The 109,781-nt window shown below is 59.4% G+C and carries 104 protein-coding genes (2 of these 104 only partly in view); 49 read left to right on the forward strand and 55 right to left on the reverse strand.

The genetic code is table 11. The features are described 5' to 3' along the window. Both hemW and LG374_RS06810 read left to right on the forward strand, forming a co-directional pair. Positions 1–590, forward strand: the 3' portion of a protein-coding gene (gene hemW, locus LG374_RS06805) for a radical SAM family heme chaperone HemW (protein ID WP_225756983.1). 544 nt of this gene lie to the left of the window's left edge; only the last 590 of its 1,134 coding nucleotides appear in the window; its start codon lies off the left edge, out of view; its stop codon occupies positions 588–590. 240 nt (positions 591–830) lie between these two features. After that, positions 831–2,750: an OPT family oligopeptide transporter gene (locus LG374_RS06810; protein ID WP_225756984.1), complete on the forward strand. Its 1,920-nt coding sequence runs from the start codon at positions 831–833 to the stop codon at positions 2,748–2,750. A 1,007-nt stretch (positions 2,751–3,757) separates the two neighbouring features. On the opposite strand, the gene LG374_RS06815 is transcribed toward LG374_RS06810, so the two are convergent. The 3 genes from LG374_RS06815 to LG374_RS06825 all read right to left on the reverse strand — a co-directional run bounded on the left by LG374_RS06815 (position 3,758) and on the right by LG374_RS06825 (position 6,228). After that, positions 3,758–4,504, reverse strand: coding sequence for a TatD family hydrolase (locus LG374_RS06815; protein ID WP_225756985.1), 747 nt, complete (start codon positions 4,502–4,504; stop codon positions 3,758–3,760). Between the two features lie 4 nt (positions 4,505–4,508). Beyond that, positions 4,509–5,822 (reverse strand): TRAM domain-containing protein, encoded by a 1,314-nt coding sequence (locus tag LG374_RS06820; RefSeq protein ID WP_225756986.1) that lies wholly within the window; start codon positions 5,820–5,822, stop codon positions 4,509–4,511. Positions 5,823–5,883: 61 nt separating this feature from the next. Further along, on the reverse strand, positions 5,884–6,228 hold the full coding sequence (locus LG374_RS06825) for a helix-turn-helix domain-containing protein (RefSeq protein WP_225756987.1): 345 nt from the start codon (positions 6,226–6,228) through the stop codon (positions 5,884–5,886). 193 nt (positions 6,229–6,421) lie between these two features. On the opposite strand from LG374_RS06825, the gene LG374_RS06830 reads away from it, so the two are divergent. Both LG374_RS06830 and LG374_RS06835 read left to right on the forward strand, forming a co-directional pair. Beyond that, positions 6,422–7,387 (forward strand): AEC family transporter, encoded by a 966-nt coding sequence (locus LG374_RS06830; protein ID WP_225756988.1) that lies wholly within the window; start codon positions 6,422–6,424, stop codon positions 7,385–7,387. A gap of 35 nt (positions 7,388–7,422) precedes the next feature. Then, positions 7,423–9,060, forward strand: coding sequence for an NAD-dependent malic enzyme (locus LG374_RS06835; protein ID WP_225756989.1), 1,638 nt, complete (start codon positions 7,423–7,425; stop codon positions 9,058–9,060). 236 nt (positions 9,061–9,296) lie between these two features. Here LG374_RS06835 and LG374_RS06840 read toward each other — a convergent pair whose 3' ends face one another. Next, positions 9,297–9,527, reverse strand: a complete 231-nt coding sequence (locus tag LG374_RS06840; RefSeq protein ID WP_115612571.1) for a YdcH family protein — start codon at positions 9,525–9,527, stop codon at positions 9,297–9,299. A 158-nt stretch (positions 9,528–9,685) separates the two neighbouring features. Between LG374_RS06840 and LG374_RS06845 the strand changes: the two genes are divergently transcribed. Genes LG374_RS06845 through LG374_RS06855 form a run of 3 tightly spaced genes read left to right on the forward strand, consistent with a single transcriptional unit; the run spans position 9,686 to position 12,275 of the window. Beyond that, positions 9,686–10,816 (forward strand): acyltransferase family protein, encoded by a 1,131-nt coding sequence (locus LG374_RS06845; protein ID WP_225756990.1) that lies wholly within the window; start codon positions 9,686–9,688, stop codon positions 10,814–10,816. Continuing rightward, positions 10,813–11,388 (forward strand): DUF1007 family protein, encoded by a 576-nt coding sequence (locus LG374_RS06850; RefSeq protein ID WP_225756991.1) that lies wholly within the window; start codon positions 10,813–10,815, stop codon positions 11,386–11,388. The genes LG374_RS06845 and LG374_RS06850 overlap by 4 nt, the downstream gene beginning before the upstream one ends. Next, on the forward strand, positions 11,373–12,275 hold the full coding sequence (locus LG374_RS06855; RefSeq protein WP_225756992.1) for a nickel/cobalt transporter: 903 nt from the start codon (positions 11,373–11,375) through the stop codon (positions 12,273–12,275). Before LG374_RS06850 ends, LG374_RS06855 begins: the two co-directional genes overlap by 16 nt. 93 nt (positions 12,276–12,368) lie before the next feature. Here the strand turns inward: LG374_RS06855 and LG374_RS06860 are convergent, their stop codons facing one another. Next, positions 12,369–13,046, reverse strand: coding sequence for a calycin-like domain-containing protein (locus LG374_RS06860; protein ID WP_225756993.1), 678 nt, complete (start codon positions 13,044–13,046; stop codon positions 12,369–12,371). A 189-nt stretch (positions 13,047–13,235) separates the two neighbouring features. On the opposite strand from LG374_RS06860, the gene LG374_RS06865 reads away from it, so the two are divergent. From LG374_RS06865 to LG374_RS06875, 3 genes are all read left to right on the forward strand, one after another. Continuing rightward, entirely contained in the window at positions 13,236–13,442 is a 207-nt protein-coding gene (locus LG374_RS06865; RefSeq protein WP_225756994.1) for a hypothetical protein, read from the forward strand. Positions 13,443–13,472: 30 nt separating this feature from the next. Then, positions 13,473–13,967, forward strand: coding sequence for an MliC family protein (locus tag LG374_RS06870; protein ID WP_225756995.1), 495 nt, complete (start codon positions 13,473–13,475; stop codon positions 13,965–13,967). A 63-nt stretch (positions 13,968–14,030) separates the two neighbouring features. Next, positions 14,031–14,501 carry a hypothetical protein gene (locus LG374_RS06875; RefSeq protein ID WP_225756996.1) on the forward strand — a complete coding sequence of 157 codons (471 nt, stop codon included), beginning with the start codon at positions 14,031–14,033 and terminating at the stop codon, positions 14,499–14,501. A gap of 88 nt (positions 14,502–14,589) precedes the next feature. On the opposite strand, the gene LG374_RS06880 is transcribed toward LG374_RS06875, so the two are convergent. From LG374_RS06880 to LG374_RS06890, 3 genes are all read right to left on the reverse strand, one after another. Next, a complete protein-coding gene (locus LG374_RS06880) occupies positions 14,590–15,114 on the reverse strand; it encodes a hypothetical protein (RefSeq protein WP_225756997.1) in 525 nt (174 codons plus the stop codon). A gap of 36 nt (positions 15,115–15,150) precedes the next feature. Then, positions 15,151–18,198, reverse strand: coding sequence for an efflux RND transporter permease subunit (locus tag LG374_RS06885; RefSeq protein WP_225756998.1), 3,048 nt, complete (start codon positions 18,196–18,198; stop codon positions 15,151–15,153). 117 nt (positions 18,199–18,315) lie between these two features. Next, on the reverse strand, positions 18,316–19,371 hold the full coding sequence (locus tag LG374_RS06890; protein ID WP_225756999.1) for an efflux RND transporter periplasmic adaptor subunit: 1,056 nt from the start codon (positions 19,369–19,371) through the stop codon (positions 18,316–18,318). A gap of 117 nt (positions 19,372–19,488) precedes the next feature. Here LG374_RS06890 and LG374_RS06895 point away from each other — a divergent pair, with 117 nt between their 5' ends. Then, positions 19,489–19,785, forward strand: coding sequence for a hypothetical protein (locus LG374_RS06895; protein ID WP_225757000.1), 297 nt, complete (start codon positions 19,489–19,491; stop codon positions 19,783–19,785). Positions 19,786–19,946: 161 nt separating this feature from the next. On the opposite strand, the gene LG374_RS06900 is transcribed toward LG374_RS06895, so the two are convergent. From LG374_RS06900 to infA, 4 genes are all read right to left on the reverse strand, one after another. Next, positions 19,947–20,975 carry a low specificity L-threonine aldolase gene (locus LG374_RS06900; protein WP_225757001.1) on the reverse strand — a complete coding sequence of 343 codons (1,029 nt, stop codon included), beginning with the start codon at positions 20,973–20,975 and terminating at the stop codon, positions 19,947–19,949. Between the two features lie 123 nt (positions 20,976–21,098). Continuing rightward, positions 21,099–21,383, reverse strand: a complete 285-nt coding sequence (locus LG374_RS06905) for a cell surface protein (RefSeq protein ID WP_225757002.1) — start codon at positions 21,381–21,383, stop codon at positions 21,099–21,101. Positions 21,384–21,486: 103 nt separating this feature from the next. Further along, positions 21,487–22,011 carry a restriction endonuclease gene (locus tag LG374_RS06910; protein ID WP_225757003.1) on the reverse strand — a complete coding sequence of 175 codons (525 nt, stop codon included), beginning with the start codon at positions 22,009–22,011 and terminating at the stop codon, positions 21,487–21,489. A gap of 52 nt (positions 22,012–22,063) precedes the next feature. Then, positions 22,064–22,282, reverse strand: a complete 219-nt coding sequence (infA, locus tag LG374_RS06915; protein WP_006986287.1) for a translation initiation factor IF-1 — start codon at positions 22,280–22,282, stop codon at positions 22,064–22,066. 155 nt (positions 22,283–22,437) lie between these two features. Between infA and gcvT the strand changes: the two genes are divergently transcribed. Together gcvT and LG374_RS06925 are read left to right on the forward strand one after the other, a co-directional pair. Then, on the forward strand, positions 22,438–23,541 hold the full coding sequence (gcvT, locus tag LG374_RS06920) for a glycine cleavage system aminomethyltransferase GcvT (RefSeq protein WP_225757004.1): 1,104 nt from the start codon (positions 22,438–22,440) through the stop codon (positions 23,539–23,541). Between the two features lie 65 nt (positions 23,542–23,606). Continuing rightward, positions 23,607–24,587 carry a hypothetical protein gene (locus LG374_RS06925; RefSeq protein WP_225757005.1) on the forward strand — a complete coding sequence of 327 codons (981 nt, stop codon included), beginning with the start codon at positions 23,607–23,609 and terminating at the stop codon, positions 24,585–24,587. 80 nt (positions 24,588–24,667) lie between these two features. Here the strand turns inward: LG374_RS06925 and LG374_RS06930 are convergent, their stop codons facing one another. The 7 genes from LG374_RS06930 to yegQ form a co-directional block, all read right to left on the reverse strand. Next, positions 24,668–25,408 carry a phosphatase PAP2 family protein gene (locus LG374_RS06930; RefSeq protein WP_225757006.1) on the reverse strand — a complete coding sequence of 247 codons (741 nt, stop codon included), beginning with the start codon at positions 25,406–25,408 and terminating at the stop codon, positions 24,668–24,670. 248 nt (positions 25,409–25,656) lie between these two features. Then, positions 25,657–26,181 carry a septum formation initiator family protein gene (locus LG374_RS06935; RefSeq protein WP_225757007.1) on the reverse strand — a complete coding sequence of 175 codons (525 nt, stop codon included), beginning with the start codon at positions 26,179–26,181 and terminating at the stop codon, positions 25,657–25,659. Beyond that, positions 26,181–27,473: a phosphopyruvate hydratase gene (gene eno, locus LG374_RS06940; RefSeq protein WP_006986294.1), complete on the reverse strand. Its 1,293-nt coding sequence runs from the start codon at positions 27,471–27,473 to the stop codon at positions 26,181–26,183. Before eno ends, LG374_RS06935 begins: the two co-directional genes overlap by 1 nt. Positions 27,474–27,491: 18 nt before the next feature. After that, complete coding sequence (gene kdsA, locus LG374_RS06945) at positions 27,492–28,304, reverse strand: 3-deoxy-8-phosphooctulonate synthase (RefSeq protein WP_225757008.1); 813 nt, start codon at positions 28,302–28,304, stop codon at positions 27,492–27,494. Further along, positions 28,301–29,935 carry a CTP synthase gene (locus LG374_RS06950; RefSeq protein WP_225757009.1) on the reverse strand — a complete coding sequence of 545 codons (1,635 nt, stop codon included), beginning with the start codon at positions 29,933–29,935 and terminating at the stop codon, positions 28,301–28,303. The genes kdsA and LG374_RS06950 overlap by 4 nt, the downstream gene beginning before the upstream one ends. Then, entirely contained in the window at positions 29,932–31,227 is a 1,296-nt protein-coding gene (gene tilS / locus LG374_RS06955; protein ID WP_225757010.1) for a tRNA lysidine(34) synthetase TilS, read from the reverse strand. Before tilS ends, LG374_RS06950 begins: the two co-directional genes overlap by 4 nt. A 239-nt stretch (positions 31,228–31,466) precedes the next feature. Next, on the reverse strand, positions 31,467–32,807 hold the full coding sequence (yegQ, locus tag LG374_RS06960) for a tRNA 5-hydroxyuridine modification protein YegQ (protein ID WP_225757011.1): 1,341 nt from the start codon (positions 32,805–32,807) through the stop codon (positions 31,467–31,469). 104 nt (positions 32,808–32,911) lie between these two features. Here yegQ and LG374_RS06965 point away from each other — a divergent pair, with 104 nt between their 5' ends. Continuing rightward, complete coding sequence (locus LG374_RS06965) at positions 32,912–33,376, forward strand: S-ribosylhomocysteine lyase (RefSeq protein ID WP_006986300.1); 465 nt, start codon at positions 32,912–32,914, stop codon at positions 33,374–33,376. 152 nt (positions 33,377–33,528) lie between these two features. Here LG374_RS06965 and pbpC read toward each other — a convergent pair whose 3' ends face one another. After that, positions 33,529–35,520: a penicillin-binding protein 1C gene (gene pbpC / locus LG374_RS06970; RefSeq protein WP_225757012.1), complete on the reverse strand. Its 1,992-nt coding sequence runs from the start codon at positions 35,518–35,520 to the stop codon at positions 33,529–33,531. A 17-nt stretch (positions 35,521–35,537) separates the two neighbouring features. Here pbpC and LG374_RS06975 point away from each other — a divergent pair, with 17 nt between their 5' ends. Next, on the forward strand, positions 35,538–35,786 hold the full coding sequence (locus tag LG374_RS06975) for a hypothetical protein (protein WP_225757013.1): 249 nt from the start codon (positions 35,538–35,540) through the stop codon (positions 35,784–35,786). 32 nt (positions 35,787–35,818) lie between these two features. On the opposite strand, the gene sstT is transcribed toward LG374_RS06975, so the two are convergent. The 3 genes from sstT to LG374_RS06990 all read right to left on the reverse strand — a co-directional run bounded on the left by sstT (position 35,819) and on the right by LG374_RS06990 (position 40,432). Beyond that, the gene (sstT, locus tag LG374_RS06980) at positions 35,819–37,078 is read right to left on the reverse strand and encodes a serine/threonine transporter SstT (RefSeq protein ID WP_225757014.1); all 1,260 of its coding nucleotides are present in this window, start codon (positions 37,076–37,078) and stop codon (positions 35,819–35,821) included. A 320-nt stretch (positions 37,079–37,398) separates the two neighbouring features. Then, a complete protein-coding gene (locus LG374_RS06985) occupies positions 37,399–39,243 on the reverse strand; it encodes an ABC transporter ATP-binding protein (RefSeq protein ID WP_225757015.1) in 1,845 nt (614 codons plus the stop codon). A gap of 148 nt (positions 39,244–39,391) precedes the next feature. After that, positions 39,392–40,432, reverse strand: coding sequence for a hypothetical protein (locus LG374_RS06990; protein ID WP_225757016.1), 1,041 nt, complete (start codon positions 40,430–40,432; stop codon positions 39,392–39,394). Positions 40,433–40,746: 314 nt separating this feature from the next. Here LG374_RS06990 and LG374_RS06995 point away from each other — a divergent pair, with 314 nt between their 5' ends. From LG374_RS06995 to LG374_RS07010, 4 genes are all read left to right on the forward strand, one after another. After that, positions 40,747–41,793 carry a hydroxymethylglutaryl-CoA reductase gene (locus LG374_RS06995; RefSeq protein WP_225757017.1) on the forward strand — a complete coding sequence of 349 codons (1,047 nt, stop codon included), beginning with the start codon at positions 40,747–40,749 and terminating at the stop codon, positions 41,791–41,793. Continuing rightward, positions 41,790–42,815 (forward strand): type 2 isopentenyl-diphosphate Delta-isomerase, encoded by a 1,026-nt coding sequence (fni, locus tag LG374_RS07000; RefSeq protein WP_225757018.1) that lies wholly within the window; start codon positions 41,790–41,792, stop codon positions 42,813–42,815. The genes LG374_RS06995 and fni overlap by 4 nt, the downstream gene beginning before the upstream one ends. 127 nt (positions 42,816–42,942) lie before the next feature. Further along, a complete protein-coding gene (locus tag LG374_RS07005; RefSeq protein ID WP_225757019.1) occupies positions 42,943–44,097 on the forward strand; it encodes a hydroxymethylglutaryl-CoA synthase in 1,155 nt (384 codons plus the stop codon). Positions 44,098–44,152: 55 nt separating this feature from the next. After that, entirely contained in the window at positions 44,153–45,265 is a 1,113-nt protein-coding gene (locus LG374_RS07010) for a mevalonate kinase (protein WP_225757020.1), read from the forward strand. Positions 45,266–45,322: 57 nt separating this feature from the next. On the opposite strand, the gene LG374_RS07015 is transcribed toward LG374_RS07010, so the two are convergent. Next, the gene (locus tag LG374_RS07015; RefSeq protein WP_370639333.1) at positions 45,323–46,513 is read right to left on the reverse strand and encodes an NRAMP family divalent metal transporter; all 1,191 of its coding nucleotides are present in this window, start codon (positions 46,511–46,513) and stop codon (positions 45,323–45,325) included. A 354-nt stretch (positions 46,514–46,867) separates the two neighbouring features. Between LG374_RS07015 and LG374_RS07020 the strand changes: the two genes are divergently transcribed. The 7 genes from LG374_RS07020 to LG374_RS07050 all read left to right on the forward strand — a co-directional run bounded on the left by LG374_RS07020 (position 46,868) and on the right by LG374_RS07050 (position 53,176). After that, positions 46,868–47,776, forward strand: coding sequence for a cation diffusion facilitator family transporter (locus LG374_RS07020; RefSeq protein ID WP_225757022.1), 909 nt, complete (start codon positions 46,868–46,870; stop codon positions 47,774–47,776). 92 nt (positions 47,777–47,868) lie between these two features. Next, entirely contained in the window at positions 47,869–49,188 is a 1,320-nt protein-coding gene (gene aroA / locus LG374_RS07025; RefSeq protein ID WP_225757023.1) for a 3-phosphoshikimate 1-carboxyvinyltransferase, read from the forward strand. Next, positions 49,181–49,855 (forward strand): (d)CMP kinase, encoded by a 675-nt coding sequence (gene cmk, locus LG374_RS07030; protein ID WP_225757024.1) that lies wholly within the window; start codon positions 49,181–49,183, stop codon positions 49,853–49,855. The genes aroA and cmk overlap by 8 nt, the downstream gene beginning before the upstream one ends. Before the next feature lie 24 nt (positions 49,856–49,879). Next, positions 49,880–51,550 (forward strand): 30S ribosomal protein S1, encoded by a 1,671-nt coding sequence (gene rpsA / locus LG374_RS07035; protein WP_115612539.1) that lies wholly within the window; start codon positions 49,880–49,882, stop codon positions 51,548–51,550. An 86-nt stretch (positions 51,551–51,636) separates the two neighbouring features. After that, the gene (locus LG374_RS07040) at positions 51,637–51,975 is read left to right on the forward strand and encodes an integration host factor subunit beta (protein ID WP_225758008.1); all 339 of its coding nucleotides are present in this window, start codon (positions 51,637–51,639) and stop codon (positions 51,973–51,975) included. Then, a complete protein-coding gene (locus tag LG374_RS07045; protein WP_225757025.1) occupies positions 51,965–52,603 on the forward strand; it encodes a thermonuclease family protein in 639 nt (212 codons plus the stop codon). Before LG374_RS07040 ends, LG374_RS07045 begins: the two co-directional genes overlap by 11 nt. A gap of 3 nt (positions 52,604–52,606) precedes the next feature. Continuing rightward, positions 52,607–53,176 carry a hypothetical protein gene (locus LG374_RS07050; protein WP_225757026.1) on the forward strand — a complete coding sequence of 190 codons (570 nt, stop codon included), beginning with the start codon at positions 52,607–52,609 and terminating at the stop codon, positions 53,174–53,176. Between the two features lie 48 nt (positions 53,177–53,224). On the opposite strand, the gene LG374_RS07055 is transcribed toward LG374_RS07050, so the two are convergent. Beyond that, positions 53,225–53,500, reverse strand: a complete 276-nt coding sequence (locus LG374_RS07055; protein ID WP_225757027.1) for a hypothetical protein — start codon at positions 53,498–53,500, stop codon at positions 53,225–53,227. A gap of 98 nt (positions 53,501–53,598) precedes the next feature. Between LG374_RS07055 and cysT the strand changes: the two genes are divergently transcribed. The 4 genes from cysT to gap all read left to right on the forward strand — a co-directional run bounded on the left by cysT (position 53,599) and on the right by gap (position 57,492). Continuing rightward, positions 53,599–54,450 (forward strand): sulfate ABC transporter permease subunit CysT, encoded by an 852-nt coding sequence (gene cysT, locus LG374_RS07060; protein WP_225757028.1) that lies wholly within the window; start codon positions 53,599–53,601, stop codon positions 54,448–54,450. After that, positions 54,450–55,238, forward strand: coding sequence for a sulfate ABC transporter permease subunit CysW (gene cysW, locus LG374_RS07065; RefSeq protein ID WP_225757029.1), 789 nt, complete (start codon positions 54,450–54,452; stop codon positions 55,236–55,238). Before cysT ends, cysW begins: the two co-directional genes overlap by 1 nt. Then, a complete protein-coding gene (locus tag LG374_RS07070; RefSeq protein ID WP_225757030.1) occupies positions 55,235–56,347 on the forward strand; it encodes a sulfate/molybdate ABC transporter ATP-binding protein in 1,113 nt (370 codons plus the stop codon). Before cysW ends, LG374_RS07070 begins: the two co-directional genes overlap by 4 nt. Positions 56,348–56,484: 137 nt before the next feature. After that, a complete protein-coding gene (gene gap / locus LG374_RS07075) occupies positions 56,485–57,492 on the forward strand; it encodes a type I glyceraldehyde-3-phosphate dehydrogenase (protein WP_225757031.1) in 1,008 nt (335 codons plus the stop codon). A gap of 97 nt (positions 57,493–57,589) precedes the next feature. Here gap and LG374_RS07080 read toward each other — a convergent pair whose 3' ends face one another. The 3 genes from LG374_RS07080 to LG374_RS07090 are packed head-to-tail and all read right to left on the reverse strand — an operon-like array spanning position 57,590 to position 59,422. Next, a complete protein-coding gene (locus LG374_RS07080) occupies positions 57,590–58,282 on the reverse strand; it encodes a cell division protein ZipA C-terminal FtsZ-binding domain-containing protein (protein WP_225757032.1) in 693 nt (230 codons plus the stop codon). A 5-nt stretch (positions 58,283–58,287) separates the two neighbouring features. Beyond that, positions 58,288–58,743, reverse strand: coding sequence for a YcgN family cysteine cluster protein (locus tag LG374_RS07085; protein ID WP_225757033.1), 456 nt, complete (start codon positions 58,741–58,743; stop codon positions 58,288–58,290). 1 nt (position 58,744) lies between these two features. Beyond that, the gene (locus tag LG374_RS07090) at positions 58,745–59,422 is read right to left on the reverse strand and encodes a cytochrome c (protein WP_225757034.1); all 678 of its coding nucleotides are present in this window, start codon (positions 59,420–59,422) and stop codon (positions 58,745–58,747) included. Between the two features lie 84 nt (positions 59,423–59,506). Between LG374_RS07090 and yihA the strand changes: the two genes are divergently transcribed. Both yihA and LG374_RS07100 read left to right on the forward strand, forming a co-directional pair. Then, positions 59,507–60,118: a ribosome biogenesis GTP-binding protein YihA/YsxC gene (yihA, locus tag LG374_RS07095; RefSeq protein WP_225757035.1), complete on the forward strand. Its 612-nt coding sequence runs from the start codon at positions 59,507–59,509 to the stop codon at positions 60,116–60,118. Continuing rightward, a complete protein-coding gene (locus LG374_RS07100; RefSeq protein ID WP_225757036.1) occupies positions 60,108–60,884 on the forward strand; it encodes a TSUP family transporter in 777 nt (258 codons plus the stop codon). The genes yihA and LG374_RS07100 overlap by 11 nt, the downstream gene beginning before the upstream one ends. Here the strand turns inward: LG374_RS07100 and LG374_RS07105 are convergent. The 6 genes from LG374_RS07105 to LG374_RS07130 form a co-directional block, all read right to left on the reverse strand. Continuing rightward, on the reverse strand, positions 60,881–61,849 hold the full coding sequence (locus tag LG374_RS07105; RefSeq protein WP_225757037.1) for a polyprenyl synthetase family protein: 969 nt from the start codon (positions 61,847–61,849) through the stop codon (positions 60,881–60,883). The genes LG374_RS07100 and LG374_RS07105 overlap by 4 nt on opposite strands. Positions 61,850–62,022: 173 nt before the next feature. After that, positions 62,023–63,348: an SLC13 family permease gene (locus LG374_RS07110; protein ID WP_225757038.1), complete on the reverse strand. Its 1,326-nt coding sequence runs from the start codon at positions 63,346–63,348 to the stop codon at positions 62,023–62,025. 8 nt (positions 63,349–63,356) lie between these two features. Continuing rightward, a complete protein-coding gene (locus LG374_RS07115) occupies positions 63,357–63,836 on the reverse strand; it encodes a CBS domain-containing protein (RefSeq protein WP_225757039.1) in 480 nt (159 codons plus the stop codon). Between the two features lie 754 nt (positions 63,837–64,590). Further along, positions 64,591–67,398, reverse strand: a complete 2,808-nt coding sequence (locus LG374_RS07120; protein ID WP_225757040.1) for a valine--tRNA ligase — start codon at positions 67,396–67,398, stop codon at positions 64,591–64,593. A gap of 106 nt (positions 67,399–67,504) precedes the next feature. Continuing rightward, complete coding sequence (gene crcB / locus LG374_RS07125; RefSeq protein ID WP_225757041.1) at positions 67,505–67,861, reverse strand: fluoride efflux transporter CrcB; 357 nt, start codon at positions 67,859–67,861, stop codon at positions 67,505–67,507. Continuing rightward, complete coding sequence (locus LG374_RS07130) at positions 67,858–68,394, reverse strand: methylated-DNA--[protein]-cysteine S-methyltransferase (RefSeq protein ID WP_225757042.1); 537 nt, start codon at positions 68,392–68,394, stop codon at positions 67,858–67,860. The genes crcB and LG374_RS07130 overlap by 4 nt, the downstream gene beginning before the upstream one ends. 160 nt (positions 68,395–68,554) lie before the next feature. Here LG374_RS07130 and LG374_RS07135 point away from each other — a divergent pair, with 160 nt between their 5' ends. Then, positions 68,555–69,625, forward strand: coding sequence for an ATP-binding protein (locus LG374_RS07135; RefSeq protein WP_225757043.1), 1,071 nt, complete (start codon positions 68,555–68,557; stop codon positions 69,623–69,625). Between the two features lie 254 nt (positions 69,626–69,879). Here the strand turns inward: LG374_RS07135 and hrpA are convergent, their stop codons facing one another. Together hrpA and LG374_RS07145 are read right to left on the reverse strand one after the other, a co-directional pair. Beyond that, on the reverse strand, positions 69,880–73,788 hold the full coding sequence (hrpA, locus tag LG374_RS07140) for an ATP-dependent RNA helicase HrpA (RefSeq protein ID WP_225757044.1): 3,909 nt from the start codon (positions 73,786–73,788) through the stop codon (positions 69,880–69,882). Positions 73,789–74,199: 411 nt separating this feature from the next. After that, positions 74,200–74,793: a hypothetical protein gene (locus LG374_RS07145; RefSeq protein WP_225757045.1), complete on the reverse strand. Its 594-nt coding sequence runs from the start codon at positions 74,791–74,793 to the stop codon at positions 74,200–74,202. 110 nt (positions 74,794–74,903) lie between these two features. Between LG374_RS07145 and LG374_RS07150 the strand changes: the two genes are divergently transcribed. Together LG374_RS07150 and LG374_RS07155 are read left to right on the forward strand one after the other, a co-directional pair. Continuing rightward, positions 74,904–75,881, forward strand: a complete 978-nt coding sequence (locus tag LG374_RS07150; protein WP_225757046.1) for a hypothetical protein — start codon at positions 74,904–74,906, stop codon at positions 75,879–75,881. A 73-nt stretch (positions 75,882–75,954) separates the two neighbouring features. Then, positions 75,955–77,214, forward strand: coding sequence for a lytic murein transglycosylase (locus LG374_RS07155; protein WP_225757047.1), 1,260 nt, complete (start codon positions 75,955–75,957; stop codon positions 77,212–77,214). A 68-nt stretch (positions 77,215–77,282) separates the two neighbouring features. Here the strand turns inward: LG374_RS07155 and LG374_RS07160 are convergent, their stop codons facing one another. After that, the gene (locus LG374_RS07160) at positions 77,283–77,570 is read right to left on the reverse strand and encodes a virulence protein (RefSeq protein ID WP_225757048.1); all 288 of its coding nucleotides are present in this window, start codon (positions 77,568–77,570) and stop codon (positions 77,283–77,285) included. A 152-nt stretch (positions 77,571–77,722) separates the two neighbouring features. Here LG374_RS07160 and aroB point away from each other — a divergent pair, with 152 nt between their 5' ends. The 3 genes from aroB (at position 77,723) to LG374_RS07175 (ending at position 80,739) form a co-directional block, all read left to right on the forward strand. Next, positions 77,723–78,811 (forward strand): 3-dehydroquinate synthase, encoded by a 1,089-nt coding sequence (aroB, locus tag LG374_RS07165; protein WP_225757049.1) that lies wholly within the window; start codon positions 77,723–77,725, stop codon positions 78,809–78,811. A gap of 236 nt (positions 78,812–79,047) precedes the next feature. Then, the gene (locus tag LG374_RS07170) at positions 79,048–80,136 is read left to right on the forward strand and encodes a TerC/Alx family metal homeostasis membrane protein (RefSeq protein WP_225757050.1); all 1,089 of its coding nucleotides are present in this window, start codon (positions 79,048–79,050) and stop codon (positions 80,134–80,136) included. Between the two features lie 24 nt (positions 80,137–80,160). After that, the gene (locus tag LG374_RS07175; protein ID WP_006984429.1) at positions 80,161–80,739 is read left to right on the forward strand and encodes a TerD family protein; all 579 of its coding nucleotides are present in this window, start codon (positions 80,161–80,163) and stop codon (positions 80,737–80,739) included. A gap of 53 nt (positions 80,740–80,792) precedes the next feature. Here LG374_RS07175 and LG374_RS07180 read toward each other — a convergent pair whose 3' ends face one another. Beyond that, entirely contained in the window at positions 80,793–81,005 is a 213-nt protein-coding gene (locus LG374_RS07180; protein WP_225757051.1) for a hypothetical protein, read from the reverse strand. Between the two features lie 307 nt (positions 81,006–81,312). Between LG374_RS07180 and cysG the strand changes: the two genes are divergently transcribed. The 4 genes from cysG to cysI all read left to right on the forward strand — a co-directional run bounded on the left by cysG (position 81,313) and on the right by cysI (position 86,236). Next, the gene (gene cysG, locus LG374_RS07185; RefSeq protein ID WP_225757052.1) at positions 81,313–82,701 is read left to right on the forward strand and encodes a siroheme synthase CysG; all 1,389 of its coding nucleotides are present in this window, start codon (positions 81,313–81,315) and stop codon (positions 82,699–82,701) included. A 27-nt stretch (positions 82,702–82,728) separates the two neighbouring features. Beyond that, on the forward strand, positions 82,729–84,108 hold the full coding sequence (locus tag LG374_RS07190; RefSeq protein WP_225757053.1) for a YeiH family protein: 1,380 nt from the start codon (positions 82,729–82,731) through the stop codon (positions 84,106–84,108). A gap of 3 nt (positions 84,109–84,111) precedes the next feature. Next, the gene (locus tag LG374_RS07195) at positions 84,112–84,351 is read left to right on the forward strand and encodes a hypothetical protein (protein WP_225757054.1); all 240 of its coding nucleotides are present in this window, start codon (positions 84,112–84,114) and stop codon (positions 84,349–84,351) included. A gap of 127 nt (positions 84,352–84,478) precedes the next feature. After that, a complete protein-coding gene (cysI, locus tag LG374_RS07200) occupies positions 84,479–86,236 on the forward strand; it encodes an assimilatory sulfite reductase (NADPH) hemoprotein subunit (RefSeq protein WP_225757055.1) in 1,758 nt (585 codons plus the stop codon). Between the two features lie 497 nt (positions 86,237–86,733). Here the strand turns inward: cysI and LG374_RS07205 are convergent, their stop codons facing one another. From LG374_RS07205 to LG374_RS07285, 17 genes are all read right to left on the reverse strand, one after another. Beyond that, positions 86,734–87,636, reverse strand: coding sequence for a retron St85 family RNA-directed DNA polymerase (locus tag LG374_RS07205; protein ID WP_225757056.1), 903 nt, complete (start codon positions 87,634–87,636; stop codon positions 86,734–86,736). Continuing rightward, positions 87,636–88,574: a retron St85 family effector protein gene (locus tag LG374_RS07210; RefSeq protein ID WP_225757057.1), complete on the reverse strand. Its 939-nt coding sequence runs from the start codon at positions 88,572–88,574 to the stop codon at positions 87,636–87,638. Before LG374_RS07210 ends, LG374_RS07205 begins: the two co-directional genes overlap by 1 nt. Positions 88,575–89,195: 621 nt before the next feature. After that, positions 89,196–90,566, reverse strand: coding sequence for an L-serine ammonia-lyase (locus LG374_RS07215; protein WP_225757058.1), 1,371 nt, complete (start codon positions 90,564–90,566; stop codon positions 89,196–89,198). A gap of 89 nt (positions 90,567–90,655) precedes the next feature. Further along, on the reverse strand, positions 90,656–92,374 hold the full coding sequence (ptsP, locus tag LG374_RS07220) for a phosphoenolpyruvate--protein phosphotransferase (protein ID WP_225757059.1): 1,719 nt from the start codon (positions 92,372–92,374) through the stop codon (positions 90,656–90,658). A 72-nt stretch (positions 92,375–92,446) separates the two neighbouring features. Beyond that, positions 92,447–92,707 (reverse strand): HPr family phosphocarrier protein, encoded by a 261-nt coding sequence (locus LG374_RS07225; protein WP_225757060.1) that lies wholly within the window; start codon positions 92,705–92,707, stop codon positions 92,447–92,449. A gap of 2 nt (positions 92,708–92,709) precedes the next feature. Continuing rightward, complete coding sequence (gene agaF / locus LG374_RS07230; RefSeq protein ID WP_225757061.1) at positions 92,710–93,147, reverse strand: PTS galactosamine/N-acetylgalactosamine transporter subunit IIA; 438 nt, start codon at positions 93,145–93,147, stop codon at positions 92,710–92,712. 116 nt (positions 93,148–93,263) lie between these two features. Continuing rightward, positions 93,264–94,208 carry a PTS system mannose/fructose/sorbose family transporter subunit IID gene (locus tag LG374_RS07235; protein WP_225757062.1) on the reverse strand — a complete coding sequence of 315 codons (945 nt, stop codon included), beginning with the start codon at positions 94,206–94,208 and terminating at the stop codon, positions 93,264–93,266. A 2-nt stretch (positions 94,209–94,210) separates the two neighbouring features. Continuing rightward, the gene (gene agaW, locus LG374_RS07240) at positions 94,211–94,999 is read right to left on the reverse strand and encodes a PTS N-acetylgalactosamine transporter subunit IIC (RefSeq protein WP_225757063.1); all 789 of its coding nucleotides are present in this window, start codon (positions 94,997–94,999) and stop codon (positions 94,211–94,213) included. Positions 95,000–95,011: 12 nt separating this feature from the next. Then, positions 95,012–95,494 (reverse strand): PTS N-acetylgalactosamine transporter subunit IIB, encoded by a 483-nt coding sequence (gene agaV, locus LG374_RS07245; protein WP_225757064.1) that lies wholly within the window; start codon positions 95,492–95,494, stop codon positions 95,012–95,014. A gap of 74 nt (positions 95,495–95,568) precedes the next feature. Then, positions 95,569–95,979, reverse strand: a complete 411-nt coding sequence (locus LG374_RS07250) for an endonuclease domain-containing protein (RefSeq protein WP_225757065.1) — start codon at positions 95,977–95,979, stop codon at positions 95,569–95,571. Positions 95,980–96,438: 459 nt separating this feature from the next. Next, complete coding sequence (locus LG374_RS07255) at positions 96,439–97,614, reverse strand: SIS domain-containing protein (protein ID WP_225757066.1); 1,176 nt, start codon at positions 97,612–97,614, stop codon at positions 96,439–96,441. A gap of 24 nt (positions 97,615–97,638) precedes the next feature. Then, a complete protein-coding gene (locus LG374_RS07260) occupies positions 97,639–98,553 on the reverse strand; it encodes a tetratricopeptide repeat protein (protein ID WP_225757067.1) in 915 nt (304 codons plus the stop codon). Continuing rightward, a complete protein-coding gene (locus LG374_RS07265) occupies positions 98,550–98,999 on the reverse strand; it encodes a tetratricopeptide repeat protein (protein ID WP_225757068.1) in 450 nt (149 codons plus the stop codon). Before LG374_RS07265 ends, LG374_RS07260 begins: the two co-directional genes overlap by 4 nt. Further along, the gene (locus LG374_RS07270; protein WP_225757069.1) at positions 98,941–99,174 is read right to left on the reverse strand and encodes a hypothetical protein; all 234 of its coding nucleotides are present in this window, start codon (positions 99,172–99,174) and stop codon (positions 98,941–98,943) included. The genes LG374_RS07265 and LG374_RS07270 overlap by 59 nt, the downstream gene beginning before the upstream one ends. Before the next feature lie 145 nt (positions 99,175–99,319). Next, the gene (locus tag LG374_RS07275; RefSeq protein WP_225757070.1) at positions 99,320–100,282 is read right to left on the reverse strand and encodes a tetratricopeptide repeat protein; all 963 of its coding nucleotides are present in this window, start codon (positions 100,280–100,282) and stop codon (positions 99,320–99,322) included. Between the two features lie 97 nt (positions 100,283–100,379). Further along, the gene (locus tag LG374_RS07280) at positions 100,380–101,657 is read right to left on the reverse strand and encodes a class II D-tagatose-bisphosphate aldolase, non-catalytic subunit (RefSeq protein ID WP_225757071.1); all 1,278 of its coding nucleotides are present in this window, start codon (positions 101,655–101,657) and stop codon (positions 100,380–100,382) included. Further along, positions 101,638–102,459, reverse strand: coding sequence for a DeoR/GlpR family DNA-binding transcription regulator (locus LG374_RS07285; protein ID WP_225757072.1), 822 nt, complete (start codon positions 102,457–102,459; stop codon positions 101,638–101,640). The genes LG374_RS07280 and LG374_RS07285 overlap by 20 nt, the downstream gene beginning before the upstream one ends. Positions 102,460–102,833: 374 nt before the next feature. On the opposite strand from LG374_RS07285, the gene LG374_RS07290 reads away from it, so the two are divergent. From LG374_RS07290 to pheT, 7 genes are all read left to right on the forward strand, one after another. Next, positions 102,834–103,847 carry an SIS domain-containing protein gene (locus tag LG374_RS07290; protein ID WP_225757073.1) on the forward strand — a complete coding sequence of 338 codons (1,014 nt, stop codon included), beginning with the start codon at positions 102,834–102,836 and terminating at the stop codon, positions 103,845–103,847. Between the two features lie 84 nt (positions 103,848–103,931). Beyond that, positions 103,932–105,851 (forward strand): threonine--tRNA ligase, encoded by a 1,920-nt coding sequence (gene thrS / locus LG374_RS07295; RefSeq protein WP_225757074.1) that lies wholly within the window; start codon positions 103,932–103,934, stop codon positions 105,849–105,851. Between the two features lies 1 nt (position 105,852). Beyond that, on the forward strand, positions 105,853–106,368 hold the full coding sequence (gene infC, locus LG374_RS07300; protein ID WP_225758009.1) for a translation initiation factor IF-3: 516 nt from the start codon (positions 105,853–105,855) through the stop codon (positions 106,366–106,368). Positions 106,369–106,432: 64 nt separating this feature from the next. Beyond that, complete coding sequence (gene rpmI, locus LG374_RS07305; RefSeq protein WP_006984406.1) at positions 106,433–106,621, forward strand: 50S ribosomal protein L35; 189 nt, start codon at positions 106,433–106,435, stop codon at positions 106,619–106,621. Positions 106,622–106,631: 10 nt separating this feature from the next. Further along, a complete protein-coding gene (gene rplT, locus LG374_RS07310) occupies positions 106,632–106,985 on the forward strand; it encodes a 50S ribosomal protein L20 (protein WP_225757075.1) in 354 nt (117 codons plus the stop codon). 97 nt (positions 106,986–107,082) lie between these two features. After that, positions 107,083–108,117 carry a phenylalanine--tRNA ligase subunit alpha gene (gene pheS, locus LG374_RS07315; RefSeq protein ID WP_225757076.1) on the forward strand — a complete coding sequence of 345 codons (1,035 nt, stop codon included), beginning with the start codon at positions 107,083–107,085 and terminating at the stop codon, positions 108,115–108,117. Between the two features lie 9 nt (positions 108,118–108,126). After that, positions 108,127–109,781, forward strand: partial view of a phenylalanine--tRNA ligase subunit beta gene (gene pheT / locus LG374_RS07320; RefSeq protein WP_225757077.1) — the 5' portion only. It continues 742 nt past the right edge of the window; 1,655 of the gene's 2,397 nt are visible here — the first part of the coding sequence; the start codon lies at positions 108,127–108,129; its stop codon lies off the right edge, out of view.

Consider the following 109,781-nt stretch of genomic DNA (forward strand, 5'->3'; position numbering starts at 1 on the left):
TCGCCCCGGAGCACATCAGCTGGTACCAACTCACCCTGGAACCGAATACCGCGTTCTACGCCAACCCGCCCGTCCTCCCCGACAGCGACACGCAAATCGACATCTACGAAGCGGGCAGCGCCCTCTTGACGGCGGGCGGTTACCGCCAGTATGAAACCTCGGCCTGGCGCGCGGGTGAACCCTGCCGCCACAACCTCAACTACTGGCAATACGGCGATTACCTCGGCATCGGCGCAGGCGCGCACGGCAAACAGACGCGGGACGGCACCATCACCCGCTGCAGCAAATACCGCGCCCCGGCGGCGTACCAAAAAGCGGCGGGAACGGGCGGGAACCCGTATAGCGACCAGCAGCTTACCGTCGCCCGCGACGAACAGGCCTTTGAATTCATGATGAACGCCCTGCGCCTGAAAGACGGCGTGCCGACCGCTTACCTGATGGAACGCACCGCCCTCAGCTTGGACGACATCCGCCCGATACTGGACACACTCGTCGCCCAGGGCCTGCTCGCGCCGGATATCGAGCACCGCCTGCAAACGACGCCACGCGGCTTCGCCCTGCTCAACAACGTGCTGGATGCGTTTTTGTAAGGCTGATTCCGGGAAAGCCAACAAGGGCGGGGTGGTTCCCTGGCATCGCTACGACAAGCGGGATGGAAGAGCGCGTGCCGCTTCCAGCGAGAAAAAAACCACACCATTTCATCATTTTCCCTGTTTTTTCTCTGTGGTTATATGTGGAAAATATTGGATAGCTGCATTTTGAGGTGTTAATATGCCCACACAGGAAGCCGGACAGGATGTCGCCATCCCTCAAATCATCAGGAACTCGCCATGTCAGAGAAAATATTGCCCGTCCAACCCGTGATGGACCCCCACAAAAACTACGTGGAAATCAACAGCTACGTCGTTTTCTGGGGACTTTTTTATGCCGCCGTGTTTGCCCTCGCCGTCGGCTATCTCGGCCTGAAAATCGGCCAGACCATTGATGCTTTCGCCCCTGTTTCCATTCTGGCGATGGGCATGGCGATCGTCTTCCGCCGCCAGAATGCCTTTGCCGAAACCGTGCATATCCAGGCGATCGCCAGTGCTGGTACCAACGGCCTCGCCGGGGCGCTCTTTTTCCTGCCCGCCTTCTATATCCTGAATATCGAAGGCATCAGCTTCTTCCAGATGGCAACGCCGATTGTGCTCGGTAGCGTCCTCGGCGTTTTCCTCTGCGTCATGTTCCGCCGCTATTTCTGCGAGGACATGCACTTCGTCTATCCCTTCCCGGCCGGACGCGCGGCGACGGAGGTGCTGACCAGTAACGGCGGCAGCAAGGCGAAGCTGATGATGGTGAGCGGCGCCATCGGCATGTTTTACGACTTTGTGCTGAACACGCTTGGCTGGTGGCAGGAAGTCATCCGCACCAACACCTTCAAATGGGGCCTGCTCCTGCAAGAGAAGACCAAGCTCACCGCCTCGCTGGATACCGACGCCGCCCTGCTCGGCCTCGGCTATTTCACCGGCCTCAGATACGCCGCCATCATCGCCGCCGGTTCCTTCTTCTCCTGGTTCGTCTGCATGCCGATTGTGTATTACCTCGCGCCGGAACACGTCATGCAGGTGGACGGGCAGAACGTACTGCTCGCCGATGTCCCGGTGGATGTCGTCTTCCGCCACTACATCCGCCACATCGGCATCGGCATGCTGGCGATGGCGGGCATCATCGGCCTGATCAGCATGTCGAAAGTGGTCAGCGGCGTGGTGAAAAAAGCCATCACCGATATTTTCAGCAGCAAGACCGTGGAAGTGAACCTGCCGCGTTCCCAGCGCGATATTCCGATGTCGGTACTCGTCCTCGGCATCATCGTGACCACCTTCCTCTTCGCCCTTTTCTTCCACATCAACTACGCCGAAAACCTGACCCAGACCGTGCTGGCTTTCCTCATCGTCCTCATCATGTCCTTCCTGCTCTCTGTGGTCGGCATCAGCTCCATCGCCTACACCGGTAACGAACCCGTCTCCGGCATGACCATCTTCATGATCATCGTCGCTGCCCTGATTCTGACCTCGGCTGGCGTCTCTGGCACGGTCGGCATGATCGCCATCCTGATGATGGCGGCTTTCGTCGGCACCACCATCGGCATGGCGGGCAACTTCATGTCGGAAATGAAAGTGGCACACCTGACCGGGGCGACGCCCGCCAAGATGCAGCAATGGCAGATTGTCAGCGCCATCATGGCCTCCGTCCTCTCCGTCGGCGTCCTCATCCTGCTCAACAACGCCTACGGCTTCACCGGCGAACACCCGCTGCCCGCGCCGCAGGCCAACGCCATGGCCGCCATCATCAAGCCGCTGATGACCGGCGAAAGCGCACAATGGCCGCTCTACATGGCGGGCGCGCTCTTTGCCGTCGTGCTGTGGATGATGAAAGTGCCGCCGCTGGCCTTCGCCCTCGGCACCTATCTGCCGATGGAAATCAACAGCCCGATCCTGGTCGGCGGCCTGATTGCCCACTTCGTTGCCAACAGCAGCAAGGACGAAAAACTGAGCGCGCTGCGCCTCAGCGAAGGCAACACTATCGCTTCCGGCCTGGTTGCCGGTGGCGCTATCGGCAGCCTGTTCAGCGCGGTGCTGCGCATCGCCGGCGTGGATGTCTTCATGACCGACTGGTCGGAAACCCCGGCGGCTACCTACCTCGGCATCGCCACCTACGCCGCCCTCTGCATCTTCCTCTACAAGGTTGCCGTCAAGCCGAAACAGGCCTGAGGCGAAACCGCTGGAAAAAGCCGCTATCCGGGATAGCGGCTTTTTTTGTGGCGGGAGGTGAGATGCCCAGCCAAGCGGCGTCGTTACTGGGCTCGTCAAGCGGCATAAACGCTGGGTTTTTATTCCCCCCTTCCGGCCTGCGGCCACCTTCCCGGGTACCCATGAAAAAAATGCGAGCATTTTTTTCATGGGAGCCCCGTCCCCCGCAAGCGGGGGAAGGGATTGTTTCCGTGCAAGATTCGGGATTGTTTCCGTGCAAGATTCGGGATTGGACAGTGCGCCAAGCGGCGTCGTTACTGGGCCCGTCAAGCGGCATAAACGCTGGGTTTTTATTCCCCCCTTCCGGCCTGCGGCCACCTTCCCGGGTACCCATGAAAAAAATGCGAGCATTTTTTTCATGGGAGCCCCGTCCCCCGTAAGCGGGGGAAGGGATTGTTTCCGTACAAAATTCGGGCTTGGGCGCGCGCCAAGCGGGGTAAACACTGGGCTCGTGGCAAGCCGTCAAGCGGCGTAACTGCTGGACCCGCCAAGCAGTGTAAATACTGGGCTCGCCAAGCGGCATAAACGCTGGGTTTTTATTCCCCCCCTTCCGGCCTGCGGCCACCTTCCCGGGCTCCCATGAAAAAAATGCGAGCATTTTTTTCATGGGAGCCCCGTCCCCCGCAAGCGGGGGAAGGGATTGTTTCCGTACAAAATTCGGGATTGGACAGTGCGCCAAGTGGCGCGGTTGCTGGGCCCGCCAAGCGGTGTCATTACTGGTTCCGCCAAGCGGCATAAACACTGGGTTTGTATTCCCCCCTTCCGGCCTGCGGCCACCTTCCCGGGCTCCCATGAAAAAAATGCGAGCATTTTTTTCATGGGAGCCCCGTCCCCCGCAAGCGGGGGACGGGATTGTTTCCGTACAAAATTCGGGCTTGGGCGCGCGCCAAGCGGGGTAAACACTGGGCTCGTGGCGAGCCGCCAAGCGGGGTAAACACTGGGCTCGCCAAGCGGCGTCATTACTGGGCTCACCAGGCAAAAAAAGCATCGCAATTCGCTTCGGATTGGCGGCTGATGCGATCCAGCGGCTCACCGCGCAGGCGGGCGAGGTTGGCGGCGACGAGGGCGGTACGCGCGGGGTGGTTCGCTTCGCCCTGGTAGCTGCAGAGGGGCTGGTCGGGAGCGTCGGTTTCGAGCAGGTAATGGTCGGCGGGGACGGTCGCCAGTTGGCGTTGCAGGCGGGCGGCGCGCGGGTAGGTCGAGGTGCCGCCGATGCCGATGTAACCGCCGAGGGCGAAGATCTGCGCCAGTTGCGCGTCCGAGCCGGTGAAGCTGTGGATGACGAAGCGGGCGTAGTGGGCGCGTTTCAGCTGATGCAGCACGGCATCAAGCGATTTGCGCGCGTGCAGGAGCAGCGGCAGGTGGTGGCGGCGGGCGATGTCGATTTGCGCGGCAAAGGTGGCGCGTTGCGCGGCGCTGTCGCCGGCGAGAAAGTCGAGGCCGCATTCGCCGATGGCGACGGTCGGGTGGTTGTGGATTTGCGTTTCCAGCGCGTGCAGGTCGTCGTCGCTGTGTTCGTCCTGATAGAGCGGGTGCAGGCCGTAAGCGGCGTACACGCCGGACAGGGCGGCGGCGCGCGCCACGTCCGCCCAGCGAGCGCGGGTGGTCGCGGCGATGACGATGCGGCCAACGCCCGCCGCCTGCGCTTCCCGCACGGTGGCAGCAGGATCGGGAAACCAGTCGAGGTGGCAGTGGCTGTCGGTGAAGGCGGGCATGGCGTCAGCGGGTAAAGAGCAGCAGGCTTTCGACGTGCGCCGTCTGCGCGAACATGTGCAGCAGGCGGCCGCTGGCGATGCGGTAGCCTTTGCCGCTGAGAATGGCGGCGTCGCGGGCGAGGGTACCGGGGTTGCAGGAAACGTAGGCGATGCGCGCCGGGCCGTGTTTCGGATCGAGCGCGGTACAGAGCGCCTGCGCCCCGGCGCGCGGCGGATCGAGCAGCCAGTAGTCCGCCCGGCCCCAGCGGCGCAGTTGTTTGGCGGTAACGGCAAAAAGGTCGGCGCGCATGAAGCGGCAGCGGTCGGCAAGACCGTGCGCAGCGGCGTTTGCGCTGGCGCGCGCCACCATTTCGTCCACGCCTTCGATGCCGAGCACGTCTGCGCCGCTACGCGCCAGCGGCAGGCTGAAATTACCGAGGCCGCAGAAGAAATCCATGACGCGCGCGCCTGCTTCCGCGTCCAGGGTTGCCAGCGCAAGCGATACCAGGCGGCGGTTAAGGGCTTTGTTGGCCTGGGTGAAATCGTCCGGGGCGTAGGGGAGGGTGAGGCCGTAATCGGGCAGCTGATAGGCCAGCGGCGGCGCGTCCGGCGGGATGGCGACGGTTCCAGCGCCGTGTTGCAGGCGGATTTGCCACAGTTGCCCGTCTTCCTGATGCCAGGCGGCGACGGCTTCTTGCGCGGGGCGCGCGTCCACCGCATCGCGTAGGCGGATGCGCAGCACGTTCACCCCGTCGCCGGCGCTGAGGTCCACGCCGAGAATGGCGGTGCTGCGCGCGAGGGCGGCGCATAGGGCGCGGATGTCGGGGAGGCGGGCGGAGAGGGCAGGGGCGAGGGTGAGGCAATGCGTGATGGGGACGACGCTATTACCGGCGCGGGCACGGTAGCCGAGGTGTTCGCCGTCCCAGGCAAGGCGGGTGCGGGCGCGGTAGTGCCAGTCGGCCCCGCTGATGGCAGGGAGAACGGTCTGCGGACGGACGCCGCCGATGCGCGCCAGCTGTTCCAGCCAGACGGTTTCTTTGAGACGGTGCTGCGCGGCGTCGCTGGCGTGTTGCAGGGCGCAGCCACCGCAGGCGGCGTAATGCGGGCAAGCGGGCGGAACGCGCTCCGGCGCAGGGATAAGGATGTCGATGGCTTCTGCGGTCGCGTAGCGTTTTTTGCTTTCGAGAACGCGGGCGGTAACGCGTTCGCCCGGCAACGCGCCGCTGACGAAATGGGTCTTGCCGTCGTGGCGGGCGACGCCGCGCGCTTCATAATCGAAGCCGGTGATGTCGAGGGTGAGGGTGCTGGGCATAATCGGGATGGGAAACGGTTGGCGCATTATTCTACGCCGCTGCGACGATGTTTCAGGTGGGAATGCCCGTTTTGTCCCGCTTGGCGGCTCACGCCTGTTGCAGGCGGTGGGCAAAGCGTTCGAGAAAATGCAGCATCAACTGGCGGTCATTTTCCGCCAGACTAGCGATGGTGGTGTGCACATGGTGCGTCTTGTCGAAGAGGCGCGGGCTGCTTTCGGCCAACAGTTCGGCAGCGGTGCAATCGAAGATTTCCGCCAGTTCTAGCAGGCGGACGACATTCGGCATGATCAGACCGCGTTCCATGCGTGAGACTGCTTCATTGCCGATTTGCAGTTTTTCCGCCACCTGTTCCTGGGTTAGGCCGCTTTGCTGGCGGTATTGGGCAATAGCGCGGCCGATGCGGCGGTTGATTTCTTCATGATTAATGTTCATTTTAGGTAGTCCGTTCAACTTGGAAAGTGGAATATTCAGCGTTTATCCGTGTTTGATTAAGGACTTTTTAATATGAACGGTCATCCTTTTAGTTTGATTTATGGGTGTACAATGCGGGACGAGCGACAGTCTGCTGCTGTCAGACTTAGTATTTTCCCTTCTGTTCCCGACGGTTATAACCAAGAAGCTACCCATGATCTTCCTCACCGCTGTGGAAAGTGTCCTGTCCGTCGTGTTGCTGATTGCGCTGGGTTTCGTGTTGCGACAGCGCGGCTGGTTTGCCGATACGTTCGCCGCCAACATCTCGCGGCTGATCATGAATATTGCGCTACCGGCATCGATTTTCGTGTCGGTGCTGACGTATCTTCACCGCGACCAGCTCGCCGCATTATCGGATGGACTGATATATGGTGTGGTATCGCTTTTGTTGGGTTATCCGATGGCCTGGCTGATGGTGAAGGTATTGAAGGTGCGTCCGGGGCGGCGTGGGGTATTTATCAACACCATCGTTAATGCCAATACGATTTTTATCGGCCTGCCGCTCAATGTGGCGCTGTTCGGCGATGCGGCCATGCCGTATTTTCTGGTCTATTACGTGTTGAATACGGTCTCGACCTGGGCGTTCGGGGTCTTTCTGATTGCCCGCGACCCGCTGCCCGGACAATCCGCCGCACCGCAGAAAAAATTTGACTGGAAAAAACTGTTGCCCGCGCCGCTCTTGGGCTTTTTGCTGGCGATGGTCTTCCTGCTGGCCGATATTCCGGTGCCGTCATTCGCCCATGCCGCGCTCGGCTATATCGGCGCGACGGTAACGCCGCTTTCGCTTCTCTATATCGGAATTACCTTGTGCGATGCGGGGCTGGCAAGCATCCGCTTCGACCGCGATACCATCGCCGCGCTGCTGGGTAAATTTGTCTTCGCGCCGCTGTTGATGTTCGTCCTGATTTATCTTGGCAAAAGTTGGCTGGCGCTGCCTGCGGCGGAGGCCAAGACTTTGATTCTGCAGTCGTCCGTATCCGCGTTGGCTGTCCTGCCGATTCTGGCGAACGAGGCCAGGGGCGACGTGCGCTTCGCCACCAATGTTGTGACCACCAGCACGCTGCTCTTTGTGGTGGTAGTGCCGCTGGTGGATTGGCTGCTGGCATGGCTGCCCCTTTAAACCCTTTCCCTTCAATATCCCCATAGGAGACAACGATGAGTAATACCCCCGATGTCATGCAAAACCCGCTGACCAACAAAGGCACCGCGTTCACGGCTGATGAACGTGCAAAATATGGCCTCACCGGCCGACTGCCCGTCGCCGTGGAAACCCTCGACCAGCAGGCGACGCGCGCCTATCGCCAGTTCGCGTCCTACGAGAAGGACATGGAGAAATACATTTTTCTTGACCAGCTGCACAACCGCAACGAGGTGCTCTACTACAAGCTCTTGACCGATCATCTCGCGGAAATGCTGCCAATTGTTTATGACCCGACCGTCGGCGAGGCGATCAAGCAGTGGAGTCGCGATTACCGCCGCTCGCGCGCCGTGTATCTCGATGTGAACCACCCGGAGAATATCCGCGCTTCGTTTGCGACGCTGGGCCTCGGCGCGGATGATGTTGATTTGCTGGTGGTGTCGGACGCGGAAGAAATCCTCGGTATCGGCGACTGGGGCGTGAACGGCACGGATATTTCCGTCGGCAAGCTGGCGGTGTACACCGCAGCGGCAGGTATCCACCCCGCGCGCACCATCGCTGTCAATCTTGATGTCGGCACCGACAACGAAGCGCTGCTCAATGACCCCGCCTACCTCGGCAATCGCCACGCCCGCGTGCGCGGCGAACGTTACGATGCGCTGATAGCCGAATACCTGAAAGTAGCGGCGGAACTCTTCCCGCACGCGCTGCTGCATTTTGAAGACTTCGGCCCATCCAATGCCCGCCGCATCCTTGTACAGAACCGCGATAAATACCGTATTTTCAACGACGATATGCAGGGCACGGGCGCCATCGTTATGGCCGCCGTCTTCTCCGGGCTGAAAGTCACTAAGCAAACCTTCGCCGAACAGCGGTTGGTCGTTTACGGCGCGGGCACGGCGGGCACCGGCATGGCGGATCAAATCAGCGCGGCGATGGAACGCGACGGCCTCTCGCGCGAAGAAGCGAAGAAACGGGTGTGGCTGATCGACCGCAACGGTCTTGTTACCGACGATATGGCCGACCTACCCGACTATCAGCAGGCATACGCCCGCCCCGCCGCCGAAGTGGCCGGCTGGCAGAAAGCGGACGGCAAAATCAGCCTGCTCGAAGTGGTGAAGCAGGTGAAACCGACTATCCTGATCGGCACGTCCACCGATCACGGTGCCTTTACCGAAGCCGTCGTCAAGGCGCTGTGCGCCGGGGTGGAGCGCCCCATCCTGTTGCCGCTATCCAACCCGACCGAGCGCATCGAAGTGATGCCCGCTGACGCCATTGCCTGGTCGGACGGAAAGGCGTTGCTGTCGGTCGGCATTCCCGTTCCGCCTGTACCGTATAAAGGCGTGAATTACGTCATTGGTCAGGCCAACAATGCCATGCTCTACCCTGGCCTTGGCCTGGGGGTCATCGTCTCTGGAGCTAAACACGTTACCGACGGCATGCTGCTTGCTGCCGCCGAAGCTGTCGCTTCACAGGTCAACCCGCAAGACGTAGGCGCATCGCTGTTGCCGCCGGTGGATAACCTGCGCGCCTCGTCCGCCACCGTCGCGGTTGCCGTCGCCAAACAGGCGGTGAAAGACGGTGTCGCCACCAAGCAGACGGATAATTGGGTGCAGGCGGTGCAGGATGCAATGTGGCAGGCGGAATATCAATAAACACGCGATTGTCGCCAAGCTATAAAAGGGGGCTGTCATCGTGCAGCCCCTTTCCATATCCAAATAACGGAAGCACATCATGATCTTTATCACCGCTACTGGAGGCGTGCTATCCATCATCCTTATCATAGCGCTGGCCTTCCTTCTGCGGCAGCGGGATCGGCTTTCGCTGGGAAACCGCAAGAACAGGTAAAAGAAAGCCCCGCATCAGCGGGGCTTTGCGTTGGTCTGACGCTTCAGCCGCGTGCGGCTTCTTTCTTGCGCAGGTAGTCGTAAATTTTGTCTTTCAGCGCGAGTTTTTCGCGTTTTTTGCGGTCGATGTCCGCCTGGCTGTTGGCAACGACGGCGGCATCACTTTCCATGCGCTTGATTTCTTCATCAAGGCTGTTGTGCTCGTCGAACAGGCGCGCAAAGTGGTTGTCATTCTGGCGCAGCTCGGCAATCAGTTCGCGGTATTCGTGTAGCATGGGTTTTTCCTTTATGTTGTGGGGGATAGCCCCATTTTACCGTATTTTCAGAGGCCCGGTGTTAGCTGTGGCGCGCCTTGGCGAGTTTTGAAACAGTAAGTTTCCATTTCCCGGCCGTTTGTGAATAATGGGCCTTTCCACTTCGTAAGGCGTTGATTTTGTCTGCCCGTACCCCGCGCCCCACCCCGGCGCCCCGCTATTATTACGGCCTTGATGAGCTGCGTGCCGCGCTGATGCTCATCGGCGTTTTCTGGCACGCTGCTGCCGTCCTCTCGCCGTTCGCTGCCTTTGTTTACGCGAGCCCGTATCACCGCTCGATGGCGCTTTATGCCACGATTTACCCCGAGCACCTGTTCCGCATGGAGGCGTTTTTTCTCGTCTCCGGCTTCCTGTCGCAGATGACGCTGGCACGCAAAACCAAAGCCGTATTCTGGCGGGCGCGGCTGAAACGCGTGCTGGTTCCGCTGCTCCTCGGCTGTCTCGGTGTGAATTTCCTTTTGCAGGTATTCGGCAGCATTTTCATGGAATACCGCTGGGCGCATTACGACGTCTGGCGCTGGGTGATGCACGGCTGGTTCCTCATCTGCCTGATGGTGTTCGCCGGTATCGATATGCTGCTACCGCGCGGGGTATTTGCGCGCATCGGGGTGTTGCCCTGTCTGCTGGTCGCGACCATCGGCTCGGTCGGCTACGTCGCGCTGATTTTCTGGAACAACGAAAGCTGGCACCTCGGCGGCGACCTCAGCACGCTTTACAACTTCTTCATCCTGCACGGTGTGCAGTATTACCCCTTCTACTTCGCGGGTTCGCTGCTCTACTACCACCAGGACAAACTGGCGCGTGTCAGCCGTCGCACCCTCATCCTGCTGGGCGCGCTGTCGCTGGTTGCCATGGCCCTGATATACCCGCACGGCTTGGAGCTCTACCCCATCTTCAATAACAACATTGACGGCATCCTCACCCAGCGTCTGGTGTTGATGGTGGCATCCGGCGGCGTCGCTTTCCTCCTTTTCTACTACTTCTACCATGTGCAGCGTGAAGGCAGTCGCACTGTGCGCTATCTCATCAACTCGGCCATCGTCATCTACCTCGTCCATCACCCGCTGGTCATCATGCTTGGCTGGCTGCTGGACGACCCTGCCCTCAGCAACACCCAGTACTACCTGCTGCTGCTCATCCTCACCTTCATCTTCTCCTACCTCTGCTACGAAGGCGTGCGCCGCGTTGCCGTCCTGCGCTTCGCCTTCGGCCTGAAACCGCAACAGCCACGCCACGCCCTCGCCACATGAAAATCCTGCTCTTCCTGCTCCTTGCCCCCGTCCTTGCCTTTGCCCATCCGCACCAGTGGATAGACTTGCGCATTACCCCGGAAACCGATGCCGGCGGCGCGCTCACCGCCCTGCGCGAAAGCTGGGAATTTGACCCCTACACCTCGGAAATCCTCATCCAGCGCAATAAAGAAACCACTGCCCTTGCCCAGTTCAAAAAAGACATTGACCAATACTTCCGCGAACAGCGCGGCTTCACTTACAGCGATGCCCTCAGCTTTGGCGAACCGCGCGATAGCGCCGTTGATACCAGTGGCGGCATCCTGCGTTACAGCTATACCCTGCCGCTCAAACAACCCGTGCGTGGCGTGGCGCGTTTCAAAATCTACGAAAACAGCTATTACATGGACGTCACCTACGCCCTTGACCAGGCGAAACGTTGGGACAACGGCTGCACCCTCACCATCCGCGAGGCGAACCCGACAGCGGAAGAAGAAGAGCTGGCGGCGAGCTTCGACCAGAACGCCCAGGCACCTGCCGGACTCGGCGCCATCTTTGCACAGACCTCTGAACTCCAATGCGGCACACCCTAACCCGTCTCCTGCCGGCACTTATCGCGCTGGCCCTGCTCATCCTTCTTATCGCCTACTGGCAACCGCTGCACCACGCCCTGCAACGCCTGCAAAACCAGTGGCAGCGTGACCTTGCCGCGCAACTCCTCGCCCTGCGCCGCCACGGCAACGACGCCACAACCTGGCTGACACTGAGCAGCCTCGGCTTCCTTTACGGCATCCTGCACGCCATCGGCCCCGGCCACGGCAAAGCCATCATCGCCACCTTCACCCTCAGCCAGCCCACCGCGCGGCGACAAACCCTCGCCATCGCTATCGGCGGCGCCCTCATGCAAGGGGTCAGCGCCATCCTTTGGGTTGCACTTGCCATGGGGCTGCTGCACCTGCTCATGCCAGACGCCGTCAACCACAGCCACTGGCTGAATCGCGCCAACGCCGCCCTCATCATCGCCATCGGCGCCTACATCCTCTACCGTCACCGCCCACGCCGCCGGCACGACGCGCACTGCGCCTGCGGCCATGACCACCACCATCACGATGCCCCCGCCACGTCCGCTCTCAGCCCGTGGGCGGCTATCATCGCCATCGGCATCCGGCCATGCAGTGGCGCCGTTATCAGCCTTGCCGCCGCATGGAGCTGGAGCCTCATCGGCGCAGGCATTGCCATGACGCTTGCCATCGCTTGCGGCACCGCGCTGACCATCGCCACCATTGCGCTGCTCTGTTACCACGGCAGACAACACCTTGCCCGCCGCCTCACCCACGATGGTGCCCGCTTAGCCCGCCTTACCCGCACCCTTGCTCTTGTCGGCGGCCTCATCCTCATCCTCCTCGGCGCCTTGCTCTGGCAAAGCGACAGCGACATCACCCCCGCACCAACCAGCAATCCCATCGGCTTGCCGCGCTGACGCTGTTTAACGCGAAGTCCGTATTTACGCCGCTCAGTATTGCCGCATGGCCATAAAAAAAGCCCGCCGAAGCGGGCTTTTTCTTGTCATCCATTATTCCGGAGAACAATCTTTGTAGGCGATCTGGTTGCCCGGGCCGGTAACCATTACCGGTTGATCGCGGAAATTGTCGGCGTTCATATCGCTGGTGCTGAGGCTGTAGCCAGCGCCTTTGAAGGTAACATCGACATTGTCGGAACTGGCAAGATCATATTTCATCGTTACTTTCTTGCCTTTCAGCGTGGCATCAGCCTTCACCGGCACACCTGCGCCGTTGAAGCCGTAAGTCACGCGCAGACGGCGATCGGCTTCGCACGTATAGGAAACGGTACCGGATTTGGTCACCTTGCTGGCGTTAACCGGTTTGTCGCTGGAAGCTGCTGCGCCTGCAGTCGGGCTGCAATCCTTGAAGAGGATCTGGCTGCCCGGCGCAAAAATCATGATGGGCTGCTCGCGGTAGTTGGAAGAATCCATGCTGGAAGTGCTGATTTCATAGCCCGCACCTTTGAAGTAGGTTTCGACGTTGTCTGAGCTATTCAAGTCGTATTTCATCACGCGTGCCTTGCCTTTCAGCGTGGCGGTGGCGCTGGTCGGGATACCCTGTTTGTTGAAGGAATAGTTGACCGTTACCTTCTTGTTGCCCTGGCATTGATAGCTGACCGGGGCGGCAGAAGCCGTAGCGGAGAAGCCGAGAGCCAGTAATGCAGCGGCGGCAGGGAACCAAATTTTCATCATAAACTCCTGAAAGTTGAGGGGAAAAGCGCAGGATGCCATGCGCTACCTGCGCGGCGCAGTATAGAGATTGTGTGGCGAAACTGTCTTGCCAAATGGTTAGCCCAGCCTTGCGAAATATTAGCGTTTCGGCGCCGGGCATTTCGCTATGATGCGCGCGCCATCCGGCATTACCCGAAAGGAGAACCGATGAAAATTCAGCATATTATCTTCGTGGCGCTCGCAGCTACCAGTCTTGCTGCCTGCAAAAATATCAGCAGCGGCATGAACCCGCGCGATCGCCATCCGGAACGCAAGGGCGAAGTGTACCCACAGGTTAATGACGCCCAGAGTGGCAACTACTACGGCGTGGCACCGCAAGAGATGCCGCCGCAAGAAGTGTATCCGCAACAATAATCCCCATCCCTCAACAACAAGGAAATCCCCATGAAACTGCAACAACTGATCGCTCCGGCACTTGCCAGCCTGCTTCTCACCGCCTGCGTCAGCAGCGGTATGAACCCGCGCGACCGCAACCCCGTGCCGAATAACCCGCAGCCGAACTATCCGGTTTACCCGCAGGATAATAATGTCTATCCGCAGCAGCCGCAGAATCCGGCGCAGCAGCAGAACCCGCGTCAACCGATGCGCCCGCAGCAACAAGGCTACACCGGCGGCCCCGGCCACTTTGACTGCGAAAACGGCCTTGCCGTCGACATCCGCCACCTCGGCACCGAGCAAATCGAACTGCGCCTGAACGACAAGAGTGCCGTGCTGCAAAATGCCACAACCGCCTCTGGTGAACGCTACGTCGCCACCAGCGGTCTCTACGGACGCGGTGCGGAATGGCACCAAAAAGGCAGCGAAGGCATCCTCAACTTCATTGACCCCTACGGCAATGCAGTTGAGACGAACTGCCGTAGCGGCATCATCCGTAACTAATGGGTTGCTAACCCACCCTCAAAAAAACGCCGGACATTCCGGCGTTTTTTCTATGGAACCGACATGAACAAAAAACACCTGCTGGCCGCCACACTAGCCACCCTCAGCCTCAACACCTTCGCCGCCGCCCCGGACAGCACCGCAGCGGATAAAGAAGCAGCCCCGTCGCAGTGGCACATCATCGGCGAAACTGAGAATCGCGGCTTGCGTTATCTTTATATTGAGATGCCAAGACCCAAGAACCGCACCGGCTTCATCGCACAGGTCGGAGAAATTCACGCTGCCGAACCGGATGCCTGGCTGATTATTCTGGATGACGACGAAAAAATCGCCGAGGTACTTGCCGCCAACAGCAGCGGTGATATGAGCCGTTTTCCCGCCGCTTGGATGAAAGAACATCTGCTCGGCACCACCGCCCTCATGCTTGACCCGAAAACGGGTACCCGCCAATGGGTATTGCACGAAGGCGCGGCGCGCAGCGACTCTATCGCCACCCTGGCCTGTATTGAAGGCAAAGGCGACTGCACCCAATAATCCCGCCCTATTTTTACTGGCGGTTTCCTCTGTCACACAAGAAAGCCCCTCTCCGCTTGCGCGGGAGGGGCTTTTGCTGCGTTCACAATTACGGACATTCCTCCGTTTTGCGCAGGGACAGCAGCGGTTTGGAGATGCCGCCCGTAATCTCGGTGCCCTCAATTGAACATACCGAGCTAAGACTAGACGATTTCAAACCCAGTTTCAGCTCGTAGTCATGTCCCGCTTCGGGGACAAAGGTAACGGGGAAAGAGCAGTTGGCCATGGTGATATTGGCGGCGATGAGCAGGGTGACGGGTTCGTTGGCACGGACGTAGAACTCGGAAAACATCCCTTTCGTGCTGTCGTTGGGGTTGGGCATACCCAGGCTGCGGCCACGGTAGCCGGTGCTGCCGATAAAGCCGCCAATCACGGTGCCCGCCCCTTTTTTGCGGTAGTCCATGCAGGATAAACCGGGGGTGCCACGCATGGCGACGTAGTTGCCGACGACGCGGATACGGGCGCGCTCGCCGTCTTGCGGTTCTTCCATTTTTTTGAATTGTGTGCCAACGGCGCTGAGGTAGGTACAGCCGGACAGCGCGCAGAGGGGCAGCAGCAGTAGCAGTTTTTTCATATTGACTCCTTTGGGGGACGGGCGGGCAGCATATACCTATCCCCGCCGTCTGCGCCGCAGCAAATCCCCCGCGCCTTCCATCAGGCTGTACACCACCGGGATGACGACGAGGCTGAGGAGCGTCGAGGTGACAAGGCCGCTGATGACCGCCACCGCCATCGGCTGGCTGAAGGTCGGGTCGCCTTTGCCCCAGCCGAGCATGAGCGGGGTCATGCCCGCGCCCATCGCCACACTGGTCATGATGATGGGGCGGGCGCGTTTGTGGCAGGCGTCGATAATGGCGTCATGGCGCGGCAGGCCGTCGCGTTTTTCGGCGATGATGCTGTAATCGACGAGCAGGATGGAGTTTTTGCTGGCGATGCCCATCAGCATGATGAAGCCGATCATCGAGCTCATGCTGATGCCGCCGCCGGTGATGAGCAACCCTGCAAAGGCGCCGCCGATGGACAGCGGCAGTGCCATGAGGATGGTGAAGGGTTGCAGGACGCGGTGGAAGAGGAGGATGAGGACGGCGAGGATGCAGAAGATGCCGACACCCATCGCCAGCACGAAGCCTTCGAACAGTTCTTTCATGTTTTCCGCCTGGCCTTCGTCGAGGGTACGCACGGCGGGGGGCAGGTGCTGCATGGTCGGGGTGTTTTGCACGGCGGTAACGAGTTCGCCGAGCTGGCCGCTGCCGACCTGTGTCGTCACGCGGATTTCGCGGGCGCGGTCGAAGCGGGTGATTTGTGAGGGGCCACCGCCGAAGTCGAGGCGGGCCACGTCGCCGACGCGCACGGTGCCGTTTGCGGTACGGATGGCGAGGTCATGCAGGGTAGCAAGGTCGGCGCGGGCGGCTGCGGGCAGACGGACGACGATGGGGATTTGCCGGCTGTCGAGGTTCAGTTTGGCGAGGCGCTGTTCGTAGTCGCCTTGCGTGGCGATGCGCAGGGTATCGGCGATTTGCGCGGTGGTCACGCCGTGGTCGGCCATGTGGAGCGCGTCCGGGGTGATGCGCAGTTCTTCGCGGGCAAGGCTTCTGGTACTGCTGACGGTGCCGGCGTTCGGCAAGGCGCGGATGTCGTGCATCAGGGCTTGCGCGGTTTCTTCGAGAAGGCGCGGGTTGTCGCTGGTCAGCGAGACGATGTAGCCGGGTTCGCCGCCGTTGCTGAGGCCGACGCTGAAGCGCGCGCCGGGGATGTTTTCCAGGCGGCGGTTGATTTCCTGCTCAATGTAGGTTTTATCGGGACGGCTGCCGCGCGGCGCGAGGACAATGTCGAGGCTGGCGCGATTGCGCGCTTTGCCGCCGATACTGCCGATGACCCGCGTCTGCTCGCCGATGGTGCTGAGGATATGTTCGATGCCGTCGATATCAGCGATGGCGCGGCGTACCTGCTCGCTGACGGCGAGGGTGTCATGCAGGACGGCATCGGGGGTGAGCTCGATGGTGACGCGCGTCTGGTCCATGTCATCATCCGGCATGAAGGCGCTGGGCAGGTGGCGCGCCCAGCCGAGCGAGACGGCGAAGAGGACGATGGTGAGCGCGAGCGTCGTCCAGCGCCAGCGTAGCACCAGGGCGACGACGGCGAGGTAGGCGCGCATCAGCGGACCGTCGCCACGCGCGGCGTGTTGCGGTTCTGGACGCAGGATGTAGGCGGACATCATCGGCGTGACGAGGCGGGCAACGACCAGCGAGAAGAACACGGCAATCGCCGCCGTCCAGCCGAACTGGCGGAAGAACTGGCCGATGACGCTACCCATGAAGGCGGTCGGCAGGAAGACGCCGATCAGGGTGAAGGTCGTGGCGATCACCGCCAGGCCGATTTCATCCGCCGCTTCCATCGCCGCATCGTAGGGCGATTTGCCACCGCGCAGGTGGCGGATGATGTTTTCGATTTCGACGATGGCATCGTCCACCAGCACGCCGATAACCAGCGACAGCGCCAGCAGCGAGATGATATTCAGGGTAAAGCCCAGCAGCCACATGACGAGGAAGGCGGGGATAACCGACAGCGGCAGGGCAATGGCGGCAACCAGCGTCGCGCGCCAGTTGCGCAGGAAGATAAAGACGACGAGGACGGCGAGCAGCCCGCCTTCCAGCAGCATATCGAGCGAACTGTGATAATCGTCCTCGACTGGTGTGGCGCGGTCATAGACCTTGGCGATCTTCATCTGCGGATAATCCGCCTGAATACGGGCGAGTTCCGCTTCGACTGCATGGGCGACCCCAACCTCACTCGCGCCCCGGCTGCGGGTGATGGAGAAAGCGACCACCGTCTCGCCGTCGTAGAGCGCCAGCGAATCCGCTTCCGCCGCACCATCGCGGATGGTGGCGAGATCGCCCAGGCGGTAAGCACCGCCCGCCGTGCGGATTTGCAACTCGGCCAGCGCGGGCGCATACGACAGCGCCCCCAGCGCGCGGATCGTCTGCTTGCCGTCGCCGACTTGCGCCTCACCGCCCGCCGCATCGCGTTGCAGCGCGAACAGCTGCTGCTGCAATTCCGTAATCGTCAGCCCCAGCCCCTGCAACTTCACCGGATCGGGCAACACCTCCACCGTGCGCGCCTCGCCGCCGATGCGATCCACACTGCCGACGCCGGGAATCGCGGTCAGGCGGCGGTTCAATTTGTCATCCACGAACCATGACAACGCCAACACGTCCATATCGCGCGCCGATACCGAAAATGTAAGCAGCGGCAGCCCGCTCGTCCCTATCTTGCCAATCACCGGTTCATTCGCATCCGCCGGCAAATCGCTGCGAATCTCGCCGATGGCCGAACGCACCTCGTCCAGCGCCTCCTGCAAATCCTTTTCCAGGCGGAACTCGATAATCGTAGTGGAAACACCCGTCTGCAACACACCGCGAATCTTCTTCACCCCGTCAATGGAGGCCACCTGACTCTCCACCTTCTTGGCAATATCCGTTTCCAGCTGCGGCGGCGCAGCGCCGGGCAGCGTGACCGTAACCATCACCACCGGAAAATCCAAATCGGGGAACTGCTGGATCTTCATCACATTAAACGCGTGAATGCCGCCGAGCGTGAGCAAGATAAAAAGCAAAATTGTGGCCAGCGGATTGCGGATCGACCAGGCAGAAAAATTCATGACTTACCTCCGGTTAAAAACGGCGGGTGGAAAGAGACCGTAGGGTGGGCTTCAGCCCACCATTGCCATAGCGAATGGGTTTGTGGTGGGCTGAAGCCCACCCTACATGCTGAAGCATCACTCACCATCCACCACGCGCACCACATCCCCATCCTGCAAAAAACTGCCGCCGCGCAGCACAAAGTGCGCATCCGCCGCCAGCCCCTCGCGCACCACTACGCGCTCGCCGATGCGTTCGCCCAACAATACCGTGCGGCGGGAGGCGCGGTTGTCGCCATCCACCAGCACCAGCAAGTCATAACCATCCTCGCGCACCACCGCCGACGCCGGCACCGTCAGCACCGCTTCCTCGCCGAGGGCAAACGCGCCGCGCACAAACATTCCGGCGCGCAGCGGTGCATCTTGTGGCACATCGACAAACACCGTGACCAGCCGCGACGCCGCATCCGCCGTCGGCGCCAGCTTGCGTACCCGTCCATTCACTTCAGCCTTGCCTGCCGCAAGATGCGCTACCGTGCCCGAACGAAGCGACGCCGCCGCATCTGGCGCGACCCGCGCCCGCCATTCCAGCGCGCCATTCACCTGCACCGTAAAGAGCGGCAGCCCGATCGCCGCCGTCATGCCGAGCTCTGCCGGACGTGCAGTGATAATGCCCGCCGCCGGGGCGCGCACCTGCGCATAACCCAGACGCAACTGCGCGAGACGCAACGCCGCCTGCGCACCATCCAGTGCTGCCTGCCCGTCGCGCTCGGCGGTGAACAACTGCTCGGCATCATTGACACTGAACGCACTGTCCTTGACCAGTTTGCGCGCCCGCGCCGCATTGCGCTTCGCCTGCGCCAACGCCGCCTGGGCGCGATTCACCGCCGCCTGCGCCTGCGCCACCTCCTGCTGCAAAGGCGCGGCATCAAACAAAGCCAGCACTTGCCCGGCCTGCACACGGTCACCGACATCCGCCTTCAACTGCGCGAGCGCCACCCCGGCCAACTGCGCATTCACCGCCGCCAACTCGCGCGCGGCGACCTCGCCTTCAGCGGCAAGGGTACGCTCGTGCGTGATGCGCTGCGGCGTGCCAAGCTGCACGGTGAGCGCGGACTTCTCCTCCGCCGGTGGTGCCTCCTGCGCGAATAGCCACGAAGACAAAAAAATGAGGAAAAACAGCGGGAATTTCATGTGGTCTGCTCCTTACCATAGAAAGGTGCAGTGTAGCAAAAGGCAGTGGACGGATTTTGCGGCGGCGGGAAGGCGGATTGATGCGCCTGCTGGCAAGAGGGGTTGGAGAACGAGATAATGCCGCCAACTCTCCATCCGGACTTCACCATGACAAAACTCGGCGTCATCCTCATCTTTATCGGCACATTCTGGCTCCACCTCAGTAAGCGACTGGCACAGCGGCAGGCGGATGAAGACACCACGGCAAACCCGCGCGAAAAGAAGCGCGCTGAACCGCTGCAAGTGGGCAAACCGCGCCTGCTGGACGAAGACAGCCTGCCGCACATGATGGCGGGCAACAGCGGGCTTGTCGGCAAAATCCTGCTGGTTGCGGGTGTACTGCTCTATCTCGGCGGTCTTTTTGGTCTTTTCTGATGCCGGATGCATCCGGTTCCTGCGGAGGGTTTGCGCCGCTTGGCGACCGTTAAAAATGTAGGGCGGGTCTAGTAACCACACCGCTTGCCGGGTCAGTATTTACGTCGCTTGGCGGTCAACTTCCGTCATCAATCCATCTGTCCGGCGGCAGCGGGAGGCGATCAGATGGCTGCCAGCAACGCCTCGACTTCCGCTGCTGTGGTCGCCCAACTGGTGCAGTAGCGCACGATTTGTTGACCGTTTTCTGCCGGCCAGTAGGCGGCGAAGCCGTAGTCGCGGATGAAGCGCGCCGCCTCTGCTTCGGGCAGGATGGGGAATTGCTGGTTGGTGGTGGAAGCGCCGTAAAAGGCAATGCCGCGCGCTTCGAAGGCGTTACGGATGCGGCGGGCGTGGGCGATGGCATCGTGGCAGATGCGGGTGTAGAGGTCGTCGGTAAAGAGCACGTCAAACTGGATGCCGAGCAGCCGCCCTTTGGCGAGCAGACCGCCGTGCTGCTTCATGGTCGCGCGGAAATACGGTTTGCAGGCGTCACGGGTAATCACGACCGCCTCGCCAAAGAGGGCACCGCATTTGGTGCCACCGATGTAGAACACATCGCTCAGGGTGGCGAGGTCAGCAAGCGTCACGTCGCTCACTTCAGGATGCAGGGCATAGCCGAGGCGGGCGCCATCGACGAAGAGCGGCAGGCTGTGGCGGCGGCAGACTTGCGCCAGAGCGGCGAGTTCCGCACGGCTGTACACCGTGCCGAGTTCAGTTGGCTGCGAGATGTACACCATGCCGGGCTGCACGATGTGTTCCTGAATGTCGCTCGCCGCGTAGTACTGGGTGAAGAAATCCTGCACTTGCGCCGCCGTCAGCTTGCCGTCGGTGGACGGCAACACCAGCACCTTGTGCCCGGCAGCTTCGATGGCGCCGGTTTCATGGGTGGCAATGTGCGCCGCTTCCGCCGCAATCACACCCTGATGCGGGCGCAGGATATGAGCGATAACGATGGCGTTGGTCTGCGTACCGCCGACAAGGAAATGCACGTCGGCGTTTTCATCGCCGATAGCAGCACGGATTTTGGCGCGCGCGGAGGCACAGTAGGGGTCAAGGCCGTAGCCGGGGGTTTGTTCGAGATTGCTGGCGATGAGGCGCTCAAGGATGGCCGGGTGACAGCCGGCGAGGTAGTCGCTACCGAAGGAGGGCATAAGATGCTCCGCAAAAACGCGGATTATACGCGCGCGGTGGATAGCCGCCCCGCCGGAAGAAACGGCAAACCGCCGCGCATAAAAAAGCCGGACCCGCAGGTCCGGCTTGATAAAGAGGTCAACTCAGCCTTTGGCTGCGTCTTCTTTCTCTTCGGCATCGTCTTTATCGTTGCTGTCAGCCTTATCGGTCGCACCGAAGGCTTCCAGAGCCGTTTTGCAGAAGGTTTCTTGCTGATCGGCAGGCACAGCGGCGACTTGATCCTTGATGATTTTCATCGCTTGTTCGCTGTAGTTACCGTCTTTTTTCAGGTCTTCTTCCGCTTTCTTGTAATAGTCGTCACAAGAACCGGCAAGGGCAACAGCCGGGAATGCGGCAGCGATCAGGGAAGCAAGAACTACTTTTTTCATAAAGATTCCTTATGGTTAAGGGTTAAAGGGATGCCCAAAGGCGGCATGATGATAGCACGCTGCCGGCATACGGCTTATTCGTTATCGGCTTGTAACCATCGCTTCATTTTTTTGCCACGGCCTTGATGCGCAAGACGGCAGCGACGAAGCGGGCAATATGGGCGGCGATTTCCGGGTCATCCACCGCGCTGATGAGGGCGCAGCTGTCTTCCTTGTCGCCGTCTTGCACGGTGACGGTTGTGCCGTTGTAGTGAGCGAAGAAGAGAGCCTTGCCGCCACGGATTTTTCCCCGGTGCAGCAGCCATACCCGCCCGGCATCATCACGTGCAAAAGCACCGGAGATGGCGCGGTTCAGGCCGTCCGCCGGGATATTGATTTCACTGGCAAGTGCCACTTTCTTCCCCGCCTGCGGTGCGCCGTTGCCGAAGCCGTGCCAGTAGGTTTTGTCGCTCTGTTGGGCGGCGTACCACAAGTTGAGGCTGGGCGCGTAAGCGACGGTTGTGGCAAAGCTGCCGCCGGCGCCGCCCACACTGCAATCGATGCGTTCGGGCAGGGCGGCGCGCAGGTTGGCGTCGAGTTGTTGGGCAGCAGTGCGGATACTGGCTGCATCGCCGATGATGCTGAACATGGTGTACTCCGGATGTAAAAAAGCCCGCATGCGGCGGGCTTTCTGGGGATTCTTATTTTTCGCGGAAGATGATGCGGCCTTTGCTCAGGTCATACGGCGTCATTTCTACTTTGACTTTATCGCCGGTGAGGATGCGGATGTAGTGTTTGCGCATACGGCCGGAAATGTGGGCGTTGATCATGTGGCCGTTTTCCAGCTCGACGCGGAAAGTGGTGTTGGGCAGACTCTCTACCACGGTGCCGATCATTTCAATATTTTCTTCTTTGGACATGGTTACCTGTGTGGATGAAAAACGCGCGAATTCTAGCAAGCTCCCGTTATAAATACAATTATCTGCCCGGCGGCGGGGAAGACGTATAATACTTCACAGCAACTCTCAAGCTTTAACCACGCTTCAACACCTTTTCCCAACTAAGGAGACTCAATATGAGCACTGAGAAACGCACCGCCCTCTACGACTGGCACGTCGCCCACGGCGCGAAAATCGTCCCCTTCGCCGGCTATTCCATGCCGGTGCAATACGCTGAAGGCATCGTGAAAGAACACCTGTGGACGCGCGAACACGCCGGGCTCTTCGACGTGTCGCACATGGGGCAGCTTTTTGTCAGCGGCGCGGATGTCGCGGGCAGCCTAGAACGCCTGCTGCCGGTTGACTTGCACGGGCTGGAAGTCAACCAGCAACGCTATGCCCTCTTGATGAACGCCCAGGGCGGCATTGATGACGACCTCATGCTCACCCGCCGCGCCAATGATTTCTACGTCGTGGTCAACGCGGCCTGCAAAGACGCCGACTTCGCCAAACTGCAAGCCGGACTGCCCGATTGTAAAGTCGAATGGTGGCCGGAACGCGCCCTGCTCGCCCTGCAAGGGCCGGAAGCGGTGGAGGTCCTCGCTGCCATCGAGCCGAAAGTGCGTGACCTCACCTTCATGCATGGTGGCGCCTTCACCCTGCTTGGTGCCGAGTGCTGGGTCAGCCGCTCCGGTTATACCGGGGAAGACGGCTATGAAATTTCCGTGCCGAACGATAGAGTCGCCGCCTTTGCCGATGCGCTATGCAGCGATGCCCGCGTCAAACCTATCGGCCTCGGCGCGCGTGACAGTCTCCGTCTGGAAGCGGGGCTCTGTCTCTACGGCAATGACATTGACACTACTACCAGCCCCATCGAGGCCTCGCTCATCTGGGCCATCCAGAAAGTGCGCCGCCCCGGTGGCGAACGCGCCGGTGGCTATCCGGGCGCAGACATCGTCGCCCGTCATATCGAAGCAGGCGCATCACGCAAACGCGTCGGCTTCAGCATCGAAGGCCGTGCGCCGGTGCGTGCCCATACCGACGTGTACCACAACGGCGAGAAAGTCGGCACCATCACCAGCGGCGGCTTCGGTGCTACCGTGAACGCGCCGGTGGCGATGGGCTACGTCCGCACTGATCTTGCCGCTGTCGGCACCAAACTCACCGCGAAAGTCCGCGACAAAGACGTGCCGATTGAAATCGTCGCCATGCCGTTTGTGAAAAAAGACTACAAAAAATAAGCCGTCTTGTTACCGCACACCGCCGTATCATTGCGGCGGTTTTTTCATATCCACTAGGAGCCTCCATGCACAAAACCCTTATTGCCCTGACCCTCCTCGCCGCACAAGCAAGCGCGGCGCCGCTTTTTAGCGACGATATTGCCGCCGGCAAACAGCCGCTGACCTACCTCGGCAAAGACAGCAAAGCCGCCACCACGCTGCTTTTGACCCAAAAAGCCGACGGTGGTGACGCCGTGGCACGCATCGCGGCGGACAGCCCTGTCACTATCCTGCTCGTGGACGACAAAGGCCACGCGCTCGTCAAAAACGCCTTTGGCCTGACCGGCTGGGCGCAGGCGGATACCAGTGGTGCCGCTGCCGACAAACTGGATGGCCTGCAAAAAGTCGTCATCGGCGAAGACGCATTCATCTTCTATCACGATCCGAAAAACAGCACCTTTTTGAACGAAATCGCGTCGGGTAAAGACGAAGAGCCGGAAACCTATCGCGCCCTGCGCGGCAAGCTGGCGGGGGATGACCAAGACTACTTCGTCTATTGCGACGACGGCATGAGCGGCGATCCGAGCTGCACCATCTTCCCCGTTCCTGCCGACGGCAAAGCGCCAACCGAGACGACCTACGATAAAAACCGCACCCTGAACGGAGAAACCTACTATCTGCCGGGCGACGGCACCGTGTACACCGACACCCACGCCAATCTCTTCTACCAGACGCGCAGCAAATACACGCTTAAAGACGACAAACTGGACGAGGTCATCCAGCCCTACCAATACATTGGTGTGGACAGCAAGGCTGAAAGCGCCTTCACCCTGGATGGCCTGGACGGCAAAAAACACAAAGTCAAAAAGGGCGAGAAAGTGCGTGTCATCCTCGACGACCCGCGCGCCATCCCCTGCAACCCGGAAACAGACAGCTGTAACAAGCTGAAACTGCTGGTGCAAAACGCGGCCGGCGATGCAGGCTGGGTTACCGTCGTTGACGCATACGGCGGCGAAGAAGACAAACCGGGACCGAAGATCGAATACATCCGTTTCTATGGCGACTAACCGCCACTACATAAAAAAACGCCGCGAATGCGGCGTTTTTAGTGTGGCCAATGCGGCGGCATACGTCGCGCAGATGGCGTTTATCTTTGTTGCAGGGCCTTGAATTCGGCCTTGGCCTTTTCCAGTTGAGCGATGAAGGCGGGTTTGCTGTGCAGGGTGGCGACCACGCCGCTGGCGACCACACGGGCGGCATCTACGTCGCTTTGCCAGTGATAACCGCAGATGACCCGGCTTTGCCCCATTTCAAAACCGCGCTCGAAGATTTGCTGTTGGCGGGCAGGGTTGATTTCAGCGAGTACCAACGCGCTTGCCCAGCCGATAGCCGTGTGGCCGGAGGGATAAGAGCCGTTTTTCGAGAGAGTTGCCTCGTCATCAGGGCGGCAGGTGTGCTCACTGAAGAAAGCGAAGGGGCGGATGCGCATATAGTGCTGTTTGGCGGCGCGGGTGGAGAGCTCGCCCGCATCCTCGCGGAAATTGCGCAGCAGTTTGTAGAGTTCCGGGGTGTCTTTTTCGGTGATGGGCGTGCCAAAGGCTTCGGAGAAGGCTTGCGGTACGCCGTCGCCGCTCAGGTGGGCGTCGTTATAGGCAAGTTCGCCACGCGGGGTATTGCGCAATTGTTTGCCTTTGTCGTACTGCGCCTTGTCGTTGAGGAAAGCGATGCTGTCCATCGCCGGTGGCGGCGGCAATAGTTTGAGGCTGTCGGCAACTTCCTCGATGGTCATGTAATAAACGTCCGGGCGGGTATTGACATCATTGTCCTCGGCTTGGACGGCGAGCGGCAGGGATGCCAGCAACAAGGTGGCGAGCAGAGTCTTTTTCATTAGCGTGTCCCGTGGAATGGATGGAGAAGCGGGCTGCACGGCTATGGGAACTTCAAATAGATACCGTCTTGGCGCGACTTGCTGTGTTACACGAACGGCCTTTGTCGCGCCACTTGATTTGAAGCCACAGTGCGATCCAAAGGCATTGTAACGCGTGCATCGTGATTTTCACAGGAAAATGCCCGAATTATCACGTTTGTTCTTGTGGTTTTTTTTGGGGATTTGCCCAAATGAGCGGGCGGAAGACGTTATTGCAGCGCTTCCAGTTGCAGCGGCACGGGGCTGACGGGGATGGGGGCGACGGTTTGATCGTCGTTGCCAGTACCGTCAGGCGCAGGATTGACGGATTCAAGGGTGAGTTTTTGGTCCAGCGGACGGGCATTGCCCGGCAGTTGTGGTGCAGCAAGGAGAAGGTTAGCGGCTTTTTGCCGTTTTTCCCGTTCGACGAGGCCGGGGATGTCGGGAATATGCGCCATTTCGCTGTCCGGCAGGACGAAGTAGGTTTCGTTTTTGCCGATCATGCCGTAGTCCTCACGCGCTTTTTCTTCGTACACGCGGTAGGCGTCGGGGGATTTGAGGCTGTCCACGTTGATGCGCAGCGCATCGTTGCGGTCGTTCAGCAGTTTGTTTTCGCGCAAATGCAAGCCGACCTGCTGGCGCAGGTCGGCGATGTGTTCCTGGGTGCGGTTTTGCAACCGCCACAGGTAGGCGTTTATGAGTCCGAGGCTGAGCGCGATGGCGAGCAGCGTCAGGTAGATAAACGCTCGCTTCATCAGTTCTTGATTTTGCCAAGCAGGGCAGCTTTGCCACCGTAGCGGACTTCATTGCCGAGTTCGGCTTCGATGGTCAGCAGGCGGTTGTATTTGGCGACACGGTCAGAGCGGCACAGTGAACCGGTCTTGATTTGCGTAGCGCTGGTGGCAACGGCGATATCGGCAATGGTGGTGTCCTCGGTTTCGCCGGAACGGTGCGAGACGATGGCCGCATAGCCTGCGTCTTCTGCCATTTTGATGGCTTGCAGGGTTTCAGAGAGGGAGCCGATTTGGTTCGGCTTGATGAGGATCGCGTTGGCGATGCCTTTTTCGATGCCTTCTTTGAAGATGCGGGTGTTGGTGACGTAGAGGTCGTCGCCGACGAGCTGCACTTTGCCGCCGAGTTTGTCGGTGAGGATTTTCCAGCCGTCCCAGTCGCTTTCGTCAAGGCCGTCTTCGATGGAGACGATCGGGTAGCGCTCAACGAGGCCGGCGAGGTAGTCCACAAATTCGGCAGAGGTGAAGGTTTTGCCTTCGGAAGCGAGGCTGTATTTGCCGTTTTCGTAGAGTTCGGAAGCGGCAACGTCAAGGGCGAGGTAGATTTGTTCGCCAGCTTTGTAGCCTGCTTTGGCGATGGCTTCCATGATGACTTGCAGGGCTTCTTCGTTGGAGCCGAGGTCAGGGGCAAAGCCGCCTTCGTCGCCGACGCCGGTGGAAAGGCCTTTGTCATGCAGGACTTTTTTCAGGGTGTGGAAGATTTCGGAACCGGCGCGCAGGGCTTCGTGGAAGCTGTTGAAGCCGGCAGGCATGATCATGAATTCCTGGATGTCCACGCTGTTGTCGGCGTGTTCGCCGCCGTTAACGATGTTCATCATCGGTACGGGCAGGGTGTAGCCGGTGGTGTTGTGCAGCACGGCGTAGAGCGGTTTTTTCAGGCTGGCAGCTTTGGCGTGGGCGAGGGCGAGGGAGACGCCGAGGATGGCGTTTGCACCGAGGTTCTTTTTGAAGTCGTCGCCGTCGAGGTCAAGCATGATTTTGTCGAGGGCGGTGAGGTCGTCAATGGCTTTGCCTTTGAGCGCCGGACCGAGTTTTTCGTTGACGTTGGCGACGGCTTTGGTCACGCCTTTGCCGAGGTAGCGGGCTTTGTCGCCATCGCGCAGTTCGAGGGCTTCGCGCGAGCCGGTAGAGGCGCCGGAAGGTACGCCAGCGGTGCCTTGTGCGCCGTCGGAAAGGGTGACGGTGACTTGTACGGTCGGGTTGCCGCGTGAGTCGAGGATTTCGAGGGCTTTGACGTTTTGTACGGTTGTCGTCATTGTGTTGGCTCCTGTTAGTTAGAGGGTTTTGGCGATGTTGTCGAGCGCTTGCAGTTGTTTGAGCAGCTCGGGCATGTGTCCCAGCGGCCAGGCATTCGGCCCGTCGGAGAGGGCTTTGTCCGGGTCGGGATGGGTTTCCATGAACAGTCCCGCGACGCCGACAGCAACTGCCGCGCGTGCGAGAACCGGCACGAATTCGCGCTGCCCGCCGGAGGAGGCGCCTTGTCCCCCCGGCAGTTGCACGGAGTGGGTGGCGTCGAAGACGACGGGGCAACCGGTTTGTTTCATCACCGGCAGCGAGCGCATATCGGAGACGAGGTTGTTGTAGCCAAAGCTCACGCCGCGTTCACACAGCATGATGCGGTCATTGCCGGTGCTTTTCGCTTTATCGGCGACGTGGCGCATGTCCCATGGCGCGAGGAACTGGCCTTTTTTGATGTTGACGGGCAGGCCCTGGGCACAGACGTTGTGGATGAAGTTGGTCTGGCGGCAGAGGAAGGCCGGGGTTTGCAGTACGTCCACCACGGCGGCGACTTCATCCAGCGGGGTGTCTTCGTGCACGTCGGTAAGAACGGGGACACCGATCTCGGCTTTGACTTTGGCGAGGATGCGCAGACCTTCGGCGATGCCGGGACCGCGATAGCTGGCACCGGACGAGCGGTTGGCTTTGTCGAAGGAGGATTTGTAGATGAAGGGGATGCCGAGATCGTCGGTGATTTTTTTCAGGGTTTCCGCCGTTGACAGCGCGAGCGCTTCGCTTTCGATGACGCAGGGACCGGCAATGAGGAAGAAGGGACGGTCGTTGCCGACTTGGTAGCCACAGAGATTCATGCGTCTGCTCCGTCGTGGTGGGCGCGTGCGGCGCGGATGAAGGATTCGAAGAGCGGATGCCCTTTGCGCGGGGTTGAGGTGAACTCAGGGTGCGACTGACAGGCGATGAACCACGGATGGTCGGGCAATTCGATGACTTCTACCAGACCGTTGTCTTCGGAACGGCCGGAGATGATCATGCCAGCGTCTTCAAGGCGTTTTTCGTAGTGGCTGTTCACTTCGTAGCGGTGGCGGTGGCGTTCGTTGATGATTTCCACGCCGTAGATTTGTGCGATTTTGCTGCCGGATTTGAGCCGCGCCGGCAGGGCACCGAGGCGCATGGTGCCGCCAAGGTCGCTTTGTTTGTCGCGCTGTTCGGTTTCGCCGCGTTCGTTCACCCATTCGGTGACGAGGGCGACCACGGGTTCCTGGCTGCTATCGCCCCATTCGGTGCTGCCGGCATTTTCGATGCCGAGGACGTGGCGTGCGTATTCGATGACGGCGAGCTGCATGCCGAGGCAGATGCCGAGGTAGGGGATGCGGTTTTCACGCGCGTATTGCACGGCGCGGATTTTGCCGCTGATGCCGCGGTTGCCGAAGCCGCCCGGCACGACGACACCGTCCACGCCTTCCAGCAGCGACTCGCCCTGCCGGTGCAGGTCTTCGGAATCGATGTAGCGGATTTTTACCGCGTTGCCGCTGCGGATGCCGGCGTGGTAAAGCGCTTCGTTGAGCGATTTGTAGGCGTCAGTGAGGTCCACGTATTTGCCGACCATGGCAATCGTCACTTCGTGCTTCAGATTGGCGATGGCGTCGTTGACCTGCTGCCAGTCGCTGAGATCAGCGGGGGCAGCATCGAGGGCGAAGTGGCGCATGACGACTTCGTCCACGCCCTGCTTGTGATAGAGCAGCGGGATTTCGTAGATATTTTTTACGTCCAGACCGGCGAAGACCGCATCAGCGGGAACATTGGTGAAGAGGGCGATTTTGCGCCGCTCGTCTTCGGGAATATCGCGGTCGGCGCGGCAAATCAGCATATCCGGCTGAATACCGATCGAGCGCAATTCCTTGACGCTGTGCTGCGTCGGCTTCGTTTTCAATTCCCCTGCGGCAGCGATATAAGGCAGCAGCGTCAGGTGGATATACATGCAGCGGCTGCGGCCCAATTGCGCCCCCAACTGGCGGATGGCTTCGAGGAAAGGCAGCGACTCAATATCGCCGACCGTACCACCGATTTCCACCAGCGCAATATCCGCCCCTTCGGCGGCACGCAACACGTAGGACTTGATGGCATCGGTAATATGCGGGATGACCTGCACCGTCGCGCCCAAATAATCGCCATGGCGTTCCTTGCGGATCACCTCGGCGTAAATGCGGCCGGTGGTGCAGTTATTGAACTGGGTGGCGCGCATTCGCACGAAGCGTTCATAGTGGCCAAGATCGAGGTCGGTTTCCGCGCCGTCATGGGTGACAAACACCTCGCCGTGCTGGAAGGGGCTCATCGTCCCCGGATCGACATTAATATACGGATCGAGCTTGATCAGCGTGATGCGCAGCCCGCGTGATTCCAGAATAGCGCCCAAAGAAGCGGCGGCGATGCCCTTCCCCAAAGAAGAAACCACGCCGCCGGTAACAAAAATAAACTTGGTCATGCGTCCGAAACCGATGAAAAATGATGCGAAATGCTAACAGAATGCGCTTGTTGATGCCAGTCAAACGCCAGCCCGTCCCAGCCCGCTGCCGCGCCAAAACCGCCTAACCACGCCGCTTCACCATCCACTAGCAAGAGCGGCAGGCGGCGGCGCAAATACGGTGGCACCCCCTGATTCTGCAAAAAATGCTTCAGCGCTTGTGGATAATGCTGTCCGGGTGCCTGCCAGTGCGCAGCGCAGGGGAACAGTGCCCAGTGGCATACCCTGCCCGCCAGCAAATCCTGCCCCGTGTGCAGACGCAACATCCCCACACCCGGCCATACCGTTTGAGCGGCAAATGGCGGCGGCGACTGCGGCGTACTGGCGCGGAACACGTGCAAACGGCCGCGATGCTGCACCACCACCGTCTCGCCATAACACAATTCCGCATGACCATTCTGCCCGCCAAGCGCGTCTATAAACGACAACAACCGCTTGCCCGGCGGCGCAGGCTGTCCGGCGCGCTGCAACCAGCGGCGCAACAAGGCTTTGGCGACCGTTGCGCCATGCGCGGCAACGAGCGCGTCCCACGGCAACACCGTCTGCGCCTCGCCCAGAATCCCGTCCAGCAACGCCTGCTGCACCGCTTGCGCTTCAGCCAGCCAGCCTGCCGAACGCGCGACCGCTGCCGCCATCTCCACCAGCGGCGGCAAACCCGCATGACGCAGGCGGTTGCGGGCAAAACGCGTATCCACATTGCTGGGATCATCCAGAAACGGCACCCCCTCGGCGGCAACAAACGCCTCAATTGCGGCGCGCGACGTATCCAGCAGAGGGCGCCAGTGCGCGCCGTCGGCAAACGGACGCTGCGCGGGCATCGCCGCGAGACCGTCCAGCCCGCTGCCGCGCAACAACTGCAAAAAAAACGTCTCAACCTGATCCTCGCGGTGATGCGCGGTGAGCAGCACCCCGCGCGGCGGCAAACGCGCCGCCAGTGCCTCATAACGCAGCAGTCGCGCCTTGGCTTCCAGACTCTCGCCCGGTGCCGCCTGCCAGTTGAGACGCAACACCTCGCAACCAACCCCGCGCGCCGCCGCCTCACGCACACAAAACGCGCCCCACTCGCCACTCGCCGCCGACCAACCATGATCCACATAACAGGCGACAAGCGGTGTCGTAAGCCGCTGCCGCTGCGCGACGAGCGCCTGCAATAGCGCCATGCTGTCGCGCCCACCGCTTAACGCGAGCAAATACGCCGCCGGGCGGTATGCCGCTTGCCAGTGCCAGAAGGGAGAAGAGTCAGAAAGCAACATCGGGATTACCAGCATGGGAAACAGCACGAGGATAGCGCAAGAAGGGTGTAAATAAAGAGCCCGCGTAGAGTGGGCTTCAGTCCACCGAGCGGGCACAGCCTGCTTTTTGCAATCTTGATAAGGGATAAAAACAACGCCAAGCGGCGTGATTAACGGGCCCGTCAAGCGGTGTAAACACTGGGCCCGCCAAGCGGCGTCGTTACCGGCTTCATGGCGACATCACGTAACGCCACTTGTTATCACAAATGCTTCGCCAGCAGGGTATAGGTATCGACCACGCCGAGGTCAGTTTGCACCCGCCAGCCGCTGCCTTTCGCTGCCGGTACGATCTCGCCGCTGCTCACGTCGCGCAGTTCGCCGAGGGTGAGATGGCGGTTGCCGCCCGGCTGGATGAGTTCGATGCTGTCGCCGCTGGCGAAGTGGTTTTTCGCTTCAATCGTGGCAAGTCCTGTTGCCGCGTCAAAGGCGATGACTTCGCCGACGAATTGCTGCGTGGCGGCGTTCGATGAACCGGTGGCGTAGTTTTGCTGCGCCTTGATTTGCCGACGCACAAAGAAGCCGTCGGTATAGCCACGGTTGGCAAGCCCTTCGAGGCTGTCGCTGAGACCAGGATCGAAGGGGCGGCCAGCAAGGGCGTCGTCAATGGCGCGGCGGTAGAGTTGCGCGGTGCGTGCCGCGTAGTAGAAGGATTTGGTGCGGCCTTCGATTTTCAGGCAGTCCACGCCGATTTTTACCAGTTCGCCGACGTGCTCGATGGCGCGCAGGTCGCGGCTGTTCATGATGTAGGTGCCGTGTTCGTCTTCGGTGATTTCCATGTATTCACCGGGGCGGTTCGTTTCTTCGAGGTAGTAGGTACGGTCGGCGAGCGGGTGGCGCTCTTGCGGGTCGGTCAGCCCTTGCAGCGCGTCGGGGGAGAAGATGCGGTCGGGCGTGGGGATGAATTCGCCCTCGCTTTCTTCGGTGGCGCCGTGCGTTTTGTATTGCCAGCGGCAGGCGTTGGTGCATACGCCCTGGTTGGGGTCGCGGTTGTTGAAGTAGCCGGAGAGCAGGCAGCGGCCGGAGTAGGCGATGCACAAGGCACCATGCACGAAGACTTCCAGCTCGATGTCCGGGCAGCGTTCGCGGATTTCGCGGATTTCGTCCAGCGAGAGTTCGCGCGAGAGGATGATGCGGCTGATGCCGTTTTTTGCCCAGAATTTGACGCTGGCCCAGTTCATGCTGTTTGCCTGCACGGAGAGGTGGATGGGCATGTCGGGGAAGGCGTCCTTGACCAGCATGATGAGGCCGGGGTCGGACATGATGCAGGCGTCCGGCCCCGCTTTGAGCGAGGGACTAAGGTCGCGGATGGCGGTTTGCAGTTTGTAGTTGTGCGGCATGGCGTTCACGGTGAGGTAGAACTGCTTGCCCAGCGCGTGCGCCTCGTTGATGCCGGTTTGCAGGTTTTCGTCGTTGAACTCGTTGCCGCGCATGCGCAGGGAGTAACGCGCTGCGCCCGCATAGACGGCATCCGCGCCGTAGGCGAAGGCGTAGCGCATGGTTTTCAGGGAGCCGGCTGGGGCGAGGAGTTCGGTGTGTCGCATAAGTTCTCGGTGGGTATGGAAAAAGCGCGCATTATAGCGGCCCGCCTGCGGGGTCTGTGGCACAATGGCCGCCCCTTTTCTACTGAATAAATGCAGGAGTTGTTATGCAAAAACGCATGAATGTCGAGAGTTTTAACCTCGACCACACCAAGGTGAAAGCCCCTTATCTGCGCCTCGCCGACAAGAAACAGGGCGAACACGGCGACGTGATTTTCAAATACGACCTGCGCATCTGCCAGCCGAATCAGGAGCACATGGAAATGCCCGCACTGCACTCGCTGGAACACCTGATGGCGGAGCTGTCGCGCAATCACAACGGCCATGTGGTCGATATTTCGCCGATGGGCTGCCAGACGGGCTTCTATGTGTCGCTTCTGAACGAGCCGGAGTATCAAACGGCGCTGGATTTGATTGAAAAGACCCTGCGCGACGTGCTGGAAGCGACGGAAGTCCCCGCCTGCAATCCGGTGCAATGCGGCTGGGCGGCCAGCCACAGCCTGGAAGGTGCGAAGGAACTGGCGCGCAAGCTGCTTGACAAGCGCAGCGAGTGGGAAACGATCTTCGCCTGAGACGGCGGGTTCCCGCACCGGATACTGCCCCGGCAACGATAAAGCCCTTCCCCGACAGGAAGGGCTTTTTTATTCTGCCTGGTGAGCCCAGTTTTGCGGTGGGCCAAGGCCCACCCTACGTAACCCCTGCATTTATCCCGCTTGGCGCGCCGTCATGGTGCCGGTTGCAGTTTTACCGTCGCCGGTTTTTGCTGCGGGCTTTGCAGGCGGATGTGGATGCGGGCGTGATTGCCGACGCGGTCGGTGGTTTCGATGTCGTAGTCGCCGTCGCCTTCCGGCTGCCACAGAGTTTGCGGGGTGTGGCTCTGTCCCAGCAGTTCGCGGTTGACCAGCCACAGGTAGGGCGGGTTGTTGCCGTTGGTTTGCAGGGTGATGGCCTGACCCCGGTTTTCGATGATGGCGCCGTCCACCGGCGCGGTGATGCGCAGGACGGGCGCGGGCGGCGGCGCGCCGGTGTCGCCTTTGGTGTTCCAGGCGGCTTTCGGCGCGGTGTAGCGGCGTGGCGGGTTGGGCAGGAAGGCGATGATTTGCCGCATGATGGGGATGAGGGCATCGACGCTGGCGCGCTGGTCGCTGTAGCCGCCGTCGGCGCGGCCTGCCCAGAGCAGCACGGTGTAGTCGCGGGTGTAGGCGATTGCCCACAGGTCGCGCCAGCCGTAGGCGGTGCCGGTTTTCAGGGCGACGGGCTCGGCGCCATAGGTGAGCGCGCCCCGGCTGTCGCCGACTTTTTGCAGGATTTGGCTGGTTTGCAGGCAGGCGCGCTGGCTGGCAAGCGGCGCAGGCAGTTCGGGGCGGTAGGTGCAGTTGGCGAGTTTGCGGTAGAGGCCGGCGAGGTCGGTGGCGCGGATGCCGACGCCGCCGAGGGCCAGGGTGAGGTTGGGCGGGCTGTTGTCGAGGGTGGCGAGCGGCAGGCCGTTTTCTTCGAGCCAGCTCGCCAGGGTATCGGCACCGATGCGGGATAGCAGGCGCACCGCCGGGGTGTTGCGCGATTTTTGCAGGGCTTCGGCGAGGGTGATGCGGCCCAGGTATTGTTGGTCGTAGTTCGCCGGGTTGTAGCTGCCTTCAAGCGGGGTGTCGTCGATGAGGGTCTGCGGGTGCATGCGGTAGCGGTCCAGCGCGTAGAGGGTGATGTAGGGTTTCAGGGTGCTGCCGGGCGAGCGGATGGCGGTGAGCAGGTCGTTCGCGCCGAGGCGTTCTTTGTTGTGATACGCCGCGCTGCCGAGGTAGGCGCGGGTTTCGCCGCTGGTGTTGTCGAGGATGAGGGCGGCGAGGTTGCTGCGCGGCGGGCGTTGTTCGAGGGCGGCGCTGAGGGTGGTTTCGAGCTGGCTTTGCAGGCTGCGGTCGAGGGTGGTGCGGTGTTCGCCGCGTTTCAGGGCGAGGGCGGCGTAGTGCGGCGCGTGTTGCGGGAAGGGGTGTGGCGCGGGGTGCAGCGGTTCGCGTTTGGCGTTCTGCAGGGTTTCCTGGCTGATGATGCCGCGCGCGGCGGCGCTGTCGAGGATGCGGTCGCGAGCGGCGCGGGCGCGGACGGGGTCGGCAAGGCGGTTCGGCGATTGTGGCAGGGCGATGAGCCAGGCAGTTTCGCTGGTGGAGAGTTCAGCCGGGGCTTTGCCGAAGTAGTACCAGGCGCCGGCGCGGATGCCTTCGAGGTTGCCGCCCATCGGCGCGAGGGTGGCGTAGCAGTTGAGGATGGTCGCTTTGTCGTAGTGGTATTCGAGTTGCAGGGCGCGCAGGCTTTGTTTGATTTTGCCGCCGAGGTCGTGCGCGGTGTGGTAGTTGAGGCGCGCTGCCTGCATGGTGAGGGTGGAGGCGCCGGAGACGGTGCGCCGTCCGTGCAGGTTTTGCCACAGGGCACGCAGGATGGCGCGGATTTCGATGCCGTGATGCGCGTAGTAGCGGCGGTCTTCGTAGTTGAGCAGGAGTTTTTGGTAGGTGTCGGGCAGGGCGCCTGGCGGCAGGCGGCGTTTGCCATCGGCGGTGAGGTAGCTGTGCAGCACGGCGCCGTGGCGGTCATGGACGACGGGCGAGTAGTCGGTGCAGGCGCGGATGTCAGGCGGATAGGCTCGGTCGAGACGCAGCAGGGTGAGGAGGGCGAGTAAGGTTGTCAGGCAAAGGCCGAGGATTATGTGGAAAATGGTGCGCTTCATTGGTTTGCGAGGTCGATATGAAATTTTTGTTGTGGTTTGCGCTGGTCGCTTTTGTGGTGTGGAAGATTGGCCGCGACTGGCGGCGTGCGCGTGGTGTGCAGGGGCGCCTGGAAGCGCGCGCGGCAGCGGAAGCGGCTTTTGAGCGGATTATGTTTTCGCTGGAATGTCAGCTCGCTAACGGCGAGATTGACGAGGCGCAATTCCGCATTTTGCGCGAGCACGCGTTTGCGCAGTTGCAGCGGGCGTTAAAGGAAGCCGGTTTTTAAGGAAAACCCCGCCGTTTGGCGGGGCTTTTTTTTTATGACGCGGTGGCGCCATTTTTGCGCCGGTCGGCAAGATCGGCGGCGGCGGTGAAGATCACGTCCGAGGAGGAGTTGAGCGCGGTTTCGGCGCTGTCCTGGATGACGCCGATGAGCACGCCGATGGCGATGACTTGCGCCGAGGTCTGGCCGTCGATGCCGAGCAGCGAGCAGGCCATCGGGATGAGCATCAGCGAGCCACCCGGTACGCCGGAGGCGCCTGCCGCACCGAGTGTGGCGAGGAAGCAGAGGATGAGTGCGTTCAGGGGGTGCACGGGGACGTGCAGGGTGTGCGCAGCGGCGAGTGAGAGGACGGCGATGGTGATGGCTGCGCCTGCCATGTTGATGTTCGCGCCAAGCGGGATGCTGATGCTGTAGGTTTGTTCGCGCAGGCCGAGCTGTTCGCTCAGGTTGAGGTTAATCGGGATGTTCGCCGCCGAGCTGCGGGTGAAGAAGGCGGGAATGCCGCTCTGGATAAGGCAGCGCCAGACGAGCGGGTAGGGGTTTTTGCGCAGCATGATCCAGACAAGGAGCGGGTTCACGATGAGCGCAACCACGGCCATGCTGCCGAGGAGGACGGCGATAAGACGGGCGTAGGTGGCGAAGGTGGAGAATCCGGTGGTGGCGACGGTGGCGGTAACAAGACCGAAGACACCGTAGGGCGCGATGCGGATGACGATGCCGACGATGTAGTGGATGACGCGGGCGGCGTCGTCGAGGGCAATTTTGCTGGTGTCGCTGGCGTGGCGCAGGGCGATACCGCCGAGGATGGCCCAGGTGAGGATGCCGATGTAGTTGCCCTGCACGGTGGCGTTCACCGGGTTGTCGGTCATTTTGAAAAGCAGCGCGGTGAGCACGGCTTTGAGGTTTTCCGGTGCGGTGGCGGTATCTTCGGCGTTTTGCAGGTAGAGTTCGGTCGGGAAGAGGGTACTCGCAAAAACGGCGATGGCAGCGGCGGCGAAGGTTCCGACGATGTAGAGGCCGATGATGCTTTTCAGGCCGCGCGCCTGCCCCTGGCGGTGGCGGGAAATGGCGTGGGTGATGAGAATAAAGACGAGGATGGGGGCGACAGCGCGCAAGGCTTTGGTGAAGAACTCGCCGAGGATCTGGAAGTATTCGGCGGCAGGGACGATGTAGGTGCCATCGGGCTGCGGCGTCCCGGTTTGCATGAGGATGCGGCCGATGATGATGCCAAGCAGCATGGCGATGATGATTTGGCGAACGAGGCTGCGCCCGAGCCAGCGGAGGAGGTCACGCATGATTAAGGTTTCCTTGGGTGGTTGAAAGGGCGGATATATTACCTGTTTTTCACGCGCGCTCCGGGCTGTTTCGTGGTGGGTAGCGGCGTTTTGCCGTCGCTTCCGCTTCCCACGCGTTGCGCTATCCGGCAGGTGCTCGGGGACGCGTCAAGCGGGATAAATATAGTTGAATAGATAAAAAAGCGTAACAAGGCGCGCCGCCGCAGACAGTACAGGTAGTACGGCAAGGCGGCGCAACGCCGTTACGATTTTTTAGATGTTTAACTATACCGTTGCCGCCAAGCGACCTAAAAAAACGGCGGCTGCCCGCCGTTTCGTGTTTATTCCGCTTCGCCGAGATAGCCGCCGGTCTGCCGCGCCCACAGTTGCGCATAAATGCCGTTTTTTTGCAGCAGTTCGTCGTGGCTGCCCTGTTCGACGATGCGGCCGCCGTCAAGGATGATGAGGCGGTCCATTGCCGCGATGGTGGAAAGGCGGTGCGCGATGGCAATCACCGTTTTCCCTGTCATCAGGCGGTTCAGGCTGGCCTGGATGGCCGCTTCTACTTCGCTATCCAGCGCCGAGGTGGCTTCGTCGAGAATCAGGATGGGCGCGTCTTTGAGCAGGACGCGGGCAATGGCGATACGCTGCCGCTGCCCGCCGGAGAGTTTGACGCCACGTTCGCCGACTTGCGCATCCAGTCCGGTGTTACCGTAGCTGTCGGAGAGGCCGGCGATGAAGTCGCCCGCTTCCGCCTGTTCGATGGCGCGTTGCAGTTCTTCTTCTGTCGCGTCCGGGCGACCGTAGAGGATGTTGTCGCGCACTGAGCGGTGCAGCAGCGAGGTGTCCTGCGTCACCATGGCGATGTGGCGGCGCAGGCTGTCCTGGCTGACAGCGGCGATGTTCTGCCCGTCGATGCGGATTTCGCCGCCGTCCAGGTCGTAGAAGCGCAAGAGGGTGTTGACCAGGGTCGATTTGCCCGCGCCGCTGCGTCCGACCAGGCCGATTTTTTCGCCGGGACGGATGTTGAGCGAGAGGTCGTGCAGGATGTGCGGCTTTTTCATGTCGTCCTGGTGGTAGCCGAAGCTAACGCGGTCGAAGGCGATTTCGCCGCGCGTGACTTCCAGTTCTTCGCAATCCGGGCGGTCTTGTACGGCGATGGGGCGGGTCATCATCGCCATGCCGTCGGTAACGGTGCCGATGTTTTCCGAGAGGCCGCCGATTTCCCACATCACCCAGGTGGACATGCCGTTTAAGCGCAGGGCGAGGCTGCCCGCGACTGCTATCGCGCCGACACTGAGCGCGCCGTGCATCCACAGGGTGATGCCGACCGCGCCAATCAGGAAGAAGAGCGTGTAGTTGAGGGTGAAGAGGCAGATATCCAGCGTCGAGACCATGCGGAACTGACGGTACACGGTGCCGAGAAATTCGCGCATGGCGCCGCGCGCGTAGTCCGCCTCGCGCCGCGTGTGCGCGAAGAGTTTGACGGTGGCGATATTGGTGTAGGCGTCGGTGACGCGGCCGGTCATGGTCGAGCGTGCATCCGCCTGTTCCTCGGCGATGCGTTTCAGGCGCGGCAGGAAGTGGCTGATGAGGGCGATATAGGCGACGACCCACACCAGCATCAGCACCAGCATCGCCCAGTGCTGACTGGCCATCAGCGCGATGATGGAAAAGAAGTAGGCGACAACATAAACCATCACGTCCATGCAGCTGGTAGCGACAGCGCGCACCGCTAGCGCCGTCTGCATCACCTTCGCCGAGACGCGGCCGGAAAACTCGTCCTGATAAAAACTGAGACTCTGCCCCAGCAGATAGTTGTGCATCCGCCAGCGCACCGCCATCGGCATGTTGCCCATAATCATCTGGTTACGCGCGACAGTGCCGACGAGATTGCAGAGCGGCAGCAGCACCAGCACCACGAGTGCCATGCCGGCAAGACGCCAGCCTTCCTCCTGCAACAGCGTGTCGGGCGAGCGCGCGCCGAGCCAGTTGACGATGTCGCCGATAAAGCCGAACAGCAGCACTTCCAGCACGGCCACGCCGATGCCTGCCAGCATGATGATGACGAGCGGCGCATAAAAACCGCGACAGTAATAACGGATAAAGGCAAAGAGCCGCTGCGGCGGTGCCTGCGACCAGTCGGGCGGGAATGGCGACGTGCGTTGCTCGATTTTGGCAAACATGAAAACCTCGGTGGTGAAGAAAGCTGGGGATTATAGCGCGGCGGTTGCGGGGCTCCGGCACGGTACATCCCGCTCGCTCAGGAAATGGCACAAAACGGATTGGCAAAGCACATAAAGAAAAAACGGATGGAAAGGCACGGCAATCTCCTTAGTCTTCATCATCAAAATCTTCATCATCTCTTTCTGGCAAAAACGGGCGGGCAAAGAAATAATACCAGCCGAAGATAAATTTTAGAGAAGTTGTCAGCAAGAGATATCCTACCAATAATTCTCCTACCCTTTTATTCCAGTACCGGATGTCCACAATCCAATTATCAGTTGGTAAAGATGGTATTGATACAAGATTCATGGCGCTCCCTATCAGGAAAAATAGTAAGGGTAGGAACCAAAAGAATGATTTGAAAAAATCGGCAACACTATCGATATAACGCGGATCAATTTTTACGAAACCTAAATAATCCAGAATGCGCGAAAGCCATAGATAAAAACAGACGATAAAGACCGGGTGCATGCAGAGCAATATCACATGAAAAAAGAGCTGACTGTCAGCAAAAGGGGAAGCGAGAAAAGCATGATCATTGGGAAATATCTTGGCAAACACCGTATCCCTGCGGTCAATATAAAAAAGCATCTGCCACCGCTCTTTATCCCATGCCCCGGTATGCGCCCGCATCCAGTCGATAATGCCGTCCACCCAAGCGGGGCGCCATATCAAAATGCCGTCCTGCATCCAGACGCTGATAATGAATAATTGGCACAACAACAAACAGATAATCACCGCCATTGCATACTGCTGCCGCGCCGCAGGCGGTACATAACCATTCAGCGCTATTTCCTGCAAATACGCCTCGCGCTCGTCTTCATCGTCTATTTCCTTTTTGCTATATGCCAGCAAGGCGTCGCGCACCGCATTCATCCTGGTAAAAGGATAACGCGCCAGATAATTCAGCAATGGTGGCACGGCGAAGCTGCCGGCACAGAGTAGTAAGAGGATAAAGAATTGAACAAGCAGATAAGCTTGCGGCGATATTCCGGCGAATTGCAGGGAAAACAGATACTCGGCAAGAGGGATAATGCCGACATAAGCCAGCATCTGATAGCCAAGATAGGTTTCCATGGTACGGCCAGGGCCATATTTCCATGCATAAGTGTTAGGCGGGTTAATCGGTGGACGCTTTACGGGGCGCATAAATCTCTCCTTAAATGATGCGATGGTATGAACGGGCGGCATGGATATTTCGCTGCATCGTTGTCGTCAAGCATAACAAATCGCTATGGCTGCTGCCGCCGGACGGGATGTGAAGCAAATCCCGAAAGTGTCCTCTCAAAAACCAGAATTATCGGCCTTTGGTTTGAATGATTACGTCCGATTATTGGGCAATTCGTTAACAGGAACGGGTTGTCGTGTGTGGTCTATAAAAACCGCCTTCCCTGCCGCTTCATCAAGAAAAAAGCCCGCGTGCTATACTGCTGCGCCGGAAATTCCTGTAAAACCAGCAAAATATGCCCCGCCAAGAGACCCACATCACCCCCATCCCGACCCAATGGATCGGATCGCTTACCATCCGCGGCAACGCCTTGAACGACACCGTCCGCGTCCCGCTCGCCACCTACGAAACCCCGCTTTGGCCCTCTACCGCGCGCGGCGCGAAAGTCGCCGAACACTGCGGCGGCGTGCGCTGTACCCTGATTGACGACCGCATGGCGCGCAGCATCCTGCTCGAAGCGCCCGATGCCGCAACCGCCTATACCGCCCTACAACAAATCCTCGCCACGCGTGACGAACTCGCCGCCGTCGTCGCCGCCACTGGTCGCTTCGCCCGCCTGCTCGACCTGCACCACCAAATCGTCGGTAACCTGCTCTATCTCCGCCTCGAATGCGCGACCGGCGACGCCTCCGGGCACAACATGGTAACCAAAGCCGCCGATGCCGTGCTTTCCCACCTCCTCGCCGCCCATCCCGAACTCGCCTACGGTTCGATCTCCGCCAACTACTGCACTGACAAAAAAGCCAGCGCGGTGAACGGCATTCTTGGCCGTGGCAAAAACATCATCGCCGAAATCACCATCCCGCGCCGCCTCTGCGAGCGGATGCTGCGCACCACGCCAGAAAAAATCTGCGCGCTGAACCTGCGCAAAAACCACATCGGCGGGGCGCTTGCCGGCAGCATCCGTAGCGCGAACGCCCACTTCGCCAATATCCTCCTCGCCTTCTACCTCGCCACCGGTCAGGACGCGGCAAACATCATCGAAGGCTCGCAAGGCATCGTCCACACCGAAACACGCGGCGACGACCTCTATTTCAGCTGCACCCTGCCGAACCTCATCATCGGCAGCGTCGGCAACGGCAAAGGTGGCGGCAATGACGCCGTCGAAGCGCACCTGCATGCCCTCGGCTGCCGCGAAGACCGCCCTGCCGGCGAGAACGCGCGTCGCCTCGCCGCCATCTGCGCTGCCACCGTCCTCTGCGGCGAACTGTCGCTGCTTGCCGCGCAGACCAACCCCGGCGAACTGATGCGCGCCCATCTTGCTCTGGAACGCCGCGCATGAGCACCATAGGCCGTCGCAAACGTGAACACCTTGACGCTCTCGCGCAAGACCCCGCCATCGAGCGTGGCGGCAGCGGCTTTGCCGCCCTGCGCCTGACGCACCGCGCCCTGCCGCAACTCGCGCTCGCCGACATCGACACCCGTTGCCCCTTCCTCGGCAAAACCCTGCGCCTGCCGCTCCTCATCTCCTCCATGACCGGCGGCGACGACCCGGAAATACAGCGCATCAACCACAACCTCGCCGCTGCTGCCGAAACCTGCGGCGTAGCGATGGCCGTCGGCTCGCAGCGCGTCCAGTTCAGCGAAGTGGCGGCAGAAGCCAGCTTCCGTCTGCGCGACGTTGCCCCCGACGCCGTCCTCATCGCCAATCTTGGCGCCGTGCAGCTCAACTACGGCTTTGACAGCAGCCACGCCCGCCGCGCCGTGGAAACACTGGCCGCCGACGGCCTCTACCTGCACCTCAACCCCCTGCAAGAAGCCGTGCAACCCGAAGGCGACACCGACTACCGCGACCTGGCCGCCAAAATCGCCACCATCGTGCGCGAAACGCCCGTGCCCGTGCTGCTCAAGGAAGTCGGGAGCGGCCTCTCGCCTGCCGACATCACCCTTGGCAAACAGGTCGGCGTGCGTTACTACGACCTCGCTGGACGTGGCGGCACCTCATGGAGCCGCATCGAACACCACCGCCGCCGTGACCCTGCCGATACCCTCGGCCTCACCTTCCAGGACTGGGGACTCAGCACCGTCGAAGCACTGCGCCTTAACCGCGCCGCCCATCCTGACGTGACCCTGATAGCCAGCGGCGGCATCAGAAGCGGCATCGACATGGCCAAAGCCATCCTCCTCGGCGCCGAACTTTGCGGCATCGCCGCGCCCTTCCTCGCCGCCGCGCAAGAAAGCACTGCCGCCGTTATCGCCGCCATCCACCGCCTCGAACGTGAATACCGTACCGCGCTTTTCCTCCTCGGCTGCCGCGACAATGCCGCCCTGCGCGACAACCATGCCCTGCTACTAAGCCCGTAACGGCGCAGCTTTGCGTCCTGCCGTTTCACAATGTGAAGAAACCCCCATGCTATAATCCGCGCGCTGCCGCGCTCCGGCGGGCTTTCCCACCAAAATCTCAAAAAAACATCACGCGAGCCATACCCATATGAACATCGGCATCGACCAACTCAGCTTCTACACCCCGCACTACTACCTTGAGCTCGCTACCCTCGCCGCCCAGCATCATATTGACCCGGACAAATACCGCCTCGGCATCGGTCAGGAGCGGATGAGCATCCCCCCGCACGACGAAGACATCATCAGCATGGCCGCAAACGCCGCCGCCCCCATCCTGCGTGACTGCGGCACGGACGGCATCGACACCGTCCTCTTCGCCACCGAAAGCAGTGTGGACCAGGCCAAATCCGCCGCCGTCAGCGTGCACCGCCTGCTCAACCTTCCCGCCAACAGCCGCACCGTCGAACTCAAACAGGCCTGCTACAGCGCCACCGCTGCCCTGCAATTCGCCTGCGCCCTTATCGCCCGCCAGCCTGCGCGCAAAGTCCTCATCCTCGCCTCCGACATCGCCCGATACGACCTGAACGGCCCCGCCGAGCCGACCCAAGGCGCCGCCGCCGTCGCCATGCTCATCAGCGCCGAGCCGCGCCTCGCCACCATCGCCTCGGAAAGCGGCCTGTACAGCGAAGACATCATGGACTTCTGGCGGCCGAACTACCGCAAAACCCCGCTGGTGGACGGCAAATACTCAACGCTCGCCTACCTGAAAGCCCTCGAACACGCCTGGCAGGACTACCGCGCCAAGGGCGGCCTGCCCTACGACGCCCACGTCGCCTATTGCTACCACCTGCCCTTCAACAAAATGGGCATCAAGGCGCACGCCCACCTCGCCCGCATCAACGACACCCGCGCTGAAGACGCCACCCTTGCCCCCGGCCTGATCTATAGCCGCGACACCGGCAACAGCTACACTGCCTCGCTCTACACCAGCCTCGCCGCCCTGCTCGACAACCGCGACGATCTTGCCGGCAAAACCGTCGGCCTCTTCAGCTACGGCTCCGGCTGCACCGGCGAATACCTCGCCGCCACTATCAGCGCCGATTACCAGGCGCACCGCCGCTGCGACGCGCACCGCGCCCTGCTCGCCGCGCGCCGAGAAATCGACTACCCCACCTACCTTGATTACTGGCACGCTCCGGATGGCGCAAGCGATGCGGAAATGCCGCACGACAACCCCGCCCCCTACCGCCTCGCCGCCATCAAAAACCACCGCCGTTACTACGACGGCCCGGCAAGCGTCTGAAACCCGCCAAGCGGGATAAAACGGGGTTTCCCATGTGAACGGTGACCAGATGACCATGAACGACTACGACGACCCCCTCACCCGCGCCCGCGCTCCCGGCAAAATCATCCTCAGCGGCGAACACGCCGTCGTCTATGGCGCGCCCGCCATCGTCTGCGCCATCACGCGCTACACCACCATCGGTTTCGCCCCCATCCACCGCAGCCGCACCATCCGCACCGCCCTCGCCGGCATCTCCGCCGGCAAACACTACCGCACTGCCGCGCTGCACCGTCTCAAAGACGAACTTGACCGCCGCTTCGAGCAATACGACCGGGGCGAGCGCGCCGTGCAAAACATCCTGCGCCGCCCGGATGACCTCGTCATCTACAGCCTCGCCACCCTGCTGCGCCACCTGCCGCTGCCCGGTTTCAGCGCGGGCAGCCGCCTGCCCGTGCCTGGCCGCCTCAGCAGCCACAGCGAACTGCCGCTCGGCGCGGGCATGGGCTCCTCCGCCGCCGCCATCGCCGCCACCCTCGTCCTCTACGAACACCTGCTTGGCCGCCCGATGAGCGACCAGCAGCGCTTCGAGCGTGTCCGCTTCTGCGAACGCCTGCAACACGGTAAAGGCAGCGCCATCGACGCCACCGCCACCGTCTATGGCGGCCTGCACATCCTGCGCGACGGCACACCGACACCGCTTGCCGCCAACCTTGGCAGCGGCTGGTACTGGATACTTTCCGGCATTCCCATCGTCAGCACCGGCGAATGCGTCGCCTATGTGCGCCAGCAGCACGGCAACGATACGGCGCTGTGGCAGCGCTTTGCCGACACGACCATTGCTTTGCAAGACGCGCTCACCGCCAGTGCCGACCCGCGTCCCGCCCTGCGCGAAAACCACCGCCTGCTGCAACACATCGGCACCGTCCCTGCGCCCGCCGCCGCACTCATCGCTGCCATTGAAGCAGCAGGCGGTGCGGCAAAAATCAGCGGCGCGGGCGCGCATCGCGGCACGGGCGGCGGCATCATCCTCGCCTACCACCCCAATCCGCAGGCCATCCCCGCCCTGCTTGCCGCTCAACCGACCCTAACCTGGGACGCACTGCACATTGCCCCGCGCGGCGCGCATATCCTGCCCAATGACGGTACCGTCACCGCGCCCGCCCCGCTGGCAGCGGTTCCGAGCTGAACGGCGGCACGAAAAAAGCGGGCTTGCTGCCCGCTTTTTTGTCTTGCTGTCATGCCCTTATGCCAGCACACCCGTTTCATTGAGGATGAAGAGCAGCGCGAAGCCGAAGAGATAGACCAGGCCAACCAGCGCCAACACGTTCATGGAAGCAGAAAGGCGGTGTTTTTTATCTTGCCGTACCAGCCCGTAATTGAGCCAGGCGAAGACCGGCGCAGCGAGGAAGGCGGTGATCATGGCGAAGCGCAGCAACTCGCCGAGCGCCCCCTGGAACCACAGAATCAGCGCCACAGCAGAGATGGAAACCCAGAGGATCCAGGCAAACAGTTCGCGTGTGCGGAAGAACGGCTTGCCGCGCACCAAGCGCGTCGCTTCGGCAATCGCGCGCGGATAACCGTCGATAACGGTGATCGTCGTGCCATACATGCAGGCGAAAGCGATGAAGGCCACCAGCGGTCGCGACCAGTCGCCAATCGTCACCGCATACATATTGATGAGCTGCCCGACGTATTTGCCGCCCCCCATTTGCACCGCTTCGCCGTTGCCGTATTGCACGAATGCACCGAGAGCGAGGAAAAACAGCGCCAGCACAGCACTGGTGATAAAGCCGACGTTGAAATCAAACATGCCGTCGCGGTAGTTCGCCGGATTGTGGCGTTGCTTGGCGGTGAGCCACAGCGAGTTGATGGCGGAAATCTCGATCGGCGCCGGCATCCAGCCCATCAGGGCGATGATGAAGGGCAGGGCGGCGAGCGTCCACGGCGAGGGTTCGACGAAATCCGCCTTTATCTGCATCCCTTTCGAGGCAGCGATGCCCGCCGCAATGACGGTGGTGATGCTGAGGCTGACGACGATGATCTTCGACAAGGTATCAAGCGCTTTGTAGCGTCCCATGAAAAGGATGAACACGCAGGAAGCGATGAGCAGCACCGACCACATATTGACCGACAGCGGCAGGCTGGGTAGCGCTGTCTTGACGATTACCGCTGTGAGCAGCGCCACGGCGGCTGCGCTGATGGTGGAAGAAAGGAAGCACATCACCAGGAACACCCACAGGTAGGCGCGGCTTTTTTCGGCATAGCCTTCGATCAGGCTTTTGCCGCTATCCAGCGTGTAATGCGCGCTGAAACGGAAAAACGGGTACTTAAAAAGATTGGTCAGGACGATGATCAGCGCCAGCTGCCAGCCGAACCGCGCCCCTGCCTGGGTAGAGGCGACCAGGTGCGAGCCGCCGATGGCGGCGGAGGCCATGAGAATGCCGGGGCCGAGGGCGTGCAGGCGGCTACGCCAGGTAGAAGTAGAAGAAATTTGCAATGCGGGGGAAAGCGTCTGGGTAGTCAAAACAACCTCCTGTGGAAAAAGCGCGCATTGTAGCGGAAGCAACTGCTTTTTCCAGGTTTATTGCCAGAAATTGTCACATTTCTCTCAAAATAGAGAGGAAATGCCCTGTAAAGCGGTAAATAGAAGGAATATTCCCTATATCGCAGAATAGGACCGTTACTTGCCACTACGGCAGCGGAAACATGCTGCACCCCCACGCTTCCACTATACTGCGCCGCGTTTTTCCGGAGGTTTTATGGTTACAGCAACATGCGAGGCGGGGCAATGAGCGCGCCCGCCGCCAGACTGGTACTGCTCGGCGTGCTCGGCAACGCCGTCCTCGTCCTTATCAAGGGCACGGCGGGGATTCTCGGTAATTCTTACGCGCTGATTGCGGACGCTATCGAATCCACCACCGACATCTTTTCTTCACTGCTGCTCTATTTCGGCCTGCGCCTCGCCGGTCGCCCGCCCGATGCCAACCATCCTTACGGCCACGGGCGGGCGGAATCGCTCACCACCTTCATCACCGTTGCCTTCCTCCTCGCTTCGGCAGGCATCATTGCCTACAAAAGCATCGTCCACATCATTACCCCGCATAAAGTGCCCGCGCCCTTTACCCTCGTTGTGCTGCTCGCGGTAGTGGTGGTGAAAGAGGGGCTGTTCCGCCTATTCCGCCGAAAAAGCGACGAAGCGGGCAGCGGCGCCCTGGAAGCAGAGGCCTGGCACCACCGCAGCGATGCGCTGACTTCGCTGGCCGCCTTTTTCGGTATCACGGTGTCGCTTGTTATGGGCAAAGGCTGGGAAAGTGCCGACGACTGGGCGGCACTGGTCGCTGCCGCGATCATCTTTTACAACGCCTGGTGTATCTTCCGCCCGGCGCTGGCCGACATCATGGATGAAGACCGCTTCGGCGACCTGCGGCAGCGCATCATCGCAGCGGCAGAGCAGGAAGAAACGGTGCAGGCGGTGCAGGAATGTTTGGTGCGCAAGATGGGTAGCGCCTTCGTCGTCGATTTGTGCCTGCGGGTGGATGAAACCCTGACCGTCGCCAGCTTGTGCGTGATGAAGGAACGCCTGCGCGCCCGCCTCGCCGCCGCAGAAGCCCGCCTCAGCCGCGTCTTCATCGAATGCAATGGCAGCCACTCCTGCCCGCCGCCCGCGTCCGAAAATCCTGGTCGTGCTGAGGTATAAGCATTTGAAAAAAGACTTTTTCCCGCAGGCAGGCCGCATGGATTTCACGCAGACCCCACTATAAGATGCCCGCTTTACAACGAGGAGAAAACATGACAAACATCATCTGGCGCAGCCACCCTGCGCCGTCGCTATCCGGCACGGTGCGCGTGCCCGGCGACAAATCCATTTCCCACCGCGCTATCATGCTCGGCGCGCTCGCCGATGGCACCACGCATATCAGCGGTTTTCTTGAAGGCGAGGACTGCCTCGCCACCATGCGCGCCTTTCAGGCGATGGGCGTTGCCATTGAGCATCACGGCGAGGGTCGGGTGACGGTGCATGGCGCCGGTCTGCATGGCTTGCGTGCCCCCACCGCCCCGCTGGATGTCGGCAACAGCGGCACCAGTATGCGTCTCATGGCGGGGGTGCTGGCCGGGCAGCCGTTTGCCAGCGAGCTGATTGGCGACGCATCGCTGATGCAGCGGCCGATGCGCCGCGTGACCGAGCCGCTGGCGCTGATGGGCGCGGAGATTGCAACCAGCGAACGTGGCACGGCGCCGCTCGCGATTCACGGCAAACCACTGCACGGCATCCGTTACACGTTGCCGGTCGCCAGCGCGCAGTTGAAGTCTGCGCTGCTGTTCGCGGGGTTATACGCCGAGGGCACGACGTTCATCACGGAAACCGGCATCAGCCGCGACCACAGCGAGCGGATGCTGCGCGGTTTCGGCGTGGAGGTGCAGCAGAACGGCGCGACGCTGGCGATTCGCGGCGGACAGCGTTTGACCGCGCGCGATGTGGTCGTGCCGGGCGATGTGTCGTCAGCGGCATTTTTCCTTGTCGCGGCGCTGATTGCGCCTGAGGGCGAGTTGCTGCTGGAAAACGTCGGCATGAACCCGACCCGCGCGGCGGTCGTCGAGATTCTGCGCGCCATGGGCGGCGACATCACCGTGGCAAACCCGCGTGAAGCGGGCGGCGAACCGGTCGCCGATTTGCGCGTGCGCGCTTCACGTCTGCACGGCATTACCATTGACGAGGCGCTGGTGCCGATTGCCATTGACGAGTTCCCGATTATTTTTATCGCTGCCGCCTGCGCCGAAGGCGAGACGCGGGCCAGCGCGCTGCACGAATTGCGCGTCAAGGAAAGCGACCGTCTTGCAGTCATGACGGCTGGGCTGCGTGCTCTGGGCGTGAATTGCGAAGCGGGTGAAGACACCATGCGTATTCGCGGCAAAGCCGGTACGGCGTTTACGGGCGGTCAGGTGGCAAGCCATGGCGATCACCGCATTGCAATGAGCTTCGCCGTCGCCGCCCTGCGCGCCGCCGCACCGGTTGAGATTTTGGATTGCGCCAACGTTGCCACGTCGTTCCCGACGTTCCGCGCGCTGGCACAAGGGGTTGGCATGCAGATTGAGGAAAGCCATGCGTAAGGTCATCACCGTGGACGGCCCAAGCGGGGTCGGCAAGGGCACGCTGTGCCAGAACCTCGCCCGCGAACTGGGCTGGGCCTATCTTGATAGCGGCGCGCTTTACCGCCTGTTGGCGCTGCGCGCGCTGGCGGCAGGCAAGGCGGATGCGGCAGCGGCAGAGATTGCCGCACTTACTACAGATTTACAGATAGATTTCCGCCTGGATGCGGACGGCTGCACGGTGCTATTAAATGGCGAACCCGTCGGCAACGAATTGCGCAGCGAGCGCTGCGGCAATGCCGCCTCGAAAATCGCCGCTTATCCGGAAGTGCGCGCCGCCCTGCTGGATTATCAGCGCCATTTCGCCGGTGAGGCGCCGCTCGTTGCCGATGGCCGCGATATGGGCACGGTCGTTTTCCCCACCGCACCGCTCAAGTTTTTCCTGACCGCATCCAGCGAAATCCGCGCCGAGCGGCGCCATAAGCAGTTGTTAGCAAAGGGAGAATGTGTTAATGTGCGCGACATCTACGCAGAGATTGTCGAGCGCGACAAGCGCGACCAAACCCGCAGCGTAGCCCCGCTCAAACCAGCTTCGGACGCGGTGATCATCGACACGGGCGAACTGTCGATTCAGGACGTGCACCAGCAAGTTTCCAAGGAAATTGCCGCACGTTTTTCTTTTTCCTAACCCTTTTATCAACCAGAGAACTCTATGGAATCATTTGCTGAGCTTTTTGAAAAAAGCATCGAAACCGCCGAACTCAAACCCGGCTCCATCATCAAGGCCGAAGTCGTACAAATCAACAAAGACTTCGTCGTCCTGAACGCCGGACTTAAATCCGAGGGCTTCATCCCCGCCAGCCAGTTCACCGATGAAAACGGCAACCTCACCGTCGCCGTCGGTGACAGCGTTGAAGTCGCCCTGGAAGCGCTGGAAGACGGTTTCGGCGAAACCAAAATCTCGCACGAAAAAGCCCAACGCATCCGCACCTGGGAAGTGTTGGAACAGAAATTCAACGACAGCGAAACCATCACCGGCATCATCTCCGGCCGCGTCAAAGGCGGCTTCACCGTCGATGTCGAAGGTGTCAAGGCATTCCTGCCTGGTTCTCTGGTCGATGTCCGCCCGGTCAAAGACCCCGCTCTCAGCGAAGGCAAAGAAATCGACTTCAAAATCATCAAACTCGATCAAAAACGCAACAACATCGTTATTTCCCGCCGTGCCGTTCTCGAAAACGAATACAAGGCCGAGCGTGATGAAGTCCTGAAAAACCTGCAAGAAGGTGATGTCGTCAAGGCAGTGGTCAAAAACCTCACCGACTACGGCGCTTTCCTCGATATCGGTGGTGTCGACGGCCTGCTGCACATCACGGATATGGCGTGGAAACGCATCAAATACCCGTCCGAAGTGGTCAACATCGGCGATGAAGTCGAAGTCAAAGTCCTCAAATTCGACCGCGAACGCGCCCGCGTCTCCCTCGGTCTGAAACAGCTCGGCTCCGACCCGTGGGGTGACATCGCCGAACGTTACCCGGTCAACAGCCAAACCCGTGGCAAAGTCACCAACATCGCTGACTACGGTGCCTTCGTGGAAATCGAAGACGGCGTTGAAGGCCTCGTCCACGTCTCCGAAATGGACTGGACCAACAAGAACGTCAACCCGCGCAAATTCGTCGCCGTCGGTCAGGAAGTGGATGTCATGATCCTCGAAATCGACCCGGAACGCCGCCGCATCTCGCTCGGCATGAAACAGTGCCAGCCGAACCCGTGGCAAGAATTTGACCGCAAATTCAACAAGGGTGACCACGTCAAGGGTCAAATCAAATCCATCACCGACTTCGGCGTCTTCATCGGTCTGGAAGGCGGCATCGACGGCCTCATCCACCTCTCCGACCTCTCTTGGGACGAAAACGGCGAAGAAGCCGTACGCCACTACCAAAAAGGTCAAGAAGTCGAAGCCATCATCCTCGCCATTGATGCCGAACGCGAACGCATCTCGCTGGGCGTCAAACAACTCAGCCAGGATACCTTCGCCGCCTTCGCCTCCGCTAACGGCCGTGGCAGCGTCGTCAAGGGTACCGTGAGTGAAGTAGATGAGCGTCAAGCCGTCATCAAGCTGAGCGACGACATCAACGGCATCCTCAAAGCCAGTGAAGCTGCTATCGAACGCGTCGAAGACCTGAGCAAACTGCTCTCCGTCGGCGACGAAATCGAGGCGAAAGTCATCAGCGTTGACCGCAAACACAAAACCCTCAACCTGTCCATCCGCGCCAAAGACGTGGCGGACGAAAAAGCCGTCATCCAGGATTACACCCGTAAAGAAAACCACGGCGGCACCTCGCTCGGCGACATCTTCAAAGAGCTGGGCAATAACGACAACTAAAAACGTCAATCCTTTGCCGCCGCGTCAGCGGCGGCAAACCGTCTTTACATCCCGCAGCTAGCAGGCTGCGGTTTATCCACAACAGCATTCACCAGGCCGCCCCGAGGCGACACCACAAAAAACGCAATGGAGCGAACATGACCAAATCGGAACTGATTGAGCGCCTCTGTATGCGCTATCCGCAACTGCGCAGTCAGGATGTCGAAGAAACCGTCAAACTGATCATCGAAAAAATCTGCCAAAGCCTGGAAAAAGGCGATCGCGTCGAAATCCGTGGTTTCGGCAGCTTTTCCCTGCACTACCGTGAGGCACGCACCGGACGCAACCCCAAAACCGGCGACTCCGTCGAGGTTCCGGCCAAATCCATCCCCTACTTCCGCGCCGGCAAAGAACTGCGCGAACGGGTGGACGAAAATGACGCGTAAACGCACACCACTAAACAAACAACAACAGCGCCGCCTCGCGGCGCTGTTCACATCCTTCCTGCGTGGCAAGAAGACCCTCGACAAACTCATCATTTTGGTTTTGAGCGGTGTCATCATGCTCGCCTTCGCCGCTTGGCCACATAAAGAAGGCCGCAGCAACGACAGCGGCGGTCATGACGTCTTTCACGGACAAAATGGCCAAACCTACCGCTGTGCACTGAAAAAAATCTACGACGGCGACACCGTCACCGCCCGCTGCAACGGGCAAAAAGGCCAACAGGAAATCCGCATCCGCCTTGCCGGTATCGACGCGCCGGAAATGGGGCAAAAACCCTTCGGCGAAGAATCCAAACGCGAACTCGGCAAGCGTCTCGGGCAAAACTTCGATATGCACTATCTTGGGCCCGACTACTACCAGCGCAGCCTTGGCACCCTGTTTGTGTACGGCCGCAACATCAACCTGCAAATGGTCGAAGAGGGCTACGCCTTCGCCTACGATAGCAAAGATACCCCCGCTGCCTATAAGCAGGCGGAGAAAAATGCTCGCGCAGCACGGCGTGGCTTCTGGCACAAAGGCAAAAACCAGCAGCCCATCAACCCGAAAATCTGGCGTCGCCACCACCTCTGAACCATGCGCAAATACCTCGTCTCTCTCCTGCTCGCCTTCAGCCTTGCCGCCTGCACGCCGCCACAAGCGGCAAAAACAGCGGATCTCTGCGCCTATCTGCCACTTAACGGCGAAAAAAACCGCATCCGTGACGATAACACCCGTCAGCATTATGACCGCGCCGCCGATGCCGTGAGCGACATTACCGCGCATGGTGATGACAGCAAACGCAAACACTGCGGGCAAACCTTCCACAGTGTGGCAGACGATACTGCTCTCTACGCCGACGTCAGCACCACGCTTGGCGCCGCCTGGCAGCAGCAGGAAACCCGCTCCATTGGTGGCTTCACCATCGCCCTTTGGCAAAGCCGCAGCAACTTCTGGCCGAGGCAGCACTATGCCCTCATCAGCCCTCCCGTTACGGCGCACGGCGAACCCCGCTTGCTGCGCAGCCTCTACATCACCAACAGCGATAGTGGCTTAAACGGCACCGTTGTCTTCGGTACCATCCTCATTACCCTTGCCATCGTGCCTATCGCCATCGCTGTCCCCTTCTGGCGGAAGCGACGCCGGCAACGACCGCATGCCTCCTGAAGCGTCGGCGCTGCTAGCTGCGACGCTTCGGTATGCCATTGCTTAATCTTATTCCCATCCCGGCTTAATTCCCGGGATTGCTATTACGTCTTCTAAAAAACTCTCGCGCGCCGCTTCAACCGCGCTGAACCCCTGCGCATCATCGGTGACATCGTGCTGATGAGGGTGCTCACCTGCCTGCTGCCACTCCTTCTTACGCTGGAGGACTTCCCGCTCGGCCTCATCCCGCCGATGCTCTGCTATGGTGGGTTGGACGATGCGGCGGTACTGCGGGTCAATGTTGGCAGGCGCCAAGCGGTGTAATTGCAGGCTTCCCAGGTGCAATCCATATCCATCCCCGGTTTGTCCCTTATGCCTTTTTGGCATAAAGCGCGCGCAGGCGGCGTTTTATACTCGCCCGCCCGATTGCAAGAGTATTCATCATGTCGCCTGTTTCCACTTTGCCCCGCCCACGCCGTTTGCAGGTGTTGCCCGGTTTCGGTCTGTCGCTGGGGTTGTCGCTGTTTTTTGTTGCCCTGGTGCTATTGCTGCCGCTCACCGGTCTGGTCATGAATGTGGCGCGGTTGTCGCTGACGGATTATTGGGCGGTGATTTCTGATGCTCAGGTGCTGGCGGCGTTCCGCGTGACGCTATGGGCGGCGGCTTGGGCGTCGCTGGTGAACGCGGTCTGCGGGCTGCTGCTGGCCTGGGTGCTGGTGCGTTATCGTTTTTTCGGGCGGGGGATGGTCGATGCCCTTGTCGATTTGCCGTTTGCCCTGCCCACGGCGGTGGCGGGGATTGCCCTTGCCGCTCTTTTTGCCGCCGATGGCTGGCTGGGACGGCCGCTTGCCGCGCTGGGCGTGCAGGTGGCGTTTCAGCCGTTGGGGATTGTGGTGGCGATGGTGTTTACCAGTATTCCGTTTGTGGTGCGCGCGGTGCAGCCGGTGTTGGAAGCGCTACCGCGTCAGGTGGAGGAAGCAGCAGCGACGCTGGGCGCTCGTCCCTGGCAGGTGTTCTGCCGCGTGATTCTGCCGCTGCTCTCGCCGGCGCTGGTGAGCGGGGTAGTGCTGTCGTTCGCGCGCAGTCTTGGTGAGTTCGGCGCGGTGATTTTTATTGCCGGCAATCAGCCGTTTGTGAGCAAGGTGGTGTCGCTGGTGATTTTTGAGCGTTTGCAGGAGTTTGATATGCCCGCCGCTGCCGCGCTGGCATCGGTGATGCTCGCGCTGTCGTTGCTGCTATTGCTGGTGGTGAATGTGTGGCAGGGCTTTTTCTTGCGCCGTTTCGGGAGGGCGTGATGCGCCGGGTGTTGATTGCTTTGGCGCTGCTGTTCGCGCTGTTGTTTTTGGTACTGCCGCTGGCGATGGTGTTTGCCGGAGCATTTGCCAAGGGTTGGGGAGCGTTTGCTGCCGCGCTCGCTGTGCCGGATACGCGTCATGCGTTGTTTTTGACGCTGCTGGTCACGGCGGTCACGGTGCCGGTGAATGTGGTGTTCGGGCTGGCGTTTGCCTGGCTGGTCACGCGTTTTCGTTTTCGCGGCAGGGCGTTTTTGTTGACGCTGCTTGATATTCCGTTTGCGGTGTCGCCCGTCATTGCCGGTCTGCTGTATTTGTTGTTGTACAGCGAGAATGCCCCGCTCGGCGCGTGGTTCGCCGCGCGCGGCTGGCAGTTGATGTTTGCCGTGCCGGGGATTGTGCTGGTGACGGTGTTTGTGACCTGTCCGTTTGTGGCGCGTGAGCTGGTGCCGTTTATGCAACAGCACGGCGCAGCGGAGGAGGAAGCGGCGGTGGTTTTGGGCGCGAGTCCGTGGCAGTTGTGGCGGCGCATTACGTTGCCGACGATTCTCTGGCCGCTGCTCTATGGCGTGGCGCTGACGAATGCGCGCGCGGTTGGCGAGTTCGGCGCGGTGTCGGTGGTGTCCGGCAATATTCGCGGCGCAACGATGACGCTGCCGCTCAATGTGGAATTGTTGTATCAGGATTATCAGGCGGCAGCTGCATTTGCCAGCGCGATGCTGCTGGTGTGTCTTGCGCTCGCGACGCTGGTGTTGAAAGCTTGGGTTGCCCGGCATGAGGAGCATGTATGAGTATTGAGGTTGTTCAGTTACACAAGCGTTTCGGCGAGTTTCCGGCGCTCTCGCCCACGGATTTGCGCATTGAGACGGGCGAAATGGCGGCGCTCCTGGGCCCGTCTGGTAGCGGCAAGACGACCCTGTTGCGCCTGATCGCCGGGCTGGAATCGGCGGACGGCGGGCGCATCGTCCTGAATGGCCGTGATGTGACCAATGTCCCCGTCCGCGCGCGCCATATCGGCTTTGTCTTCCAGCATTACGCGCTCTTCAAGCACCTGACCGTTGCCGATAATGTCGCTTTTGGGCTTACCGTGCTGCCGCGCGGGCAGCGTCCGGCGAAAAACGTCATCCGGCAGAAGGTCGCGCAACTCCTGGAAATGGTGCAGCTCGCTGCCTTCGGCAACCGTTACCCGGCGCAACTGTCCGGCGGGCAGCAGCAGCGGGTAGCTCTGGCACGGGCACTGGCCACCGCGCCCGAAGTGGTGCTTTTCGACGAACCTTTCGGCGCGCTGGACGTGCAAGTGCGTCAGGATTTGCGTCTGTGGCTGAAAGGTCTGCAACGCGAGCTGGGCTTCACCGGTGTTTTCGTCACCCACGACCGCGAAGAAGCGCTTGATCTTGCTGACCGCATCGTGGTGATGCGTCACGGCGCCATCGCGCAAAACGCCGACCCGCAGCAGCTCTACGCGGCGCCCGCTGATGCGCAAGTTTTCGCTTTCATGAGCGAAACGCAGCGTTTTCCTGCGCACCTCGCCGCACATATCGTGCACAGCGGTCGCGCCTGGGTGAAAGTCGAACAGCCTCTTGCCGACGGCAACGGCGAACTTGCTCTGCGCGTACAGGACATCGAACTCGCCGATCATCCGCCGGGCCATGTGCAACTGCCGCTGGTCATCGACGACATCACCCTGCTTGGCGCGAACTACCGCCTCACGGTTCATAATCTGGGTTGGGGCAATGATGCGCGCTGGCAATTGCCGCTGCCGGCGCAGGTCTTCCGCCGCCAGCCGTTGCGGACGGGACAGCGCGTGTACATCAAGCCGCGCCAGCTTTATTTCCTGCGTGAGAACGGCACGGTGGATGCGCTGCTGCACGAGTGGGACGGCGAAGCACGGCCAGCATAAATCCAGGTTTTATCCCGTCTGCTACCTCCTTCCAGCAAACCCTAAGTGAGGCTGACAATCAACGCTTTTTCTAAATAGTTGAGGCAATAGTGCTATAATCGCGCGGCTTTCAACCCACAAACCAGGAGATAAAACTCATGACAATCAAAGTCGCCATCAACGGATTTGGACGTATCGGCCGCCTCGCTCTGCGCCAAATGGACAAAGCGAAAAATATCGAAGTCGTCGCCGTCAACGACCTCACTCCGGCCGACATGCTGCTGCACCTCTTCAAATATGACACCTCGCAAGGTCGCTTCCACGGCACCGCCGAACTCAAAGGTGACAACCTCGTCGTCAACGGTAAAGAAATCAAAGTCTTCTCCAACGCCAACCCGGAAGAATTGCCGTGGGGTCAATTGGGTGTGGACGTCGTCCTCGAATGCACCGGCTTCTTCACCAGCAAAGACAAAGCCGAGAAACACATCAAGGCAGGCGCGAAAAAAGTTGTCATCTCCGCACCGGGCGGTAACGACATCAAAACCATCGTTTACAACGTCAACCACCAAATCCTTGACGGCACTGAAACCGTTATCTCCGGCGCATCCTGCACCACCAACTGCTTGGCGCCGATGGCCAAAGTCCTGCAAGACAAATTCGGTATCGTCGAAGGCCTGATGACCACCATCCACGCCTACACCGGCGACCAGATGACTCTCGACGCTCCGCACCGCAAAGGCGACAAACGCCGCGCCCGTGCTGCTGCTGCCAACATCGTGCCGAACAGCACCGGTGCCGCGAAAGCTATCGGTCTCGTTATCCCCGAACTGCAAGGCAAACTTGATGGTGCCGCACAACGCGTCCCTGTCACCACCGGTTCACTGACCGAACTCGTTACCGTGCTGGAGAAAAAAGTCAGCGCTGAAGAAATCAATGCTGCGATGAAAGCGGCTGCCAACGAATCCTTCGGTTACACCGAAGAAGAACTGGTCTCTTCTGACATCATCGGTATCGACTTCGGTTCGCTCTTTGACGGCACACAAACCAAAGTCATGACCGTCGGCGACAAGCAACTGGTGAAAACCGTCGCGTGGTATGACAACGAAATGAGCTACACCAACCAGCTCATCCGTACCTTGGCCTACTTCGCCAGCCTCATCAAGTAATCACGACTTGCATGAAAAACCGCCCTTCGGGGCGGTTTTTTATTGCTGCTTCATTCAGGCAGGGATTTTGGCGGCTAGGTAAGGGCGCCTTCCTGTATCAGCCGCGCTGGAGGCGCAGCCAGTTTTGGTATTGCGTTTCGTAGGCTTCGATATTTTTGCGGTAGCGGGCAAGCGAGCGTTCTTCCAGCGGGCGGCGCTTGTGATCGCTGAGACAGCCGTCGCAGTGCTCTGCCATTTCGTGGGCGAGAGCACTGAAGGTTTCCCAGTCTTTGACGGGCTCCTGGCTGACCGGCAGTTGCAGCACCAGCATGAGGCCTTCGTAGTTGTGTTCCCCGTTATCCAGGTTTTGCGGGAAGATACCAGGACGGCGCACGTCCAGCATGGTGCAGAAGATTTCGCGTCCGCCGGCGCCGATGAGTTCATAGGTCTGGTTGGGCGAGTATTGCAGGCCGAAGGCTTGCACGAGACGGGCGATGGTTTTGCCGCTGAACGGGCGATTGTTCGGCGCCATGATGGTGAGCGGGACGATTAGTTCCGGCGCTTTGCTGCGTGGCTTGGGCGGAGTGCTGTTTTTGCTGCCGCCGAAGATACCAGGGTTGAGGCGGCTGGTTTTGCGGTTATGTTCAGCAGGCGGGGCATCAAGGGTCGAACCCCGGTATTTGGGATGGCCGTCCTGCATGTCGCGTTCTCGGTCGCGCTGGCGTTTGATCATGAGGGCGGTGCCGGCAATGGCGACGAGAATGATGATGGCGGCGGTGATGCGCAGTAACAATACGGATGGGTTGGTCATGGTTCCTAGGCTCCGAGTATGTCTTCAAGACGGTACATAAGGTAGTCGTCTATGGCGTGGCCTTCGTTTTCACTGAGTGCGAAGTGGCGCACGCTGCGATGTCGGCGGTGCACTTCTTTTTTGTCCCCGCAGACGAGATAGTGCCAGTCGGGCAGGCTTTTGCCTTCATGGCGCAGGCGGTAGGCGCAGCTGGGCGGCAACCAGGAGTAGTCCTGGCGCGGCAGCTCGCGCAGGCTGAGGCAGTCCGGCACTTGGGTGTGGCGGCAAGGGTAATTGCGGCAGCGTCCGCTGTGGATGTCCAGTAGTTTGCAAGCAACACGGGAGAAGTACACTTCTCCCGTATCAATATCTTCCATTTTGTTCAGGCAGCACAGTCCGCATCCGTCGCAGAGGGCTTCCCATTGGTTATCGGTCAGGCGCTCAAGGGGTTGTCGCCACCACTGGTCATCGTGTTGGTGCAATTCAGGGGGTTTCCGGCATATGCAGTCCCTGCATATAGCGGGCGACGGCTTCGATTTGTTTGGGGGTGAGTTTTTCCGCCACGTCACGCATCATGCCATTCGGGTCGTTACCGCGCACAACGAGGCTGCTCGGGTCGGTCTCGCTTGCCTGCTGGTCAATGAGAGCCGAGGTTTTGAAGGCGTCCAGCTGGGTGCGGGTATATTTGGCATGCTGCCCGGAGACGCGTGGGAAAGCGGCCGGTTCGATACCGGCGCCGGCGGGGCCATGGCAGGCCAGGCAAGCGGGGATATTTTTGTCGAGGTCGCCGCCGCGATAGAGTGCTTCACCAAGCGCCAGCAGTTCTTCAGGATTTTCCCCGGCGCCTTCGGTCGCGGCGGGTGGTGGGGTTTGCGCAGCATAGTAGGCGGCGACGTTGGCGATGTCTTCGTCAGAGAGTAAGACGGCTTGCGGCTGCATGATAAGGCTCGGACGCTCGCCACTCTTGAAATCACGCAATTGTTTTTCCAGGTATTTTTGCCCTTGTCCCGCCAGTATTGGCCATTCGGGGTTGCTGCTCACGCCACCAGGACCGTGGCAGGCAGCACATACGGCCGCTTTTTCTTCGCCCACTTTGATATCGGCGGCTTGTGCCCAGCCGGCAACGGCGATGGTCAGGATTGTCACTATGCCTTTTTTCATGACTTGCTCCGCAAGATTTTTCTTTTGTTGTTTGTCAAAGGCCTGATATAGAATTTCAGGCGGTTTTTCTGCATTTTACAAGAGATGAATAGTCGTTACCAGCAGGCGGTTTTCGCCTTTTCCGCCAATCGCGAGGCGCAATTTCCGGCTGCTGCGCGTGTTGAAATCGCCTTTGCCGGCCGCTCGAATGCCGGCAAGTCGAGTGCGCTAAATACGCTGACGAATCAGAAGACGCTGGCTCGGGTGTCGCGTACACCGGGGCGGACACAGCTCATCAATTATTTTGCCCTGCCCGATGCAGGGTGTTTTTTGGTCGATTTGCCGGGTTATGGTTATGCCGAAGTGCCGGAGCAGGTGCGTGCGCACTGGCAGGCTCTGCTTGGTCGCTATTTGTTGCAACGTGAGGTGCTGCGCGGGGTGGTGCTATTGATGGATATCCGCCATCCGATGAAGGAACTGGATATTCGTATGCTGGAATGTTGCGCCGAGCGGCAGTTACCCGCGCATGTGTTGTTGACGAAGGCTGACAAGCTCAGCCGTAGTGTGGCGGAGAAACAGTTGCGCGCGCTGCGCAGTGAGTTGTTGAACTGGCATGCGCCGTTTTCGGTGCAGCTCTTTTCCAGTTTGAAGCGGCTGGGGCTGCCCGAACTGGTGGCGCAGCTGGATGCGTGGATAGAGGCGGATCATGCTGAATGAGTTGCTCAATACCGGTGTGTCGTCGTGGGTGCTGTTGCCGTTGTTATTGGTCGGAATGCTGGCGGGTTTTGTTGATACGCTGGCCGGCGGTGGCGGGATGTTGACGGTACCGGCGCTGATGCTGGTACTGCCGCCGGATGCGGCATTGGCCACGAACAAGTTGCAGGGCAGTTTCGGTACGCTGTCGGCAACTTGGTATTTTGTCCGCCGTGGCCAGATTCGTTTTCGCAAGTTATTGCCCGGGATTGTCGCCTGTGCACTCGGTGCTGCGGCGGGAGCGGCTGTGGTGCAGTGGCTGCCGCCCGATCTGTTACGCAAGGTGTTGCCGCTGCTTTTGGCAACGGTCGCCCTGCTGTTCATTTTTATGCCGTCGCTGGGCACGATGGAGCGGGAAGCGCGTTTGCCTTATGCCCATTTTGTCGGCGGCGCGCTCTTTCCGCTGGGTTTCTATGACGGATTCCTCGGCCCGGGCACAGGCAGTTTCTTGATGCTGGCCTTAATTGCTTTGCGCGGCTATACGCTGCAAAACGCGACGATAGAGGCGAAGGCGTATAACGCCACCACCAATCTGATGTCGCTCTTCGTTTTTCTGGCCGGTGGCCGGGTAATTTGGCTAGTCGGCCTGACGATGGCAGTTGGGCAGTTGCTCGGGGCGCGTCTTGCGGCCGGGTTGATTATCAGCAAGGGGAATCGCCTGATTCGTCCAGCGGTTATTACCATGTCGCTCTTGATGAGCGGTTATTTAGCCTATCGTTTTTGGTTTTAGCGGCGGCGTTCGGTGGTGCGCGCCGCCAGGGCGGTGAGTGCGGTTTTGTAGTCGTTGTCAGGGAATTCAGCGAGTGCTTGCACCGCTTCGTCGGCCAATCGTGCGGCAGCTTCGCGGCTGTATGGCAGGGCATCGGTTGCGTGCAGTAAGGCGATGACTTCACCAATCGCCTCGCGTTCGCCCTGCTCGATGATGTGGCGCAGGCGTGCTTTGTCAGCGGCGGGTAATTGTTGCTGGGCGCGGATGAGCGGCAGGGTTGGCTTGCCCTCGGCGAGGTCGTCGCCCAGCGCTTTGCCAATCAGCGCTTCATCACCGGTGTAATCCAGCAAATCATCCATAATCTGAAAGGCCATGCCGAGTTTGCGGCCATAAATGGCGAGTTGCTCGCTTTGTGCCGGGTCAAGGCCGGCAAGCAGTCCCGCCACTTTGCAGGCAGCGGCGAACAGCACGGCGGTTTTCAGCTCGATGACGCGGTAGTAGCGGGCTTCATCGACATCGGGATCGTGCATGTTGCCAAGTTGCATCACTTCGCCCGCTGCAATGAGGTTGACCGCATCGGCCATCATGGCGATAACGTCGCTGTTGCCGGTGCGCACCATCAGCTGGAAGGCGCGGGTATAGAGGAAATCGCCGACCAGAACGCTGGCGGCATTGCCAAAGGCGATATTGGCGGACGGCTTGCCACGGCGCAGCGCGGATTCATCCACCACGTCGTCGTGCAGCAGGGTGGCGTTATGGATAAATTCGATGAAGGCAGCGGCGGTAATGGCGTGCTCGTCGTGATAGGCACAGAGTCCGCAACTCAGCAGGGTCAGCAGCGGACGGAAACGCTTGCCGCCGTCGCCGATGGCGTACTGCATCACCAGTTCCGCTAGTGGTACTTCGGCCCGCATTTCAGCCTGCATCAATGCTTCAGTTTGTGCCATTTCGTGCTGGATGAGTTGCCGGATCGCTGCGTCGTCCATCTGTTTTCCCATGATGTTGTTACGGAGTTGAAAGAAAGGGCGGCATTGTAGCCGATAGCCTCCGCAGGCGACAAACCGCCTTCCGCCCACGCCAAGGCGTAATCATTGGTAAATCAAATACTTCTTCACCATTCCTGCCCCAAAGGGGAGGGGCAGGGTCGTGTAGCGGCGCATCAGAAATAACGCAGCCACAGGTAAATGTGCGACAGCAGGATGGTGAACAGCATCAGCGGGAAGGCGTATTTGGCGAACTGCACCATGCCGATGGGCTGTTTGGCGCGCTCGGCAAAGGCGGCGACGGTGAGGTTGGCACTCGCGCCGATGAGGGTGCCGTTGCCGCCGAGGCAGGCACCCAAGGCCAGCGCCCACCACACTGGTTCGAAGGTGAGCGGATCAATGCCGGCCCCCGCCGATTGCAGGAGCGGGATCATGGTGGCGACGAAGGGGATATTGTCCAGCACGGAGGAAAGGATGGCCGAGACCCACAGCACCGCATAGGCCATTTTCGGCACGTCGCCGTTGGTGGCGGCGATGAGTTTGTGCCCGAGCACGTCAAGCAGGCCGCTCTGTTCGACGGCGCCGACGATAATGAACAGCCCCATGAAGAAGAAGATGGTGATCCACTCCACTTCGGCAAAGGCGTGATGGACGTTTTCCGTTTGCTTTTCCGCCGGTTGCTTGCCGTAAGCGAGCAGCATCAGGAGGGCGGCACCGGAAAGCGCCACCGTGCCGGGCTCGACGCCGAGCGGATGGCCGACGAAGAAACCGAGGAGGACGAGGGAGAAGACGCCGATGCATTTTTTCAGCAGTCGCGGGTTGGTAATCGCCTCTTTTTCATTGAAACGCATGATGGCGGCGCGGGCGCGCAAGGTGGTTTTCAGGTTGCGGCGGTGCACCAGCCACAGCATGGCGGCGACGGTCAGCATGATGATGAGGGCGATCGGCGTCATGTGGTAGATAAATTCACCGAAGCTGAGATCGTTTTTCGAGCCGATGATGATGTTCGGCGGATCGCCGATGAGGGTTGCCGTGCCACCAATATTGGAAGCGAGGATGGTGGCAAAGAGGTAGGGGAAGGCACGGACTTTGAGTTGCTCGGTGATGAGCAGCGTTACCGGCGTGATGAGCAACACCGTTGTCACATTATCCAGCAGGGCAGAAAAGAGCGAGGTGATGCCGGCGAGCATCAGCATGATGCCGACCGGGTCGGCGCGCACCCATTTTGCCGAGCGGATGGCGACGTACTGGAACACGCCGGTTTTCGCGGTGATATTGACCAGCATCATCATGCCGGTGAGCAGCCACAGCGTGTTGAAATCGACCTTTTCCAGCGCCTGGTGCTGGTTAAGCAGACCGCAGTAAATCATCAGCATCGCACCAAGCAGCGCTGTGACCGCGCGGTTGAGCTTCTCCATGATGAGGATGATATAGACGATGACCAGAATGATGCCCGACAACCACATCGGATCGAGGCCAAAAATTGCATGAGATCCCTGCATGATGCCCCCTATGCGGCCCTGATGATGCTATCCAGAATGCTGCTGATGCTGACCAGGCCGAGATAGTAGCGGCTGTTCTTGGCCAGCACCACGCCGTGACTGCGGTGGCTGCGATAGAGCAGGTACAGCGCCTCCATCAGGCTGGTGTCGGGGGTGCACAGCGGCACTTCGCCGCGCATCAGGTAATCGGTAATCGGATCTTCATAATGTTCGCGCAGGCGCTGGCGCAGTTCGCTGGGCGTGGTCTTCATGAAATTCAGCTCCGGCGGATTCATCTCGCGGCCGAGATTGGCGGTGAGACTGCGTGGCAGCAGCAGTTCCACTAGCGACCTGCTATTGAAAATGCCGATAAACTCGCCGGCATCGTCCACCACCGGGAAAAAGCGCTCATTACGGTGATGGATGGCGGCAAACGCGCCAGAAATAGTCATTGCGGGATGCAGTGTCGGGCGGTTTGGCACGATGACATCGCGACAGGTGTAGTTCATAAGAGCCTCCTTGAAGTGGAAAGGATGATAATTGTAACGTGAAAACCACATTAAACCCCGCCCTTCCACAAAAATAATACCGCTTGGCCATACCCGCCGCCGCAGGCGTTCACAGTGGCGTCAATACCCGCCTTACAGCATTCAGGCGACAGGAAGCAAAAAGCCCGTCTGGCGACGGGCTTTGGGGCAACTTCCGTGCAGCGGGAACGTTCCCGCCGGGCGGATGTATGGCATGGGGCTGGTACCGGTAGGGGAATGGTAAAAACGAGTGCGGCCATAAAGCGGCCAAGCGGGATGAAAAGCAGGTTTGCGCCAAGCGAGGTAAACGCTGGCTTTTTATTCCCCCCTTCCGGCCTGCGGCCACCTTCCCGGGTACCCATGAAAAAAATGCGAGCATTTTTTTCATGGGAGCCCCGTCCCCCGCCAGCGGGGGAAGGGATTTTTTTGTGCGGAATGCGGAATTGGGCAGCCCCAAGCGGTGCAAATACTGGGTTCGCCACCAAGCGGGATAGATATTGGGTTTACGGAAAGCCGCCAAGCGGAGCGGATGCTGGGTTTTTTATGCACCCTTCCGGCCTTCGGCCACCTTCCCCCGCAAGCGGGGGAAGGGATTTTTTGTGTGGGATGTGGAATTGGATGGCGCGTCAAGCGATAAATGCTGACCTCGCGCCAAGCGGGATAAACACTGGAGCCGTCGTCAAGCGGCGTAAATGCTGGGTTTGTGGCAGCCGCCAAGCGGGATGGTCCTGAATGTTTACAACGCTGCGACTTTTTCCCGCTGTGCACGCAGGGCAGCGACGGTTTCTTCGTCGCTGGCGAGTTGGGCGCGGGTCTGTTCGACCAGGGCAGCGGGGGCGCTGGCGGTGAAGCGTTCGTTGGCCAGCTGTCCACTGAGGCGGGCGATGTTTTGTTCGCGTTTCGTGATTTCTTTGTCGAGGCGGGCGAGTTCGGCGGTTTTGTCGATGAGGCCGGCGAGCGGGATCATGTTTTTCGCGCTGCCGACCATGAAGGCGGCGGCTTCGGGTTCGGCTTCGCCGTCAGCGAGGACGCGGACGCTGTCGAGGCGGCCCAGCGCGAGCAGGCTGCGTTCTTGAGCGGCAAGGTAGCCTCTGGCGTTGTCGTCCAGCCCGCTGATGATGAGCGGCAGCGGTTTGCCGGGGGCGATGTTCATGTCGGCGCGGATTTTGCGCACGCCGAGCAAGGTTTCTTGCAGCCAGGCGATTTCGGCATCGGCTTGCGGGTCTTCGCCGTTGCTTGCCGTCGGGTAGGCTTGGGTCATGAGGGTGTCGCCCGTTGTACCGAGTAGCGGCGCGGTTTGTTGCCAGATTTCTTCGCTGATGTAGGGCATGAGCGGGTGGATAAGGCGCAGCGCTTGTTCGAGGACGTCGAGCAGGGTGTGGCGGGTGCGCGCTTTTTCGGCGTCATCGTCGTTGTGTTTGCCGAGGACGGGTTTGACGAGTTCGAGGTACCAGTCGCAGTACTGGTTCCAGATGAAGTCGTACAGGGCTTGCGCGGCGAAGTCGAAGCGGTAGGTGTCAAACGCCTCGCGCACGCTGCGGATGGTGCGGTCGAGTGCGCCGTATATCCAGCGGTCGGCAGCGTTTTTTTCTTTGACGGGGGCAGCGGTGATGGTTTGGCCTGCGGTCTGCATTTGCACGAAGCGGGCAGCATTCCACAGTTTGTTGCAGAAGTTGCGGTAGCCTTCGACGCGTTTGGTGTCGAAGACGATGTCGCGGCCCATGGTCGCTTGCGCGGCGAAGGTGAAACGCAGGGCATCGGTGCCGTAAGCGGCGATGCCGTCCGGGTATTCTTTGCGGGTTTGCGCGGCGATTCTTTCGGCTTTTTGCGGCTGCATCATGCCGCTGGTGCGTTTTGCGACCAAGGCTTCGCCGTCAATGCCGTCGATGATGTCGAGCGGGTCGAGGACGTTGCCTTTGGATTTGGACATTTTTTGTCCTTCGCTGTCGCGCACGAGGCCGTGGATGTATACCTCGCGGAAGGGGACTTCGCCGTTCATGCAGTACATGCCCATAAGCACCATGCGCGCCACCCAGAAGAAGATGATGTCGAAGCCGGTGACGAGGACGTTGCCGGGGTAGTAGGTTTTGAGGTCGGCGGTGTCGTCCGGCCAGCCCTGGGTGGCAAACGGCCACAGCGCGGAGGAGAACCAGGTGTCGAGCACGTCTTCGTCCTGCGTCAGCGGGTGTTCGGCGGCGAGGTGGTATTTTTCGCGCACGGCGGCTTCGTTTTCGGCGACGTACACGTTGCCGTCGGCGTCATACCAGGCGGGGATGCGGTGCCCCCACCAGAGTTGGCGCGAGATGCACCAGTCTTGCAGGTTTTCCATCCAGTTGTAGTAGGTGTTTTTCCAGTTGTCTGGCACGAATTTGATGCGGCCATCGCGCACGGCGTCGAGCGCGGGCTGGGTGAGTTTGGCCATGCCTTTGTCGCTGGACAGGTCCACGAACCATTGGTCAGTGAGGTAGGGCTCGATGACGACGCCGCTACGGTCGCCGTAGGGGCGTTTCAGGATGTGCGGCTCGGTTTTTTCGAGGTATCCCGCCGCTTCGAGGTCGGCGGTGAATTGTTTGCGCGCGGCGAAGCGTTCCATGCCGCGATAGGCGGGCGGCACGTCGTCATTCAGGTGCGCGTCGGGGGTGAGGATGTTGATGAGTGGCAGGTTGTGGCGTTGACCGACGGCGTAGTCGTTGAAGTCGTGCGCGGGAGTAATTTTCAGGCAGCCGGTGCCGAATTCGCGGTCCACGTAGTCATCGGCAATGACGGGGATTTCCCGGCCGGTGAGCGGTACGCTGACTTTTTTGCCGATGTAGGCGCGGTAGCGTTCGTCTTCGGGATGCACGGCGAGGGCCACATCGGCAAAGATGGTTTCCGGGCGGGTGGTGGCGATGTGCATGTACTGCCCGTCCAGCCCCTGTCCGGCGACGAAGGGATAACGGACGTGGTACATGTGGCCGTTTTCTTCGCGGTTTTCGACTTCGAGGTCGGAGATGGCAGTCTTCAGCACCGGATCCCAGTTGACGAGGCGCTTACCGCGATAGATAAGACCGTCGTCGTAGAGTTTGACGAAGAGGGTGCGCACGGCGCGCGAGAGGGCGTCATCCATGGTGAAGCGCTCGCGCGTCCAGTCAAGCGAGGCGCCCAGGCGGCGGAGTTGCCGCATGATTTGCCCGCCGGATTCAGCTTTCCATTCCCACACTTTGGCGGTGAAGGCTTCGCGGCCGAGGTCGTGCCGCGTTTTGCCCTGCGCGTTCAGTTGGCGCTCGACGACCATCTGCGTGGCGATGCCGGCATGGTCGCTGCCCGGCTGCCACAGGGTGTTGTCGCCCAACATGCGGTGGTAGCGGATGAGCGCGTCCATGATGGTGTCCTGGAAGGCGTGGCCCATGTGCAGGGTGCCGGTGACGTTCGGCGGCGGAATCATGATGGCGTAGGGCTTGCCGCTGCCGCTGGGGGCGAAGTGGTTGCCCTTTTCCCAGCGGTCGTACCATTTGTTTTCGATGTCGGCGGGTTGGTAGCGGGTGGCCATGCCGTCTGTGTTCATGATTACCTCGGTTTCATTAAGAAAAGCGCGGATTTTAGCATGGGGCGGGATGCGCCCGGCGGGGCCCCCGCGCAACCGCAAGGTTGCGTGGGGTACGTTAGCGGGGCTAGCGTGCCAGCGCCATGCCACCAAGGACGGCGACGATACCGCCGACAAGGCTGAGGATGAGATAGAGCGTGGGGATGAGGTAATGTCCGTCCTGCCAACGCTGCACGATGTCGAGCGAGAAGGTGGAAAAGGTGGTGAAGCCGCCGCAGAAGCCGGTGATGCAAAGGGCGCGCAGGACGGCGTTGTCGCGGGCAAGTGTTTGCGCGAGATAGCCGATGAGGAGGCAGCCGATGAGATTCGCCAGCAGCGTACCGAGCGGGAAGGTGCGGGCGGGCAGGGTGACGCCGAGCAGGTAACGCGCCACGCTGCCCAGTCCGCCGCCGAGGAAGATAAGGATGAAGTGTTGCAAGGTCATAGAGGTAGGGGTTGGGTGGAGTGCTTGTCTTCGCCGCGTTCGTGGGCGAGTAGCCAGGCTTTGCGATGGATGCCGCCGCCGTAGCCGGTCAGTGCACCGTCTTTGCCGATGACGCGGTGGCAGGGGATGAGGATAGCGATGGCATTGGCACCGTTGGCAGCGGCGACGGCACGCACGGCGGCAGGATGGCCGATGGTAGCCGCTAACGCCTGATAGTGCGTGGTTGCACCGTAGGGGATGGCGCGCAGTGCCGCCCAGACGCGTTGCCGGAAGTCGCTGCCAACAGGGTGCAGGGCGATGGTGAAATCGCGCCGTGTACCGGCGAAGTATTCGCCGAGTTCGGCGGCGGTCTGGCGGGTGTGTTCGTTCTCGCCGAGGGTAATCGGGCAGCCGAAGTGGCGTTCAAGCTGGCGGCTTTCGCGTACGATGCGCTGCGTGCCGGCAAATTCAAGCAGACAGACACCGCGCGCACTGGCGCAGACGTAGAGCTCGCCGAGGGGGCTCACGATGCGTTGGCTGATGAGGGTGTTCATGCGGGATAGCGTACCCGAAAAGCGCGGGACAACGGCGGTGAATCGCTGTGTGATTTATCCCGTTGAAAATGCAGGGTTAGATGGCGTTAGACAAATTTTGTCTAATTCGTCAAAACCTGTCTAAAACCGTATAATCCCGCGCAATCATCGGAGAACCGCCATGCATGACCCGCTTTACTATTCCCGCCGCCCCTATGCCGATGCCTTGCTGACGATGCTGGCCGAAGGTGTGGTCAGCGCCTTTACCCTGTTCGCCCCGCGCCGCATGGGCAAGACACAGTTTTTGCTGAACGACATCCAGCCTGCCGCCGAAGCGCGCGATTTTGCCGTCTTCTATTTCAGTTTCATGGATAGCGACGCGCAGACGGAAAACCGCTTCCGTCTTGCGCTGCTGGATTTTGCCAGCCAACTCGGTATCGGCGGCAAACTGAAAGCGTGGCTGGCGGGGATTGAGCAGGTTTCTGCTTTTGGCGCCAGCCTTAGCCGCAAAAAAGCACCCGCTCCGGCGAGTATCAGCGAAGTCATCGAGGCGTTGGCCCAGGGTGGCAAACGGATACTACTGCTTCTTGACGAAGTGCAGGAGCTGGCCCGCCTCGGCGACACGGGCGGCCTCATCCGTTCGCTGCGCACCGGGCTGGACGTGCACCGGGCGCAGGTCAAAGTCATCTTTACCGGCTCCAGCATGAATGGCCTGCGGCAAATGTTCAGCGATTACAAGGCGCCGTTTTTCCAGTTTGCGCACGCGATGGCATTCCCGCGTTTGGAACAGGAATTTACCGATTTCCTCGCCGACATTTATCAGGCGCGCACCGCCAATACACTGGATAAACAGGCGCTGTATCAATGGCTTGTCCGCTTCGAACACATCCCGCTGCACCTGCGCACCATCATTCAGAACATGATTATTGACCCCAACCTGCCGCTGGACGTAGCCGCCGCCGCGCAGCAGCAATACCTGCACGACAGCGCCGATTACGCCGCCGTCTGGCGGGAACTGAAAGCGCTGGATAGCCTGCTGCTGCAAGCGCTGGCGCAAGAGAAGCAGACCGTGTACGCCCAGGACACAAGACAATGGCTGGCGGCGCAAATGGGGGTGGATGATGTCAGCGTGCCGCAGGTACAGGCCGCACTGCGCCGCCTGACGCGTGCGGATTTCATCACCAAAAACAGCGAGGGGCAGTGGGCGGTGAACCATCCCGATATGTTGGGCTGGATCCGCGAGCAGCTGTGATGCCGATGCCGGGAAATGAAACGCTCCTCGCAGGCGGGTTTCTGTCCGCTATTAGCATTGCTGCGGTGGAGTCAAGCCGCCTCACGGCAGAGGATTTTGGATTTTGGCGTGCGAGTTTTCAGGTTGGGTACACGCCAAGCGGGATAAATGCCGGGGTTTCGTCGCTGCGCGCCCCACCCCAAACCCCTCACCCACGAGGTGAGGGCTTTTCCCGTCAAGCGAGGTAAAACGGGGGGCGGGGTTGCTGGGTAGCGTTAGGGCAGTTTTTCTGCTGCCTCACTGAGGCGTTTCGGTGAGACTTTGAGGGTGCTGCCGATTTCCTGGGCGTAGGTCTGGATGCGGTAGGCTTCGAGCAGACGGTGGTATTCCTGTATGGCAGCGTGGTGTGCGGTGGGGAGGCCGCGCGGGGTTTCCTGGTAGGGGTGGGCGATGCCGGTTTTTTGCATGGCTTGTTGCAGGCGGGTTTCCCACGGCGCGAGGTCTTGTTGGCGTTGCAGGTCTTTGAGCGGGTCGAGGCGGCTTTTTTCCAGGCGTTTTTGCGTGGCGAGCAGGGCGCGTTCGATGGTGTCCAGTTCGGCGGTTGGGGTGTCGCGGATGAATTCGGGGTAGATGAGGCGGGCGAGGTGTTGTTCGATGTCGTCACGGATGGCGGGTTGTTTGTGTTTGCCCAGTTGTTGTTTGGCGTCGCTGTAGGCGGCGAGGATGCGGGTGAGCTGGGCGGCGAGCTGGTTCGCGGCGGGGATAAGTTCGGCTTCGCCGCGCGCGAGGGCTGCTTCAAAGGCGGCGCGGCTGCGCGGTACGCCGTCGGCGAAGCAGATGTGTTCGAGCAGGCGGGCGGTGATGTCGTCGGCGAGGGTGCTGTCACTGCCGATTTTGCGGTAGTGCAGCGCCATTTGGGTGTAGCCGGGCAGGTTTTTGCGCAGGTATTTGAGTTTGTTTTGTAGTTTGTCGGCGAGCAGGCTGTGTACGCCGGCGCGGTGCGCGGCGTCGGCCCGCTGCGGGTCGTCGTGCAGGCGCAGGCGGCGTTCGCCGTTTTCGAGGGTGAGGGCGGGGTAGCCGGTGATGCCGTTCGGCAGGGTTTCTTGTGCGGGCAGTTCGTCCCAATGCCAGTCGTTGACGGGCTGGTCGTCGCCGTAGCGGCTGTGGCTGCGGCGGCGGAATTGGGCAGCGGCGCTGTCGCTGTACTGCGCTTGCAGAGCGGCGAGGTCGCGGCTTTCGGCGATGATCTGGTTTTTGCCGTCAAGCAGGCGGTAGTTCATGCGGTGGTGGTCGTCGATGTTGAGGTTGTCGAAGGCGTCCAGCGGGATGTTGGTGCCTTTGATGGTGTGGATGGTGTCGCGGATGGCGGGCATGAGCGGGGCGTCGGGGGGGTCTTTGATGCGCGCGGTGATGGCAGCGGCGATGGTGGGGATGGGCACGAGCTGGCGTCGCCATTGTTTGGGCAGGGCACGCAGGATGGCTTCGATTTTGGCGGGCAGCATGGCGGGGACGAGGCGTTCGTAGTCGGCAGCGTTGAGCGCGTTCAGGGCGGGGAGTGGCACGCAGAGGGTGACGCCGTCGGCGCTGCCGCCCGGTTCGAAGTGGTATTCGAGGCGCAGTTTTTGGCCGTGGTGGGTGAGGTTTTCCGGGTAGTCGGCGTCACTGGGGGTGTCGTCCACCAGCAGCAGGTCGGCTTCACGCATGGTGAGCGCCGCTTCGCCGTGCTGTTTGAGCCATTGTTCGAGGGTGACGGTGCTGTGTACGTTTTCGGGCAGGCGGGCGTGGTACCAGGCGACTTGTTGGGCTTCGTCCGCCAGGATGCCCCGGCTGCGGGTTTTGTGTTCGCGTTCTTCGAGGGTTTCGATGAGGGCGCGGTTTTTGGCGATGACGCCGCTTTTGGTGTGGATGTCGCCGGGGACGAGGGCGTCCTGGATGAAGATGTCGTGGGCAAGCGCCGGGTCGTGGCGGGCGTAGGGGACGTTGCGTCCGGCAACGATGGGCAGGCCGTAGAGCAGGGTGGTTTGGGTGGCGAGGATGTTGCCGGCTTTTTTGCTCCAATGGGGGTTGGTGTAGGTGTGTTTGACGAGGTGGGCAGCGATGTGTTCGAGGTCAGCCAGCTGGATGGGGGCGCAGGTGCGCGCGTAGGTGCGCTGGGTTTCGACGACGCTGGCGGCCATGATGGCTTGCGGCGGTTTTTTGGCGAGCACGGAGGCGGGGTAGATGCTGTAGCGGGCGTGGCGCGGGCGCAGGTAGTCGCGGGTTTGTTCGTCCCAGAGGCCGACTTGGTCGAGGAAGCCGGTGAGCAGCGCGCGGTGCAGGGTGTCAAGTTGCGGGTTGTCGTAGGCGAGGCGGCCTTTGGCGCCGTCCGGCAGGTCGTTTTGTGGTACGGGTGGGGCGGCAGCGTCGAGGTGCAGTTTTTGTTCGCGCAGGTCGCGGATGAGCTGGTTGGCGAGTTCGCGCCATTCGCGCATGCGTTGTGCGTTCAGGTAGTAGTTTTTGCACCAGGCGCGCAGGCGGTTGTTGCTGGCGGTGCGGCGTTCGCGCTGGTAGGCGGCAAAGAGGTTGAGCAGGGTTTGGTAGTCGCTGGTTTTGTCGGCGAATTCGCCCTGTTTTTGGTCGGCACGCGCTTCTTGGCCGTAGGGGCGTTCGCGCGGGTCCTGGATGGAGAGGGCGGCGATGAGGATGACGGCGTCTTGCAGGCAGCCGGTTTTTTCGGCGGCGTAGATGATGCGCGCGAAGCGGGGGTCAACCGGCAGGTGCGCCATTTGTCGCCCAAGCGGGGTGAGGCGGCGCGCTTCGTTGGTAGCGCCCAGTTCGAAGAGCAGGCGGTAGCCGTCGTTGATTTGCCGCGCGTCGGGCGGGTCAACGAAGGGGAAGGCGGCGATGTCGCCCAGTTTGAGGACGAGCATTTGCAGGATGATGGCGGCGAGGTTGGTGCGCAGGATTTCCGGCTCGGTGTAGGCGGGGCGATGGCGGTAGTCGTCTTCGCTGTAGAGGCGGATGCAGATGCCGCTGGCGGTACGGCCACACCTGCCGGCGCGCTGGTTGGCGGCGGCTTGCGAGATAGGCTCGATCGGCAGGCGCTGGGTTTTGGTGCGCAGGCTGTAGCGGCTGATGCGCGCAGTGCCGGTGTCGATGACGGCTTTGATGCGCGGCACGGTGAGCGAGGTTTCGGCGACGTTGGTGGCGAGCACGATGCGCCGCGCCGCTTGCGGGCGGAAGACGCGCTGCTGGTCGGCGAGCGAGAGGCGGCCGAAGAGGGGCAGGATGTCGGTATCGCGCAGTTGTTCGCGGCGCAGGCGGTCGGCGGCTTCGCGGATGTCGCGTTCGCTGGGGAGGAAGACGAGGATGTCGCCGCGCCCGTGCTGGTCGAGTTCGGCGACGGCGCGGAGGATGGCGTCCGGGCTGTCTTCGTCTTCGCCTGGCGGGCGGTAGCGGATTTCTACGGGGTAGGTGCGGCCGCTGACGTTGAGGATGGGCGCGTTTTTGAAGTGGGCGGCGAATTTGTCGGCATCGATGGTGGCCGAGGTGATGATGATTTTGAGGTCAGGGCGTTTGTCGGCGAGGCGACGCAGGTAGCCGAGGAGGAAGTCGATGTTGAGGCTGCGTTCGTGCGCTTCGTCCACGATGATGACTTCGTAGTGGGCGAGGTAGGGGTCGGACAGGGTTTCGGCGAGCAGCATACCGTCGGTCATCAGTTTGATAACGGTCTGTTCGCTGGTTTTTTCGTCGAAACGGACCTGGTAACCGACGGCGGCGCCAAGCGGTTCGTCCAGTTCTTCGGCGATGCGGGCGGCGACGCTGCGCGCGGCGATACGGCGCGGCTGGGTGTGGGCAATCATGCCGCGCGCGCCAAGGCCGAGGGCGAGGCAGAGTTGCGGCAGTTGTGTGGTTTTCCCCGATCCGGTTTCGCCGCTGATGATGACGACCTGGTTGTCGGCAATCAGGCGGCGGATTTTGTCGGCAACCGCCAGCACGGGCAGGTTGGCGCTCAGTTTCGGCGCAGGCAGGGCGGCACGGCGCGCGGCGACCGCTTCTTGCGAGGCGGCGTAGTCAGCGGCAAAGCGCGCCCGCATCCGGTCGGCAGGCTGGCCGCGCCGCTCGCGTTCGCGAATCTGGCGGTAGAGCTGTTGCAGGGGGTGACGGTCCTGGCTGCGGACGGTGGTGAAATCGGGGGCGGTCATGGTTTATGCGATGGTGAAAAGCGGCGGATTATATAGTCGCCTCAAGCAGGACTGATACGGTGTTGGCGAGCCCGACCGGGCACCCATAAAAATCGCATAGCGATTTTTATGGGAAATCCGCGCCGTATTAAACAGACTGTCTTCGGCTCGCTGCCTTGTCTCAGTCCTGTTTGAAACGACAATGGTCGCTTGTGGTAAGGGGGGCGGCAGCCTCCGTACACGACAAAAACTACTCGGCTGGGCCCGCCAGGCGGCGTCATTGCTGGGCCCGCTAGGCGGCATGATTGCTGGGCCCGCTAGGCGGCATGATTGCTAGGCTTGCCAGGCGGCATAAATATTGGGGCATGAGCGAGTGTTTTTGCGAAGCCAGCAGCAAAAAGCCCGCTTGCGCGGGCTTTGTTGTGGATGGTGTCAGCGGCCGCCAACGGTGTCAAAGTCGGCATCGTGTGCGTTTTTGTGCCGCTCTATCTGCGACTGCGGCGCGCGCACCTGCGAGTAAGTACCAGCATTGTTGATGGTGTACCACAGACCACCGTATTCCTTCATCCAGACGCCACGCTGGCTATCCGCGCCGGAACTATGCAGGTACAACGCCAGGTAGTCCGTTTCGGACGCGCGGCGCACAATCATGAGCTCGAAGTTATCCGGCGACATGTGGTAACCGTTCTGTGGAGAGGTGCCGGTGGCAAAACTGCGGAACACGTAATTCTCATCCGGATCCTGCATGCGGCTGACGAACGTTGCGTAGCTGCCCACCTGTTCCAGCGGGCGATCCAAGTGCATGGCATAACGCAGCATTTTCGCGCCTTCGCTACGCGTGGCCTCGTCGATATAGAAAAACACAGCCTCAAAATAGAGCTTGAGTGCCCCTTCCGGCACACGGCCCTCCTGCTGGTAGCGTGCCTTGAATTCCTGAAAATCACGAGGTAATTCGGCTTGTGCCGTATGACCGTACAGGGCAGTGGCCAAGGCCAGCGCTGACAGGGACAGGGCATTCTTCTTCATGATTTTGAAGGAAGGGCGACAGTATGCCGCATGGGAAAGAGACTGGCGGCTATAATTCTCGCCTTTCTTTATTAACGACAGTATCCCCTACATATAAAGGAGCATGATGGATGACCGGTTACCAACGCCCTCCTCACGTGGACGTTCCTTCTATCGGCGCATGGCAATACACTGCCGGGCGCCTGTTAGAGCGCTATTTAGGCTTTCAGGCACTGATGTATATTTTTATCATTGTGCTGTCGTCATACCTTTTTGGTTTTACCATTCGCGGCTGGAGCAGCGGCGTCATGCTTTTTTGCAATTTCCTCGTCTTTCTCGCCATTATTGCCGTGATGTATTGCATGCCCCTCATCAGCAGACGCTTGATCGGCCGAGGTTATCCGTGGCAGGCCGATATGCTCGCAGAAATTGATGCTGAGGATGATGATGAAGAGCGTGACTTCTTAATACTGGAAGCGCGGCTCAATGGTGGCCTGCCGCCCAGCCGCAAACAGGAAACGGCGCTGCTCCTGATCGCCGTCATTCTGCTTTTTGAGGCATTCTATATTCATGCCTGGACCCCAAATGGGGAACTGATCTGGTATCCGGAATGGTTGCAGCATTTGGTTGCTTGGATGAAAGACCATAGCGGCATATACCCTGAAGACATTAGAAAAAAATTCTTTATTCTGGATTTTGAATTTTCTCCAAAATTGGCCGAATTATTCCCCGATGAGCGGACATTCTTGGCGGCAGCGGCATCCGATCGATATTTTGCTTTCGCCTTGTTCCGGATTGTCACTTTCCCAGTCGTGTTCTATTGCCTGTGTATTGCCGGATGGGACATAGTGAATTATCTAGGTGTCGAACAACTCAAGCCCATACGTGCGCGCTCCGATGAGCGTCGCTTGGTGCTATTCCTGATTACCGCATTCATGACATTACTGGGATTCGTCGGCCTTTTCATGCTTATATGGTTTCCGGTACTTGATATGGAAAATGTTATAGATCATGGTTCAACCATGATGTATCTCTTGAGGCATATCCTCGCATTGATTGCGCTGGAACTGCTTTATGGCTGGTGGCGCTATTTCCGCCACAAGGCATAATCCTGCAACAAATTGCCGCCCCGTCCGTCTGCCATTATCCTAACCACTTCTTCATTTACGCCGGATTGCCGCCATGACCCTGTTCCGTTCCATCCTAGTTTTCGCCATTGCCTATCTGCTCACCGCCTGCGGTACGCGTCCGCCGGTGGTGGTCGTCGAACCCGAACAACCACCACCGCTTGAGCCGGAAACCCCGCCGCCGCTGGTGCAGCCTGCGAACTTCGCCGAATGGCAGCAGGCATTCGCCCAGCGCGCCGCTGCTGCCGGTATCGCCGACAGCGACATCCAGCAACTGCTTGCCCGTACCCATTACGAAGAAAAAGTGGTCAGTGCCGACCGCAAACAGCCGGAGCTGAACAAAATGGTCTGGGCGTACCTCGACAATGCCGTTTCCAACGACCGCATTCAGAAAGGCCGTGCCCAGCTTTCCCGCTACCGCAGCCTCTTGCAGCAGATTGAGGCGCAGACGGGCGTCGGCGCGTCCTACATCGTCGCCTTCTGGGGCATGGAAAGTGCCTACGGCGCGAACACCGGCAACATCGACCTCATCCAGGCCCTCTCAACCCTGGCCTACGAAGGCCGCCGCCGCGACTTCGCCGAACAGCAACTCATCGCCCTGCTGCAACTCATCGAGCGTGGCGACGTGAGCTGGGACGAACTGCGCGGCTCGTGGGCGGGCGGCATGGGCCACACCCAGTTCATCCCGACCACCTTCCTGCAATACGGCGTGGACGGCAACGGCGATGGCCGCCGCGACCCGTGGCAAATCGAAGACGCGCTGGCATCCACCGCCAACTACCTGAGCAAATCCGGCTGGCAGCGCGGCCACCGCTGGGGGCGCGAAGTGAGCCTCGCCCCCGACTTCGATTACCGCTACACCGACCAAAGCCTGCCGCTGGCGCAATGGAGCCGGCTCGGCGCGCGGCAAACCGGCGGAGCGGCCCTGCCGCAGGAAAACCTGCAAGCCACCCTGTGGCTACCCGCCGGCCACAGCGGCCCGGCGCTCCTGCTCTACCCGAACTTCAAAACCATCAAGGTCTATAACAACTCATCCAGCTACGCCCTCGCCATCGGCCTGCTTGCCGATGGCATCAGCGGCAACAGCGGCGGCATCAAGGCCGCCTGGCCGCGCGACGAACAGGCACTCAGCCGTGACCAGGTGCAACGCCTGCAACAGGCACTTACCGCCGCTGGTTACGACACCAAAGGTACAGACGGCATCCTCGGTGCGAACACACGCAACGCCTTCCGCCAGTGGCAGACAGCAAACGGACAAATCCCGGACGGCTTCATCAGCCAGCGCAGCGCGGCGGCACTGATAGGCGGGTATTGAGGTGATATTGCAGCAGTTTGCACAAAAAAAGACGCCGCATCATGCGGCGTCTTTCATGTTGCAAACGGTTATAAGCCCTTGACTATGGCGGTGAAATCAGACCAATCTTCCACTTTGAATGCCCGGATATCGCGAACAGATTTGGCGAACCACTCTATTTTTGACAGCAAATTGATGGCCTTATAAACAGTAGCAAGATTGTTTGTCGTGTCGTTGGACAGATAAACGCTCCCTTGCGTCCAGTCGAATCCGATTTTTGCCAGTTCAGACTTTATTTCAAAGTAGGCGTTGTTATAGGGATCGCCGTAGTGCTTTTTAAGCTCGGAAATTTCCAAATCAAAGGCAATGGCATACATGACAGATACTCCAAATTGGTTGTGATCAAATTATAACGCATCATCACATAATTCCTGACCCGCTATCACCGCCAAGCGGGAGCGCAGGCCCCGCTTCCCGCCCTGCTACCAAGCCGCTATCATCGCCATTTTCACCCCATTGCGAGAATTTTATGACCACCCTTACCGTCAACTTGCCTGCCGGTGCCGCGCGCAGCTACCCCATCCACATCGGCCACGGTCTCCTGCACGACCGCGACCTGCTCGCCGCGCTCGTCCCGCAGCGGCAAATCTGCATCGTCACCAACGACAACGTCGCCCGCCACTACCTCTCTCCGCTTACTGCCGCCCTTGCCGACAAAACCGTCATCACCGTACACCTGCCTGACGGCGAGGCACACAAAAACCTCGCCAGCTACGCACAAATCCTCGATGCCCTTGTTGCCGCCCGCTACGACCGCGACAGCCTCATCATCGCCCTCGGCGGCGGCATCACCGGCGACATCGCGGGTTTCGCCGCTGCCACCTACCAGCGCGGCATCGCCGGCCTGCAAATCCCGACTACCCTGCTGGCGCAAGTCGATTCCTCGGTGGGCGGCAAAACCGGCGTCAACCACCCGCAGGGCAAAAACCTCATCGGCGCCTTCCACCAGCCGCAGGCCGTGCTCATCGACACCGCCACCCTCGCCACCCTGCCGCCACGCGAGTTCGCCGCCGGCATGGCCGAAGTCATCAAATACGGCCTCATCAACGACCCCGCTTTCTTCACCTGGCTGGAAGCAAACCGCGACGGCATCCGCGCCCACGATCCCGCCCTGCTGGCGGAAATGATTGCCCACTGCTGCGCCAACAAAGCAGCGATCGTCGCTGCCGACGAACGCGAACAGGGTGTGCGGGCGCTACTCAACTACGGCCACACCTTTGGCCACGCCCTCGAAGCCCTGACCCACTACAAACGCTGGAAACACGGCGAAGCGGTGGCCATTGGCAGCGTCATTGCCACCCGCCTTGGCGTCATCCTTGACCGCGTCAGCGAGGCAGACGCCGCACGCACTGCCGCCCTCTTCGCCGCTTATGACCTGCCGACCACCATCCCGGCTGACATCACCACCGCCGATATCCTCGACAAAATGCAACTCGACAAAAAAACACGCGGCGGCACCCTGCGCCTCGTCCTGCCGCAACGCTTCTGCGACAGTGGCATCGACAGCGGCGTCGCTGCGGAAGCCATCCGCCAGGCGATAGACGCCTGCCGCGCCTGAAAGTCGCCGCAAACGCCACTGCTGCGGCGTTTTTTATGCCGGGAGCCCCGTGTTTATCCCGCTTGGCGCGCGTTGATATGAATGGGGGCGGCATGGATTGGCGCCCGTCCGGGCCTCGCTTTCGTGCCGATACCGGAAGCCGCTATCGCTTGCACGAAAAACCGTACATTTTCAGTATAATGCGCGCCCCGCCGCCGCTTGGGCGGCGTTTTTCCCCACCTTTGCCAAGGAACCTCATGACAACCCCTATTGATGCCACCCACCACCTCGGTTTTCCCATTGAAACCGTGGCCGTTTTCGCCGTCCTTTCCATCGGCGCCATCTTCATCGACCTGCATGCGCACCGCGACGACAAGCCGATGAGCCTGAAAAGCGCCTCGCTATGGACGGTCTTCTGGATCATTATCTCGCTCGCCTTCGCCGGCTTCCTCGCCTGGCACCACGGCGCGACGGCAGCGAGCCTCTTCATCACCGGTTACGCCCTGGAAAAAGTGCTTTCCGTCGATAACCTCTTCGTGATGATGGCCATTTTCGCCTGGTTCAAAGTCCCCGAAGGCTACCGCCACCGCGTCCTCTACTGGGGCATCATCGGCGCCATCATCTTCCGCATGATTTTTGTCGCCATCGGCAGCAGCCTGCTCGCCCTTGGCCCGGTCGTGGACATCATCTTTGCCCTGGTCATCGCCTACACGGCGGTGATGATGCTGAAAAGCGGCGGCGATGACGGTGAGGAAATCGAAGACTATTCCGACCACATCGCCTATCGCTGGGTGCACCGCTTCTTCCCCGTGTGGCCGCGCCTCTTCGGACACAACTTTTTCCTGAACGCGCAGGAACTGGAAAAAGCGAAGGCGGAAGCGCCGATGGAGCACCTCGAACTCGCCGGCGAAGATACCAAGCACCCTGAACGCAGCCACCCGCATGCGATGAAAAAAGGTGCCTGGGTCGCCACCCCGCTCCTGCTCTGCCTCGCGGTGATTGAAATCTCCGACGTGATGTTCGCCTTCGACAGCGTCCCGGCTGTCATCGCTGTGTCGCGCGAGCCGCTGATTGTTTATAGCGCGATGATGTTCGCCATCCTCGGCCTGCGGACCATGTATTTCGTGCTGGAAGCGCTGAAAGGCTACCTCGTCCACCTCGAAAAAGCGGTCATCGTCCTGCTCTTCTTCATCGCCGCCAAGCTGGCGCTTTCCGCCACCAACCACCTTTTCCATCACGGCTTCGACATCTCGCCGGTGGCCTCGCTCATCGTCGTCCTCGTCGTGCTGGCCGCAGGCGTGGTCGCCTCGGTGCTCTACCCGGAAAAAGCGGAAGAGAAAAAATAACCCACCACCCGTAAGGAAATCCCCATGGCAATCTCTCTCAATAAAGGACAAAACGTCTCCCTCAGCAAAACCGACCCCAGCCTGCGCCAGGTGATGATCGGCCTCGGCTGGGACGCGCGCAGCAGCGACGGCGCCGATTTCGACCTTGATGCCAGCCTGTTCATGACCGGCGACAACAAGAAAGTCCCCTCCGACGCCTACTTCATCTTCTACAACCAGCTGCGCTCGCCGGAAGGCGCGGTGGAGCACACCGGCGATAACTTGACCGGAGATGGCGATGGCGACGATGAAAGCATCCTCGTCCAGCTCGACAAACTGCCGGCGAACATCAGCTCGCTCTTCATCACCGTCACCATCCACGACGCTGAAATCCGCCGCCAGAACTTCGGCCAGGTGAGCAACGCCTTCGTCCGCCTCGTCAACCACGAAACCGGACAGGAAGTGCTGCGCTTTGACCTCTCCGAGGATTACAGCACCGAGACGGCAATGGTCTTCGGCGAAATCTACCGCCGCGACGGCGAATGGAAATTCCGCGCCATCGGCCAGGGTTACTCCGGCGGCCTGTATGCGCTGTGCCAGCAGTACGGCGTGAACGTCGGCTGAATACCGCGCACAAAAAATCCCCGCTCCGGCGGGGATTTTTTTATGCAGCGCTGTTACTGCTTGTCTGCGTCATTCAGACGCTGCTGGGTATTCTCCAATCCCTTGTTGAGTTCTTTCTCCGCCTTGCCGACGGTTTCATCCTGGAATTTCAGCATGGGGTTGTCGGCGCGGGCCTCGGCCGATTGCGGGGTGGTTTTCGGCTTTTCGCTGTCGCAGGCGGCAAGCGCCAGGGCGCAGACGAACAGCAGGACGGTTTGCTTGAACATCGGGTTCTCCGGTTGCGTGAAAGAATGCCGCCTGACGCGGCTGGATGACGGCCGCAGGCGCGGCACCGGCAGAAAAAGGAGGTAAGCCGCCGGTGCCCCACCCGCAGCCGCCGCCCCTACTATAACCATTACGGCAAGGAAAATCCCACATCTGCGCCATAAGCGGCGGTGCGCCGCCGCCCGCTTTTTGGCGATTTCCTTATCTGTGGGCATATGCCAAAAACGCATGATTACCATGCAAATGCCTATTTCACAGCGTCGCGCGCGCTTTCTATGATGCGGGCAACCACCCAACGGAGCCCTCATCATGACGCCACATTTCCCTTTATTTGCCGACCTGCGCGGACGGGCGGTGCTGCTCGTCGGCGCCGGGCACGTCGCCGCGCGCAAGGCAGAAGCGTTGCTACACGCTGGCGCCCGCTTGCGCGTGGTCGCGCGTGACTTGTCCGCACCGTTTCAGGACTGGCTTGCCGCCGGGCAGATGGAACATATTGGTGCGGATTTTGCCCCCGCCCAGCTTGACGGCGTGTTTCTCGCCGTCGCTGCTACCGATGATCACGCGCTGAACACGCAGGTGTTTCAAGCGGCGGAAACGGCGGGGAAGTTGTGCAATGTGGTGGACAGTCCGGCGCTGTGTTCTTACATCGTCCCCGCTGTGATTGATCGCGCGCCGTTGCAAATCGCCATTAGCAGTGCGGGCACGGCGCCTGTGCTTGCCCGCCACTGGCGGCAGCGCATCGAGACGCTGATTCCGGCACACACCGGCAAGCTGGCGGAAATCGCCGGACGTTGTCGCGCACGGGTGAAGCGCAAGCTGCCCGCTTCCGCTCGCCGCGCTTTTTGGGAAAAGCTCTTCGCCAGCCGCTTTGACACGCTGGTGGCGCAGCAGCGCTATGACGCAGCAGAACGCGAACTCGCCGCCCAGCTCGACACCTTCAGCCCGTCGCGCGGCGAGGTGGTGCTGGCGGGCGCGGGGCCAGGCGATGCCGGGCTGCTCACCCTGCACACTTTGCAGGCCATTCAGGCCGCCGACATTGTGTTTTATGACGCGCTGGTGTCGGACGACATCCGCCGCCTGATTCGCAAGGACGCGGAGCAGGTCTGCGTCGGCAAACGCGCCGGGGCGCATCAGGTGGCGCAGGCGGAAACGAATACGCTGTTGGTGCGCCACGCGGCGCTGGGCAAGCGGGTGGTGCGCCTGAAAGGTGGCGACCCGTTTGTGTTTGCACGTGGCGGCGAGGAAGCGGCGACCTTGCAAGCAGCGGGGATTCCGTTCCGCGTCATCCCTGGCATCACCGCTGCCCTCGGCGCGACCGCTTATGCGGGCATCCCGCTCACCCACCGCGATCATGCGCAGTCGGCGCTGTTCATCACCGGGCACTGCCGCGATGGCGCGCGTATGGACTGGGCGACACTGGCGCGGGCGCAGCAGACGCTGGTCATTTATATGGGCACGCTGCAAGCGGCGGAAATCAGTGCCGAACTTGTCCGCCATGGTCGCGCCGCTTCAACCCCCGTCGCGGTTATCAGTAATGGCACATTGCCGTCGCAGACGGTGCAAACGGGCGTGTTGCGCGATTTGCCGTCGCTTGCCGCCCATGCGCCACGTCCGGCGCTCATCGTTATCGGCGAAGTCGTGCACCTGCGCGAACAGCTGGCCTGGTTTGGCGAGGCGTTATCCGACATCGCCGCCTGATTATTCCATTGATATAGAGAGGTATTTATGACCACCAACACGTTGACCCTGCCCCGTGCAGAAACTGATACCCGCCCCTCCGCCCCACCGCCCGTTTGGCTGAAAAAAGAAGATAGCTGGGCAATCGTTATCGGCCTCGGCCTGGTTATCGCCACTACTGCCCTGTTCCTGGCGGGCGGCAGCGGCATCACCGCTTATTTCAGCTTCGGCGTGAAGGGCTGGACAACGCCCGCTGACCTTGCCGCGCAACTGCCCGGCAAAATCCCCGGTGCGCTGGGACTGTACCTCTTGCTCGCCGCCGTCCTCGGCACGGGTGCGCGCAGCCTTGGCTATCACGTGCAACGTTACCTCGCGGGCTTCACCGTGCTGTATTTGCTCGCCATCGCCGTCCTTATCGTGAGTGCACACAGCGCCGCGAAAAACGCACAACTGGAAGGGCCCCTGGTCGCGCTCCTCATCGGCCTCGTCATCGGCAATGCCGCCCGTTTGCCCGCCTGGTTCAACGAAGCGCTGCGCACCGAATATTACGTGAAAACCGGCATCGTGCTGATGGGTGCAACCCTGCCGTTTACCATCATCCTGCGCGCGGGGCCCGCTGCCATCGGCCAGGCACTGATCGTTTCCGTCGTCACCTTCGCCAGCATTTATCTCGCCGCTACCCGCCTCTTCCACCTTGACCGCCGCTTCGCAGCCTGCCTCGGCGCGGGCGGCTCCATCTGCGGCGTGTCCGGCGCAATCGCCATCGGCGGTGCCTGCCGCGCGCGGAAAGAACACGTCTCCATGGCCATCTCGCTCGTCATCGTCTGGGCAGTTGTCATGATTTTCCTGCTGCCCGCTGCCAGCCGCTGGCTAGGCCTGTATCCGGGCGTAGCAGGCGCATGGATTGGCACCTCGGAATTTGCCGATGCCGCCGGATTCGCCGCTGCCGAAGCCGTCGGTCATGACGCCGCCACGGAAGCCTTCACCCTGATGAAAGTTGTCGGGCGCGACATGTTCGTCGGCATCTGGGCTTTCCTCGTCGCCATCCTGTCCGTCACCGTATGGGAAAGACAGGCAGCTGCCAGCAGCGAACGCATTGACCGCCGCGAAATCTGGCAACGCTTCCCCAAATTCATCCTCGGTTTCTTCATCGCCTCCATCCTCACCACCCTGGTCATCACCACCCTCAACGGTGACGCCGCCAAAGCCTACAACGCCGAAACCCTGAAGACCCTGAAAGACCTGCGCGGCTGGTTCTTCACCCTGACCTTCCTCAGCATCGGCCTGACCACGCGCTTCCGTGACCTCGCTGCCGTCGGCCTGAAACCGTGCTTCGCCTTTGCCATCGGCGTCGCTATTAACCTGCCGCTCGGCTACTGGCTCTCGAACCACGTCTTTGACAGCTACTGGCGCAGCTTGGGGGCATAAACCATGATCCATATCAAAACCACCATCCGCAGCGCCTACCCGCTGCACGATCCGCGCAATGCCGCCCTGCACGGGCACCTGGATAAAGCCCACTACACCATCCGCGCCCACAAGCGCGGTTGGCAGGCGGAAAGCCACGACGGCGAAGGCAACGACCATAAAGACGCCCTGCGCGCTGCCGGATTCGCTGATTACGACTACCACCTCTACGTTGAATACCAGCGCGCCTGGGGGTATCTGTGAGACAGATACCGGTGCGCCACCAAGCGGGACAACTACGCGCTTTACCGCTTATCCCCAGGCATCCCGCGCGCAACCACACGAACTAACCCCGCCCGTATCCCCGCCACACAAACCCAAGGAACCCATCATGAGCCATACCCACGATCCACGCGCCAAACTGCCCGACGCGCCCTATTCCGACAACGAACGCCTCAAAGACGAAAGCGACTACCTGCACGGCAGCATCGCCGCTGACCTCGGCGACGGCATTACCGGTGCCTTTCGCGGCGACAACTTCCAGCTTATCCGCTTCCACGGCATGTATGAACAGGACAACCGCGACCTGCGCGCCGAACGCACCGAACAAAAACTCGAACCGCTGAAAAGCATGATGCTGCGCTGCCGCCTGCCGGGGGGCATCATCACCCCGCAGCAATGGCTGGGCATCGACGAATTTGCCGGAGAAAACACCCTCTACGGCTCCATCCGCATCACCAACCGCCAAACCTTCCAGTACCACGGCGTCTTAAAACCCAACATCAAGGCCATGCACCAATGGCTGCACAAACTGGGGCTCGATTCCATCGCGACCGCAAGCGACGTAAACCGTAACGTCCTCTGCACCACCAACCCCGTCGAAAGCGCCCTGCACCGCGAGGCACACGAATGGGCGAAAAAAATCAGCATGCACCTGCTGCCGCGCACCACCGCTTACGCCGACATCTGGCTGGACGGCGAAAAAGTCTTCACCACCGAACCAACAAAGCCGCTCAACAAAGAAATCGCGGACGGCGTCGAACCCATCCTCGGTAAAAACTACCTGCCGCGCAAATTCAAAACCGCCGTCGTCATCCCGCCCGACAACGAAGTGGACATCCACTCGAACGACCTCGGCTTCGTCGCCATCGAAGAAAACGGCCACCTTGTCGGCTTCAACGTCCTCGTCGGCGGCGGCCTGTCCAGCGAACACGGCAACACCACCACCTACCCCAACACCTCCTACGAATTTGGCTACGTGCCGCTCAGTCACACCCTGCACTGCGCAGAAGCCGTGGTCAGCACCCAGCGCGACTGGGGCGACAGAAGCGACCGCAAACACGCGCGCACCCGCTACACCCTCGAACGCGTCGGCGTGGACGTCTTCAAAGCCGAAGTCGAAAAACGCATGGGCATCAAATTCGAGCCCATCCGCCCCTACCACTTCACGACCCGGGGCGACCGCATCGGCTGGGTCAAAGGCGAAGAAGGCAACTGGCACCTCACCCTCTACATCGAAAACGGCCGCCTCATCGACACCGACGACAAACCGCTGAAAACCGGGATGCGCGAAATCGCCAAAATCCACAAAGGCAACTTCCGCCTGACCGCCAACCAGAACCTCATCGTCGCGGGTGTAGCGCCGAAAGACAAAGCCAAAATCGAAAAACTGGCGCGAAAATACGGGCTCATCAGCGACAAAGTCACCAAACAGCGGGAAAACAGCATGGCCTGCGTCTCACTGCCGACCTGCCCTCTCGCCATGGCCGAAGCCGAACGCTTCATCCCCGGCCTCATCGACCAGGTGGATGCCATCATGGCCAAACACGGCATGGCGGACGAACACATCGTGCTACGCGTGACCGGCTGCCCGAACGGCTGCGGCCGGGCGATGCTGGCGGAAATCGGCCTCGTCGGCAAAGCCATCGGACGCTACAACCTCTTCGCGGGCGGCAACCGCATCGGCACGCGCATCCCGCGCCTTTACAAAGAAAACATCACCGAGCCGGAAATCCTTGCCATCCTGGACGAATGGATTGGTGCTTGGGCGCGGGAACGCAAAACGGATGAAGGTTTCGGCGACTACGCCATCCGCACCGGCATCGTCAAACCCGTCCTCGACCCGCCGCGTGACTTCTGGGCGGCGTAAATCGCTTGCGAGAGAAGGTGGCGCGCAGCGACGAAAGGGGAGGACTCGCCTAGTAGTGAGTCCAAGTTTTACTTCATTTGACGGACGTTAGCATCCATCAAAAATCGTGTGGGCAATAAGTTATTTGCTCAAATTTATGGCAGGCCGTATTTGATGATGGAGGCGGTGATATTGGGCATGATTGTTTTAAGGAGAGATTTGAAAATGTGGGTGTTTATTCTCTCAAGTATTCTTTAGGGAGAAGGCAAACTAAGAGTAAGACTGTCTGAAAAATCTTTGAGGATTCTTCAAGCGGCAGTTCTTTAGCTGATCGGTTGTGTATGAAGTATACTCAGGTTATCGTAGGTACGATTTCTGTATTATGCGGTATAATCGTACGGATATCTGAGGAGGCTCAATAAAGGAAGTATAGAAGATGAGAGAATGGGTTAATCAATTGAAAGAACAAAGGTTGTAGGAAAGTTTTAAAGATTTATACTTGCTATCTACTATAATTTTTACGAGATATGTTTTAAATATTTATCTTCTAATTGTTTGGCAAAGCTAGGATCTATGCCTTTAAGAAAAGCAATTTTTCCTAATAAACTTCCCACTTTGTCTTGCGATAGTCTTCCTAGTTTAGCTTGATGAGCAATTGCTCGTAATTTGCGTTTTTTTTCTCGGCCAATACCTACATTACCGTCGTTACTAATAACTAAGCCTGTTAGAGTGCGGTTATATTTTTTCGATGTAAAAATAGTTTTTTGTGTGTTTATTTGTAAATTTCTTGGATAATTAAGTTTCGCACACAATTCTTTAATATTACTTAACAATTGACGCAATACATTTGGTTGGTTCGTCGAAAAAGCTAAGTCATCTGCATAACGGGTATAGATAATGCCATCCTTTTTGCAAAGGTTAAACACTTCATTGTCAAAATTAAACATTAAAACATTTGATAAGGTGGGAGAGCTTGGTGCACCGATAGATAAATATGGCTCATCTTGCTTATTTTTACAAAATAATAGTAAACCTAGGAATATCTTATCTTCCTCAGGGATAGATAGTTTTTCGCAAAATATATAAAAATCAGATATTTTAATAGAATTAAAGAAATCTTTAAAATCTAGTTTTAATAAGAAAATATTATTTCTGTGTGGTTCAGCAAAATCTTTGATGTTTTTATTTTTTATATAAGCTATTGCAGATTTTGAATGTGTCGGATATTTTGACAGGTAATGCTTTACTAGCCATCGCTGTACTATTTTTAAACTCTTAACAGGTTGTGCAATTTCTCTTTTCCCCCCATGTCTTTTATCTATTTTATGGAATTTATACCTATATGGAGCCGATTTTATAAAACTCTCCATTAATTGTTCATGGAGTTGAAATTTATCTGATAATTCTTGGAGAAGAGACATTATTTTTTGCTCCTTTCAATTACAAAATCTGCCCTTTTAAAAATCTTATTTCCTTTTTGATAATTAATGCAGGATAGATATTTCTCATTAAAGGTTTTTAATTTTTCATTTTTTCCTGACGGATGTTCAGTAATTAGACCAAGAAGTTTTAATAAAAATAAAATATTCTTTAGCTCTCTTGGTTGGATATTAATTTCAAATTTCTCAAGCGCCTTCCTATAAAAAAGTTTACAATTATTTGGGAACAGGTCAATTAAGTCTAATAGTAATAAGGAAATGTGGCTCTTGTTTTTTGCAGAAAGGGGCATTTTAGAATCAGTTGTTATGATATTGAGCATGTGATCTGAAATACTTCTAAATTCGTCACTTAATTTCTCATTATTATGAATATTTTCAAATGCCCAAACATTTGTTATATTATCTAACCTGTTCTCCCTGATTTTTTCAATTGCACCTAAATTAAAAAAACTGTGGCAGTTATCTCCTATATAATTAGGATCAACAACTATTAGAATATTTTGATGTAATTCAGTTAGACAGGATAGCATCCCTATTTCAACATGAGCGCCAATGCTTTCAGAAAAAATAATTGCTCCTTGGGAGATTGAAATTACATCTAATTCAAAATCTACTAAATTAGTATATTGGCTGCGATAACTTTCCCATTCTGGGTATTGCTCAGGAATGCGAATAAGTTTTGTTAATTCATTAGATTTTTCAGTGTATAAAGACCATTGAAAAAACTTAGCTCTATTAGAAGAAAGCTCTCTATAAAGTGAAAATTTTAAATGCGTTGGATGAAATTCATCCGTAACGCAACCAATTCTTTTGATTTGTTCAGCGCCATTACCAAAAACCCATATAAAGGGTAGTTTGCCTTTTATATGGGTTTGTAATGGATCTATCATATTAATAAAGCGATCTAAATCTTCCTGCATAAGAAGTTACTAACTACCATAATTAGCGAGTTTGGAAAGAAAATTCCGAGTTGTCATTTATGACAGCTCGGAATTTTCTTTCCAAACTCGCCACAAATGACACAATTAATATTCAGTCTAGCGATGCGCCCGACATAGATGACTAAATTATTTAAAACAAAGTCATCAAATAACGCGTAATTAGTGATGTAATTATAAAAGAAATTTTATGAGAGAGCAAGATGTATTTTTCATAAAGTATAAAGGCTATTTGCTAAACTAGCGCATTTTTCCACAACCTATTTATCGACATTTGCGTTGATATTTCCAACTTCTGCTTAAATAGAGATAATCTTAAACTTTTCACTGAAATATTGCGAGGTAACCTGAAATAGCTAATTCCTATCTTGTCAAGTTATCTGCCATTCCCGCCTGCATCTGTTTCAATCCCTGTATGCGTGGCTTCATAGGTGGCGAAGCTGATAGCGAACAGGCGTTACAAGCGCTGGTGCGGCAGCTGGGGGGATTGTCGAATTTTTGAAAAAGGATAGCTGTGAAGGGTGAGTTTTAGCCCGCTGCAAAATCATCTTTCCTCTATGCGAAAGGTGGGCCAAGGCCCACCTTTCGTAACTACCGAAGCACTCAGTCACACGGTACTTTCACCGCAAGGCCGCCGGTGGAGGTCTCGCGGTATTTCGCGTTCATGTCGCGGCCGGTTTCGTACATGGTCTCGATGACTTTGTCGAGGGTGACGCGTGGTGCGCTGGTGCGGCGCAGCGCCATGCGGCTGGCGTTGATCGCTTTTACCGCGCCGATGGCGTTACGCTCGATGCACGGCACTTGTACTTGCCCGCCGACGGGGTCGCAGGTGAGGCCGAGGTTGTGTTCCATGCCGATTTCCGCCGCCATGCACACTTGTTCCGGTGTGCCGCCCATGATTTCCGTCAGCCCTGCCGCCGCCATCGAGCAGGCGACACCGACTTCGCCCTGGCAGCCGACTTCCGCGCCGCTGATGGAGGCGTTCATTTTGTAGAGTGTGCCGATGGCGCTGGTCGAGAGCAGGTAGCGTTCGATGGTTTCCTGGGTCAGCGGGTGGATGAATTTGTCGTAGTAGGCTAGCACCGCCGGGACAATACCGCAGGCGCCGTTAGTTGGCGCGGTGACGACCCGCCCGCCAGCGGCGTTTTCTTCGTTCACTGCCAGCGCGAACATATTGACCCAGTCCATCGCTTCCATCGGATCCTGCACGCTGCGCGATTCGAGGATGTGGCGCAGGCCGCAGGCGCGGCGCGGCACTTTCAGCGGCCCCGGCAGCAGTCCTTCGGCGTACTGGCCGCGTTCGATGCAGGCAGCCATGGTCTGCCAGACGCGTTGCAGGTAGATGCGCAGTTCTTCATCGCTGTGTAGCGCCAGTTCGTTTTTGCGGATGAGCGAGGAGATGGAGAGGCCCTGCTCTGCGCAGTGGCGCAGGATGTCCGCCGCGCTCTGGTAGGGGAAGGGTTCTTGCACTGCGCTTGCCGTGGTTTTGCCGAAGTGTTCTTCGTCAACGATAAAGCCACCGCCGATAGAGTAGTAGGTCTTGGTGAGTAGCTCTTCTTCGCCCGCGTAAGCGGTGAGGGTCATGCCATTTTCGTGCAGTTTCAGAAATTCACGATGGAAAGGCATATCGGCCTTGAAATCGAAGGCGATGGTTTGGCTATTCTCGGGTTCGGCTTCGTTCAGGGTGAGACGGCCATTGGTTTTCACCGCTTCGATCGCCTGCGGGATGTATTCGATATCGACACTGTCCGGGCGGTAACCCATCAGGCCGAGCAGGATGGCAAGGTCGGTATTGTGGCCGCGTCCGGTCAGCGACAGCGAGCCATAGACATCGGCGCGGATGTGGTCGGTGCGTGCCAGTTGTCCGGCTGCAAGCAGGTCATCGATGAACTGCCGCCCAGCTTTCATCGGGCCGACGGTATGCGAGCTGGAGGGGCCGATGCCGATTTTGTACATGTCAAAGATGCTGATCATGGGGCTTCTGGATTGTGCGTGGATATGAAGATGGCGGGCTGAAGCCCGCCTTTATGGGTTAACTACCCGCAAACGGGCAGGGTTGGAAGTCAGTGTTTGACGCCCGGCAGCAGTTTGCGCACGGCTTCCGCGTCTTCGGCAGCGATGGCGTTGTTGAGCAGGGTGCGGCATTCGTCGTATTGGAGTTTGCTGATGGCGTATTTGACCGCCGGCAGCATTTTGCCGCTGATGGAGATTTCGTTGAATCCCATGCCGACGAGGAGCGGGGTGGCTTCGAGCTGGCCGCCCATTTCGCCGCAGATGCCGACGTCGATGCCGGCTTTGTGTGCGGCGTCGCAGGTCATTTTCATCAGGCGCAGCACGGCCGGATGCAGGCCGTCGTAGAGGTCGCTGATTTTGGTGTTGCCACGGTCAACGGCGAGGGTGTACTGGGTGAGGTCGTTGGTGCCGATGCTGAAGAATGCCGCTTCGGTAGCGAGTTGTTCGGCAATGAGCGCCGAGGCCGGGGTTTCGATCATGATGCCGACTTTGAGGTGCGGGTTGTGGTTGCGCCCTTCGGCTTCGAGTTTGACGGATTGTTCGGCGATTTGTTGTTTGACCCAGCGCAGTTCTTCCAGGCTGATGACCATCGGGATCATCACCCACAGGTCGCCGTAGGCGGCGGCACGGATGGCAGCACGGATTTGGCTGAGGAATACTTCTGGGTTGTCTTTGTAGAGGCGGACGCCGCGCCAGCCGAGGAAGGGGTTTTCTTCTTTCGGGAAGTTGAGGTAGGACAGCGGTTTGTCGCCGCCGATGTCCAGCAGGCGCAGGATGACGGTCTTGCCTTTCATGTGTTCGGCGACTTTGCGGTAGATGGCGTATTGCTGGTCTTCGCTGGGTGCCTGTTTGCTTTCCATGAAAAGGAATTCGCTGCGGAAGAGGCCGATGCCGTCACTGCCGTTTTCGTCGATGAGGTGCAGGTCATTCGGCGAGCCGATGTTGCTGTAGAGCGCGAAGGTTTTGTGATCCAGGGTGGTTGCCGGTTTGCCGTGCAGTTTGGCGTATTCGGCTTTTTGCGCGTCTTGTTGGGCTTTTTTGTTGGTGTAGATGTTGCGCGTTTGTTCGTCCGGGTCGAGGACGAGGTGGCCGGTGTCGCCGTCAAGCAGGGCGGTGATGCCGCTTGTTACTTCGTTCATGATGTTGCGCATGCCCATCACGGCCGGCATGCCGAAGTTACGCGCGAGGATGGCGACGTGGCTGGTCAGCCCGCCGTGTTCAAGGACGAAGCCGCGCACTTTTTCGATGTCCAGCTGGGCGGTTTCGGACGGGGTGAGGTCTTCGGCGAAGATGATGCTGTCCGGCGGGGCGCTTGCCAGCGAAGCAAAGGGCAGACCGTTCAGGGCGAGGAGGAGGTTGTTTTGCAGGTCTTCAAATTCGGCAGCACGTTCGCGCAGGTATTCGTCTTCGAGGTTACGCATGGTGGCGGCGACTTGGTCCAGGTATTCTTTGACGGCGGCGGTGGCGGTTTTGCGTTCGTCACGGATCAGCGCCTGGATGTCGTTATCGAGTTCTTCGTCAGCGAGCAGTTCGCGGTGGCTTTCGAAGATGGCAGCTTCGTGTTCGCCCTGTTTTTCGAGGACGCGGTTGTAGAGGCCTTCGAGGTGCGCATCCACTTTGGCCTGGGCGTTGCGGAAGGCGCGGTATTCGTTTTTGACTTCGTCTTCGCTGATGGTGCGGGTGTCGATGTTCGGGGTCTGCGGACGGAAGATCCAGGCTTGGCCGATGGCGATGCCGGGGGAAGCGGCGAGTCCTTCGTAGGCTTTCATGGGATGGCTCCTCTATGGTGGGCAAAATGGCAATACGCCGCAGTGGTGAGCTGCGGCGCATCAGGGGGATGTTTATTCGGCGAGGTTGGTGATGTAGTCGGCGAGTTTTTCGAGGGCGTCGGCTTCGTCGGCACCATCGGTGCGCAGGGTAAGCTGGTCGCCTTTGCTGAGGCCGGCTTGCAGCAGTTTCATCAGGGATTTGCCGTTGTATTCGTTGCCGTCTTTAATGATGGTGACGTTGGCTTCGAAGCCTTTGGCTTGCTGGACGAAGTCTTTGGCGGGACGGGCGTGCAGGCCTGAGGGGTTGTTGAGGGTCAGGTTTTTTTCTTGCATGGTTACAGTCCTTCTTCTGTCGGGTTGGATGGCGGGGTGCGTCTGCTGTGGCTGCCGAAGCTGCCGATGCCTTCGCGCGCTGCGGGGAGCAGTTGTGCCACCAGTTGTTGTGCATCGTCGCTGTCGCCTCTTTCGAGGACGGCTTCGATGAGCATTTGCAGTGTGGTGCCGTAAACGACTTCGCTGTTGGCCCGGTTTTGGGTCAGCAAGACGGCTTGCCGGAAGGGCGCGCCACCTATGATGTCGCTGAAGATTACCACGCCGTTATTGTCATATAGTTTTACTATTTTTGCCAGTTTCTCACTGAGGGCTTCGGGGGTGTCGCCCTCGGCAAAATTCACGGCGTGCAGGTCTTTTTGCGGCCCGCTGATGAGTTCGAGCGCGCTTTTCATGCCGTCGGCGAAGTGGCCGTGTCCGGTGATGATGATGGCGAGGGGCATGGGGTGTCCTGTTTATGGAGAGGGTTAAGCGGGAAACCGCGTGGTTGTCCCGCTTGGCGGCTTTTGGCAAGCCCCATCCCATTTACGGGGTGGGGCTTTTTTCTGCCGCCCGACCGCTATTGCACGGTCGCAGCCGCTTCCGTCGCTTCTTTTACGACGATTCCCATGCGTTCGGCAAGGACGCTCGCATCGATGATGTCCACGCCGAAGAGCTGTTTGACCAGCACCGGCAGGCCGACGCAGACGAGGCCGAAGACAATGGTCCAGAGGACGAGGCGCAGGGTTGAGGTGCCTTTTTTGATGCGCCACAGGATGAACAGGGTCCACAGCAGCGGCAGCAGTTTCGGCATGATCGGGTCGATCAGGTCTTTTTGCAGGCTGTACACGAAGGGTTTTTCTACGCCTTCAACGTGGCGCACGAGTTGCAGGCCGGATTCGAGGCGGACGTAGCTTGCGGTCATCGCGCCGATGACGGTCAGACCGACAATAGAGGCGGCATGGCTGATTTTGCGCGTCTGTTCTTTGAGGTTGGCGATTGCCGAGACGCCCATTTTGTAGCCGTAGTTAGCCAGGCCGAAGCGCAGCGCGAAGTGAACGATGTTGAAGAGGGCGAGGAAGAAGATCGGCCCCAGCCATGATCCGCTGAGCGAGAAGGAGGCGCCGACGCCGCCGCAGATGGAGAGCAGGGTCAGCCAGAAGACAGCGTCACCGATACCGCCGCCCGGTCCCATGGTGGAGACTTTGATGGCGCGGATGGTCGAGATGTTTTCTTTCGCTTCTTCCATCGAGACGACAAGGCCGGAGATGAAGGTCACGAGGAAGGGGTGGGTGTTGAAGAATTCGAGGTGCATCCGCATGGAGGCGCGCAGGTCGTCCGGGTTTTTGTGGATTTTGCGCAGCGCGGGCAGGATGGTGTAGAGCCAGCCGTTAGCCTGCATCCGTTCGTAGTTGAAGGAGGCTTGCAGGAAGAGCGAGCGCCACGCCATGATGCTGAGGTCGCGGCCAGTGATGACTTTATTGGCGCTTTGATCCTGATAGGTGTCGCGGGTTTCGGTAGTCATGGTTAGATTCCTTCTTCTTCTTGGGTTTGGGCGGGTTTTTGCTGTGCGATGTTGTCACGCAGGAAGTATTCGATGAGCGCGAAGACAACGCCGATCAGCGCGATGGCGAGCAGCGGCTGTTCGAGGTAGGCAGCGAGGACGAAGCCGAGGATGTAGTAGGCGACGTATTCTTTGCGCAGCATGATATTCAGGAGGATGCCGAAGCCGATGGCGGGCATCAGGCCGCCGGCCATGCCGAGGCCTTCGGTGATCCATTTCGGCACGAATGCCACGTATTTCGCGGCCTGGGCGGCGCCGAGATAGACGACGAGGAAGGTGACGATGGAGTAGAAGAGGAAGAGGATGGTCATGCCGAGGTAGTTCAGCTTGGCGATACCGCCGTAGTTGAGGGTGTCGGCGTAGTGATCTGCTTTCTTCATCAGCGGCGAGAAGGCGGTGAAGAGGAAGGTGATGCAGACTTGCACAAAGAGGGCGAAGGGGATGGCGACCACGATCGCTTCTTGCGCGGTTTTGCCTGTCGCGATGACGAAGGCGGTACCGATGATGCCGCCCATGACGACGTTCGGCGGTTGCGCGCCAGCAAGCGGCACAAGGCCCATCCACATGAGTTCGAAGGAGGCGCCAGCGATGAGGCCCGCTTCGGGGTTGCCCATGAGGATGCCGACGATAGGGCCGGCAATGATCGGGCGGTGGATGTGGGTCAGGACGTTGAAGAGGTCGATCCCCGCGATGCCCGCGAAGATGGCAACCATGAGCGCCTGGATAAGGGTGATGTCAGATAGGGTTTCCATGGTATTTTCCTGTTAGTCGATGAGGCTGAGGATGGGTTTTTTCGCGTCTTCCGGTGTGCCTTGCGCAGTGCAGGGGATGCCGAGCGCTTCAAGTTCGCGGAAGGTTTGGATGTCGTCTTCGGTGACGCTGATGACTTTGGCGATTTGTTTTTTCCCTTCGGCATAGTGCAGGTTGCCGACGTTGATGGCTTTGATGGGCACGCCGCCCTTGATGAGGGTGAGCGCGTTCTGCGGGGTGCGCACCACGAGGAAGATTTTTTGGCTGGGTGCCGCTTTGTGGATGATGTCGATGGTTTTTTGCAGGGTGAAGAAGCGCGCGCCGACGTTGCCGGTAATCGCCATTTCCATCAGGTTTTGTTGTACCGGATCGGCGGCGATTTCATCATCGGCGACGACGACGAGGTTCGCGCCCAGCCAGTTTGTCCAGGTCATGCCGACCTGGCCGTGGATGAGGCGGTTGTCGATGCGGGTGAGGAGGATGTTGGGTTCTGCCATAGGTCTTTCCTTTATGTTGGGGGATGGGGTGGGTTGCCTAAATCATAGGGTGGAGGAGCTGCATAGCCTGGTCGTTACCACGGTTTCCCTTCCTTTGCTTGCGGGGGAAGGTGTTCGCAGGGCGGTGGAGGGGAAGGATTACGTATGGCCTCATATATGACAGCCAGCACGGTCTCTGTCTGCGTCAGTACGTCATGATTCCAGAAGCGGATGACGCGATAGCCTTGTTGTTGCAAGTGAGTACTGCGGGCTGCGTCGTATGTCTGCTGTTCTTGGTGCTGTGCGCCGTCCACTTCGATGATGATTTTGTGTTTGCGATTGAGAAAATCGACGATGTAACCGCCAATGACAGCTTGCCGGTTGAAGCGGATGCCATGGAAGCGGCGGTTGCGCAGGTGGTACCACAGCCGGTTTTCCGCGTCGGTCATGCGGCGGCGTAAGTTTGCCGCAAGCGGGCGCAGGGTTTTATTAGTGTTTTCTCGCATGGTCGTTTTGGCTGGTTACGGTCATTGGTTTATGCAGGAAGGAGATATGCCGTGCTCTTTTACGGTTTTTATCCCCCCCTTCCGGCACTTCGTGCCACCTTCCCCCGTAAACGGGGGAAGGGATTTTCCACGCCGTAGCAAGCGGAGAGCGTAGCCGTAGAGCGGGGGATTTTTCGCGCTCGTGGGGAGAGGGGCGGGATGAATGCGCGCTCACGGCAAAAAACACGGGGTGAGTGTGCTTTAGCCCACCGCACCGCGTCAGCGGCAGAATCTGCCAGGCGATATAGCTGCGCGGATAGTGGTGAAACGCACAAATCATTCCCTTCCCCCGCTTGCGGGGGAAGGTGTCGCGCAGCGACGGAAGGGGGGAAGAAATTGCACAGTTGTCTCGCTTGGCGGCTGTCGCCGCTGGTGCGGTGTGGTGGCTGAAGCCCACCCTGCGCTTTTCGCCGTGATGCTTCATGACGGATACGGATACAGCGTGACCCCGCGCACCACGCGGTTGACGCTGCCGTCCGGACTGGGGTTGTCCGGGGCGACACCCGCATCCAGCGCGCAGCGCAGGCCGGTGAGTTGGGCGTGCTGGACGTAGAGCGGGGCGAGGGCGGCATCGGGTTGGTTGTCCAGGGCAGCGTCGAAGGCGGTGATGTGCGCGCCGCTCGTCGCGAGTTCCGGGTAGCGCCGGAAATAGTTCGCCGGGCCGTAGAGGTGGATGCTCGCTGCGTGACCGTCCGCCAGCAGTTCCCAGGCGAGGTCGCGGTCGTATTGCTGGGTGTAGGGGTCGTTTGCGGCGTAGAGGCAGACGGCGGTGCTGCCGTCTATCAGCGATTTGGGGCCGTGGCGGAAGCCAAGCGAGGTTTCGCTCATGGTCGGGATTTTGCCGCCGGTCATTTCAAGGATTTTCAGCGCGCTTTCGCGGGCGGCGCCGTAGAGGGGGCCGCTGCCGAGGTAGATGATGCGTTTCGCGGCAGCGAGGGTGTTGAGTGCGGGGGAGGTGTAGTAGGTTTCGCTGGTGTGCTGTTGTGTGGCGGCAAGCGCGGCGTAGTCAGGTAGCGGCAGGTCGAGTGCTTCGTAACAGAGGCCGAGGGTGTAGAGCGTCATGGTGCTGAAGCTGGATGTCATGACGAAGCTCTCGTCGTGCGTTTCCGGCGGCATCAGGCAAATGTGGCCATGTTTCCCGCTGTAATCGGCGAGGCTGCTGTGTGCGTTGCAGACGACGGCGACGGGAGCAAGGCGCGGTGCGACAGCGGCAGCTTTTTCCAGCGAGGCGACGCTTTCCGGCGAGTTGCCGCTGCGCGCGAAGCTGAACAGGAAGCCATGCGCGTTGTGCGCGAGTTTATCCGCCGGCTGGGCGACGAGGTCGGTGCTGGCGGTGGCGATGTTGTGCGCGCGGCTGACCCGCTGGATGGCGGCGGCGAGGATGTCGCCGACGTAGGCGGAGGTGCCAGCGCCGCTATAGGCAATGGTCGCCGTCGCGTCATGCAGGGCTTCGCGCAGTTTGGCCTTGAGCGCCGGGTCGGTAGCGGCGAGCAGAGCGGGGATTTGCCGCCAGCAATCGCCCTGCTGGGCGATTTCACGGGCGGTGGCAGTGGCGCCGCGAGCGGCGAAGTAGCTGGGGTCTTGTTCGAAGATCATGGTGTTCCTTTGCATTGGCTAGGATTACGGGGAGGGGTATCGGCCATTGTGTTCCACCGCGTACAGGACACGTTCTGCCTGTTCGCGTGTATGTTTGCCGCCATTGGTGATGGCCTGTTCAAGCAGGGCGCGGGCTTTGTCTCTGTTTGCCACCAGGTTGCAGTGCGGCTGATCGTACATGTAGGTTTGGGCAAGCCAGGTTTGCGCCTCGGGATGTCCTTGTGCAGCGGCCTGTTCGCGCAGGGCAATGGCGCGGCATTCGTCTCGCGGGTAGTGGGGGGTCAAGTGGAAGCCCATGTCGTATCTCAGGGCAAGGATGTTTTGCGCATCGGCGTTGCCCAAGGCGGAGGCTTTTTCCCACCATTGGATTGCTTGGGCTGCTGCACACGGCACGCGATTGGCGCGGTCATGGATTTTGCCGAGCTGGTATTGGGCGGCGGCATGGTTCTGGTTGGCGGCTTTTTCGAACCAGATGAGGGCCTTGGTGTCGTTTTGCGGGACGCCGATGCCGGTGAGGTAGAGGAAGGCGAGTTTGTATTGGGCGTCAGCGTCGCCTGCGGCGGCGGCAGGCTGCCATTTTTCGTGGATGGTGGCGTAGGTGTATTGCGGGTCGGATGGATCCGGCAGGATGCTCAGTAGTACACGGGATTGTTCGATATCACGCATGGATTTTTGCCACCAGTCGCGGGCGGTGCTGTCGCTTTGTGCGACGCCCTGACCGTTGGCGTAGAGTCTGCCGAGGCTGTATTGGGCATAGCTGCCTTTGTCGGCAAAGGTGAGCCATATTTCGTATGCGGTTTGATAGTCGCCTTTGGCGTAGGCGGCGTCGGCGTCATGGGCAATTTTATGCCCGCTACCACCATGATTCTTTTCGGCGAAGGCCGGGCAGATGGTGGTGGCGACGAGCAGCAGGGCGAGGACAAGCAGTGTTTTTTTCATGGCATGCCTTCTTGTGCGGTGGCTCCGCGCGTTGAAAAGCCAGGTTTTATCCCGCTTGGCAGGATTTGGGCGCTCTGTTCGTCAAGGATATGCAGGGCGATGGGGGCTGCTTCGTGGCCTTGCGTAGCGGCTTTTTCCAGCCATTGTCGTGCTTTGGCGGTGTCTTTCGGCACCACGGTGCCGTCGCCGTAGAGGGCGCCGAGGTTGTACTCGGCATCGGGATGGTTTTGTGCCGCTGCTTTTTCCAGCCACGCAATCGCTTTGCCGTAGTCCTGCGTGACGCCGTCTCCTTTGCTGTAGCGGCAGGCGAGGCGGTATTGCGCCTCGACGTCGCCTGCTTCCGCTTGCGCGGTGAGTTGCGCGATGTCGTTTGTTACGCTTGGGTCTTCAGCAATGGCCGCTGCGGTGAGGGCGGCAAGGCTCAGGGCGAGGAGGTGCGGTTTCATCGGGTTTGCTTTTGTCTGGCAGGGCAGGTTTTCTCTTATTTGCCGGAATCCCAGGTTTTTCCCCGCTTGGCGGGGTTTGGTCGCTCTGTTCGTCAAGGATGCGCAGGGCTTCGGGCAGTTTCGTCTTGAGTGCCGGGCTGGTGGTGGCGAGCAGGGCGGGGATGTCCGCCAGCACTTGCCCTGCCAGGTGATTTTATGGGCAGTGGTGCTGCAAGCGGCGAAGTAGCTGGGGTCTTGTCCGAAGGTCATCGGTTTTTTGGGGTTGGTTAGGGTTTTTGGGGGCGTCGGGCGGGAAGTCGGTGTTTGTCTCGCTTGGCGCTTTATGGGTCGGACTGGTTCAGTATGTGCAGGTGGATTTTTGCCAGGTGGCGATCACTGCTGTCGCCGTTGGCGATGATCTGTTCGAGCAGGGCGCGTGCTTTGTTGTCGTCTTGGGCGATGCCGCAGTCTTTGTGACCGTAACTGTAAATTGTGACTAGTCTGTTTTGGGCTCGGGGCTGGTTTTGTGCCGCCGCCTGTTCCCACAGGGTGATGGCCCGGCAAAAGTCTTGCGGGGTTTCTTTCAACATACTGTCATCGGCGTAGAGGTGGCCGAGTTCGTATTGGGCATCGGCGTTGCCCTGTGCGGCGGCTTTTTCGTACCACATGCGTTCCCGCTCAGGGTCTGCTGTTTTTCTGTATTGCGCGAAGTATTTACCTGCCTGGTATTGGGTAGCAGCGTGGTTTTGTGCGGCGGCTTGTTCAAACCAGTTTTGCGCCGCGTCTCTGTCCCGTTTGACGCCGATGCCGATGTTGTAGAGGACGCCGAGTTTGTATTGGGCGTCGGCATCGCCTGCGGTGGCGGCGCTTCGGTACTGGTTGTGGATGGTTGGGTAGTCGTGTTGGCTGTCGCCCGGCAGGGTTTGTAGCAGCAGACGGGCGTCTTTGTTGTCACGGACGGCTTTTTGCCACCATTCGCGCGCGGTCTGGTCGCTTTGTGTGACGCCGTAGCCGTTGGCGTAGAGCAGGCCGAGGCCGTATTGGGCAATGTAGGCGCTGTCGTTGTCACCGCTGGCGGCAAGGCTTTGCCACAGTTCGCGCGCGGTTTGGTAGTCGCCTTTGGCGTAGGCATCGCGGGCGTCGTAGCTGTCTTTGATGTTGCCGATGTTCGGCATTTTGGCGAGTTCTTTGATTTCGGCATCCAGTTCGGGATCGCCGCTGTTGATGGTGTTGCCGCTGACTATCCAGTAGGTAATGGCTACAGCGAGGGCGATGACGCCGATGCCAAGGGTGATGGGTTTCATGTGCTGTCTTGGTGTTGTTTGGCGCCCGGTGTCCTGCCGTCCTTTGCGCCGCACCCGCTATCCGTGTGGGTGGGGGGGGGCGCAGGGCTGGATGGTGTCAGGCGCAAGCGGCGTAGTAGGGGGCGAGCGCCGCTTTGATGGTGTTGTTGATCAGGTTGTCGGCGGTGATTTTTTCGCCACGTGCGCGGCAGGCTTCCGCCCCCAGCGGCAGGTATTGGTGCGCAACGCCGAGCGGGATTTCCCGTGTGCCGAGGACGTCCAGCAGTTCTTGTACGGATTTGGCAAGGCGCGGTTTGGTCCAGTAGTAGCGGATGCGGTCGGACAGGCTGTATGCCCGCAGCAGGCGTTGTTCGCGGCGGTCGCCGTGGTAGTACTTCTGCCAGTCGGCGGGGTCTTCGCGCATGACGATGTCGGCTTCGCCAATCAGGTCGGTGTCGGTTTCCAGGCCGAGTTCGATGGCAATTTGGCTCAGGCCGAAAAGGGCTTCACGGTAGGCAAAGGTCAGCGCCGGGCCGACTTTGAGGATGGCAAAGTGGTCGCGCACGAGGTTTTTGAAAGCTTCCGGGGTTTGGTAGTCGGTTGAGTGCGCTTCAAAGATGGCGTTCGGGAATTCGTCGGCAACATCGGACAGCGCCTGTGCGCGTTCGGGGCGGTAGTCTTCGACGCCGTGGTGGTCGAATTCGACGCCGGGCTGGACGACGAGGCCGACGACGCGCGCCCAGACGTCATCGCCCAGGCCGTGCGCGGCGAAGGTTTCGCGGTGGATGCGGTAGGTAGTGCGGGCGGCGTCCGGCGTGGTCGGGGTGACACCGTCGAGGGCTTCTTTGGCGCCGCCCGGTACGGGGACTTCGGTGCCGATGATGTACACGAGTGGCACGGCTTCCGGCATGGCGGCGCGGGTATCTTCGGCGATGCGGCAGAGGCGGGCGGCACGTTCGGCAACGGTGGCATCCGGTAGCGGTACGGGGTCGCCGGCGCAGCTCATGCTGCAATCGAGGTGGATTTTTTCGTAGCCGGCAGCGACGTAGCTGCGGATGAGTTCTTCGCTGTTCGTCATGGCCTCGGCGGCGGGCAGATGTTGCCAGCGGTTCGGGCCGAGGTGATCGCCGCCGAAGGTGACGTCGCAGTCGGCAGGCAGCATGGCGCGGGTTTGCGCGATGTATTCGGCGGGGGTGAGGCCGGTGTAGCCGCCGAACTGGTCCACCTGGTTTGAGGTGGATTCGAGTAGAAGCGGCGCGCCGTATTCGCGCGCGAGTTCGGCTGCGGCGCGGACGACGGCAGGGTGCGCACTGCAAACGGAGACGATGCCGCCATGTCCGCTGTGTTTGTGGGCGGCGACGATTTCGCCGGTTTTGTTATTTTTTGTCTTGGTCATTGTCGTTTACTTCGATGAGGCGGATGTCGTGTTGACGGAAGTGCTGTTTGTAGAGCTCAGGCACACCGCTTTCGGAGATGATGGCGGTGATGCGGTCGAAGTGGAAGAAGGTGCGGAAGGAGCGTTTGCCGTATTTGCTGCAATCGGCGAGCAGGTACACTTCTTGCGCGTGTTCGGCCATGAGGCGGGTCAGGCGGGCGCGCTGTTCGTTGGTGGTGGTCAGCCCCGCTTCGATGTCGATGCCGTCGGCGCTGATGAAGGCTTTGGAGAAGTGACACTGGCGCAGGTTGTCAGTGGTGATCGCGCCTTCAAAGGCCATCACGTCTTTGCGCAGTTCGCCGCCAAGCGCGTACACGTTGGTGTTTTTGTGCGCGGCGAGGACGGACAGGGCATCGAGGCTGTTGACCATAACATTGATGGAGGCATCGGGCAGGGCACGCACGAATTCGAGGGTGGTGGTGCCGGAGTCGATGACGAGGGAGTCGTCGATGGTGTTGATGAGGTTCGCTGCCGCCCAGCGGCCAATGATGCGTTTGGCGTTGACGTTCTGCGATTCACGCATGCTGCGCTTGAGCGGCGAGATGAAGCGGTCGGCTGAAACAGCGCCACCGTGCTGCCGCTTGGCGACGCCCTGTTCTTGCAGGTAGTCGAGGTCGCGGTAGATGGTCATCAGCGAGACTTCGAAGCGCTCGGCGAGTTCTTGTGAATTGACAACACCCTGTTCATTGAGCAGGGTCTGGATTTGTGCACGGCGGTCAACGGTGGTATCAGATTTCATTGAGGAAGAGGAGGATGAGGACATGGGAGGTCTCCATTGGGCATGGGTTTCGATGTTACGACTGCATGTTTATGGTGTCAATATTTTTGTGGAATTTTGTGGATTATGCAAGGTCATGCTGTGATTTGTTTCGGGGCGCTGTGACGGGATTTTATTTTTTCATTTTTGTTTTTGCTGTGGTTTTCAGGATTTTTGGGCCATGTGAATGTTGGTGGTGCGGTTGGCTTCTGTGGTGGGGCTTGCGTTATGATGCACAGTGGTGCGGGGCATTTAAACGTGTCCCGCGTGTTTTGTTGTGGTACGCGACAGGTCAGGTTTTGCCCGCTTGGCGGCAGTCTGGAGACCCAGTGTTTATCCCGCTTGGCGGTAGTCGTGTATTGGTTTTTGTGAGGTGTTGTATGTCTTTTATGTTGCAGGAAGCGCGTGAATCCGCTGAACGGGTTGCCGCGCAGGATTTTTCGTCCGCGCTGGCGCTTGCTGAGGTGCTGAAAGCCCGCCCGCCGCGCGGGGTGGTCACGGTCGGACGTGGTACGTCCGATCATGCCCTGGGGTATTTGGCGTATGTGTTGATGCATTCGTGCGGGATGCCGGTGGCGTCGCTGCCGCCGTCGCTCAGTAGCGTGCTGGCGACATCGTGGCAGGTGGAAGGTTATTTGGCGCTCGCCGCGTCGCAGTCGGGCAGTCCGCCGGATGTGATCGCGATGTTGCAGGCGCTGGTGGCAGGCGGTGCGCAGTCAGCCGCGCTGGTGAATGTGGTGCCGTCGCCGCTGGCGGAGGCCAGTCAGCATGTGCTGCCGGTACAGGCGGGCGAGGAAAAGAGTGTCGCCGCGACAAAGAGTTTTATCGCAACGGTCACGCTGGCGCTGCGCTTGCTGGCGCACTGGCATGGCGATGCGGCATTGTCGCAGGCGCTGGATGCCTTGCCGGAACGGTTACACCAGGCGGCGCAGGCGGATTGGGCCGCAGCGATTGAAGGGCTGCGGTCGCAGGAAAGGCTGTTTGTGGTCGGGCGCGGCACAGGTCTGCCGGTGGCGCAGGAGGCGGCGTTGAAGTGCAAGGAAACGTGTCAGTTGCAGGGCGAGGCGTTTTCCGCTGCCGAGGTGCGGCACGGGCCGATGGCGATTGTGCATGACGGTTTTCCGGTGCTGCTTTTCGCCCCGCCTGACCGTTATCAGGAGGATGCGTTGCAACTCGCCGCCCGCTTCGCCGAACGCGGTGCGCGTGTGCTGTTGGTGAGCGACAAGCGGGTGCCGGATACGCTGCATTTGCCGCTGGTGGATGCTGGGCACGAGGCGTTGCACGGGTTGACCGGGATTTTGTCGTGGTATGTCACCGCCGCCCATCTCGCCGAGGTGCGCGGCCTGAATCCGGATGAACCGCCGTTTTTGCAGAAGGTGACGCAGACGGTGTGACCGCTGGCGGGCGTTGGCGTACAATGCCCGCCTTCTTTTTTCCGGCGGCGTGTGGTAGTCGCCGCTTTTTTGTCAGGAATGTTTATGTTGAATATTACGTTGCCCGACGGCAGTGTCCGTCAGTTTGAGAATCCGACCAACGGTGCGCAGATTGCCGCTGCTATCGGCAGTGGCCTTGCCAAAGCCGCCATCGCCGTGGTGGTTAATGGCGAGGAACGCGATTTGAGCGATGCGATTACCGCCGATGCGCATGTCGCCATCATCACCAGCAAGGACGAAGCGGGTGTGCACATCATCCGCCACTCAGCCGCGCATTTGCTCGGGCACGCGTTGAAGCAACTGTGGCCGGAGGCGAAGATGGTCATCGGGCCAGTGATTGAAAACGGCTTCTACTACGACATTGACAGCAGCCACCGCTTCACCCCGGAAGATTTGGAAATGCTGGAAAAGCGGATGAAGGAATTGGCGGCAACGGGTTATACGGTCGAGAAGGTGTGGACGCCAGTCGCCGAGGCGCGTCAGGCATTCTCCGAGCGCCACGAGGATTTCAAGGTGCGCCTGATTGATGATTTCGACAACAGCGTCAAGCAGGTTGGCCTGTATCACCATCAGGAATACCTGGATATGTGTCGCGGGCCGCACGTGCCGCACATGGGGCACGTCAAGGCGTTCAAATTGACGAAGTTGTCCGGTTCGTACTGGCGTGGCGACGCGAGCGGCGAACCGCTGCAACGCATTTACGGCGTCGCTTTCGCCGACCAGAAATCGCTCGATACCTATCTGCAACAGCAAGCGGAAGCGGAAAAACGCGATCACCGCAAAATCGGAAAACAGCTGGATTTCTTCCACTTGCAGGAAGAAGCGCCGGGCATGGTGTTTTGGCACGCCAAGGGCTGGGTCATTTATCGCGAAATCGAGAATTATATGCGCGGCAAACTGCGCAAATACGGCTACGAAGAGGTGCAGGGGCCGCAAATCCTCGACCGCTCGCTGTGGGAAAAATCTGGTCACTGGGACAAGTTCGGCGGCAATATGTTCACCTGCTGCATTGACGAGCATGATTACGCCGTCAAACCGATGAACTGCCCCGGTCACATCCAGATTTTTAACCAGGGCCTACGTAGCTACCGCGAATTGCCGGTGCGCTACGCCGAATTTGGTATCTGCCACCGCAACGAACCGTCCGGCACGCTGCACGGCCTGATGCGGGTGCGTCGCTTCGTGCAAGATGATGGCCATATCTTCTGTACGCGTGGGCAAATTCGCGAGGAAATTGAGCGTTGCTGTCAGATGGTGTACGAAGTGTACAAAGACTTCGGTTTCCATGAAGTTGAACTCGCGCTGTCCACCCGTCCGGAAAAACGGGTGGGTTCCGATGAAATTTGGGACGAAGCCGAAGCCGACCTGCAAGCAGCCTTGGAAGCGCAAGGAAAACCGTTCCGCCTGCAACCCGGCGAAGGTGCGTTCTACGGCCCGAAAATCGAATTTACCCTGAAAGACAGCCTCGGCCGCCGCTGGCAGTGTGGCACCGTGCAGCTTGATTTCTCCATGCCGGAACGCCTCGGTGCGCACTACATCGACGAAAACGACGAACGGCAGACGCCGGTGATGATTCACCGCGCCATTCTTGGTTCGTTGGAACGCTTCATCGGCATCCTGATCGAACAATATGCAGGGCAAATGCCACTGTGGTTGTCGCCGGTGCAAGCGGTCGTCATGCCGATTACCGATGCCCAGGCGGATTACGCAAATGAAGTCGCTGAACAACTGGTTGCAGCAGGTCTGCGTGCGGAAAAAGATTTGCGAAATGAAAAAATTAGCTATAAAATTCGCGAACATACCCTGCAACGCGTCCCTTATTTGCTGGTCGCGGGTGAGCGGGAAAAATCATCGGCAACGGTGGCAGTGCGCAAGCGCGACGGTAACGACCTCGGCGCGATGCCTGTCACCGATTTAATTGCCCTGATGCAAGAACAAAACAGCACAAAAGCACAGGAGATTTAGCATAGCTAAGCCACAAGAAACCCGTGTTAACGAAAAAATCACGGACGCACAAATTCGCCTGATTGGCGCCGACGGTGAACAGCTCGGCGTCGTATCTATCGAAGATGCTTTGAATGCTGCATACGAACAAGATCTGGATTTGGTAGAGGTGGCGGCAAATGCCGAGCCACCGGTATGCCGAATCATGGATTACGGTAAATTCCGATTCGAACAGCAGAAAAAGCAACAGGAAGCGCGGAAAAATCAAAAGCGCATCCAAATCAAAGAGATCAAATTTCGTCCGGGGACGGACGAGGGAGACTACCAGGTCAAACTACGCAACCTGAACCGTTTCCTTGCAGATGGTGACAAAGCCAAAGTGACCGTTCGCTTTCGCGGACGCGAAATGGCGCACCAGGGTCTCGGGCAGGAACTGCTCACCCGTATCGAAGCCGATTTGGCCGAAGTTGGGATAGTAGAGCAAAAAGCGGGGATGGAAGGTCGCCAGATGGTGATGGTCTTCGCCCCGAAAAAATAACCTGCTAGCCGTATCGCAGCACACATGTGCTGCGGGAACCGAAATAAACAATGCGAGTTTTAAAATGCCTAAATTAAAAACCCACCGAGGCGCAGCCAAGCGCTTCAAAAAAACGGCGAACGGCTACAAACGTTCCCACTCCCATGCGCGTCACATCCTGACCAAAAAATCCACCAAGCGTAAACGCGGTCTGCGTGGCACAACGATGGTGCATGACAGTGATGTAAAAGCCATAAAGCAAATGATTGGTTAAGGAGTAGCACATGGCACGAGTAAAAAGAGGCGTTACCGCACGCGCCCGTCATAAAAAAGTACTGGCGGCAGCTAAAGGCTATTACAATGCCCGCCGCAAAGTTTTCCGCGTTGCCAAGCAAGCGGTTATCAAAGCGGGGCAATACGCCTATCGCGACCGTAAAGCGAGAAAACGTCAGTTCCGTCAGCTGTGGATTATTCGTATTAACGCCGCTGCGCGTCTGCACGGGCTTTCTTATAGCCGATTTATTAACGGTCTGAAAAAAGCCGAAATTGCTATTGACCGTAAAGTACTTGCCGAATTGGCGGTATATAACAAACAGGTCTTTGCTGTTTTGGCAGAAAAAGCGAAAGCAGCCCTATAAGATCTTATTTCCTATCAAAAAACGGCTGCTTGATGCAGCCGTTTTTTATCGGCCATTACTAACTATTGGGCAATAGTCGAATACACGGGAGCATAACGTGAGCGAACAATCGTCTGTCAAAGAAACGCTGGAAAAAGCCTTACAGGATGGGCTAAATGCGTTGAAAGAAACACTGGATTTACCGGCTCTGGAAACCTTGCGCAATGCCTATCTCTCAAAGAAAGGTATCTTTACTGCGCATATGCAGGCACTGGCCAAGGCGAGTGCAGAAGAACGCCCTCAGCTGGGGAAAATCATCAATGATGCTAAAACACGTTTTCAGCATGCCTTGCAAGAAAAAATGGATGCTTTCAAAGCGCGGGAAATGGCGGAGAAACTGGCATCTGAGCGGGTTGATGTTAGCCTCGCTGGACGGCAGGCCTTTAAAGGCGGTTTGCATCCTGTCACGTTGACGCGTCGTCGTATCGAAGACTGGTTTGCCCGCTTGGGCTTCGTTGTCAAAGATGGCCCTGAAATCGAAGACGATTTTCATAATTTCACCGCGCTCAATATCCCTGAACATCACCCGGCACGGGCAATGCAGGATACCTTCTATTTTGATCCGCAAACCGTACTGCGCACCCATACGTCTGGTGTACAAATTCGTACTATGGAGCAGGAAGGGGCGCCTTTGCGAATCATCGCACCAGGGCGGGTATATCGCAGCGACTCGGATGTAACGCATACCCCCATGTTTCATCAGGTAGAAGGGTTGGTAGTGGACACATCCAGTACCTTTGCTGACTTGAAAGGCATCATTATCCATTTTTTGCGCGATTTCTTTGCGCGCGAGGATTTGCAAGTGCGTTTCCGTCCGTCGTTTTTCCCGTTTACTGAGCCATCGGCGGAGGTGGATATTGCTTTCTTTACCGCCGGCGACGGGGCTAATGTGAAATGGCTGGAAGTCTTGGGTTGCGGCATGGTACATCCGCAAGTGCTGCGCAATTCGGGTGTTGATCCCGATATCTACCAAGGCTATGCCTTTGGTATGGGCATTGAACGCTTAGCGATGTTGCGTTATGGCGTACAGGATTTGCGTCAGTTTTTCGAGAACGATGTACGCTTCTTGCGACAATTCCGCAACGAATTTTGAGGATAAACCATGCTATTAAGTACTGAATGGCTGAAAGAAGACTACGGCATTGACTTGCCGCCAGAGTTGCTTGCCGAGCGTCTGACGATGGCGGGATTGGAAGTCGATAATGTTGCTCGCGCGGCACCACCATTTTCCGGTGTGGTTGTGGCACAAGTGTTGACTTTGAACGCCCATCCTGATGCAGACAAATTGCGAGTTGCTACCGTCAATGCGGGTCGTGGTGAGGCTTTGCAAATCGTTTGTGGTGCGCCCAATGTGGCCGTAGGCGTTAAAGTTCCGCTGGCAACGATTGGGGCCGTATTACCTGGTGACGTTCACATCAAGCAATCAAAACTGCGTGGTATTGAATCGTTCGGCATGCTCTGTTCGGCGCGTGAATTGGGGCTAAGCGATGAACACGCAGGATTGCTAATCCTTCCAGAAGATGCACCAGTTGGTACGGATATTCGCGAGTATCTACACCTGAATGACAGCATCATTGATATTGATCTCACGCCGAATCGCGCTGACTGCTTCTCCATACGAGGTTTAGCGCGAGAAATTACGCAGCTATGCCGCGATGAGCTAGGTGAGAATTTTTCTTTACCGCCATTGCCAGCGATAGAAGTCAAAACCAGTGGTAAAAGTTCATTAACTATTGATAGTCGAGCATCACAAGATTGTCCGCGTTACCTGGGTAGAGTCGTTCGAGGCATTGATATTAGTCGGGCAACGCCACAATGGTTGGTTGAGCGGCTACGTCGCTTAGGTATCCGCACGCATGATCCGGTTGTTGATGTTACCAACTATGTCATGTTGTCGCTCGGGACACCTTTGCACGCTTTTGATGCAGACAAAATCAGCGGTGGCATCGTCGTGCGGTACGCACAAGCGGGAGAAAAACTGCGCTTGCTTAACGATAGCGAAGCGGTCTTGGATAAAGACGTATTGGTCATCGCTGATAAAGAAAAAAACCTAGCTATTGCAGGGGTAATGGGCGGTGCAGAAAGCGCTTGCTCAACATCAACACAAAACATTATTTTGGAAGCAGCGTGGTTCAATCCAACGCGCATTGCTGGTAAGGCTCGTCGCTTTGGTGTGGCGAGTGATAGTGCCCAACGTTTCGAGCGCGGCGTGGACTACACGCTGCAGGAGACGGCTTTAAATTTCGCAACTCGATTGATTTTAGATATCTGTGGTGGCGAAGCGGAAGATTTTAGTAGCGCTGTTAGTGAAGAAAATCTACCGCAACGTCTGCCGGTAGCGGTATCACGAGAGGCTATCGCCCAGCGTGTTGGTCGTAGTTACGACGATATCACCATCAACTCTATCTTGATGGGGCTTGGTGGTGAAGTGCAACGTACTGAAAACGCATGGCAGGTAACGCCCCCAACTTGGCGCTTTGACTTGGCAATAGGTGAAGACCTGATCGAAGAAATTGCGCGTATTGATGGTTATGCGAATGTTCCGGATCGTTTGCCAGTCGTGCAGTATCAACAAGACGCCGGTGGAAGTCGCAGTTTGCGTTATTACAGTGACCTGCTGGTGGCACAAGGTTTCCAAGAGGCGGTTACATATAGCTTTATTGATAATGCCAGCCATCAGGCGTTTTTCCCAGAATGCCCTGCTATTACCTTGCAAAATCCCATTAGTGCAAATCTAGCAGAAATGCGGCTCAGTTT

Origin of the sequence: Cardiobacterium sp. Marseille-Q4385 (assembly GCF_916618745.1) — a bacterium.
GTDB lineage: Bacteria > Pseudomonadota > Gammaproteobacteria > Cardiobacteriales > Cardiobacteriaceae > Cardiobacterium.

Excerpts from the sequence above, each read along its gene's own strand:
- LG374_RS06810 (WP_225756984.1), top strand. The coding sequence starts at position 831 with ATGTCAGAGAAAATATTGCCCGTCCAACCCGTGATGGACCCCCACAAA.
- LG374_RS06815 (WP_225756985.1), bottom strand. The coding sequence starts at position 4,504 with ATGCCCGCCTTCACCGACAGCCACTGCCACCTCGACTGGTTTCCCGAT.
- LG374_RS06820 (WP_225756986.1), bottom strand. The coding sequence starts at position 5,822 with ATGCGCCAACCGTTTCCCATCCCGATTATGCCCAGCACCCTCACCCTC.
- LG374_RS06825 (WP_225756987.1), bottom strand. The coding sequence starts at position 6,228 with ATGAACATTAATCATGAAGAAATCAACCGCCGCATCGGCCGCGCTATT.
- LG374_RS06830 (WP_225756988.1), top strand. The coding sequence starts at position 6,422 with ATGATCTTCCTCACCGCTGTGGAAAGTGTCCTGTCCGTCGTGTTGCTG.
- LG374_RS06835 (WP_225756989.1), top strand. The coding sequence starts at position 7,423 with ATGAGTAATACCCCCGATGTCATGCAAAACCCGCTGACCAACAAAGGC.
- LG374_RS06840 (WP_115612571.1), bottom strand. The coding sequence starts at position 9,527 with ATGCTACACGAATACCGCGAACTGATTGCCGAGCTGCGCCAGAATGAC.
- LG374_RS06850 (WP_225756991.1), top strand. The coding sequence starts at position 10,813 with ATGAAAATCCTGCTCTTCCTGCTCCTTGCCCCCGTCCTTGCCTTTGCC.
- LG374_RS06855 (WP_225756992.1), top strand. The coding sequence starts at position 11,373 with ATGCGGCACACCCTAACCCGTCTCCTGCCGGCACTTATCGCGCTGGCC.
- LG374_RS06860 (WP_225756993.1), bottom strand. The coding sequence starts at position 13,046 with ATGAAAATTTGGTTCCCTGCCGCCGCTGCATTACTGGCTCTCGGCTTC.
- LG374_RS06865 (WP_225756994.1), top strand. The coding sequence starts at position 13,236 with ATGAAAATTCAGCATATTATCTTCGTGGCGCTCGCAGCTACCAGTCTT.
- LG374_RS06870 (WP_225756995.1), top strand. The coding sequence starts at position 13,473 with ATGAAACTGCAACAACTGATCGCTCCGGCACTTGCCAGCCTGCTTCTC.
- LG374_RS06875 (WP_225756996.1), top strand. The coding sequence starts at position 14,031 with ATGAACAAAAAACACCTGCTGGCCGCCACACTAGCCACCCTCAGCCTC.
- LG374_RS06880 (WP_225756997.1), bottom strand. The coding sequence starts at position 15,114 with ATGAAAAAACTGCTACTGCTGCTGCCCCTCTGCGCGCTGTCCGGCTGT.
- LG374_RS06885 (WP_225756998.1), bottom strand. The coding sequence starts at position 18,198 with ATGAATTTTTCTGCCTGGTCGATCCGCAATCCGCTGGCCACAATTTTG.
- LG374_RS06890 (WP_225756999.1), bottom strand. The coding sequence starts at position 19,371 with ATGAAATTCCCGCTGTTTTTCCTCATTTTTTTGTCTTCGTGGCTATTC.
- LG374_RS06895 (WP_225757000.1), top strand. The coding sequence starts at position 19,489 with ATGCCGCCAACTCTCCATCCGGACTTCACCATGACAAAACTCGGCGTC.
- LG374_RS06900 (WP_225757001.1), bottom strand. The coding sequence starts at position 20,975 with ATGCCCTCCTTCGGTAGCGACTACCTCGCCGGCTGTCACCCGGCCATC.
- LG374_RS06905 (WP_225757002.1), bottom strand. The coding sequence starts at position 21,383 with ATGAAAAAAGTAGTTCTTGCTTCCCTGATCGCTGCCGCATTCCCGGCT.
- LG374_RS06910 (WP_225757003.1), bottom strand. The coding sequence starts at position 22,011 with ATGTTCAGCATCATCGGCGATGCAGCCAGTATCCGCACTGCTGCCCAA.
- infA (WP_006986287.1), bottom strand. The coding sequence starts at position 22,282 with ATGTCCAAAGAAGAAAATATTGAAATGATCGGCACCGTGGTAGAGAGT.
- gcvT (WP_225757004.1), top strand. The coding sequence starts at position 22,438 with ATGAGCACTGAGAAACGCACCGCCCTCTACGACTGGCACGTCGCCCAC.
- LG374_RS06925 (WP_225757005.1), top strand. The coding sequence starts at position 23,607 with ATGCACAAAACCCTTATTGCCCTGACCCTCCTCGCCGCACAAGCAAGC.
- LG374_RS06930 (WP_225757006.1), bottom strand. The coding sequence starts at position 25,408 with ATGAAAAAGACTCTGCTCGCCACCTTGTTGCTGGCATCCCTGCCGCTC.
- LG374_RS06935 (WP_225757007.1), bottom strand. The coding sequence starts at position 26,181 with ATGAAGCGAGCGTTTATCTACCTGACGCTGCTCGCCATCGCGCTCAGC.
- eno (WP_006986294.1), bottom strand. The coding sequence starts at position 27,473 with ATGACGACAACCGTACAAAACGTCAAAGCCCTCGAAATCCTCGACTCA.
- kdsA (WP_225757008.1), bottom strand. The coding sequence starts at position 28,304 with ATGAATCTCTGTGGCTACCAAGTCGGCAACGACCGTCCCTTCTTCCTC.
- LG374_RS06950 (WP_225757009.1), bottom strand. The coding sequence starts at position 29,935 with ATGACCAAGTTTATTTTTGTTACCGGCGGCGTGGTTTCTTCTTTGGGG.
- tilS (WP_225757010.1), bottom strand. The coding sequence starts at position 31,227 with ATGTTGCTTTCTGACTCTTCTCCCTTCTGGCACTGGCAAGCGGCATAC.
- yegQ (WP_225757011.1), bottom strand. The coding sequence starts at position 32,807 with ATGCGACACACCGAACTCCTCGCCCCAGCCGGCTCCCTGAAAACCATG.
- LG374_RS06965 (WP_006986300.1), top strand. The coding sequence starts at position 32,912 with ATGCAAAAACGCATGAATGTCGAGAGTTTTAACCTCGACCACACCAAG.
- pbpC (WP_225757012.1), bottom strand. The coding sequence starts at position 35,520 with ATGAAGCGCACCATTTTCCACATAATCCTCGGCCTTTGCCTGACAACC.
- LG374_RS06975 (WP_225757013.1), top strand. The coding sequence starts at position 35,538 with ATGAAATTTTTGTTGTGGTTTGCGCTGGTCGCTTTTGTGGTGTGGAAG.
- sstT (WP_225757014.1), bottom strand. The coding sequence starts at position 37,078 with ATGCGTGACCTCCTCCGCTGGCTCGGGCGCAGCCTCGTTCGCCAAATC.
- LG374_RS06985 (WP_225757015.1), bottom strand. The coding sequence starts at position 39,243 with ATGTTTGCCAAAATCGAGCAACGCACGTCGCCATTCCCGCCCGACTGG.
- LG374_RS06990 (WP_225757016.1), bottom strand. The coding sequence starts at position 40,432 with ATGCGCCCCGTAAAGCGTCCACCGATTAACCCGCCTAACACTTATGCA.
- LG374_RS06995 (WP_225757017.1), top strand. The coding sequence starts at position 40,747 with ATGCCCCGCCAAGAGACCCACATCACCCCCATCCCGACCCAATGGATC.
- fni (WP_225757018.1), top strand. The coding sequence starts at position 41,790 with ATGAGCACCATAGGCCGTCGCAAACGTGAACACCTTGACGCTCTCGCG.
- LG374_RS07005 (WP_225757019.1), top strand. The coding sequence starts at position 42,943 with ATGAACATCGGCATCGACCAACTCAGCTTCTACACCCCGCACTACTAC.
- LG374_RS07010 (WP_225757020.1), top strand. The coding sequence starts at position 44,153 with ATGAACGACTACGACGACCCCCTCACCCGCGCCCGCGCTCCCGGCAAA.
- LG374_RS07015 (WP_370639333.1), bottom strand. The coding sequence starts at position 46,513 with ATGGCCTCCGCCGCCATCGGCGGCTCGCACCTGGTCGCCTCTACCCAG.
- LG374_RS07020 (WP_225757022.1), top strand. The coding sequence starts at position 46,868 with ATGAGCGCGCCCGCCGCCAGACTGGTACTGCTCGGCGTGCTCGGCAAC.
- aroA (WP_225757023.1), top strand. The coding sequence starts at position 47,869 with ATGACAAACATCATCTGGCGCAGCCACCCTGCGCCGTCGCTATCCGGC.
- cmk (WP_225757024.1), top strand. The coding sequence starts at position 49,181 with ATGCGTAAGGTCATCACCGTGGACGGCCCAAGCGGGGTCGGCAAGGGC.
- rpsA (WP_115612539.1), top strand. The coding sequence starts at position 49,880 with ATGGAATCATTTGCTGAGCTTTTTGAAAAAAGCATCGAAACCGCCGAA.
- LG374_RS07045 (WP_225757025.1), top strand. The coding sequence starts at position 51,965 with ATGACGCGTAAACGCACACCACTAAACAAACAACAACAGCGCCGCCTC.
- LG374_RS07050 (WP_225757026.1), top strand. The coding sequence starts at position 52,607 with ATGCGCAAATACCTCGTCTCTCTCCTGCTCGCCTTCAGCCTTGCCGCC.
- cysT (WP_225757028.1), top strand. The coding sequence starts at position 53,599 with ATGTCGCCTGTTTCCACTTTGCCCCGCCCACGCCGTTTGCAGGTGTTG.
- cysW (WP_225757029.1), top strand. The coding sequence starts at position 54,450 with ATGCGCCGGGTGTTGATTGCTTTGGCGCTGCTGTTCGCGCTGTTGTTT.
- LG374_RS07070 (WP_225757030.1), top strand. The coding sequence starts at position 55,235 with ATGAGTATTGAGGTTGTTCAGTTACACAAGCGTTTCGGCGAGTTTCCG.
- gap (WP_225757031.1), top strand. The coding sequence starts at position 56,485 with ATGACAATCAAAGTCGCCATCAACGGATTTGGACGTATCGGCCGCCTC.
- LG374_RS07080 (WP_225757032.1), bottom strand. The coding sequence starts at position 58,282 with ATGACCAACCCATCCGTATTGTTACTGCGCATCACCGCCGCCATCATC.
- LG374_RS07090 (WP_225757034.1), bottom strand. The coding sequence starts at position 59,422 with ATGAAAAAAGGCATAGTGACAATCCTGACCATCGCCGTTGCCGGCTGG.
- yihA (WP_225757035.1), top strand. The coding sequence starts at position 59,507 with ATGAATAGTCGTTACCAGCAGGCGGTTTTCGCCTTTTCCGCCAATCGC.
- LG374_RS07100 (WP_225757036.1), top strand. The coding sequence starts at position 60,108 with ATGCTGAATGAGTTGCTCAATACCGGTGTGTCGTCGTGGGTGCTGTTG.
- LG374_RS07105 (WP_225757037.1), bottom strand. The coding sequence starts at position 61,849 with ATGGACGACGCAGCGATCCGGCAACTCATCCAGCACGAAATGGCACAA.
- LG374_RS07110 (WP_225757038.1), bottom strand. The coding sequence starts at position 63,348 with ATGCAGGGATCTCATGCAATTTTTGGCCTCGATCCGATGTGGTTGTCG.
- LG374_RS07115 (WP_225757039.1), bottom strand. The coding sequence starts at position 63,836 with ATGAACTACACCTGTCGCGATGTCATCGTGCCAAACCGCCCGACACTG.
- LG374_RS07120 (WP_225757040.1), bottom strand. The coding sequence starts at position 67,398 with ATGAACACAGACGGCATGGCCACCCGCTACCAACCCGCCGACATCGAA.
- crcB (WP_225757041.1), bottom strand. The coding sequence starts at position 67,861 with ATGACCTTGCAACACTTCATCCTTATCTTCCTCGGCGGCGGACTGGGC.
- LG374_RS07130 (WP_225757042.1), bottom strand. The coding sequence starts at position 68,394 with ATGAACACCCTCATCAGCCAACGCATCGTGAGCCCCCTCGGCGAGCTC.
- LG374_RS07135 (WP_225757043.1), top strand. The coding sequence starts at position 68,555 with ATGCATGACCCGCTTTACTATTCCCGCCGCCCCTATGCCGATGCCTTG.
- hrpA (WP_225757044.1), bottom strand. The coding sequence starts at position 73,788 with ATGACCGCCCCCGATTTCACCACCGTCCGCAGCCAGGACCGTCACCCC.
- LG374_RS07145 (WP_225757045.1), bottom strand. The coding sequence starts at position 74,793 with ATGAAGAAGAATGCCCTGTCCCTGTCAGCGCTGGCCTTGGCCACTGCC.
- LG374_RS07150 (WP_225757046.1), top strand. The coding sequence starts at position 74,904 with ATGACCGGTTACCAACGCCCTCCTCACGTGGACGTTCCTTCTATCGGC.
- LG374_RS07155 (WP_225757047.1), top strand. The coding sequence starts at position 75,955 with ATGACCCTGTTCCGTTCCATCCTAGTTTTCGCCATTGCCTATCTGCTC.
- LG374_RS07160 (WP_225757048.1), bottom strand. The coding sequence starts at position 77,570 with ATGTATGCCATTGCCTTTGATTTGGAAATTTCCGAGCTTAAAAAGCAC.
- aroB (WP_225757049.1), top strand. The coding sequence starts at position 77,723 with ATGACCACCCTTACCGTCAACTTGCCTGCCGGTGCCGCGCGCAGCTAC.
- LG374_RS07170 (WP_225757050.1), top strand. The coding sequence starts at position 79,048 with ATGACAACCCCTATTGATGCCACCCACCACCTCGGTTTTCCCATTGAA.
- LG374_RS07175 (WP_006984429.1), top strand. The coding sequence starts at position 80,161 with ATGGCAATCTCTCTCAATAAAGGACAAAACGTCTCCCTCAGCAAAACC.
- LG374_RS07180 (WP_225757051.1), bottom strand. The coding sequence starts at position 81,005 with ATGTTCAAGCAAACCGTCCTGCTGTTCGTCTGCGCCCTGGCGCTTGCC.
- cysG (WP_225757052.1), top strand. The coding sequence starts at position 81,313 with ATGACGCCACATTTCCCTTTATTTGCCGACCTGCGCGGACGGGCGGTG.
- LG374_RS07190 (WP_225757053.1), top strand. The coding sequence starts at position 82,729 with ATGACCACCAACACGTTGACCCTGCCCCGTGCAGAAACTGATACCCGC.
- LG374_RS07195 (WP_225757054.1), top strand. The coding sequence starts at position 84,112 with ATGATCCATATCAAAACCACCATCCGCAGCGCCTACCCGCTGCACGAT.
- cysI (WP_225757055.1), top strand. The coding sequence starts at position 84,479 with ATGAGCCATACCCACGATCCACGCGCCAAACTGCCCGACGCGCCCTAT.
- LG374_RS07205 (WP_225757056.1), bottom strand. The coding sequence starts at position 87,636 with ATGTCTCTTCTCCAAGAATTATCAGATAAATTTCAACTCCATGAACAA.
- LG374_RS07210 (WP_225757057.1), bottom strand. The coding sequence starts at position 88,574 with ATGCAGGAAGATTTAGATCGCTTTATTAATATGATAGATCCATTACAA.
- LG374_RS07215 (WP_225757058.1), bottom strand. The coding sequence starts at position 90,566 with ATGATCAGCATCTTTGACATGTACAAAATCGGCATCGGCCCCTCCAGC.
- ptsP (WP_225757059.1), bottom strand. The coding sequence starts at position 92,374 with ATGAAAGCCTACGAAGGACTCGCCGCTTCCCCCGGCATCGCCATCGGC.
- LG374_RS07225 (WP_225757060.1), bottom strand. The coding sequence starts at position 92,707 with ATGCAAGAAAAAAACCTGACCCTCAACAACCCCTCAGGCCTGCACGCC.
- agaF (WP_225757061.1), bottom strand. The coding sequence starts at position 93,147 with ATGCCCCTCGCCATCATCATCACCGGACACGGCCACTTCGCCGACGGC.
- LG374_RS07235 (WP_225757062.1), bottom strand. The coding sequence starts at position 94,208 with ATGACTACCGAAACCCGCGACACCTATCAGGATCAAAGCGCCAATAAA.
- agaW (WP_225757063.1), bottom strand. The coding sequence starts at position 94,999 with ATGGAAACCCTATCTGACATCACCCTTATCCAGGCGCTCATGGTTGCC.
- agaV (WP_225757064.1), bottom strand. The coding sequence starts at position 95,494 with ATGGCAGAACCCAACATCCTCCTCACCCGCATCGACAACCGCCTCATC.
- LG374_RS07250 (WP_225757065.1), bottom strand. The coding sequence starts at position 95,979 with ATGCGAGAAAACACTAATAAAACCCTGCGCCCGCTTGCGGCAAACTTA.
- LG374_RS07255 (WP_225757066.1), bottom strand. The coding sequence starts at position 97,614 with ATGATCTTCGAACAAGACCCCAGCTACTTCGCCGCTCGCGGCGCCACT.
- LG374_RS07260 (WP_225757067.1), bottom strand. The coding sequence starts at position 98,553 with ATGAAAAAAACACTGCTTGTCCTCGCCCTGCTGCTCGTCGCCACCACC.
- LG374_RS07265 (WP_225757068.1), bottom strand. The coding sequence starts at position 98,999 with ATGAAACCGCACCTCCTCGCCCTGAGCCTTGCCGCCCTCACCGCAGCG.
- LG374_RS07275 (WP_225757070.1), bottom strand. The coding sequence starts at position 100,282 with ATGAAACCCATCACCCTTGGCATCGGCGTCATCGCCCTCGCTGTAGCC.
- LG374_RS07280 (WP_225757071.1), bottom strand. The coding sequence starts at position 101,657 with ATGACCAAGACAAAAAATAACAAAACCGGCGAAATCGTCGCCGCCCAC.
- LG374_RS07285 (WP_225757072.1), bottom strand. The coding sequence starts at position 102,459 with ATGTCCTCATCCTCCTCTTCCTCAATGAAATCTGATACCACCGTTGAC.
- LG374_RS07290 (WP_225757073.1), top strand. The coding sequence starts at position 102,834 with ATGTCTTTTATGTTGCAGGAAGCGCGTGAATCCGCTGAACGGGTTGCC.
- thrS (WP_225757074.1), top strand. The coding sequence starts at position 103,932 with ATGTTGAATATTACGTTGCCCGACGGCAGTGTCCGTCAGTTTGAGAAT.
- rpmI (WP_006984406.1), top strand. The coding sequence starts at position 106,433 with ATGCCTAAATTAAAAACCCACCGAGGCGCAGCCAAGCGCTTCAAAAAA.
- rplT (WP_225757075.1), top strand. The coding sequence starts at position 106,632 with ATGGCACGAGTAAAAAGAGGCGTTACCGCACGCGCCCGTCATAAAAAA.